Annotated in this window: 107 protein-coding genes, 3 tRNA genes and 1 pseudogene (1 of these 111 only partly in view); 40 read left to right on the top strand and 71 right to left on the bottom strand. The window is 69.3% G+C overall.

Going from position 1 to position 112,707, the window contains the following annotated elements; translation table 11 throughout:
- Positions 1-102: 102 nt before the first annotated feature.
- From ilvC to ASG71_RS08770, 5 genes are all read right to left on the bottom strand, one after another.
- Complete coding sequence (ilvC, locus tag ASG71_RS08790; RefSeq protein ID WP_056738247.1) at positions 103-1,128, bottom strand: ketol-acid reductoisomerase; 1,026 nt, start codon at positions 1,126-1,128, stop codon at positions 103-105.
- A gap of 85 nt (positions 1,129-1,213) precedes the next feature.
- Positions 1,214-1,726 carry an acetolactate synthase small subunit gene (gene ilvN, locus ASG71_RS08785; protein ID WP_056738246.1) on the bottom strand — a complete coding sequence of 171 codons (513 nt, stop codon included), beginning with the start codon at positions 1,724-1,726 and terminating at the stop codon, positions 1,214-1,216.
- Between the two features lie 2 nt (positions 1,727-1,728).
- Positions 1,729-3,627 carry an acetolactate synthase large subunit gene (locus ASG71_RS08780; protein ID WP_056738245.1) on the bottom strand — a complete coding sequence of 633 codons (1,899 nt, stop codon included), beginning with the start codon at positions 3,625-3,627 and terminating at the stop codon, positions 1,729-1,731.
- A 329-nt stretch (positions 3,628-3,956) separates the two neighbouring features.
- Positions 3,957-5,678 (bottom strand): dihydroxy-acid dehydratase, encoded by a 1,722-nt coding sequence (gene ilvD / locus ASG71_RS08775; protein ID WP_056738244.1) that lies wholly within the window; start codon positions 5,676-5,678, stop codon positions 3,957-3,959.
- Positions 5,679-5,776: 98 nt separating this feature from the next.
- Positions 5,777-6,745, bottom strand: coding sequence for a LysR family transcriptional regulator (locus tag ASG71_RS08770; RefSeq protein WP_056738243.1), 969 nt, complete (start codon positions 6,743-6,745; stop codon positions 5,777-5,779).
- Between the two features lie 104 nt (positions 6,746-6,849).
- Between ASG71_RS08770 and ASG71_RS08765 the strand changes: the two genes are divergently transcribed.
- The 4 genes from ASG71_RS08765 to ASG71_RS08750 all read left to right on the top strand — a co-directional run bounded on the left by ASG71_RS08765 (position 6,850) and on the right by ASG71_RS08750 (position 10,009).
- Positions 6,850-7,809, top strand: coding sequence for a hypothetical protein (locus ASG71_RS08765; protein ID WP_056738242.1), 960 nt, complete (start codon positions 6,850-6,852; stop codon positions 7,807-7,809).
- Between the two features lie 73 nt (positions 7,810-7,882).
- On the top strand, positions 7,883-9,034 hold the full coding sequence (locus tag ASG71_RS08760; protein ID WP_414826664.1) for a PQQ-dependent sugar dehydrogenase: 1,152 nt from the start codon (positions 7,883-7,885) through the stop codon (positions 9,032-9,034).
- A gap of 118 nt (positions 9,035-9,152) precedes the next feature.
- Positions 9,153-9,228 (top strand) — tRNA-Lys (locus ASG71_RS08755).
- Between the two features lie 241 nt (positions 9,229-9,469).
- Positions 9,470-10,009 (top strand): hypothetical protein, encoded by a 540-nt coding sequence (locus tag ASG71_RS08750; RefSeq protein WP_157366307.1) that lies wholly within the window; start codon positions 9,470-9,472, stop codon positions 10,007-10,009.
- Here the strand turns inward: ASG71_RS08750 and ASG71_RS17110 are convergent.
- On the bottom strand, positions 10,006-10,140 hold the full coding sequence (locus ASG71_RS17110; RefSeq protein WP_268760374.1) for a hypothetical protein: 135 nt from the start codon (positions 10,138-10,140) through the stop codon (positions 10,006-10,008). The genes ASG71_RS08750 and ASG71_RS17110 overlap by 4 nt on opposite strands.
- A gap of 302 nt (positions 10,141-10,442) precedes the next feature.
- Positions 10,443-10,952 carry a MarR family winged helix-turn-helix transcriptional regulator gene (locus tag ASG71_RS08745; RefSeq protein ID WP_082574972.1) on the bottom strand — a complete coding sequence of 170 codons (510 nt, stop codon included), beginning with the start codon at positions 10,950-10,952 and terminating at the stop codon, positions 10,443-10,445.
- 95 nt (positions 10,953-11,047) lie between these two features.
- Here ASG71_RS08745 and bcp point away from each other — a divergent pair, with 95 nt between their 5' ends.
- The 6 genes from bcp (at position 11,048) to ASG71_RS08715 (ending at position 19,382) form a co-directional block, all read left to right on the top strand.
- The gene (bcp, locus tag ASG71_RS08740) at positions 11,048-11,521 is read left to right on the top strand and encodes a thioredoxin-dependent thiol peroxidase (protein ID WP_056738239.1); all 474 of its coding nucleotides are present in this window, start codon (positions 11,048-11,050) and stop codon (positions 11,519-11,521) included.
- A gap of 75 nt (positions 11,522-11,596) precedes the next feature.
- Positions 11,597-11,678 (top strand) — tRNA-Leu (locus ASG71_RS08735).
- A gap of 269 nt (positions 11,679-11,947) precedes the next feature.
- A complete protein-coding gene (locus ASG71_RS08730) occupies positions 11,948-12,634 on the top strand; it encodes a fasciclin domain-containing protein (protein WP_056738238.1) in 687 nt (228 codons plus the stop codon).
- Between the two features lie 263 nt (positions 12,635-12,897).
- Positions 12,898-14,508, top strand: coding sequence for an ABC transporter substrate-binding protein (locus ASG71_RS08725; protein WP_200947973.1), 1,611 nt, complete (start codon positions 12,898-12,900; stop codon positions 14,506-14,508).
- Positions 14,509-14,587: 79 nt separating this feature from the next.
- A complete protein-coding gene (locus ASG71_RS08720) occupies positions 14,588-16,090 on the top strand; it encodes a malate:quinone oxidoreductase (RefSeq protein WP_056738237.1) in 1,503 nt (500 codons plus the stop codon).
- A gap of 82 nt (positions 16,091-16,172) precedes the next feature.
- The gene (locus ASG71_RS08715) at positions 16,173-19,382 is read left to right on the top strand and encodes an efflux RND transporter permease subunit (protein WP_056738236.1); all 3,210 of its coding nucleotides are present in this window, start codon (positions 16,173-16,175) and stop codon (positions 19,380-19,382) included.
- Positions 19,383-19,424: 42 nt separating this feature from the next.
- Here ASG71_RS08715 and ASG71_RS08710 read toward each other — a convergent pair whose 3' ends face one another.
- Entirely contained in the window at positions 19,425-20,120 is a 696-nt protein-coding gene (locus ASG71_RS08710) for a GAF and ANTAR domain-containing protein (protein ID WP_321164501.1), read from the bottom strand.
- A 282-nt stretch (positions 20,121-20,402) separates the two neighbouring features.
- Between ASG71_RS08710 and ASG71_RS08705 the strand changes: the two genes are divergently transcribed.
- From ASG71_RS08705 to ASG71_RS08695, 3 genes are all read left to right on the top strand, one after another.
- Positions 20,403-20,693 carry a hypothetical protein gene (locus ASG71_RS08705; protein ID WP_056738235.1) on the top strand — a complete coding sequence of 97 codons (291 nt, stop codon included), beginning with the start codon at positions 20,403-20,405 and terminating at the stop codon, positions 20,691-20,693.
- A gap of 202 nt (positions 20,694-20,895) precedes the next feature.
- Positions 20,896-21,789 carry an ETEC_3214 domain-containing protein gene (locus ASG71_RS08700; RefSeq protein ID WP_157366305.1) on the top strand — a complete coding sequence of 298 codons (894 nt, stop codon included), beginning with the start codon at positions 20,896-20,898 and terminating at the stop codon, positions 21,787-21,789.
- Between the two features lie 83 nt (positions 21,790-21,872).
- Positions 21,873-22,220: a hypothetical protein gene (locus tag ASG71_RS08695; protein WP_056738233.1), complete on the top strand. Its 348-nt coding sequence runs from the start codon at positions 21,873-21,875 to the stop codon at positions 22,218-22,220.
- A 554-nt stretch (positions 22,221-22,774) separates the two neighbouring features.
- Here the strand turns inward: ASG71_RS08695 and ASG71_RS08690 are convergent.
- Both ASG71_RS08690 and ASG71_RS16915 read right to left on the bottom strand, forming a co-directional pair.
- Entirely contained in the window at positions 22,775-23,533 is a 759-nt protein-coding gene (locus ASG71_RS08690) for a phosphotransferase (protein WP_056738232.1), read from the bottom strand.
- 208 nt (positions 23,534-23,741) lie between these two features.
- Positions 23,742-23,900: a hypothetical protein gene (locus ASG71_RS16915; RefSeq protein ID WP_235563957.1), complete on the bottom strand. Its 159-nt coding sequence runs from the start codon at positions 23,898-23,900 to the stop codon at positions 23,742-23,744.
- A 914-nt stretch (positions 23,901-24,814) separates the two neighbouring features.
- On the opposite strand from ASG71_RS16915, the gene ASG71_RS08680 reads away from it, so the two are divergent.
- On the top strand, positions 24,815-25,918 hold the full coding sequence (locus ASG71_RS08680) for an LLM class flavin-dependent oxidoreductase (RefSeq protein ID WP_056738231.1): 1,104 nt from the start codon (positions 24,815-24,817) through the stop codon (positions 25,916-25,918).
- Entirely contained in the window at positions 25,918-26,478 is a 561-nt protein-coding gene (locus tag ASG71_RS08675; RefSeq protein WP_082574970.1) for a MarR family winged helix-turn-helix transcriptional regulator, read from the top strand. Before ASG71_RS08680 ends, ASG71_RS08675 begins: the two co-directional genes overlap by 1 nt.
- 28 nt (positions 26,479-26,506) lie before the next feature.
- Here the strand turns inward: ASG71_RS08675 and ASG71_RS08670 are convergent, their stop codons facing one another.
- The gene (locus ASG71_RS08670; protein ID WP_056738230.1) at positions 26,507-27,313 is read right to left on the bottom strand and encodes a transglutaminase-like domain-containing protein; all 807 of its coding nucleotides are present in this window, start codon (positions 27,311-27,313) and stop codon (positions 26,507-26,509) included.
- Positions 27,314-27,397: 84 nt separating this feature from the next.
- Positions 27,398-28,207: a hypothetical protein gene (locus ASG71_RS08665; RefSeq protein WP_056738229.1), complete on the bottom strand. Its 810-nt coding sequence runs from the start codon at positions 28,205-28,207 to the stop codon at positions 27,398-27,400.
- A gap of 159 nt (positions 28,208-28,366) precedes the next feature.
- Between ASG71_RS08665 and ASG71_RS08660 the strand changes: the two genes are divergently transcribed.
- Together ASG71_RS08660 and ASG71_RS08655 are read left to right on the top strand one after the other, a co-directional pair.
- Positions 28,367-29,035: a DUF1684 domain-containing protein gene (locus ASG71_RS08660; protein WP_056738228.1), complete on the top strand. Its 669-nt coding sequence runs from the start codon at positions 28,367-28,369 to the stop codon at positions 29,033-29,035.
- Positions 29,036-29,039: 4 nt separating this feature from the next.
- Positions 29,040-29,519: a GtrA family protein gene (locus tag ASG71_RS08655; protein ID WP_056738227.1), complete on the top strand. Its 480-nt coding sequence runs from the start codon at positions 29,040-29,042 to the stop codon at positions 29,517-29,519.
- A gap of 6 nt (positions 29,520-29,525) precedes the next feature.
- On the opposite strand, the gene ASG71_RS08650 is transcribed toward ASG71_RS08655, so the two are convergent.
- The 5 genes from ASG71_RS08650 to ASG71_RS08630 are packed head-to-tail and all read right to left on the bottom strand — an operon-like array spanning position 29,526 to position 35,440.
- Positions 29,526-30,680 (bottom strand): cysteine desulfurase family protein, encoded by a 1,155-nt coding sequence (locus ASG71_RS08650; protein ID WP_056738226.1) that lies wholly within the window; start codon positions 30,678-30,680, stop codon positions 29,526-29,528.
- A gap of 8 nt (positions 30,681-30,688) precedes the next feature.
- On the bottom strand, positions 30,689-31,636 hold the full coding sequence (gene nadC / locus ASG71_RS08645) for a carboxylating nicotinate-nucleotide diphosphorylase (protein WP_056738225.1): 948 nt from the start codon (positions 31,634-31,636) through the stop codon (positions 30,689-30,691).
- The gene (locus ASG71_RS08640) at positions 31,633-33,420 is read right to left on the bottom strand and encodes an L-aspartate oxidase (protein WP_056738224.1); all 1,788 of its coding nucleotides are present in this window, start codon (positions 33,418-33,420) and stop codon (positions 31,633-31,635) included. Before ASG71_RS08640 ends, nadC begins: the two co-directional genes overlap by 4 nt.
- The gene (nadA, locus tag ASG71_RS08635) at positions 33,417-34,727 is read right to left on the bottom strand and encodes a quinolinate synthase NadA (RefSeq protein ID WP_056738223.1); all 1,311 of its coding nucleotides are present in this window, start codon (positions 34,725-34,727) and stop codon (positions 33,417-33,419) included. The genes ASG71_RS08640 and nadA overlap by 4 nt, the downstream gene beginning before the upstream one ends.
- Complete coding sequence (locus ASG71_RS08630; protein ID WP_056738661.1) at positions 34,724-35,440, bottom strand: NUDIX hydrolase; 717 nt, start codon at positions 35,438-35,440, stop codon at positions 34,724-34,726. The genes nadA and ASG71_RS08630 overlap by 4 nt, the downstream gene beginning before the upstream one ends.
- A 192-nt stretch (positions 35,441-35,632) precedes the next feature.
- On the opposite strand from ASG71_RS08630, the pseudogene ASG71_RS16910 reads away from it, so the two are divergent.
- Positions 35,633-35,728 (top strand): annotated as a pseudogene (locus ASG71_RS16910) (HAD-IB family hydrolase); the annotation flags it as partial.
- Positions 35,729-35,926: 198 nt separating this feature from the next.
- Here ASG71_RS16910 and ASG71_RS08625 read toward each other — a convergent pair.
- Positions 35,927-36,400: an Lrp/AsnC family transcriptional regulator gene (locus ASG71_RS08625; protein WP_056738222.1), complete on the bottom strand. Its 474-nt coding sequence runs from the start codon at positions 36,398-36,400 to the stop codon at positions 35,927-35,929.
- A 172-nt stretch (positions 36,401-36,572) separates the two neighbouring features.
- On the opposite strand from ASG71_RS08625, the gene ASG71_RS08620 reads away from it, so the two are divergent.
- The 7 genes from ASG71_RS08620 (at position 36,573) to ASG71_RS08590 (ending at position 43,144) form a co-directional block, all read left to right on the top strand.
- On the top strand, positions 36,573-37,952 hold the full coding sequence (locus ASG71_RS08620) for an amino acid permease (RefSeq protein ID WP_056738221.1): 1,380 nt from the start codon (positions 36,573-36,575) through the stop codon (positions 37,950-37,952).
- Between the two features lie 156 nt (positions 37,953-38,108).
- Positions 38,109-38,519, top strand: coding sequence for a YciI family protein (locus ASG71_RS08615; protein WP_056738220.1), 411 nt, complete (start codon positions 38,109-38,111; stop codon positions 38,517-38,519).
- Positions 38,520-38,525: 6 nt separating this feature from the next.
- Complete coding sequence (locus tag ASG71_RS08610) at positions 38,526-39,716, top strand: RNA polymerase sigma factor (RefSeq protein ID WP_235563956.1); 1,191 nt, start codon at positions 38,526-38,528, stop codon at positions 39,714-39,716.
- 191 nt (positions 39,717-39,907) lie between these two features.
- Positions 39,908-40,957, top strand: coding sequence for a thiamine pyrophosphate-dependent enzyme (locus tag ASG71_RS08605; protein WP_056738219.1), 1,050 nt, complete (start codon positions 39,908-39,910; stop codon positions 40,955-40,957).
- Positions 40,950-41,990 carry an alpha-ketoacid dehydrogenase subunit beta gene (locus tag ASG71_RS08600; RefSeq protein ID WP_056738218.1) on the top strand — a complete coding sequence of 347 codons (1,041 nt, stop codon included), beginning with the start codon at positions 40,950-40,952 and terminating at the stop codon, positions 41,988-41,990. Before ASG71_RS08605 ends, ASG71_RS08600 begins: the two co-directional genes overlap by 8 nt.
- Positions 41,983-42,312 carry a biotin/lipoyl-containing protein gene (locus ASG71_RS08595; protein WP_056738217.1) on the top strand — a complete coding sequence of 110 codons (330 nt, stop codon included), beginning with the start codon at positions 41,983-41,985 and terminating at the stop codon, positions 42,310-42,312. Before ASG71_RS08600 ends, ASG71_RS08595 begins: the two co-directional genes overlap by 8 nt.
- Positions 42,313-42,316: 4 nt before the next feature.
- Positions 42,317-43,144, top strand: coding sequence for an alpha/beta fold hydrolase (locus ASG71_RS08590; RefSeq protein WP_056738216.1), 828 nt, complete (start codon positions 42,317-42,319; stop codon positions 43,142-43,144).
- Positions 43,145-43,245: 101 nt separating this feature from the next.
- Here ASG71_RS08590 and ASG71_RS08585 read toward each other — a convergent pair whose 3' ends face one another.
- On the bottom strand, positions 43,246-44,580 hold the full coding sequence (locus ASG71_RS08585) for an MFS transporter (protein ID WP_056738215.1): 1,335 nt from the start codon (positions 44,578-44,580) through the stop codon (positions 43,246-43,248).
- A 379-nt stretch (positions 44,581-44,959) separates the two neighbouring features.
- Here ASG71_RS08585 and ASG71_RS08580 point away from each other — a divergent pair, with 379 nt between their 5' ends.
- The gene (locus tag ASG71_RS08580; protein WP_056738214.1) at positions 44,960-45,673 is read left to right on the top strand and encodes an IclR family transcriptional regulator; all 714 of its coding nucleotides are present in this window, start codon (positions 44,960-44,962) and stop codon (positions 45,671-45,673) included.
- A 19-nt stretch (positions 45,674-45,692) separates the two neighbouring features.
- Here ASG71_RS08580 and ASG71_RS08575 read toward each other — a convergent pair whose 3' ends face one another.
- The 6 genes from ASG71_RS08575 to ASG71_RS08550 all read right to left on the bottom strand — a co-directional run bounded on the left by ASG71_RS08575 (position 45,693) and on the right by ASG71_RS08550 (position 53,153).
- Positions 45,693-47,027 carry an MFS transporter gene (locus tag ASG71_RS08575; RefSeq protein ID WP_056738213.1) on the bottom strand — a complete coding sequence of 445 codons (1,335 nt, stop codon included), beginning with the start codon at positions 47,025-47,027 and terminating at the stop codon, positions 45,693-45,695.
- A gap of 89 nt (positions 47,028-47,116) precedes the next feature.
- On the bottom strand, positions 47,117-50,179 hold the full coding sequence (locus tag ASG71_RS08570) for an AAA family ATPase (protein ID WP_056738212.1): 3,063 nt from the start codon (positions 50,177-50,179) through the stop codon (positions 47,117-47,119).
- Entirely contained in the window at positions 50,176-51,372 is a 1,197-nt protein-coding gene (locus ASG71_RS08565) for an exonuclease SbcCD subunit D (protein ID WP_056738211.1), read from the bottom strand. Before ASG71_RS08565 ends, ASG71_RS08570 begins: the two co-directional genes overlap by 4 nt.
- A gap of 65 nt (positions 51,373-51,437) precedes the next feature.
- Entirely contained in the window at positions 51,438-52,373 is a 936-nt protein-coding gene (locus ASG71_RS08560) for an MIP/aquaporin family protein (protein ID WP_056738210.1), read from the bottom strand.
- A gap of 82 nt (positions 52,374-52,455) precedes the next feature.
- Entirely contained in the window at positions 52,456-52,794 is a 339-nt protein-coding gene (locus ASG71_RS08555; RefSeq protein ID WP_056738209.1) for a DUF202 domain-containing protein, read from the bottom strand.
- Positions 52,795-52,796: 2 nt separating this feature from the next.
- Positions 52,797-53,153 carry a YidH family protein gene (locus ASG71_RS08550; protein WP_056738208.1) on the bottom strand — a complete coding sequence of 119 codons (357 nt, stop codon included), beginning with the start codon at positions 53,151-53,153 and terminating at the stop codon, positions 52,797-52,799.
- Positions 53,154-53,310: 157 nt separating this feature from the next.
- On the opposite strand from ASG71_RS08550, the gene ASG71_RS08545 reads away from it, so the two are divergent.
- Positions 53,311-54,474: an ADP-ribosylglycohydrolase family protein gene (locus ASG71_RS08545; protein ID WP_056738207.1), complete on the top strand. Its 1,164-nt coding sequence runs from the start codon at positions 53,311-53,313 to the stop codon at positions 54,472-54,474.
- On the opposite strand, the gene ASG71_RS08540 is transcribed toward ASG71_RS08545, so the two are convergent.
- On the bottom strand, positions 54,461-55,033 hold the full coding sequence (locus ASG71_RS08540) for a DUF4395 domain-containing protein (RefSeq protein WP_082574968.1): 573 nt from the start codon (positions 55,031-55,033) through the stop codon (positions 54,461-54,463). The genes ASG71_RS08545 and ASG71_RS08540 overlap by 14 nt on opposite strands.
- A 67-nt stretch (positions 55,034-55,100) precedes the next feature.
- Complete coding sequence (locus tag ASG71_RS08535) at positions 55,101-56,120, bottom strand: exonuclease domain-containing protein (RefSeq protein ID WP_056738206.1); 1,020 nt, start codon at positions 56,118-56,120, stop codon at positions 55,101-55,103.
- A 67-nt stretch (positions 56,121-56,187) separates the two neighbouring features.
- Here ASG71_RS08535 and ASG71_RS08530 point away from each other — a divergent pair, with 67 nt between their 5' ends.
- Positions 56,188-56,955 carry a VTT domain-containing protein gene (locus ASG71_RS08530; RefSeq protein ID WP_056738654.1) on the top strand — a complete coding sequence of 256 codons (768 nt, stop codon included), beginning with the start codon at positions 56,188-56,190 and terminating at the stop codon, positions 56,953-56,955.
- A gap of 87 nt (positions 56,956-57,042) precedes the next feature.
- On the opposite strand, the gene rdgB is transcribed toward ASG71_RS08530, so the two are convergent.
- The 6 genes from rdgB to clpS all read right to left on the bottom strand — a co-directional run bounded on the left by rdgB (position 57,043) and on the right by clpS (position 61,421).
- Entirely contained in the window at positions 57,043-57,717 is a 675-nt protein-coding gene (gene rdgB, locus ASG71_RS08525) for an RdgB/HAM1 family non-canonical purine NTP pyrophosphatase (protein ID WP_056738205.1), read from the bottom strand.
- Positions 57,714-58,472 (bottom strand): ribonuclease PH, encoded by a 759-nt coding sequence (gene rph, locus ASG71_RS08520; RefSeq protein WP_056738652.1) that lies wholly within the window; start codon positions 58,470-58,472, stop codon positions 57,714-57,716. The genes rdgB and rph overlap by 4 nt, the downstream gene beginning before the upstream one ends.
- Positions 58,473-58,562: 90 nt before the next feature.
- Complete coding sequence (locus tag ASG71_RS08515) at positions 58,563-59,360, bottom strand: MBL fold metallo-hydrolase (protein ID WP_056738204.1); 798 nt, start codon at positions 59,358-59,360, stop codon at positions 58,563-58,565.
- A complete protein-coding gene (gene murI / locus ASG71_RS08510) occupies positions 59,357-60,418 on the bottom strand; it encodes a glutamate racemase (RefSeq protein ID WP_056738203.1) in 1,062 nt (353 codons plus the stop codon). The genes ASG71_RS08515 and murI overlap by 4 nt, the downstream gene beginning before the upstream one ends.
- A gap of 90 nt (positions 60,419-60,508) precedes the next feature.
- The gene (locus tag ASG71_RS08505; RefSeq protein WP_056738202.1) at positions 60,509-61,069 is read right to left on the bottom strand and encodes a DUF2017 domain-containing protein; all 561 of its coding nucleotides are present in this window, start codon (positions 61,067-61,069) and stop codon (positions 60,509-60,511) included.
- Positions 61,062-61,421, bottom strand: a complete 360-nt coding sequence (gene clpS, locus ASG71_RS08500) for an ATP-dependent Clp protease adapter ClpS (protein WP_056738201.1) — start codon at positions 61,419-61,421, stop codon at positions 61,062-61,064. Before clpS ends, ASG71_RS08505 begins: the two co-directional genes overlap by 8 nt.
- Positions 61,422-61,610: 189 nt before the next feature.
- Here clpS and ASG71_RS08495 point away from each other — a divergent pair, with 189 nt between their 5' ends.
- The 3 genes from ASG71_RS08495 to ASG71_RS08485 all read left to right on the top strand — a co-directional run bounded on the left by ASG71_RS08495 (position 61,611) and on the right by ASG71_RS08485 (position 63,993).
- Positions 61,611-62,939, top strand: a complete 1,329-nt coding sequence (locus ASG71_RS08495) for a nicotinate phosphoribosyltransferase (protein WP_235563955.1) — start codon at positions 61,611-61,613, stop codon at positions 62,937-62,939.
- Positions 62,940-63,575 (top strand): isochorismatase family protein, encoded by a 636-nt coding sequence (locus ASG71_RS08490; protein ID WP_056738200.1) that lies wholly within the window; start codon positions 62,940-62,942, stop codon positions 63,573-63,575.
- A 73-nt stretch (positions 63,576-63,648) separates the two neighbouring features.
- Complete coding sequence (locus ASG71_RS08485) at positions 63,649-63,993, top strand: hypothetical protein (protein ID WP_056738199.1); 345 nt, start codon at positions 63,649-63,651, stop codon at positions 63,991-63,993.
- Between the two features lie 60 nt (positions 63,994-64,053).
- On the opposite strand, the gene ASG71_RS08480 is transcribed toward ASG71_RS08485, so the two are convergent.
- The 8 genes from ASG71_RS08480 to ASG71_RS08445 form a co-directional block, all read right to left on the bottom strand.
- The gene (locus ASG71_RS08480) at positions 64,054-65,841 is read right to left on the bottom strand and encodes a DEAD/DEAH box helicase (protein WP_056738198.1); all 1,788 of its coding nucleotides are present in this window, start codon (positions 65,839-65,841) and stop codon (positions 64,054-64,056) included.
- A 169-nt stretch (positions 65,842-66,010) separates the two neighbouring features.
- Positions 66,011-66,316 carry a DUF3039 domain-containing protein gene (locus ASG71_RS08475; RefSeq protein ID WP_056738648.1) on the bottom strand — a complete coding sequence of 102 codons (306 nt, stop codon included), beginning with the start codon at positions 66,314-66,316 and terminating at the stop codon, positions 66,011-66,013.
- 152 nt (positions 66,317-66,468) lie between these two features.
- Positions 66,469-67,251, bottom strand: a complete 783-nt coding sequence (gene nagB, locus ASG71_RS08470) for a glucosamine-6-phosphate deaminase (RefSeq protein ID WP_056738197.1) — start codon at positions 67,249-67,251, stop codon at positions 66,469-66,471.
- Positions 67,252-67,303: 52 nt separating this feature from the next.
- Positions 67,304-68,875: a hypothetical protein gene (locus tag ASG71_RS08465; RefSeq protein ID WP_056738196.1), complete on the bottom strand. Its 1,572-nt coding sequence runs from the start codon at positions 68,873-68,875 to the stop codon at positions 67,304-67,306.
- A complete protein-coding gene (locus ASG71_RS08460; RefSeq protein ID WP_056738195.1) occupies positions 68,857-69,636 on the bottom strand; it encodes an ABC transporter ATP-binding protein in 780 nt (259 codons plus the stop codon). The genes ASG71_RS08465 and ASG71_RS08460 overlap by 19 nt, the downstream gene beginning before the upstream one ends.
- Positions 69,637-69,732: 96 nt before the next feature.
- Positions 69,733-70,833: an NADH:flavin oxidoreductase/NADH oxidase gene (locus ASG71_RS08455; RefSeq protein ID WP_056738194.1), complete on the bottom strand. Its 1,101-nt coding sequence runs from the start codon at positions 70,831-70,833 to the stop codon at positions 69,733-69,735.
- Positions 70,833-71,837 (bottom strand): tetratricopeptide repeat protein, encoded by a 1,005-nt coding sequence (locus ASG71_RS08450; protein ID WP_056738193.1) that lies wholly within the window; start codon positions 71,835-71,837, stop codon positions 70,833-70,835. The genes ASG71_RS08455 and ASG71_RS08450 overlap by 1 nt, the downstream gene beginning before the upstream one ends.
- 125 nt (positions 71,838-71,962) lie before the next feature.
- Positions 71,963-73,699, bottom strand: coding sequence for a hypothetical protein (locus ASG71_RS08445; protein WP_056738192.1), 1,737 nt, complete (start codon positions 73,697-73,699; stop codon positions 71,963-71,965).
- 341 nt (positions 73,700-74,040) lie between these two features.
- Here ASG71_RS08445 and ASG71_RS08440 point away from each other — a divergent pair, with 341 nt between their 5' ends.
- Positions 74,041-75,258 (top strand): AI-2E family transporter, encoded by a 1,218-nt coding sequence (locus ASG71_RS08440; RefSeq protein WP_235563954.1) that lies wholly within the window; start codon positions 74,041-74,043, stop codon positions 75,256-75,258.
- A 10-nt stretch (positions 75,259-75,268) separates the two neighbouring features.
- On the opposite strand, the gene ASG71_RS08435 is transcribed toward ASG71_RS08440, so the two are convergent.
- Both ASG71_RS08435 and ASG71_RS08430 read right to left on the bottom strand, forming a co-directional pair.
- The gene (locus ASG71_RS08435) at positions 75,269-76,066 is read right to left on the bottom strand and encodes an alpha/beta hydrolase (protein WP_056738190.1); all 798 of its coding nucleotides are present in this window, start codon (positions 76,064-76,066) and stop codon (positions 75,269-75,271) included.
- A gap of 36 nt (positions 76,067-76,102) precedes the next feature.
- A complete protein-coding gene (locus ASG71_RS08430; RefSeq protein ID WP_056738189.1) occupies positions 76,103-76,465 on the bottom strand; it encodes a hypothetical protein in 363 nt (120 codons plus the stop codon).
- Between the two features lie 104 nt (positions 76,466-76,569).
- Here ASG71_RS08430 and nucS point away from each other — a divergent pair, with 104 nt between their 5' ends.
- From nucS to ASG71_RS08415, 3 genes are all read left to right on the top strand, one after another.
- Positions 76,570-77,265, top strand: coding sequence for an endonuclease NucS (gene nucS, locus ASG71_RS08425; RefSeq protein ID WP_056738188.1), 696 nt, complete (start codon positions 76,570-76,572; stop codon positions 77,263-77,265).
- A gap of 35 nt (positions 77,266-77,300) precedes the next feature.
- Positions 77,301-78,581: an N-acetylglucosamine-6-phosphate deacetylase gene (locus ASG71_RS08420; protein ID WP_056738187.1), complete on the top strand. Its 1,281-nt coding sequence runs from the start codon at positions 77,301-77,303 to the stop codon at positions 78,579-78,581.
- 322 nt (positions 78,582-78,903) lie between these two features.
- A complete protein-coding gene (locus tag ASG71_RS08415) occupies positions 78,904-79,107 on the top strand; it encodes a cold-shock protein (protein ID WP_056738186.1) in 204 nt (67 codons plus the stop codon).
- A 135-nt stretch (positions 79,108-79,242) separates the two neighbouring features.
- On the opposite strand, the gene ASG71_RS08410 is transcribed toward ASG71_RS08415, so the two are convergent.
- The 26 genes from ASG71_RS08410 to argS all read right to left on the bottom strand — a co-directional run bounded on the left by ASG71_RS08410 (position 79,243) and on the right by argS (position 108,298).
- On the bottom strand, positions 79,243-81,747 hold the full coding sequence (locus tag ASG71_RS08410) for a bifunctional lysylphosphatidylglycerol flippase/synthetase MprF (protein ID WP_056738185.1): 2,505 nt from the start codon (positions 81,745-81,747) through the stop codon (positions 79,243-79,245).
- Complete coding sequence (locus tag ASG71_RS08405; RefSeq protein ID WP_056738184.1) at positions 81,744-83,093, bottom strand: alpha/beta hydrolase; 1,350 nt, start codon at positions 83,091-83,093, stop codon at positions 81,744-81,746. Before ASG71_RS08405 ends, ASG71_RS08410 begins: the two co-directional genes overlap by 4 nt.
- A 5-nt stretch (positions 83,094-83,098) precedes the next feature.
- The gene (locus ASG71_RS08400; RefSeq protein WP_056738183.1) at positions 83,099-83,530 is read right to left on the bottom strand and encodes a DUF2550 domain-containing protein; all 432 of its coding nucleotides are present in this window, start codon (positions 83,528-83,530) and stop codon (positions 83,099-83,101) included.
- A 10-nt stretch (positions 83,531-83,540) separates the two neighbouring features.
- Entirely contained in the window at positions 83,541-83,825 is a 285-nt protein-coding gene (locus ASG71_RS08395; protein WP_056738182.1) for a F0F1 ATP synthase subunit epsilon, read from the bottom strand.
- Between the two features lies 1 nt (position 83,826).
- Positions 83,827-85,281, bottom strand: coding sequence for a F0F1 ATP synthase subunit beta (gene atpD, locus ASG71_RS08390; protein ID WP_056738181.1), 1,455 nt, complete (start codon positions 85,279-85,281; stop codon positions 83,827-83,829).
- Between the two features lie 82 nt (positions 85,282-85,363).
- Positions 85,364-86,257 (bottom strand): F0F1 ATP synthase subunit gamma, encoded by an 894-nt coding sequence (locus ASG71_RS08385; protein WP_056738180.1) that lies wholly within the window; start codon positions 86,255-86,257, stop codon positions 85,364-85,366.
- 76 nt (positions 86,258-86,333) lie between these two features.
- A complete protein-coding gene (atpA, locus tag ASG71_RS08380) occupies positions 86,334-87,971 on the bottom strand; it encodes a F0F1 ATP synthase subunit alpha (protein WP_056738179.1) in 1,638 nt (545 codons plus the stop codon).
- An 86-nt stretch (positions 87,972-88,057) separates the two neighbouring features.
- Positions 88,058-88,882: a F0F1 ATP synthase subunit delta gene (locus tag ASG71_RS08375; RefSeq protein WP_056738178.1), complete on the bottom strand. Its 825-nt coding sequence runs from the start codon at positions 88,880-88,882 to the stop codon at positions 88,058-88,060.
- Positions 88,882-89,427: a F0F1 ATP synthase subunit B gene (locus ASG71_RS08370; protein WP_056738177.1), complete on the bottom strand. Its 546-nt coding sequence runs from the start codon at positions 89,425-89,427 to the stop codon at positions 88,882-88,884. Before ASG71_RS08370 ends, ASG71_RS08375 begins: the two co-directional genes overlap by 1 nt.
- Positions 89,428-89,481: 54 nt before the next feature.
- Positions 89,482-89,685, bottom strand: a complete 204-nt coding sequence (gene atpE, locus ASG71_RS08365) for an ATP synthase F0 subunit C (RefSeq protein WP_009356484.1) — start codon at positions 89,683-89,685, stop codon at positions 89,482-89,484.
- Between the two features lie 77 nt (positions 89,686-89,762).
- Positions 89,763-90,563, bottom strand: a complete 801-nt coding sequence (gene atpB / locus ASG71_RS08360; protein ID WP_056738176.1) for a F0F1 ATP synthase subunit A — start codon at positions 90,561-90,563, stop codon at positions 89,763-89,765.
- Between the two features lie 91 nt (positions 90,564-90,654).
- The gene (locus tag ASG71_RS16370; protein ID WP_082574966.1) at positions 90,655-90,996 is read right to left on the bottom strand and encodes a hypothetical protein; all 342 of its coding nucleotides are present in this window, start codon (positions 90,994-90,996) and stop codon (positions 90,655-90,657) included.
- Positions 90,989-91,474 carry a hypothetical protein gene (locus ASG71_RS08355; protein ID WP_056738175.1) on the bottom strand — a complete coding sequence of 162 codons (486 nt, stop codon included), beginning with the start codon at positions 91,472-91,474 and terminating at the stop codon, positions 90,989-90,991. The genes ASG71_RS16370 and ASG71_RS08355 overlap by 8 nt, the downstream gene beginning before the upstream one ends.
- Before the next feature lie 77 nt (positions 91,475-91,551).
- Positions 91,552-92,577 (bottom strand): MraY family glycosyltransferase, encoded by a 1,026-nt coding sequence (locus ASG71_RS08350; RefSeq protein WP_056738174.1) that lies wholly within the window; start codon positions 92,575-92,577, stop codon positions 91,552-91,554.
- Positions 92,574-94,442 (bottom strand): polysaccharide biosynthesis protein, encoded by a 1,869-nt coding sequence (locus tag ASG71_RS08345; protein WP_056738173.1) that lies wholly within the window; start codon positions 94,440-94,442, stop codon positions 92,574-92,576. The genes ASG71_RS08350 and ASG71_RS08345 overlap by 4 nt, the downstream gene beginning before the upstream one ends.
- 118 nt (positions 94,443-94,560) lie before the next feature.
- Entirely contained in the window at positions 94,561-95,508 is a 948-nt protein-coding gene (locus ASG71_RS08340; RefSeq protein WP_056738172.1) for a glycosyltransferase, read from the bottom strand.
- Between the two features lie 6 nt (positions 95,509-95,514).
- Complete coding sequence (locus ASG71_RS08335; protein ID WP_056738171.1) at positions 95,515-96,423, bottom strand: glycosyltransferase; 909 nt, start codon at positions 96,421-96,423, stop codon at positions 95,515-95,517.
- 2 nt (positions 96,424-96,425) lie between these two features.
- Positions 96,426-97,172 (bottom strand): L-threonylcarbamoyladenylate synthase, encoded by a 747-nt coding sequence (locus tag ASG71_RS08330; protein WP_056738170.1) that lies wholly within the window; start codon positions 97,170-97,172, stop codon positions 96,426-96,428.
- The gene (gene prmC, locus ASG71_RS08325; RefSeq protein ID WP_056738169.1) at positions 97,169-98,068 is read right to left on the bottom strand and encodes a peptide chain release factor N(5)-glutamine methyltransferase; all 900 of its coding nucleotides are present in this window, start codon (positions 98,066-98,068) and stop codon (positions 97,169-97,171) included. Before prmC ends, ASG71_RS08330 begins: the two co-directional genes overlap by 4 nt.
- A gap of 18 nt (positions 98,069-98,086) precedes the next feature.
- A complete protein-coding gene (prfA, locus tag ASG71_RS08320; protein ID WP_056738168.1) occupies positions 98,087-99,160 on the bottom strand; it encodes a peptide chain release factor 1 in 1,074 nt (357 codons plus the stop codon).
- A gap of 229 nt (positions 99,161-99,389) precedes the next feature.
- Positions 99,390-101,438: a transcription termination factor Rho gene (gene rho, locus ASG71_RS08315; RefSeq protein ID WP_056738167.1), complete on the bottom strand. Its 2,049-nt coding sequence runs from the start codon at positions 101,436-101,438 to the stop codon at positions 99,390-99,392.
- A gap of 310 nt (positions 101,439-101,748) precedes the next feature.
- Positions 101,749-102,735 carry a homoserine kinase gene (gene thrB, locus ASG71_RS08310; protein WP_200947954.1) on the bottom strand — a complete coding sequence of 329 codons (987 nt, stop codon included), beginning with the start codon at positions 102,733-102,735 and terminating at the stop codon, positions 101,749-101,751.
- Positions 102,736-102,737: 2 nt separating this feature from the next.
- Positions 102,738-103,844: a threonine synthase gene (gene thrC / locus ASG71_RS08305; protein WP_056738166.1), complete on the bottom strand. Its 1,107-nt coding sequence runs from the start codon at positions 103,842-103,844 to the stop codon at positions 102,738-102,740.
- The gene (locus tag ASG71_RS08300; protein WP_056738165.1) at positions 103,845-105,161 is read right to left on the bottom strand and encodes a homoserine dehydrogenase; all 1,317 of its coding nucleotides are present in this window, start codon (positions 105,159-105,161) and stop codon (positions 103,845-103,847) included.
- Positions 105,162-106,628: a diaminopimelate decarboxylase gene (lysA, locus tag ASG71_RS08295; RefSeq protein ID WP_056738644.1), complete on the bottom strand. Its 1,467-nt coding sequence runs from the start codon at positions 106,626-106,628 to the stop codon at positions 105,162-105,164. It abuts the gene before it with no gap.
- A 5-nt stretch (positions 106,629-106,633) separates the two neighbouring features.
- The gene (argS, locus tag ASG71_RS08290) at positions 106,634-108,298 is read right to left on the bottom strand and encodes an arginine--tRNA ligase (RefSeq protein ID WP_056738164.1); all 1,665 of its coding nucleotides are present in this window, start codon (positions 108,296-108,298) and stop codon (positions 106,634-106,636) included.
- A 207-nt stretch (positions 108,299-108,505) separates the two neighbouring features.
- Here argS and ASG71_RS08285 point away from each other — a divergent pair.
- Positions 108,506-108,578: transfer RNA gene (locus tag ASG71_RS08285), tRNA-Arg, on the top strand.
- Positions 108,579-108,631: 53 nt separating this feature from the next.
- Here ASG71_RS08285 and ASG71_RS08280 read toward each other — a convergent pair.
- Positions 108,632-109,609: a cation diffusion facilitator family transporter gene (locus ASG71_RS08280; protein ID WP_056738163.1), complete on the bottom strand. Its 978-nt coding sequence runs from the start codon at positions 109,607-109,609 to the stop codon at positions 108,632-108,634.
- A 112-nt stretch (positions 109,610-109,721) separates the two neighbouring features.
- Between ASG71_RS08280 and ASG71_RS08275 the strand changes: the two genes are divergently transcribed.
- Both ASG71_RS08275 and ASG71_RS08270 read left to right on the top strand, forming a co-directional pair.
- Entirely contained in the window at positions 109,722-110,768 is a 1,047-nt protein-coding gene (locus ASG71_RS08275; protein ID WP_056738162.1) for a M4 family metallopeptidase, read from the top strand.
- Between the two features lie 25 nt (positions 110,769-110,793).
- Complete coding sequence (locus tag ASG71_RS08270) at positions 110,794-111,084, top strand: protealysin inhibitor emfourin (RefSeq protein ID WP_056738161.1); 291 nt, start codon at positions 110,794-110,796, stop codon at positions 111,082-111,084.
- On the opposite strand, the gene ASG71_RS08265 is transcribed toward ASG71_RS08270, so the two are convergent.
- Entirely contained in the window at positions 111,081-112,046 is a 966-nt protein-coding gene (locus ASG71_RS08265; RefSeq protein WP_056738160.1) for a GlxA family transcriptional regulator, read from the bottom strand. The two genes, ASG71_RS08270 and ASG71_RS08265, sit on opposite strands and share 4 nt — an antisense overlap.
- A gap of 81 nt (positions 112,047-112,127) precedes the next feature.
- On the opposite strand from ASG71_RS08265, the gene ASG71_RS16805 reads away from it, so the two are divergent.
- Both ASG71_RS16805 and hrpA read left to right on the top strand, forming a co-directional pair.
- The gene (locus ASG71_RS16805) at positions 112,128-112,295 is read left to right on the top strand and encodes a hypothetical protein (protein WP_200947953.1); all 168 of its coding nucleotides are present in this window, start codon (positions 112,128-112,130) and stop codon (positions 112,293-112,295) included.
- A gap of 82 nt (positions 112,296-112,377) precedes the next feature.
- A protein-coding gene (hrpA, locus tag ASG71_RS08260) for an ATP-dependent RNA helicase HrpA (RefSeq protein ID WP_056738159.1) crosses the window boundary here: on the top strand, positions 112,378-112,707 show its 5' end (the start). Its footprint extends 3,696 nt past the window's final position; the window shows 330 of its 4,026 coding nt (coding positions 1-330); the start codon lies at positions 112,378-112,380; its stop codon lies beyond the right edge, outside the window.

The raw sequence follows: 112,707 nt of genomic DNA, 5'->3' as shown, positions 1-112,707 counted from the left end.
CAGGTGGGGATTTTGGTGAAACGTCTGTGGTGCAGGTGGTGCTCAACGCGGGAGAGCCGGACCCCAGAAACTGGTGTCCGGCTCCCCTGCCGGTCAGTTGCCTTAGCGGGCTACCGAACCTTCGGTGTAGTCGTCTTCGTTCTTGATCCAGGAGAAGAGCTTGCGCAGTTCCCGGCCGGTGGCCTCGATCGGGTGGTTCTCACCCTTCTTGCGGAGCTCCTTGAATTCGGGGGCGCCGGCGTCCTGGTCGTCGATGAAGCGCTTGGCGAAGGTGCCGTCCTGGATGTCCTTCAGGACAGCCTTCATGTTTTCCTTCACCTCGGGGGTGATGACCCGCGGGCCGGAAACGTAGTCGCCGTACTCGGCGGTGTCGGAGACGCTCCAGCGCTGCTTGGCGATGCCGCCCTCGACCATCAGGTCGACGATCAGCTTCAGCTCGTGCAGCACCTCGAAGTACGCGACCTCGGGCTTGTAGCCGGCCTCGGTGAGGGTCTCGAAGCCGTACATGATCAGCTGCGAGGCGCCGCCGCAAAGCACGGCCTGTTCGCCGAAGAGGTCCGTTTCGGTCTCTTCGGTGAAGGTGGTCTCGATGACGCCGGCGCGGGTGCCGCCGATGGCCTTGGCGTAGGACAGGGCCAGTTCCTTGGCCTTGCCGGAGGCGTTCTGCTCGACCGCGATCAGGTCCGGCACGCCGCGGCCGGCTTCGAACTCGCGGCGCACAATGTGGCCCGGGCCCTTCGGGGCGACCAGGGCGACGTCGACGTCGGCCGGCGGCTGGATGTAGCCGTAGCGGATGTTGAAGCCGTGGCCGAAGAACAGGGCGTCGCCGGCCTGCAGGTTCGGAGCGATGTCCTCGGCGTAGACGTGGCGCTGGACCTGGTCCGGGGTGAGGATCATGATCAGGTCCGCTTCGGCGGTGGCGTCGGCGACGTTGAGCACGCGCAAGCCTTCGGCTTCGGCCTTGGCGCGGGACTTGGAGTCCTCCTTCAGGCCGACGCGGACGTCAACACCGGAATCGCGCAGGCTGAGGGCGTGGGCGTGGCCCTGGGAGCCGTAACCGATGACGGCAACGGTGCGGCCCTGGATGATCGACAGGTCGGCGTCGTCGTCGTAAAACATTTCAGTCACTGGGGTGTCTCCTTTGAATGGATTCTGTGGTGTTGTCTGTGAAATTCGGGGGTGTTGCGGGGTGCTTCGCGGGCCGGCGCGCCTTTTAGGCGGAGCGCAGGGCCCGATCACTCATGGAGCGGGACCCGCGGCCGACGGCCAGGGTTCCGGACTGCACGATTTCGCGGATGCCGAACGGCTCCAGCACTGACAGCAGTGCGGTGAGCTTGTCGGGGTGGCCGGTGGCTTCGATGACGACCGACTCGGTGGAGACGTCGACCACTGAAGCGCGGAAGAGGTCGGCTGCCTGGGTTACCTGCAGCCGGGTTGCGGCATCCGCACGTACCTTGACCAGGATGTGGTCGCGCTGTACGGAAGATTCGGGGGTGAGCTCGACGATCTTGATCACGTTGATCAGCTTGTTCAGCTGCTTGGTGACCTGTTCGATCAGCTCGCCGTCGGCGTCGACCACCACGGTCATCCGGGAGATGCCCGGTACCTCGGTGGGGCCGACGGCCAGGGAGTTGATGTTGAAGGCGCGGCGGGCGAAGAGGCTGGCCACGCGGGTCAGCACGCCGGGCTTGTCCTCGACCAGGACGGAGAGTGTGTGGCGGGTCATGTTCAGTCCTCTTCTTCCCAGTCCGGGGTCATGTTCCGGGCAACCTGGATCTGGTCGTTGCTCACGCCGGCGGGGACCATCGGCCACACCATCGAGTTCGGGCTGACGACAAAGTCGATGACGACCGGACGGTCGTTAATCGCCAGGGCCTGCTGGATGGTGGCATCGATGTCCTCGTCCCGCTCGCAACGGAAGCTGGCGCAGCCGTAAGCGTCCGCGAGCTTGACGAAGTCCGGGATCCGGACGGTGTCGTGGCCGGTGTTCAGGTCGGTGTTGGAGTAGCGGCCCTCGTAGAACAGGGTCTGCCACTGCCGCACCATGCCCAGCGAGGAGTTGTTGATCACCGCGACCTTGATCGGGATCTTGTTGATGGCGCAGGTGGCCAGTTCCTGGTTGGTCATCTGGAAGCAGCCGTCGCCGTCGATCGCCCAGACCACGCGGTCCGGGTTGCCGACCTTGGCGCCCATGGCCGCCGGCACGGCGTAGCCCATGGTGCCGGCGCCGCCGGAGTTCAGCCAGGCGTGCGGGCGTTCGTACTTGATGAACTGCGACGCCCACATCTGGTGCTGGCCGACTCCGGCGACGTAGACGCCCTCGGGCCCGGTCAAGGCGCCGATCCGTTCGATCACGCGCTGCGGGGCGGTGAGGCCGTCCTCCGGTTCGGTCCAGCCGAGCGGGTAGGTCTCCTTGAGGTTGTTCAGGAACGCCCACCAGTTCGTCAGGTCCGGGGTGCCGGTGGCGTCGAACTGGAGCCGCAGCGCCTCGGTGAGCTCCGGGATGATTTCCTTGACCGAGCCCACGATCGGGACATCGGCGGTGCGGTTCTTGGAGATCTCCGCCGGGTCGATGTCCGCGTGGATGACCTTGGCGTTGGGCGCGAAGGAGGACAGGATGCCGGTGACCCGGTCATCGAAGCGCGCACCGAGCGTGATCAGCAGGTCGGACTGCTGCAGCGCGGTCACGGCGGAGACCGTGCCGTGCATGCCGGGCATGCCGACGTGCTGCGGGTGCGAGTCCGGGAAGACGCCGCGGGCCATCAGGGTGGTGACCACGGGCGCGCCGGAGAGTTCGGCGAGTTCGCGCAGTTCCGCCGAAGCGTGCGCCTTGACCACGCCGCCACCGACGTAGAGCACCGGCTTGGTGGCCGCGGCGATCAGCCGGGCCGCCTCGCGGACCTGCTTGCTGTGGCCGCGGACCACCGGCCGGTAGCCCGGCAGGTCGATCTTCGGCGGCCAGGAGAACGTCGTCTGGCCCTGCTGGGCGTCCTTGGCGACGTCCACCAGGACCGGGCCGGGCCGCCCGGTGGAGGCCAGGTGGAACGCCTCGGCCATGACGTGCGGGATGTCGTCGGGGTTGGTGACCAGGAAGGAGTGCTTCGTGATCGGCATGGTGATGCCGACGATGTCCGCTTCCTGGAAGGCATCGGTGCCGATGACCCCGCTGGAGACCTGGCCGGTGATGACAACCATCGGCACGGAGTCCATGTGGGCGTCCATGATGGCGGTAACGAGGTTGGTGGCTCCGGGGCCGGAGGTGGCGATGCAGACGCCAACCCGCCCGGTAACCATGGCGTAGCCTTGCGCGGCGTGGCCGGCTCCCTGTTCGTGACGGACCAGAACGTGGTTCATTGTGGAGGCCATCAAGGGGTCATAGGTGGGCAGGATCGCGCCACCGGGCAAACCGAAAATGTCCTGCACGCCGAGTTCTTCGAGCGAGCGGACGATTGCTTGCGAGCCGGTCATCGGCGTCGGGGGTACGACGTTGTTCGGCCCAAGGACAGGAGAGACGGCAGCATGATCGACGCCGGCGTCGGCCGGACGGTCGACGCGTTCCGGAGCCTTGTGGGCTCCAGCGGACTTAGTGGCCATCAGCGAGGGGCTGATCGGCGATCCTTTGCTCATCGGACTCTTCCTTTGGTGGATCTGGGTTGGATCTACAGTGATCGGGTGGTGCTGGTGGAGCGGAAATAAAAAAACCCCTCAGCCTGGCGGCTCTTCGAGGGGTTTGCGCGTGGCGGTTCGTTACCAGGAACGGCTATTGAGCCACGCGCTTGGTAAGGACGACGACTGCAGCTGCGCAAGCGCCGCCGGTAACGATCTCGATCATGCGTTCAGTTTTCCCTCTACGTGAGACAGGTGTCAACGAGCCTGCGGCCTGTCTCACGATGTGGACGACACTGTCCACTGGTTGGGACCCGGGAGAAGGCATGCGCCCCCTCCCGGGTCCGCTATCACCCGCAGTAGGCGCCGGTGGAGGCGCTGTGGACCAGCTTGGCGTACTTCGCGAGTACACCCTTGGTGAACTTGGCCGGCAGCGGCTCCCAGCCCACCTTCCGGGCCTCCAGCTCGGCGGGCTCCACCAGCAGGTCGAACGAACGGGCGGCGATGTCCACGCGGATCCGGTCACCGTCCTTGACGAAGGCGATCGGACCACCGTCGACCGCTTCCGGCGCGACGTGGCCGATGCACAGGCCGGTGGTGCCGCCGGAGAAGCGGCCGTCCGTGAGCAGCAGGACGTCCTTGCCGAGGCCCGCGCCCTTGATGGCGCCCGTGATGGCCAGCATCTCGCGCATGCCCGGGCCGCCCTTGGGACCCTCGTAGCGGATGACGACGACGTCGCCGGCCTTGATCTCGCCGTTGTCCAGCGCGTCCAGGGCGCCCTGCTCGCGTTCGAAGACGCGGGCGGTGCCCTCGAAGACGTCGGCGTCGAAGCCGGCGCTCTTGACGACGGCGCCTTCCGGTGCCATCGAGCCGTGCAGGATGGTGATGCCGCCGGTCTTGTGGATCGGGTTGTCCAGGGCACGCAGGATCTTGCCGTCGACATCCGGCGGGTTGATCGCCTCGAGGTTTTCCGCGACGGTCTTGCCGGTCACGGTGAGGCAGTCGCCGTGCAGCAGGCCGGCGTCGAGCAGGGCCTTCATGATCACCGGCACGCCGCCGATCTTGTCGACATCGGTCATGACGTAGCGGCCGAAGGGCTTCAGGTCGCCCAGGTGCGGGATCTTGTCGCCGATCCGGTTGAAGTCGTCCAGGGTCAGCTCGACCTCGGCCTCGCGTGCGATGGCCAGCAGGTGCAGGACCGCGTTGGTGGAGCCGCCGAAGGCCATAGTGACGGCGATGGCATTCTCGAAGGCCTTCTTGGTCATGATGTCGCGGGCGGTGATGCCGAGGCGGAGCAGGTTCACCACGGCCTCGCCGGACTTCCGCGCGAAATCATCACGACGGCGGTCGGCCGACGGCGGGGCGGCGGAGCCGGGGAGGGACATGCCGAGGGCCTCACCGATGCAGGCCATGGTGTTGGCGGTGTACATGCCGCCGCAGGCACCTTCGCCCGGGCAGATGGCCTTTTCGATGCGGGTGAGGTCCTCCATGCTCATCTTGCCGGCGGCGCAGGCGCCCACGGCCTCGAAGGCGTCAATGAGGGTGACTTCCTTCTCCGAGCCGTCCTCGAGCTTGACCCAGCCGGGCATGATGGAGCCGGCGTAGAGGAAGACGCTGGCCAGATCCAGGCGGGCCGCTGCCATCAGCATGCCAGGGAGGGACTTGTCGCAGCCGGCCAGCAGCACCGAGCCGTCGATCCGCTCGGCCTGCATCACGGTCTCCACCGAATCGGCGATGACTTCGCGGGAGACGAGGGAGAAGTGCATGCCTTCGTGGCCCATGGAGATGCCGTCGGAGACGGAGATGGTGCCGAACTGCATCGGGAACCCGCCGCCGGCGTGGACGCCTTCCTTGGCGCCCTGGGCCAGCCGGTTCAGCGAGAGGTTGCAGGGAGTGATTTCATTCCACGAGCTGGCCACGCCCACCTGGGGCTTGGCGAAGTCATCGTCGCCCATGCCGACCGCACGGAACATGCCGCGCGCGGGGGCGGCGTGGATTCCGTCGGTGACGACCCGGCTGCGTGGCTTGATGTCCGGCTTGGTCTCTGTCGCTGTTTGGGTGTCCTCACTCATGGCTCAAAGTCTAGGGCTACGGCGCAGGCAGCAACGAGCCGGAGTGGCTCATTAAGCCCGATTCCGGGAATATTTCGCCCAAATAGTGGACTGTCGTCTCATTCTTCGGACGCCGACGTGTGCTGGGCGATCCCAAGGTGATCCGTGTCACGCAACTCGGGAGCTTCCGCCACCGCGCGGGCCTCATCCTTGAGCATGGTCAGCACCTGCTGGATCCGGGTGCGGGCCGCAGCCTCCGGGCGGGCCAGGGCCACGATGCTGCGGCTGGCCTTCACGCCCCGGAGCGGCCGGAGGACGAAGCCCCTCCCCTGGTTCTTCAGGGCCGTGTACCGCGGCAGCAGGCTGAGTCCGTGCCCGGCGCTGACCAGGGCCTCCAGGACGCGGAGGTCCGGATACAGCTGGGCCCGGACCGCCGGCGAATCGGCCTGCAGCTCGATCTGGCGCAGCACCGTGTCAAAGGGGAACCCGTCGGGCACGCCCATCCAGGGGAACCCGACGACATCCCCGGCGCTCAGGGCGGCCTTGCCGGCAAGGGCATGGCCTGCGGGGACCGCGACGTCGAGCGGTTCGTCCAGGAGCGGGATGACCTGCAGGCCCTGCCGGGCAAACACCCCGGGTCCGTCGACGCTGTGGGCGAGGACGATGTCATAGTCGGCGGCGAGGGATGCGAAGCCGGCGACGCCCGGGTCCTCAAAGTGGGCCTCGAAGCGGAGCCCGTCGATGTCCTTGACCCGGTGCAGCAGGCCCGGCAGGAACATCTCCGCCGCACTGGGGAAGAACGCGGCCCTGATCCGGGTCTGCCAGCCGCGCCGGTAGGTGTCAACGGTCGCCTCGGCGCGGGCCAGGGCCGTTGAGACGTCGGCGGCCGCGCCCGCCATGGCCAGCCCGGCCTCGGTCAGCCGCACTCCCCTGCCGGATTTCTCGACAAGGACGACGCCCAGTTCCTCCTGCAGCGTCTTCAGCTGCTGCGAGACGGCCGACGGCGTTACCCGCAGCGCTTCCGCGGCGGCACCGACCGTGCCGCGGTCCGCCAGTTCGCGGAGGATCCGCAGTCGCTTGAAATCCATGAAGCGAGGCTACACGGGGCGGTTCCGGAACGCTGGACAGCCCCGTCGGGCCGGACGTAACGTCAAGCAACGGCAACCCTGCCCCTGGACAGAAGGATTCCGCTATGGATTGGATTACCTGGCTCATCGTCATCGTGGTGATTGTCGGCGTCGTGTGGTGGCTGCTGAACCGCAACAACGCCCGCAGCGGCGCGGGGACCTCCGCACAGCAGAGGTCCGCCGACCAGGCTCCTGCCAGCGGTGAACGCCACGACGGCGCCCTGTCCGGCGGGACGGCCGCATCATCGGCCGCCGCGGCCGCCACCACCGGGATGCCCTCCGCCGCCGGATTCGGCAACGCCGAACCGGTGCCGCCGACGACGGCCGACGACGAGGCTGCTGCTGCGGCGGCCCGGCCGACCGGTGAGGAGCCGGCTGCCGGCGCCGCGAGTGACGGCGGCATCGCCGAAGCCGGCGTCACCGAGAAAACGGGCACCGAGAACACCGAGTGGGAAACGCAGTGGTCCGAGACGCCGCCGGCCGACACCCACGCCGCACCGCACCATGAAGCCCCGCACGCGGGCCACCCGCGCCACGAGGCAACCGCCGGGACCGCCGCCGGCACCGCCGAAGCGGCCGCCGCCCCGGTGCACCACGACGAGTACACCGGTCCGCACGCCCCGACCCTTCCCGGCGCGGAATCCGCCGCGGCAGAGGCCGCCGACCTTGAGACCGCCCAGGCAGCCGCCTCGGCCGCCGCCACCGAGGGATCTGCCAGCCATTACGCGGAACCCCGCACCGCCGAGCCCCACACCGCCGAGCCTGCCCCCAGTGCCGAGCCGGCCCAGGCACCCGCACCGGCCGGGCACCTCGCCGTCGAGCAGCCCTACGGCGAGGGCTCGGCCGCCCCGGCTGCGGATGGAAGCGGACCGGAAGGCTTCACCGTGAAGGGAAACGCCTCGTCGATGATTTACCACGATGAGACCAGCCCCTCCTACGAGGAAACCCGCGCCGAGGTCTGGTTCGAGTCCGTAGCCCACGCCGAGGCCGCAGGGTTCCGTCCCCCGCGCCGTTCGCGCCTCTAGCCGGACGGCGTCCCGGCCAGTGCGAGGGCACACGCCACGTCGAAGCGCCCCGGCAGCATCAGCGGCCGGGGCGCTGGCGGCTGCACTGGCCCTCGCGGTCTCGGGCTGTACCGGCACGGCAGGCACGCCCGTCGCGCCACCCGCCACCGGCAGTGCACTGGCCACCGAAGGGGGTACCTCTTCCGGCAGCCCGGCGACTTCCGCGCCGCCCGCCTCCGGACCGTCCGCGCCGCGACCGTCGGCCCCGGGCCCATCCGCCACGGCCCCACGCGTCGTGGCGCGGATCAACGCCAATCTTTCAATCCCCTGGTCGATCGTCTTCCTGCCCGACGGCACCGCACTGATCTCCGAACGGGACAGCGCGCTCCTCAAGGCAGTGCGCCCCGGCGCCCAGGGCGCGGCCACCACCGTGGGCCAGGTGCCCGGCGTCGTGCCCGGCGGCGAGGGCGGCCTGCTGGGACTGGCACTGTCCCCCGGCACCGGCAGCGGCCGCCACCTGTACGCCTACTTCACCGCCGCGTCCGACAACCGGATTGCGCGCTTTCGGCTGGGCCCGGACGGTGTGCCGGACCTGGGCGCCCCGAAGGTGATCTTCTCCGGGATCCCCAAGGCAGCCACCCACAACGGCGGCCGGATCCGTTTCGGCCCGGACGGGTTCCTCTACGTCGGCACCGGGGACGCCCGCCGCAGCGGGGATCCGCAGGACCGCGACGCCCTCGGCGGCAAGATCCTGCGGCTTACCGCGGACGGCAAGCCGGCGCCCGGAAACCCCTTCGGAAACAACCCGGTGTACAGCCTGGGCCACCGCAACGTCCAGGGACTGGACTGGGACAGTGCGGGGCGGCTGTGGGCCAGCGAGTTCGGCCCCGACGTCAACGACGAACTCAACCTGATCGTGCCCGGCGGCAACTATGGCTGGCCGGAGGTGACCGGGGCGCCGCACCGGGGCAGGTTCCGGGACGCCGCAGCAGTGTGGCCGTCGACGGCGGACTCCTCACCGAGCGGCCTTGAGATCGTCGGCGATACCGCCTACCTCGGGGCGCTCCGCGGGCAGCGTCTCTGGACGATCGCGCTGCGGGGCGAAACCGCCGGCGAACCTGTGGCCTATTTCACACGGCAGTACGGCCGAATCCGCGACGTTTCGCTCGCCCCGGACGGACGGCTGTGGGCCCTCAGCAACGGCCAAAACCCTGATTTTGCGCTGGTTTTGGAGCTCCCCGGGTAGCCACACGCCGACGCCCGGGCCCCGATTTCACACTGCACCAAATCTCGTGTAGAGTTTCATGTCGTTGCGGAGAACACCGCGGGAAATAAACAGCCCGGGGAGAACGAAAACAACAACTGCACCTCTAGCTCAACTGGCAGAGCAATTGACTCTTAATCAATGGGTTCCGGGTTCGAGTCCCGGGGGGTGCACCACAAGAAAACCCGTTCGGCAGGCTGAAAAGTCCGCCGGGCGGGGTTTCTGCTTTAACCGCCCACAGGAAGGCGTTTGCCCTCCGCAGGCCAGACGGACGAGTTTGCCCTTCGACGGTGCGCTTAGGGGCGCGCGTGCCGGCCAAGTCCGACGGCGCCGGCGGCCGCCACGAGCAGCCCGCCCAGGGACAGCAGCACGCCGCCGGCGGCGGTAAGGCCGGAACTCCCGGAGCGTGCGTCCGCCGTGTCAGCCGCTGTGGAGTCCAATCCGGCGATCGGCGGCTCCCCCGCGTCCGGGACGACGGTCGACGTGCCAGGGGCTGCGGAGGCCGGGACGGCGCTCGTGGCGGCAGGGCGCGGCGAAGCCGGAACGGCAGTGCGGGAGGGGCTGACGGTTACTGCCGGAACTGCTGGGCTGGGCGCGGCCGTTGTCCCGGGCGCCTGCGTCGGCCTGCCGCCGGGCGGCGGCGCCGGGGCAGGGGCGGGCGAGGTCGTTCCGACCGACGGCGAAGGCCTGGCCGTGGGTGGAGGCGCTGTAGTGGACGTGGGAGAAGCCTGGCACCCGGGCAACGGGAGCAGCACCACCGGCCCGCAGGGCCCGGCATGGGCCGGCGTGGCAGCGGCCGGAACTGCCCAAAGGATGAACGCCAGCGCGGCGGTGGCGCTCCCCAGCTTCCCCGCTTTTGGCTGCGTGGCCGACCGGCGCTTCCTGCCATACCGCCACCCGGGGCGGCACGGCGATAGCCGGGCCGTCGAAGGAGCGGGCATCGGGCGCGGGTCCTAGCGGCGCTCGGCGGTTGCGAGCTGGAAGTGGATCGGCAGTGCCAGTTGAATCGGCGCAGCACCGACCGGCTCGTCAAGCAGCTCGTTGATCGAGGTCTGCCCTTCCAGCTCAACAGTCAGCTGCGCATCCATGCCTCGATCCTAATTCCGCTCCGTGCCCGGCACGGGGAAGGACACGCAACCGGTCGGGCATACGCCGGACTGCCGCCGGACGCCATAGGGGTCAGCGCACAGCTTCGACCGGTTCCGGGTGGGGATCACAGGCGTCGCAGAACACGGCCACGGTCAAGTCTCCGCAGCACTGGCAGCGATGTTCGAAAGATCTGGCTTCGAGGACATATCGAGTCATGAACCCATGCTTCACGAGCGCGCGGCTATCGAAACCAGTAGTCAGTACTTGCTTCCCGGGGGCCGGGAGGGTCGGAGGGAAACGCCTACAGGGCGTCTGCAGTAACTCCGGCGTCGGAAGCCGCCACAGCTTGCGCCACGGCCACCGGGTCCGCAGAGGTGACGATAGCCTTGGCCTCGGTCGTGGAGATCCGGTTGGCCAGCTCGCGGACCACGGACTTCAGCTCGTGCCGAAGCGCGTCCGGGTCAATCGACGCCGCCGCCAGAACGGACCGCTCCATGTCGGCCGCCGTGACGACCGCTTCGCGGCCGCGGTCGGTCAGGGTGACGACGTGGCTGCGGCGGTCCGAGGGGCTGCGCTCCCGGGAAATGTGTCCATGGGCCTCGAGCCGGCTCAGGGTTTTCCCCATGGTCTGGGCTTGGACCCTCACCAGTTGCGCCAGTTGCGCTTGGGTCATGGGTCCTTGGGCGGAAAGCACTTCCATCGCAATGACCCCCGCGTGGGTCAGGCCGATCGCCCCCAGTTTTTCGTTCCAGGAGTGTTCAACTAGGCGTGCTGCCGTCGACAATAGGCGGCCGGTTGGCCAGCGTTCCATATCAGGCATACCCAAGAGTATAGCGAGTGTCCGATTCGGAGCCGCCGCCGGTGCTAAGTAGGCTGGGATTCCCCAGATTTCCCAAGGAGATGAACATGCCCGAACGACTTGTCCCCGGAGACGAAGCGCCGGACTTCCGGCTGCCGGACGCGGCCGGCAACGAGGTAGCGCTGCGGGACTTCCGCGGCCGCCACACCGTGGTCTACTTCTATCCCGCCGCCGCCACGCCCGGGTGCACCAAGCAGGCCTGCGACTTCCGGGATTCCCTGACTGCGTTGCAGGCTGCCGGCTACGAGGTCCTCGGCATCTCCCCCGACCCCGTGGCCAAGTTGGCCGCGTTTGCCGCAGCCGAAGGGCTCACCTTCCCCTTGCTGTCCGATCCGGACCACGCCGTGGCGGAGGCCTACGCGGCGTGGGGTGAGAAGAAGAATTACGGCCGCACCTACGAGGGCCTGATCCGGTCCACGGTGGTCGTCCGCCCCGACGGCAAGGTCACCCTGGCGCAGTACAACGTGCGCGCCACCGGCCACGTCGCCAAGCTGCTCCGCGATCTGCAGCTGGCCGGCTGACCGGCAGGCAACGGTCTGTAGAATGGTGGCTGGCGTGCGTTGACGGGGCCCGTTCGGCCCCGACGACGGCGCAGCGCGCGAGTGGTGAAATTGGCAGACACGCAGGATTTAGGTTCCTGTGCCTTCGGGCGTGGGGGTTCAAGTCCCCCCTTGCGCACTTTGGAAAAGAACCCCGGTCTTCGGACCGGGGTTCTTTTTTGTGTCCCCTTATGCGGGCTTGAATTCCGCAACCCGGAAGCAGGTCCGGCAGCGGGCGCCGGAGGTCCGGGAAAAAGAAATTCATATTCCACCCATCCCCTGTCGCCGGACACCCGAATATCCAGTGAGACACCAGCCAAGGGTCGGTGCCCACCAGTCGGAGAAACGCCACAGCGGCAAAGAGCGCCGCTGCCGGCAATGAAATCGGCACAACAAAGGAGATTCGAAATGCAGACCATCAAGCGCACGACTTTCGCCGTTGCAGGTATCGCAGCCGCCGCCATGCTCAGCCTCACCGCCTGCGGCGGTTCCACCAGCGGCTCCAGCTCCTCGGCGCCGGCCGCCGCACCGTCCGAATCCGGCATGGCCTCAAGCATGGCACCGTCGCCGTCGATGAGCTCCTCCGCCGCAGCCATGGACCCGGCCGCCGACCTCGTCGGCTCCGGCTGCGAGGCCTACGCCGCCCAGGTTCCCGACGGCAAGGGCTCCGTCGCCGGCATGGCCCTGGACCCGGTCGCCACGGCCGCCTCCAACAACCCGATCCTGACCACCCTGACCGCAGCCGTTTCAGGCAAGCTCAACCCCAAGGTCAATCTGGTGGACACCCTCAACGGCAGCGAGTTCACGGTCTTCGCGCCGACGGATGACGCGTTCAAGAAGATCGACGCCGCCACCATTGACAAGCTCAAGACGGACGACGCCCTGCTGAGCAAGATCCTGACCTACCACGTTGTTCCCGGCAAGGTCAGCCCGGCCGAGATTGTGGGCACCCACAAGACCGTCCAGGGCGGCTCGGTGACCGTCACCGGCAGCAAGGATGCGCTCAAGGTCGACGGCGCCAACGTCGTGTGCGGTGGCGTCAAGACCGCCAACGCCACGGTCTACATGATCGATTCGGTCCTGATGCCCAAGTAGGCATTGCCTAGACCTCCTGTCACGGATCCAGCCTGACTCCCTGGGTCCCCCGGAGAAAACGAAGGCCCGCACCCCCGGTGCGGGCCTTCGCCGTGTCCCCGGGATTCACCGGGCAGGTCAACTAGACTGGGCTTTGGCCGCAGCCGGCGGCCGCCCAGTTCCCAGAGGTGATTCCTTCAGTGCCCAGCAGTCCCGCGCCCAGAAGTAGCGGCCCCCGCAGCACAGTGCGCCGCATCGCCGCCGGCGTCGGGGCGGTCCTGCTCATGCTCCCGCTGGCCTCCTGCACCGGAGTCCCCGGCCCCACGCCGTCGTCCTCCTCCGCCTCCACCCCCGCCGGCCCCACCGCCACCTTCACCTTCGGCACCGCCTCGCGCCCGCTGGGCCTGGACCCGGCACTCGTCTCCGACGTCGACTCCTACCGCATCACCCGGCAGATCCTCGAAGGCCTGGTCGGCGTCGACCAGACCAGCGGCAAGCCCACCCCGTTGCTCGCCACCGAGTGGACCACGAGCGAGGACGGCAGGTCCTACACGTTCACCCTGCGGGAGAAGGTCAAGTTCCAGGACGGCACCGCGTTCAACGCCGCAGCCGTGTGCACCAACTTCAAGCGTTGGTTCAACTTCTCCCCGGCACTGCGCAAGCAGGCCCCGGGCAGCAGCTTCAAGGGCGTGTTCATGGCCCACGCCGACCAAGCCCCGCTGTCCATCTACAAGGACTGCAAGGCACTCTCCGCCGGCAGCGTCCGGATCGACCTGACCCAGCCGTTCACCGGTTTCCTCCAGGCGCTCACCCTGCCCGCGTTCGCGATCTCCTCGCCGCGCGCCCTGGCCGCCGGCTCGGCGGACGTGCTGAACCAGAACCGCGAGGGCCAGCCGGTGTCCGCCTACGCCCTGCACCCGGTGGGCACCGGACCCTATGTCTTCGGCTCGTGGGACAACAACACCGTCACGCTGAACACCAACAAGGGCTACTGGGGCGACCGCGGCCAGATCGCCACGATCAACTTCATCAGCTACGACCACCCGCAGACCCGGTTGCAGGCGCTGCTGGACGGCAAAATCGACGCCTACGACTCGGTCACGGTGGGCAACTTCGACCAGCTGGTCAAGCGCGGCAAGCAGATCATCCAGCGCGACCCGTTCTCCGTCATGTACCTGGGCATGAACCAGCAGGTGCCCGTGCTGCGGGACCTGAAGATCCGGCAGGCGATCGAGATGGCCCTGGACAAGGACACCCTGATCCGGAAGTTCTTCATCGACAACACCTCGGCCGCCTCGCAGTTTGTGCCGCCGAAGCTGAGCGGTTTCAATAACAACGCCCCGTCCCTGGGCTACGACCAGGCCAAGGCCAAGAAACTGCTGGCCGACGCCGGGTATAAGGGCGAAGAACTCAAGTTCTACTACCCGCTGAACGTCGCCCGCCCCTACCTGCCGACTCCGGAGAAGGTCTACGCCGAGATCAGCCGCCAGCTCACAGCCGTCGGGCTCAACATCAAGCCCATGCCGGTGGACTGGTCCGACGGGTACCTGCAGAAGGTCACCTCCCCCGGCGACCACGCCCTCCACCTGCTCGGCTGGAACGGCTCCTACGCGGACCCGGACAATTTTGTCGGCCCGCTGTTCGGCGAAAAGACCGGCGAGTTCGGCTACCAGGATCCGCAGGTGTTCTCCAAGATCCTGCGGGCCCGGGGCCTGCCGGACGGCAAGGAACGGACCGAGCAGTACCAGACCATCAACGCCCAGATCGCCGAGTCGGTGCCGGCGGTGCCGATCGCCTTCCCGATCTCGGCGCTGGCCCTGTCCGACCGGGTGCTGAAGTACCCGGCGTCGCCGGTGCTGAACGAAGTTTTCACGAACGTCCAGCTAAAGCCTTGACGTAACAGGCCAATTTCAGTTAGTGGGCGGTGCAGGGATATTCTGTGACAGCCAGAGCCGCTGCTATCGGAGACTGATCGTGACTTTCATTTCCAAGACCCAACATGCCGACGTCGTCCTGATTGGCGGCGGCATCATGAGCGCCACGCTCGGCGCATTCCTCAAGCAGCTTGAGCCGAACTGGACCATCTCCCTCTTCGAGCGGCTGGACCAGCCGGGCCTGGAAAGCTCCGGCCCGTGGAACAACGCCGGCACCGGCCACGCCGCCCTGTGCGAGCTGAACTACTCCCCCGCAGCCAAGGACGGCTCGGTGGATCCGGCCAAGGCGCTGCATATCAACGAGCAGTTCCAGCTCTCCCGCCAGTTCTGGTCCCACCTGGTCACCAACTCGCTGATCGGCTCGCCCAAGGGCTTCATCAACACCGTCCCGCACATGAGCTTTGTCGTCGGGGACGCGAACGTGAACTTCCTGCGGACCCGCTACGAGGCGCTGAAGCCGAACCCGCTGTTCCGCTCGATGGAGTACTCCGAAGACCAGGCCCAGATCGCCAAGTGGGCCCCGCTGATCGTCAAGGGCCGCGACCCCAAGCAGCGCGTCGCCGCCACCCGCGCCGCTGAGGGCACCGACGTCGACTTCGGCGCCCTGACCCGCGAACTGACCGGCTACCTCGGCAACAACGGCGTGGAAATCAACTACGGCCACGACGTCACCGGCATCAAGCGGGCCTCCGACGGCGGCTGGGACCTTGAGCTCAAGCACCCGCGGTCCGGCGAGCACGGCTCGATCCACGCGAAGTTCGTCTTTGTCGGCGCCGGCGGCGGTGCCCTGCACCTGCTGCAGGCCTCCGGCATCCCGGAGAGCAAGGGCTACGGCGGATTCCCCGTCTCCGGCCAGTTCTTCCGCTGCACCGACGAGACCCTGGCCGCCCAGCACAGCGCCAAGGTCTACGGTCAGGCCTCCGTGGGCGCCCCGCCGATGTCCGTCCCGCACCTGGACACCCGGTTCGTCAACGGCAAGCGCAGCCTGCTGTTCGGCCCGTACGCCGGGTTCTCCACCAACTTCCTGAAGAACGGCTCCTACCTGGACCTGCCGCTGTCGATCCGCCCCTCCAACATCATCCCGATGCTGGCCGTGGCGAAGGACAACATGGACCTCACCGCCTACCTGGTCAAGGAAGTCGCCAAGCGGCACGGCGCCAAGGTCGAGGCCCTGCGCGAGTACTACCCGGAGGCCAAGGACGGCGACTGGGAACTGATCACCGCCGGCCAGCGCGTCCAGATCATCAAGAAGGACCCGAAGAAGGGCGGCGTGCTGCAGTTCGGCACCGAGGTCATCGCCGGCCGCGACGGCTCCATCGGCGCGCTGCTGGGTGCGTCCCCGGGCGCCTCCACGGCCGTGCCGATCATGATCGAGCTGCTGCAGAAGGCCTTCCCGAAGAACTTCAAGGGCTGGCAGTCCAAGCTCAAGGAGATGATGCCGGGCTACGGCGTCAAGCTCAACGAGAACCCGGACCTCGCGGCCCAGCTCGAGGCCGACACGGCCCGGGCCCTGCAGCTGGAACCGGTCCCGGCCGGCCGCTGAAACTCTGCCGGGTTGCGGCACGTTTAGTCCCATTGAGGCGTTCCGTCGTGGCGAGCGTCCGCTAACCCCAGGAGTTCATGAGATGTTCCGGCTGGCCCAGCTCTCGCTAGCAAACCGGGCGCTGATCGCGCTGATCACCATTTTTGCGTCGGTGTTCGGCGTGATCACGATGACCTCGCTGAAGCAGGAGCTCATCCCGTCCATCGAGTTCCCGCAGATCACGGTCATCACCTCGATGCCGGGGGCCTCCCCGGAAGTCGTGGACAAGCAGGTCAGCGGGCCGCTGGAGACGGCGCTCCGCGGCGTCGAAGGGTTGGAGTCGACGTCGTCGACCTCCCGCAACGGCGTCTCACAGATCACCCTGGCGTTCACCTACGGGTCCAACCTGGACCGGGCGCGGAACCAGATCGACCGGGCCATCTCCAACGCCAAGCAGTCGCTCCCGAAGGACGTCCAGCCGCAGGCGATCGCCGGCAGCATCAGCGACTTCCCCATCGTGTTCCTCGCCGTGTCCTCGGACAAGCCGCTGAGTGAGCTGAACGCGGACCTGGTCCGGCTCAGCGTGCCGCGGCTGCAAAAGCTCGACGGCGTGCGCGGCGCCGAGGTGACCGGCGGCGCAACCCAACACATCAAGATCCTCCCCCGGCCGCAGGACCTGGCCGCCAGCGGTGCCACCATCGGTTCCATCTCCGACGCCCTGAAAAACAACGGTTCCCTGGTGCCGGCCGGCAGCATCGAGGAGAAGGGCAAGACCCTGTCGCTGCAGATCGGCAGCCCGGTGGACTCCCTTGACGCGATCAAGGCCCTGCCGCTCTCCGGCGCCCGGGACGCCGCAACGATCGGCAGCGTGGCGGACGTCAGCCTTGCCGAGGACGCCCGCACGTCGATCACCCGGACTAACGGCAAGGAGACCCTCGCCGTCTCGGTCACCAAGAAGCCCGAGGGCGACACCGTGGGCATCTCCCACGCGGTCAAGGACACCATCCCGCAGCTGGAAGCGGAGCTGGGGTCCGACGCGAAGTTCACGCCCGTGTTCGACCAGGCGCCGTTCATCGAAAAATCCATCAAGGACCTGACCACCGAGGGGCTCCTGGGCCTGGGCTTCGCCGTAGCGGTCATCCTGCTGTTCCTGCTCTCCGTGCGCTCGACCCTGGTCACGGCGGTATCCATCCCGCTGTCCCTGCTGATCACCTTCATCGGGCTTTCGGTGACCGGGTACTCCCTGAACATCCTGACCCTCGGCGCGCTGACCATCGCGATCGGCCGGGTGGTCGACGACTCAATCGTGGTGATCGAGAACATCAAGCGGCACCTCAGCTACGGCGAAGCGAAGATCACCGCCATCCTGACCTCCATCCGTGAAGTCGCCGGCGCGATCACCGCGTCCACGCTCACCACGGTCGCTGTGTTCCTGCCTATCGCATTCGTCGCAGGGCTGGCCGGAGAGTTGTTCCGGCCCTTCGCCCTGACCGTCACGATCGCGCTGGTGTCCTCGCTGCTGGTCTCCCTGACGATCGTCCCGGTGCTGGCGTACTGGTTCCTGCGAAACCCTGCGGACAAGGCCGCCGCCGCGGGTGACCGGACGGAAGCCGCCTCGGAGGCGGCCGCGAAGGCGCACGAAGCCGAGCAGCGCAGCATCCTGCAGCGCGGCTACCTGCCCGTCCTCCGCGGCACCCAGCGGCACCCCGTGATCACGCTGGTGGCCGCCGTCCTGGTCCTCGGCGGCACGGTCGCCATGTCACCTCTGCTCGCCACCGATCTGCTGGGCCGCTCCGGCGAAAACAGCATGACGGTGCGGCAGAGCCTCCCGGCCGGCACCAGCCTGGCCGAGGGCAACGCGGCCGCGATCAAGGTCGAGTCCAAGCTGCGCGGCATCGACGGCATCAAGGATGTCCAGGTCACCACCGGCAACGCCCAGACCGGTTTCTCCGCCCTGCAGTCCACCGGGGCGGCCAACTCCACCTTCACCGTGGTGACCGAGGAGAAGGCCAACCAGGGCAAGCTGCAGGACACCGTGCGTGCCGAGCTGGCCAAAATTTCCGACGCCGGCAAGATCACGGTCGGCTCGCAGCAGGGCGGCTTCGGGACGACGTCGACCGTGGACATCACGCTCAAGGCCGCCCGGTCCGATGACCTGCGCACCGCCAGCGACGCCATGGTCAAGGCGATGGAGGGTGTGCCCGGCTCGACCGAGGTCAGCACGAACCTCGCCGCCAGCCAGCCTGTGGTCCAGGTCAAGGTGGACCGGGCCAAGGCCACCGCGGCCGGCCTGAACGAGCAGCAGGTCGCCGGCGTCCTGGCCTCGACCATCAGCCCGGTTCCGGCCGGAACCGTCCGGATCGGCACGAACGACTACCCGGTCCGGATCGGTGAGGGGACCCGGTTCACCAGCATCGACGCGGTCCGCGACCTTAAGCTGCCGACGGCGCGGGGCCCGGTCCCGCTGTCCTCGATCGCGTCCGTCGAACAGGCGGACGTGCCGGTGTCCATCACGGCCAGCAACGGCCAGCGCACCGCGCGCGTGTCCGTCACGCCCTCGGGCAGCAACCTCGGGGCGGTCAGCACCGAGGTCCAGTCACGGCTGGCCACGGTCCAACTGCCGGCGGGCGTCACCGCCGAGATCGGCGGCGCCACGACGCAGCAGGCCGAGTCGTTCAGCCAGTTGGGGCTCGCGCTGCTCGCCGCCATCGCGATTGTGTACGTGATCATGGTGGCGACCTTCAAGTCCCTGGTGCAGCCGCTGATCCTGCTGGTTTCCATCCCCTTCGCCGCGACCGGGGCTATCGGCCTGCTGCTGGTGACCCGGGTCCCGCTGGGGCTGCCGTCGCTGATCGGCATGCTCATGCTCGTGGGCATCGTGGTGACGAACGCGATCGTGCTGATCGACCTGATCAACCAGTACCGGCAGCCCCGTAACGGCCAGCCGGGGATGAACGTGGCGGACGCGATCACGCACGGGGCCCGGCAGCGGCTCCGCCCCATCCTCATGACCGCGCTGGCTACCGTGTTTGCGCTGACCCCGATGGCGCTTGGCCTGACCGGCGGGGGCGGCTTCATCTCCCAGCCGCTCGCCATCGTCGTGATCGGCGGCCTCATCTCCTCGACCCTCCTGACCCTGATCCTCGTGCCGGTGCTGTATCGGCTGGTCGAGGGCCGGCGCGAGCGAAAGGCCCTGCGAAAGGCCGACGGCGGCACTGCCCCGCACGGCCGCCGGGCGCGCCCCGCGGCGTCGACCCCGGAGACGGCCGAGCGCGACGACGAGCCGGATGAGGCGCCCGCGCTTCGGCACTGACGCTCCCACGACGTCGGGCATGAGCCTTCGTGAAGTGGGAGGCTAGCCGAAGTGAGTTGCGACCTTGCCGCCGCCTGCGGACTCCACGATGGAAGCGGCGACATCGCGAAGCTTCAAATTGCGGTTGTTCGAGGCAGCTTTGATGAGTGAAAAGGCTTCCTGCTGAGTGCACCGGTTCTGGGCAATGATGACACCGACTGCCATGTCGATGACCGTCCGTGAACTCATGGCCAGCCTGAGGTTCTCCGCCGTTTGACTGTGCTGGGCCAGCAGGACCGCCAGCCTGAGGCCCTTGGAAGCCTGGGCGACGAACTCCTGCGCCCGGTTCACTGAACCGCCGTCGAAGGCATGGGCTCTTTCCGAATAGAGATTCATGCCAGCGCGGACGGAGTCGTCCGGCAAATGGAAGGGCACTGCGAGGATGGAGCGGATGCCATTGGCGGTGGCTATAGCGTTGTACGCAGGGAAGGTGTCATCGCCAGCTAGGTCGGGAATGTGGACCAGCAATTGCCGCCTGCTGGCCATTAGGCACGGCCCCTCATCGAGTTGGTACTGCAACTCGTCGAGCCTGCGCGCCTTTTCGCCGCTGCTGGCCACCGTACCGGCGGAGCCGGGACGCAGCAGCGTAATCCCGCAGAACACTTCGTTATTCTCCGAAGACAGATTGGCGGAGGCGTAGCGGGCGAGTTCGTCGAGAAAGTCGGCAACGTCCTGGGTCTCCAGCAGCAGGTCCTGCACCTCTGCGGCGAAGGGTCCCCGCTGATCCCCGTTCAGCCCGGGCTCTCTCATCAGTCCCATATCTAACTATGCACCCCGCCCTGCCGATCCCGACAGATGGCAGAAGCGGCGCACAGGCAGCGCGGGACTGGTCCGGATCGACGTCGGCGGTGGACCGGTTGCCGTGCGGACCCACTTCCGGAAAGTAGTGACGTAAGTTACTTCCGCGTTCGGAAATGGTGCATTAGCCTTCTTTTTGGGTCAAGACGCGGCCCGTTCGTGTTCGTAGAGAGATCCATATCTATGACTACCGGCAAACTTGGCGTCACGGTGTCAGTCGACCTCGATGCCTCGACTGTTACGATCCGCCCGGTCGGAACGCTGACCAACCGAAACCTTCAAGGCCTGCTCGCCCTCCGCCACCGGGCTGAACGCGCCCTCCCCCACTGCGACATCGTCCTCGACGGCGCGTTCCTCGGGTACGAGTCGACAGACGCCCGCGAAGCTCTGATCAGGTCCGGGCTGCGCCCGGGAACCGACCGGCCCCGCCGCACCGGCCTCGGTCCGCGGGCCGCCCTTAAGCAGGCGGCATGAGCGGTCTGCCGCGCCCGGAGGCGCCATCGCGGCCGTAGCTCCCTCCAGCCACCCGCGGATATGGCCGTTCATTGGGGGCGGCCATATCCCGGGCAGTACATGACCGCGGACCCGGCGTGGTCAGGGTACTTCGATCACTTCGCTGTTTCAGCGTCCGCTCGTTCCTGGCCACTCGTGGCCTACCCAGAATCACGAGGTTGTCATGACCAGAGAAGCTGCACATCAGGACCACTCGGGCAGCCGCATGCGTGAGGCGACCCGAAGGTACAGGACGAGCAGTGTTGCCACTTTCCTGGGAGTCTTGCTGATGACGGTTGCGGGCGGGTGCAATTCCCCGAGCGCGTCGCCCGCAAGCACGTCACCCGCTGTCGCATCGCCGGCCAGCGCGCCGGCCCAGGGCGATACGCCCGCTGTTCAAAGCACCCCCGACGCTTTCCAAGCACAGAAGGAAGCAATCGATTCGCTGGCTCTGGAACAGTCCGCCGAGTTTGTCAGCAGCAAACTAGGTGTGCCGCGAGAATCCCACCCCCTCTGCTCGAAAGTATCCACCTGCAGCCAGGGCACACCCGGCGAGCCGCTGCTAAACATCTACCGCGATGATTACTACACCGTCCGTGCGATATTCGATGCGAACAGCTTGAAGTTCTTCGCGGTCACCATGGAGTCCGACCAGTACAAGCCGCATATTCGATGGCTTTACGATCTTGGCGCACTTGGAGAATTCACCTACAAGGACGCATCTGTAGCAGACGGGATCGAACCCACCGCAGCGATGATTCACCTGGGGCCCCGGTCATCTTCCTACGCGGAGATCATTTCCGTGGGGGCCCCGGGGCACTATCAGGGGCTCATACTGGGCTGGGCCCCGGACGGTTTCGCGAACCTGCCGTGGGACATTAAAGGTGCCGAAGCACTCAACGCCAAGCAGATTCCCTCAAGCGACCGCAAAACCCTGCTGAAGGCGGCCGATCCGTTCCGCGCTGGCTCCGTACCGAATACCGCCGGCCTGTTCCTGGACGACGGCGGCCCCGTGAGCAAACTCCTGCAGGACCCGGGAAACGCGATCACCATCCTTTACGCGGGCACGAATGAGTGACCGTTCACGACAAGCCGGACAAACGACTGACATTAGGGTGGACCTACGGTAGAACACCGGATTGCAAATTCATTGGGGGAAACATGGAACAGTCATCAGCCAGCGCAACCGGCTTTCGGGAAGTAGCTGAGGGCGGGAATCCCGGCGTCCAGGCGGAGCATGAGCCGTACCGCCCGGACCCGCGCTGGTCGATCAACCCGTTCATTGCCCTGCTGTGGCTGCTGGCCGCGGTACTGGTCGTCGGCAGCTTAGCGATCCTCTCGACCGTGACGTTCAACATCGGCCCGCTTGGAGGGCCGCCTACTGTCTTATTTCTCACGATGACGTTTGCGCCGCATGCGCTCCTCGTTGGGGTCGTCGTCGTCCTTTGCCTGCTCTTCTGGCATGCGTGGCGGTGGCAGCAGTGGCGCGGCGACCGGCCGGCGCGCTGACCCCGGGCCGGGAGTCCCGGGTCTCAGCGAGCGCCGAGCAACCGCCGGCAGTTCGACCAGTCGGGGTGGTCCTGGACGCGTATTCCTTCATCAAGGGGTTGGCTGAGCGCCACCACGCTCTGGGTAGGTATCGCGCTGGTCCTAGTGGCGGCGTACTACGGCGTGCTCGCCGCCCGGGGCGGCGCCGACGGCGGCCCCGGGCCACCCTGGGCCCGGACAGATCAAGACCGAGCATTAGGGAGGAATTCCCCTACGCGTACTCTGGCGGTGCGAGTAACTGCGAGCACACCTTTGGGGATGGCATGGATCACAAGACGAGACTACTGATAGCCGGCACAGGGACTGCCGGCCTGAGCGCACTGACGCAACTTCTGTTCGTTCTGACCAAGCTCCCTGTCATCTTTTGGTCTGATCTTCTGGGCGGCATCGCCGCCGCCGTCGTTACTTCAATTCTCTTGGTCCTGCTCCGAGGCCGAATGCGGCGGTCGGCATAATCCCCGCATTGGGCGGACGGCACCAGCAAAAGCTCGGACGGGTGCTCGGCAGCCGGTCCGTCAACGCGTCGGCGCTAAGAGCGCTTCCGCCCAGATGGCCTGATGCTGACCGGCGTATTGAGTCGCGGCTCTCCAGTGGTCGCCGTGCCCGCTGGCAAACATCGTGCCCCAAGGCTCTTGACCTGTCTCATAGGAAGTGCTCAGAAGGTTGTACATCTCTGCAGCCTTACGATGCATTGCTGTGGGGAGGTCGGCGCGCAACACATGGTCCGCTTCATAGCCATCCACGAACGCCGCGAGATTCCTGGCCGATTCCTCGGGCGCCTGCTGGGTATCGGAGAGTGTGAACGCCTGGGCGGCGTAGGCAAGGTCCCATAACCTTGTGCTCGGAGCGGCAGCGTCCCAGTCGATGAAGGTCCAACGTTCGCCGATGATCAGGTTCCACGGGGCAAGATCATTGTGGCAGATTAGCTCTTCGCCGGGGCTGGGAATCGCCGTGGTCCACGACGCGCCGGGGTCTGGCGTGAATGCTTCGCTCGCGTCATGTATGGCCCGCACCATCGCTCCTACCCTGCCGAATTCCGAATGCGTGAGCGGATCCGAATCGAGGGCGAGTCGCCCGGGAATGAACTCGGTGACTTGTCTACCCTGCTCGTCTTGGCCAAGTACGAGAGGCACATCGACCCCCGCCTCCCGGACTGCTGTCATGAACGCAAGAACACTCGGGGTTGCGTCGGTCCATGGTTTGCGGACTGTTGACCCAACACGCACAACGACGCCGCTGGCGTTGCCCCCGTTGAGTACTTGCTCGTCTTCCATGACTAAGAGACTAGCTCTCGATAGTTGGGTGCCCGTAGGCCGGATGGCGAACGGGCGCCGGCCCTATTGAGCGGTTTCTCACCTCGGGACGTTACACCGCGTCACCCTCTGACGGATTTCCCCGTCGCCCTCATTGGTCAACAGGCAACTGCGACCCAACTTCTGCCGCCCGGGAAGCGAGCCTCTGCCGCTGGTCTCGGGTGAGCCTTCAAACTTGCAGGTCGAGGACCGCCCGGCTTCCCAACTCACCCACACCTAGCAACTGGCCCACCCTGCGTCTTGCTTCGTCCTCGTTCTCTGAGTCCTCAATCATCCGGAAGACCTCATCACGCCGATCCATCGCCCGCAGGAGGGCATCCAGGGTCATCAGTTCATCCCTCATGTGCCGCTAGTCCTCATCCATGCGGGGATTCTTGCACGACGGACTCCGTGGGCACTACGTCCAGTTGGGATCCGGTTTTCCTTGGCTCGACTAACAGGGAAACGTCGTACTTCTCAACGAGTCCGTAAGCCGGTCCTTCACCGGGACCGCGTTAGGTGATCTACCAGCCTTGTAAGGACTTCCAGTTGAACGGTTGCTGAGTGGTGCCAATCCGTTTCCGACACTTCGAGACTGTGGTTTCCGTCCTCGACAACGACCTTCTCAGAGTGGGAGCTCGAGACTTCCTCCGGGCGCCAAGATGGGTCCGCTGTCCCACCGACGAAGAGGTGTCTGGCGGACGCTTTGCGGGCCGCCTCGGCGATTCGGACGTCTGAGAGGATGGGCGTTATCCACGCGGCTTGAACTTCCCAGTCCAAGAAGTACGGTAGCGCGTAGGTTCCGAGGGATTTGCCGACTACTGCACTTGGGGCGCATGGCATCTCATGCAGCGCGTGGGAGACCGCCTCTTCAACAAAGTGCTGGGTATCCCTTGGTGCAGGGCCGCCGACGTCGGCGTGCCAGTTGATTGACCAGACGTCCCAACCCGCCCGAGTCAGAGCGAGTACAGGCCAGTAAAGCAACGGCCCTTGAACCGTGTATCCGGCCCCTGGGAGCAATAAGGCCAAAGGCGCCAATTTCGTAGGCGCAGAGTTGAACCTCTCAATTGTCGGCATGACAGGGACCCAAACACTGGTCAGTAGAGATGGCGACGGGTACGGGCCCAGCGCGGCCAGGCTGAAGGCCGACGGCGCCGGAATAATCCCACGCGCAACGCGTTGTAGAGGGTGATAGATGCAAATGCATGTAAATCGGTTATAGTGAAGCAGTTACCGGAAGTCTCCGGCCCGGAAAGGAACACCATGCAGATCGGCGTATTCAGCGTCAGCGACATCACTACCGACCCCACCACGGGCCGCGCCCCCACCGAACACGAGCGCATCAAGGCCTCCGTTGCCATTGCGAAGAAGGTCGAAGAGATCGGCATGGATGTCTACGCCATCGGCGAGCACCACAACCGGCCATTCTTCTCCTCCTCCCCCACCACCACGCTGGCGTACATCGCGGCGCAGACACAGCGGATCATCCTCTCCACCGCCACCACGCTAATCACCACCAACGACCCGGTGAAGATCGCCGAGGACTTCGCCATGCTCCAGCACCTCGCCGACGGCAGGGTTGACCTTGTCCTGGGCCGCGGCAACACCGCCCCGGTCTACCCGTGGTTCGGGAAAAACATCCAGGACGGCATCGAGCTCGCGATCGAGAACTACTCCCTGCTGCGCCGGCTCTGGGACGAGGACACGGTCAACTGGTCCGGGAAGCACCGCACCCCGCTGCAGAACTTCACCTCCACGCCGCGGCCGCTCGACGGCGTCGCGCCCTTTGTCTGGCACGGCTCGATCCGCACCCCGCAGATCGCCGAAGTGGCCGCCTACTACGGCGACGGTTTCTTCGCCAACAACATCTTCTGGCCCAAGGAGCACTACCAGCAGCTGATCGGCCTCTACCGCGAACGGTACGAGCACTACGGCCACGGCAAGGCAGACCAGGCCATTGTGGGCCTCGGCGGCCAGTTCTTCATGCGGAAGAACTCCCAGGACGCCATCAAGGAGTTCCGGCCGTACTTCGACAACGCCCCGGTCTACGGCCACGGCCCCTCCCTGGAGGACTTCACCTCCCAGACCCCGCTGACCGTCGGCAGCCCCCAGGAAGTCATCGAGAAGACCCTGACCTTCCGGGAACACTTCGGCGACTACCAGCGCCAGCTGTTCCTGATCGACCATGCGGGCCTGCCGTTGAAGACCGTCCTCGAGCAGCTGGACCTGTTCGGCGAGGAAGTCCTGCCGGTGCTCCGCAAGGAATACGCCGAGAAGACCCCGGCCCATGTTCCCGCCCCGCCGACCCACGCGGGCCGAGTGGCCGCATCGCTGGCAGCCCATGAGGCCGCCCCGCAGGAGGCGTGATGCCCGCGGGACACGGCCAGGCAGCGGCGGCGCAGATTCCGACGCCGGGCACGGCGCCGTCGTCGGAAACGCCGACGGCGGCGCCGGGCGCCGCGGTGCGCCTGGCGGCGCAGACCTGGGAGTCGCTGTTCCGGGCGCAGGTGGCCGTGATGCGGCGGCTCCAGTCCGGACCGGCGTTCAAGTCCCTCGCGGTCAACGAGTACGACGTGCTGTTCACGCTCTCCGGCTGCCCGTCCGGGTGGCTCCGCCAGAATGAGCTGAACGACCACGTGCTGCTGAGCCAGTCGAGCCTGAGCCGGCTGGTGGAACGGCTGGAAAAGCGCGGCCTCGTGGAGCGCCGTCCGGCGCCCGACGACGGCCGCGGCGTCCTGGTCCGGCTCACCGACGCCGGCCGGGACCTGCAGAAGCAGATCGGCCGCGAGCATGTCCGAGACATCGCCGCACTCGTGGCGCCGGCACTGACGGCTGAGGAACAACGCGAACTGCTGCGCCTGACCGAGAAGCTCCGCGCCTCCGTGCAGGGCAGGTCCGTTCCCGGGGCGACGGGAACCGCCGAGTAGGATTCCGGCCGGGGACCGGCCCGGCGGGCTACCGGATGGTGACCAGCTCGGCCGGGTCTTCTGTGGGCAGCTCGCCCGTGACGACGGCGGTGACCTTGAGCTCGCGGAGGGACAGGCTGCCGCCGACAGTAGACAGGAACGCAGTGTCGGATGAGTCCCGGCCGGCGGTGATCCGCAGCATGCTGGCCCGGGGCGCCAGGCCCGTCGGGTCGATCACGTGCCAGGCGCCGTCGATGTGGGCCTCGGCGACGGCATGGAAGTCCATCGGGCTCAGCCCGGGCGCGTAGACGGCAGCCAGCCGGGCCGGGACGTTCTTGGACCGCAGCAGCGAGATGGCCAGGTGGGCGAAGTCCCGGCAGACACCGCGCCGGTGCAGCAGGGTCTCCACGGCGCCGTCGGTCCCCCGCGAGGAGCCGCTGACGTACCGCAGCTCGCTGAAGACCCAGTTCCGGACCGCGTGCAGCAGCTCCGCGCCGGCCAGGCCGCCGAACTCGGCGTACGCCGTCGGGAGCAACCGGTCCGACTCGGCATAGCGGCTGGGCCGGACATACCGGATGAGTTCCATCAGTCCGGGCTCCTCGGGCGCCGCAAAGCCGGTGACGGTGGCGCTGTAGTCCACGAGTACCTCCGTGGGCTCGGCGAACTCCATGTAGTGGAAACGGCCGCCGTGGTGGTCGGCGAGTTCGGTCAGCGGCACGTCGGTGCCTTCAGCCGTCACGGACAGCGACTCCTCGAAGCCGCTGTAGCCGGGATTCCGGGCCACGGCGACGGCCATCGCGACCTTGGTGTTGGCCACCGTTTTGAAGGCCAGGCGTGCGGTCACAATGCGTTCCATGAATCTCCGGGGGTGCTGGCGAAGCCGCTGGATCGGGCAGCGGCTTCGGCGGTCTGCCGGGACGCCAGGGGCGGCGCGGCTGGACTAGTTTTTGATCTTCAGCGACATTAGCATCCGCTGGACATTGGCGAATTCGGAGCCCTGGTTGACGTATTTGTCGGCCTGGTCCAGCGTGTCGAAGGCCTTGGCCGGGGCGACCTTCTGGTCCGGGGCGAAGGCCTTGAGTTCCACCAGGTCGCCGAAGGAGTAGTCCCCGGCGGCTTCCGTGCCGCGGACGATGTTCCGCAGCGCGCAGGCCTTTCCGGCCGCGCCGCCGACCACGTTGGTGATGCCGTAGGAGCCGAAATACTTGTAGCCCTGGATGACGCGGTAGACCACGTGCGGCTCGATGGTTCCCTCCCCGCCGCGGTGCGGCAGCTCTACCGGAACGCTGCTGACCACCACATACGGTTTGGCCGCTGCGGTCTTGCAGGCGCCGGCCGGCTGCGGCCGCAGGCCGGTCTGCAGGGTCGCCAGGTACCTGCCCTCCGCGTCCTTGACCTCAACCCTCAGCGCACCCGGCAGCGTGCCGGCCGCCGGAGCCACCGACTGGGCGATCCAGTCCTGCGGCAGGTCGAAGCTGACGGTCTTCCCGGGATCCGAATAGGTCTTCCAGGCCGACGCGGTCGCTCCGGGCGCAGCCGTCCCCGCCGTGGCGGAGGGGGTCCCGGACGCCGCAGCGCCGGTGCCCGCCGTGGAACCCCCGGCCGCGTCCGACGTCGGACTTGCGGCGGGCGTTCCCGCCGTCCAGACCGGCGTGCCGTTGCCGTCGCCGCTGCAGCCAGCGAGCGCAGCCGCCGTGAGTGCCAGCGCCGCGGTAAACCTGAGCCCGCGGGGAAGAACCGTCCCAGTCATGGACAAAGCGTAGCCCGGCGCCGCGACGGGACCATGCCGCCGCGCCACGGCACTTCAGGTGCCCGCACCGGACGTCGGGGAAGCCCGCACGAGACGTCCCGGCGGCCTGCGCCGGGCGGGCCGCGGCGGGCAGGGCGTAAACCCGGCTAGGCTGGGGGGATGGCCGAACAGGACTTGGACGCAACGGACCCCAGCGGGAGCCTCGGCAAGATGTCCGCCGTCGACATCGCCGACTGGCGGCTCCGGACTTTCGCCCTCTACGCCGCCGTGCGGAAGATCGCCGCGGACAACCCGGCCGAAGCGCACGCGTACTGGCGCCAGGAGCGGGACCGGATGTTCGGCACCCACCCCGCCTCTCCGCTGACCGAGGAAGCCAAGGCGAACTTCGGCGGCCTCAAGACGGCCGACTACGACCCCATCTACCGCTTCCACGTCCCGCTCACCAAGGAGGGCGCAGGGCGGGAGATGAACGTTGAAACCGGAACAGACGGCGTGGTCCGGTTCGTCCGGCTCGGCACCTTCGACCTGCCGGAGCTGGGGCAGCTGGCGGTCTGGAAGCTCAACGGCTACGGCGGCGGCATCTTTGTGCCGTTCCGTGACGCCACCGCCGGCCAGCCGGGCGGCAGCTACGGCGCCGGCCGCTACCTGATCGACACGATCAAGGGCGCCTTCCACGGCGTCGAAGGCCACGGCCCGGACGCGCCGTTCGTGCTGGACTTCAACTTCGCCTACAACCCCTCCTGCGCGTACAACGAGGCGTGGGCCTGTCCGCTCGCGGGGCCCGCCAACCGCCTGGCCGTCGAGATGCCCGTCGGCGAGCTGTACTGACCGGATGGAGTCGCAGCTTCAACAGGAGCAGACCCGCCCGCGGTCCGTTCCGGGGCGCCTGCGGCACCGGGGCGTCCTGCGCTACCCGGTGGTCCGGCAACTCCTGCGCTTCACCGGCGTCGGCGTCGTCTGCACCGTTACCTCGCTGGCCCTGTACGCGTTCCTGCGGCCCTGGATCGGTGCCCAGCCGGCCAACGCCGTCGCCCTGGTCCTCACCTCGCTGATGAACACGGCGCTGAACCGGCGGCTCACATTCAAGATCACCGAGCGGCACCGGATGAAGCGCGACCACCTTAATGGCCTGATCGTGATCCTCGTGGCGCTGCTGATCACCGGCGGCAGCCTCGGCGTCCTGCACTGGATCAACCCGGACGCCACCGTGGCCGACGAACTCTGGACCACGACACTCTCCGGCTTCCTGGCCACCGCGGTCCGGTTCACCCTGCTGCGGCACTGGATCTTCCGCCGCGCCCGGCACCGCTAGCCCGGTTCAGGCACCGAGGGTGCGGACGCTGCCGACGGCGCCGCGCACGGCTGCCGCCGCCTGGTCCAGGTCGGCGGCGGTGACGTTGGCGTCAAAGCTGAAGCGCACGGCGGTCTGGGCGACCTCAGCGCTGATCCCCATCGCCAGGAGCACCGGGGACGGCTCGTCGGAACCGGCGGCGCAGGCCGAGCCGCTGGAGCAGATGATCCCGCGCCGCTCCAGTTCCAGCAGCACGGATTCGCCGCTGATGCCGGGGAAACAGAAGGACGCCACCGACGGCAGCCGCTCCACCGGGTGGCCGGTGGGCAGGGCTCCAGGCACGGCGGCCACGACGGCGCGGATGAACTCATCCCGGAGCGCGGCCACCCGGGCCGCCGCATCCGGCTGACCGCTTCCCGCCAGGCCCAGGGCGGTGGCCAGGGCGACTGCGGCCGCAACGTTCCCTGTCCCCGAGCGCCGGCCGCGTTCCTGCCCGCCGCCGTGGAGCAGCGGCTCCAGCCGGGTCCGGCCGCGGACGATCAGCGCGCCGCAGCCCTTCGGGGCACCCAGTTTGTGCCCGGAAAGGCTCAGGGCGTCCACCCCCAGCGCCCGGGTGTCCAGCGGCAGCCAGCCCGCGGCCTGCACCGCGTCGGTGTGCAGCGGAACGCCGTGCGCGTGCGCCATTGCGGCCAGCCGGGCCACGGGCTGCACCGTGCCGACCTCGTTGTTGGCGTACATGATGCTGACCAGGGCAGTTTCGGGCCGCAGGACAGCCGCGAGCGCCGCCTCGGTAACCTGCCCGTGACGGTCCACCGGCACCACGTCGACGGCAAAGCCATGGACCCGTTCGAGGTACCGGGCGGATTCCTCCACGGCCGGGTGCTCGACGGCGCTGACCACCACCCGGTCCAGGCGCCGGTCGGCGGCCCGCCGGGCCAGTGCGATGCCCTTGACGGCGAGGTTGTCCGCCTCGGTACCGCCGGAGGTGAAGACGACCTCCCCCGGCCGGCAGCCGAGGGCCTTGGCCGTTGCCTCCCGGGCGCCGGCGAGCGCGGCGGACGCGGCGTCCCCCAGCGAGTGGTGGCTGGACGGGTTGCCGAATTCCCCGGCCAGGTACGGCCACATGGCTTCCAGCACCTCGCGGCGGACCGGGGTGCTGGCGGCGGCGTCCAGGTAGATCACGGCAGTCCTCAGCCGTCCGCCGGGACGCCGGGGCCGGCCGCACCGGCGCCCAGTTCGACGTCGAGCCCCAGGTCCAGGGCGGTGACGCTGTGGGTGAGCGCGCCGACCGAGATGATGTCCACCCCGGTCGCGGCGATGCCGGCGACGGTGGCGAGGCTGACGTTGCCGCTGGCCTCGACGCGGGCGCGTCCGGCCACCAGCCCCACCCCGTCGGCGAGCTCCATCAGCGAGAAGTTGTCCAGCATGATGGTGTCCACCCCGGCGGCCAGGACCGGTTCGATTTGCTCCATGCTGTCCACTTCCACCTCAAAGTGCGTGGTGTGCCCCAGCCGCGCCTTCGCCTCCCGGAGTACGGCGGTGAGCTTTCCGGGGTCCCCGCCGGTGAGCACGGCCAGATGGTTGTCCTTGGCGAGGACCGCGTCCGAGAGGCTGAAGCGGTGGTTCGCTCCCCCGCCGCAGCGCACCGCGTAGCGCTCCAGCACCCGCAGTCCCGGCGTCGTCTTCCGGGTGTCGGCGATCCGCGCCCGGGTGCCGGCCACCAGCGCGACGAACTCGGCGGTGCGGGTCGCGATGGCGCTCATCCGCTGCACCAGGTTCAGCGCCACCCGTTCGGCCAGCAGCACGGCGCGGGCGTTGCCGCTCACCCGGGCCAGTGCCCTCCCGGCGTCGAACGCGGCGCCGTCGGCCACCAGCAGTTCGACGACGGCGTCCGGGTCAGCGAGCCGCATCGCGGCGGCGAAGACCTCCCCGCCGCTGAAGACCCCGGGGACGCGGGCGGCGAGCACCGCGGTGGCACGGGCACCGGCCGGAATCAGGGCCTGGGATGTGATATCGCCGTAGGGCGCGTCTTCCTGCAGCGCGGCGCGGAGCACGGCGTCGACGGCGGCCGCCGGCAGGGTGCTGGCGAGGTCCATGGCCGGCGGGGCGGCGTGCAGGGCCGGGGCGGGTGCTGTCATGAGGGGATCCTTTGCTCTGGACGGGTGGTCGGCATGGCGGCAGGGCTGCCGGCGGTATCTGCCGCTGCGGAATCGGTACGGTGGTGGGCGCCGAGGGAGGTTGTCCGGGCCCGGGCGGCGTCCACCAGCAGCCGGGCGGCCAGCAGCAGGTTGCGGTCCTCGTGCTCCCGCGGATCCGTGGTGTCCGGCACGGTCTCCGGCCGGACGACGGCGGCCCAGGCAGCGAGCTGCTCCGCGGCGGCATCAAGCTCGGCCCCGCAGCGAAGCACCCCGGCGGCTGCGGTCATCAACCGCCCAAGAGCCTCCCGCGAAAACGGCTCGGGATCGGACTCCGGCCCAGACTTCACAACACCATCGGGAAAACGCGTTTGGTGACATTTCCGAGCAGGACCCAGGGCTGGCTTCCCACCGTCGTTCGATGGCGTTCCGGAAGTGTGCGTCAAAGGGAGGCCGCCCGCGGCCGAGCTAGCACGCGGAGGAACGGCGTCGGACGACGCCCCAACGGACGTCCAGCCCGATCCGCCACCGAGGAAGTCCTCGACCGCGCGCCGCCCGAAGACCAGCCCCTCCAGCAGCGAATTGCTGGCCAGCCGGTTGGCGCCCTGGGCACCGGTGCGGGCAACTTCCCCGGCGGCGTACAGGCCCGGAACGCTGGTGCGCCCGGCCAGGTCCGTGGACACGCCGCCCATCCAGTAATGCGCGGCCGGAGAGACCGGCAGCAGCTCGCTGGTCCAGTCGTAGCCGGCGGCGCGGGTGGCCGCGGTGATGCCGGGGAACCGCCGGGCGAGGAAGCCGCTGCCGCGTCCAGCCTCGTTGCCGCGGGCGTCGAGGTAGACGGGGCTGTCGGCCGGCTGGCCGGTGGCGGCCAGGTGCAGCGCGATGCTGCGGGAGACGACGTCGCGCGGGGCCAGCTCGGCGGCCGGGTGGTAGTCCGGCATGAAGCGGTGCCCGGCGGCGTCGAGCAGCAGCGCGCCCTCGCCGCGCACCGCCTCGGAGATCAGCAGCGGGGGCGGTCCGCCGGGGACCTCGGCGGCTGCCAGCGTGGTGGGGTGGAACTGGAAGAACTCCAGGTCCCGGACTGCGGCACCGGCCCGCCAGGCGAGCGCGAGGCCGTCGGCGGTGGCGACCGCCGGGTTGCTGGTCCGCGCAAACAGGCGGCCCGCACCGCCGGTGGCGAGCAGCACGGCGTCGGCATCCAGCCGCCCCCGCCGGCCGCCGGCAAGGTAGGCGACGCCGGTGACGGTGCCCGCCGGGCCGGTCAGCAGCTCGGCCACGAAGGTGCCGGTCTGGACCCGCAGCCGGCCCTGGACGGCGCGTTCGAGCACCGCGGCGACCAGGCCGCGGGCGATGCGGGCTCCGGTTGCGTCGCCGCCGGCGTGCAGGATGCGCGCCGCCGAGTGGGCCGCCTCCAGGCCCAGCAGCGGCGCGCCGTCGGGCCCGAGGTCGAACGCGACCCCGTAGCGGCGCAGCGCGGCGATGTCCCGGACGGCCTCGGTGCAGAGCACCCGCACGGCTTCGGGGTCGTTCAGGCCGTTTCCCGCCGCGAGGGTGTCGGCGATGTGCGCCGCGACGGAGTCGCCCGGGGCGGCCTCGTCCGGGCCCAGCACGGCGGACACCCCGCCCTGGGCGAAGAAGGTGTTGGACTCCTCGAGTGTGCCCTTGGTCAGCAGCACCACCTCGGCGGCCCCGGCCCCGTTACCGGCCCCGGCGCCGGGATCGGAGGCGACCAGTGCCGCGTACAGCCCGGCGATCCCGCTGCCGACGACGACGAGCCGCCTGGTCACGGCCGCGCCGCCAGCATGCGTTCGAGCGCAATCCGGGCGGGGGCCGCGACGTCGTCGGCCACCGTGATCCGGTTGACCACCTCGCCGCGGACCAGGGCCTCGAGTACCCAGGCGAGGTAGCCCGGGTGGATCCGGTACATCGTGGAGCAGGGGCAGATCACCGGGTCGAGGCAGAAGATGGTGTGCTGCGGGTACTCGGCGGCCAGCCGGTTGACCAGGTTGATCTCCGTGCCGACGGCGAAGACGGTCGGCTCGGTGGCCGCGGCGATGGCCTTGCGGATGAAGTCGGTGGACCCGGCTGCGTCGGCGGCGTCCACCACCGGCATGGGGCACTCCGGGTGCACGATGACCTGCACGCCCGGGTACTCGGCGCGCGCCTTCTCGATCTGGGCCACGGTGAAGCGCTTGTGCACCGAGCAGAAGCCGTGCCAGAGGATGACCCGGGAGTCCTGCAGGACCTGCTCATCGTTGCCGCCGAGGTCCTGGCGCGGATTCCACAGCGGCATCTGCTCCAGCGGCACGCCCATGGCCTTGGCGGTGTTCCGGCCCAGGTGCTGGTCGGGGAAGAACAGCACCCGCTGGCCGCGCTCGAACGCCCACTCGAGCACCGTCGCGGCGTTCGAGGAGGTGCAGACGATCCCGCCGTGTTCGCCGCAGAAACCCTTGAGCGCGGCCGAGGAGTTCATGTAGGTGACCGGGATGACGGGGACCCGGCCGTCGGCGTCGGGCTCGGTGCCGAACAGTTCTTCGAGTTGTTCCCAGCATTCGGTGACCGAATCGATGTCCGCCATGTCCGCCATCGAGCAGCCGGCGGCGAGGTTGGGCAGGATCACCGCCTGCTCCGGTCCGGAGAGGATGTCCGCGGTTTCGGCCATGAAGTGCACGCCGCAGAAGATGATCGCTTCCGCCTCCGGGCGGGTCAGGGCCGCGTTGGCGAGCTGGAAGGAATCGCCTACGAAGTCGGCGTATTCCACCACCTCGTCGCGCTGGTAGAAGTGCCCCAGGATGACGGCCCGCTCCCCCAGCGACGCCTTGGCGGCCCGGATCCGGGCGTCGAGTTCGGCGTCGGTGGCCAGGCGGTATTCCTCCGGGAGCCGGCCCTGCCGCGGGGTCGAGGGCGGTGCGACGTCGGCTGCGGAGGCGCCGGGGCCGTACGCCGGAACACCGGCGCGGGCCTCGGCGGCGTCGAAGTCCCAGGGGCCGCGGGCCAACGCCGGGCTGCAGGTGGAGCCTGCCGCTGCGGCCGCCGCCTGGCCGGTGGCCTGTTCGCGCGTGATCAGCTGGATGGCCGTGTTGACGCTGCTCATGAGGTGCTCCTGTTGTCTGGGTCGAGGCCGGGGCGGCCGGTGAAGCGGTAGAGGCGGGGCGGGCGGTGCTTGCCGCCCTGGAGGTATTCGTCGGTTTCTTCGATTTCCGGGGCGGCCTTGATCTGCCGGCGGAAGTTGGCCGGGTCCAGTTCGCGGTCCAGGACCGCCTCGTAGACCTCCCGGACCTGGGCGAGGGTGAAGTACTCGCCGAGCAGGTGGTAGGCGATCGAGCCGTAGGCGAGCTTGTTGCGCAGCCGCCAGAGCGCGTACTCGACGATCGTGTTGTGGTCGAAGGCGAGGTCGCCGAGGCCGTCGGCCCGGAACCAGCGGACGTTTTCGGACTCGTCGGCGAGCGCGGCCTCGGTGGGCTGGACCAGCGCCCAGTAGACAATCGAGACCACCCGCTGGCTGGGCGAACGGTGCAGGCCGCCGAAGGCGTACAGCTGTTCGAGGTACCGCGGGGTGAGCCCGGTGGTGTCGCGCAGGTTCCGGGACGCCGCATCCTGCAGCGACTCGTCGTGGCTGAGCGGACCGCCGGGGAGCGCCCACATGTCCTTGAAGGGTTCCCGGATGCGGCGTACCAGCGGGATCCAGAGCGTGGGCCGGCCGGAGCGTTCGGAGGGGCGCAACGCGAAGATCACAGTGGAGATGGCCAGCGACGGCGGCGCCAGGCGGCGCTCCGAGACGTTGGCTGGAGAGGTGTAGACGGTGATCGACCCCGCTTTCAGGGGCCCGAACCGTTCCTGCGGGGACCGGCCGGACGGGTCCGGCCCTACCGCCGGACTAGTTATAGTCACTTTGACTAGAACTAATGATACGTCCGCGTCCGCGGGGTGCAAAATATTGCGGCTGAGCTGCTCAGGGGCCCTGCCGCCACCGTGCCCACGGGCGGCACAACGGGCACGCGCCGCCATGCCCGCGAGCAAAACTTGCAGGTCTACGACTTCCGCTCCGGCCGCCGTGCGGCGCCCCCGGGGCTCACGGCCGCGACCGTGGGCGGGTGGTCTACGGACCAGGCATCCCGCCGCATTACGGAATTCCGCGGGGGTTCTGGATTTCCGCGGCGGTTTCGGACGGGCGCACCCCGGGCCCGGGGTGCGCCCGTCCGAAAGCGCCGCGCCAGTCCGAAACCCGGGCGCAAAAGAGAATGCCCGCCGCGACGGGCTGCCGCGGCACCTCGAGGCCGGCGTGCGTCGGGGTTACTGGCCCTGCGCGGCGGCTTCCAGCAGGGGCAGGGTCCGGCCCTCGAAGTGGGTGTTGAGCACGATCACCGAGGAGGAGCGCAGCACCGTCCGGGTGGCGATCATCGCATCCAGCACCCGCTGCAGGTCCGGGTTGGAACGGGCGGCGATGCGGGCCATGAGGTCCGAACTGCCGGAGACGGTATGGATCTCGATCAGTTCCGGGATTTTGGCCAGGGCCTCGACGACGGCGTCGTGGCCCAGGTCCTGGTTGATGGTCAGGGAGCAGAAGGCCACCACCGGGTAGCCGAAGCGCGCCGGGTCCGGCTGCGGCACCCAGGAAGCGATTACCCCACTGTCCTGCATCCGGTCCAGCCGCGACTGCACCGTGGCTCGGGCGACCTTCAGCACCCGCGACGCCTCCAGGACAGACGCCCGGGGGAAGTCCGTGAAGAATCGGACAATCTTTGCATCGAGCGGGTCAACGTTCACGCCGGTTTCCTTGCCTGCGGGGATCCGGCCGCACAAATCGCCGTGATTCGCGCCGGAAGGGGAACAACTTGCCCCCATGTTCTCACGCCGCCCGCACGGAGAGGGCCTCCGGGGGCGGTAAATTCGAATGGTCCCAAAAGGACGCCACCCCACCACAAGAAGGTTCGCCAGCATGACAACGAAGTCCGCCGCGGAGCACCCGTCCCTGCACCTCGGCCACAACATGAAGCCCCGCCAGCTCACCATGATGGGACTCGGCAGCGCCATCGGCGCGGGCCTGTTCCTCGGATCGGGGGCCGGGATCCAGGCCGCCGGTCCCGCCGTCCTGGTCTCCTACCTGGTTGCCGGCACCCTGATCATCATCGTCATGTGGGCGCTCGGCGAGATGGCCGCGGCCAATCCCACCAGCGGCGCGTTTTCCGTCTACGCCGAAAAGGCACTGGGCAAGACCGCCGGCGCCACGGTGGGCTGGCTCTGGTGGCTGCAGCTGGTAGTGGTCATCGCCGCCGAGGCGCTGGGGGCGGCCGGGCTGCTTTTCACCATCTGGCCGGTGGTGCCCGTCTGGGCCCTGTCGCTGGTCTTCATGGCGGTCTTCACCGCCATCAACCTCGCCGGCGTGCGGAACTTCGGCGAATTCGAATTCTGGTTCGCCATCCTCAAGGTGGTGGCCATCCTGCTGTTCCTCGCGATCGGGACCGCCCTGCTGCTGGGCTGGCTGCCGGAGGTACCGAGCCCGGGACTGGCCAACCTCACCTCCGACTTCGCCCCGGCGGGCCTGGGCGGCGTCGCCACGGCCCTCTTCGTGGTGATCTTCGCCTTCGGCGGCACCGAGATCGTCAGCGTCGCCGCGGCCGAGACCGAGGACCCCGAGCGCAGCGTGGGCCATGCGATCCGCACCGTGGTCTGGCGGATCCTGGTCTTCTACATCGGCTCGGTTTTCGTCATCGCCGCCGTGCTGCCCTCGACCTCGGACGCGCTCAAGTCCCCCTTCGCCGGCGTCCTGGACCTGGCCCGCATCCCCGGCGCCGGCGCCGCGATCACCCTGGTCGCCGTCGTCGCCCTGCTCTCGGCGCTGAACGCCAACCTCTACGGCGCCTCCCGGATGGCCTATTCGCTGTCCCAGCGTGGCGAGGCCCCGGCCTTCCTGTCCCGGCTGAACAAGGCCCGCGTGCCCGTGGCGGCGGTCAGCATCTCGGTGGCGTTCGGGTTCCTCGCCGCCGTGCTGGAGCTGTTGTTCCCTGAGCGGATCCTGCCCGCGCTTTTCCAGCTGGTGGGATCGACCTGCCTGGTGGTCTGGGGCTCGGCCCTGGTGTCCCAGCTCATCCTGCGGCGCCGCGCGGACCGCGACGGCACCGCGCTGCCGCTGCGGATGAGGGGCTTCCCGGCCATCACCATCTTCGGCCTGGTGCTGCTGGCACTCATCTTCGCCGTCGGCTTCAGCAGCCCGGACAGCAGCAAGCAGCTCTTCAGCACCCTGGCGCTGATTGCCGCCATGGCCGCCGCGAGCTGGCTCGGCACACGTTTAGTCAAGGCACGCCGCGGCACAAACTGACCGGCGGCAACCAGGTCCGGCCGGCGGACCTTGGCCGGGACTCCCCTGAAGCATCTTATTGACGCTAGATTGTCGATCGATGTCGAGAAGCGCCTCCCCGCTCCGCTCACCATGTGATCGGCCGCGATAGGCGCGGCCCCAGGATTGGAGATCACCATGCCGAAGTATCTGCTCCTCAAGCATTACCGCGGCGGTCCGGAACCGCACCGCAGCGTGCCTCCGATGGACCGGTGGGCGCCGGAGGACGTGGAGGCGCACATGGCCTTCCTCCGGCACGTCAGCGAGGTGCTCGAGGAGAACGGCGAGTACGTCGACGCCCAGGCGCTCACCCCGGAGCGCACCTGGGTTCGTTACGGGGGCCCGGACGCCGCGCCCGTCACTACCGACGGCCCGCTTCCTGAAACCAGCGACCTGGTCGCCGGCTGGTACATGATCGACGTGGACTCCTACGAGCGCGCGGTCGAACTCGCCGCCTTCGTCTCCTCCGAGCCTGGTCCGGGCGGCGAGCCCCTATACGAGTGGATCGACATCCGTGAGGTCATGTCCGGGGCACCCTCGAACGACTGACCGGGCGTGGCCATCGATCCGATAGGGGCGCTGGACGAGGGTGCCCTGCGCGCCCTCGTCCGGCGGGTGCTCGCGGGCCTGGTGCGGCGGGGAGAGGACTTCGACGCGGCCGAGGACGCGGTCCAGGAGGCGCTGCTGGAAGCGCTGCGGGTGTGGCCCGAACACCCGCCGCGCGAACCGCACGCCTGGCTGACCACGGTTGCCACCCGGCGCCTGATCGATTTCCGCCGCAGCGAGGCAGCCCGTCACCGGCGGGAAGCGTCCGCCGGCGGGGAGCCGGCGTCCACGCTGCCAGAGGAGGGCGATGACACGCTCTTTCTACTCTTCTGTTGCTGCCACCCCGGCCTTACGCCTGCCTCCCAGGTGGCCCTGACCCTCCGCGCTGTCTGCGGCCTCACGACCCGCGAGATCGCCGACGCCTTCTTCGTTCCGGAGACGACGATGGCGCAACGGATCAGCCGCGCCAGGCGCGCCCTGCGCGGGCAGCGCTTTGACCGGCCAGGCGACCTCGGTGTGGTCCTCCATGTGCTCTACCTCGTCTACACCTGCGGCCACGCCGGCCGCCTCGACCTGGCAAAAGAAGCCATCCGGCTCGCCCGCCAGCTCACCCTCGTGACTGAAGAACCGGAGGCGCGCGGGCTGCTGGCCCTCATGCTCCTCAACCACGCCCGGATCCCGGCCCGGTTTGATCCCGAGGGCCGGATCATCACCCTCGAGCGGCAGGACCGCGGACTGTGGGACAAACGAGAGATTGCCGAAGGCGTCCGCGTCCTGCAGTCGGCGCTGGCTGCAGAACGCCACGGCAGATACCAGATCGAGGCCGCCATCGCCGCGCTGCACGATGATGCGGCGACCGCCGCAGAGACCGACTGGCCGCAGATCCTCGCCTGGTACGACGACCTCCTCGCACTCACCGACGACGGTGCACAGCGCAACCCGGGCGCGGCACTCGGGCGCGCGGTGGCCGTAGGCCACGTCCGGGGCGCCCGGGCGGGGCTGCGTGAGGCCTACCTCCTGGAGGACGGGCTCGGCCACCTGCACCGCTGGCATGCCGTGCTGGCCCATCTATATGAGCTGGGCGGTGATTTCTCCGCCGCGGCCGCGGCCTACGCCGAAGCTGCCCGCCGGGCAACGAACGTCGCCGAACGCGACCACCTTGTCCGGCAGGCGGCCCGCGTCCGGCTTGCTTCCCGGTGAAGATCCCCGCGACGGCCCCAGCGGGCAACCGAGGACGGCGGCGGCGGGCGGGGGCAGACGGGACAGGCAGGCAGTTCAGGGGTGTACAAATTGCCACGGCCGACCCCGGCCCGGCGGGCAGCTTTAAGCAGAATGGCCAGCGGCCCGTGAACTGATTGCCCACCATGCAAACCGTGACTAGGGTCACAGCCATGGACACACTTCCCCTTGCGGCCTCCGGCGGGGACGCCGGGCCGCTCAGCGCCGCCGAGCTCCGCCGGCTGTACTCCCTGATGGTTGCCGTGCGGCACCTGGACACCTCCGCCATTGCCTGGCAGCGTCAGGGCATCATCCCCGGGTACGCCCCGGAGCTGGGCCAGGAAGCGGCGCAGGTCGGAAGCGGCTACGCCGTGGACACCACCCGCGACTTCGTCTTCCCCACCTACCGCGAGATGGGCGTCGCCCGGACCATGGGCGTGGACATGGTCGGCTACATGTCCACCCACAAGGCCACCTGGCACGGCGGGCTCTACGACCCGGCGGCGTCCCGGCTCGCCCCGATCCAGGCCGTCGTCGGCGGCTCCGTACTGCACGCCGTCGGCTGGGCGCACGGCCAGACCCTGGCCGGCCCCGCCGACGGCAAGCTCGGAGTCGCCCTGACGTACTTCGGCGACGGCGCCTCCTCCCAGGGCGACGTGCACGAGGCGATGAACTTCGCCGCCGTGATGAAGGCCCCCGTGGTCTTCTTCGTCCAGAACAACGGCTGGGCCATCTCGGTCCCCACCGAACGCCAGGTGGCCGGCGGTTCGGTCGCCGCCCGCGCGGCCGGCTACGGCATGCCGGCGCTGCAGGTGGACGGCGACGACGTCGTCGCCGTCGTCGACGCCACCCGCCGCGCCTTTGCCCACGCCCGCGCCGGGCACGGACCCGTGCTGATCGAGGCCATGACCTACCGCCGCGGCCCGCACTCGACCTCGGACGATCCCGGCCGATACCGCTCGCTGGACGAGGAGCGCGACGGCGCCGGCGTCGACCCGCTGGAACGGCTGCGGCAGCGGTTGCTGGCGGACGGCATCGCCGACGAGGCCTTCTTCGCCGAGGCCCTTGTCGCCGCCAAGGCCGAGGAGGAACAGATCCGCACCGGCATCCAGGCCCTCGGTCCCCGGCCCGGCGCCGAAATGTTTGACCTGGTCTTCCAGGAGACCACCCCGGCCCTGCAGGCCCAGGCCGCCCACTGGCGCGAGGAGTCCGAACATGTCTAACTCAATCCTGGAAAGCGGCACCCCCGGGACCGAGGCCGCGGCCACCGTGATGTCCATGCAGCAGGCCCTCAACCGGGCCCTGGACGAGGTCCTCGCGGAGAACCCGAAAACCGTCATCTTCGGCGAGGACTGCGGCCGGCTCGGCGGGGTCTTCCGGATCACGGACGGGCTGCAGGCCAAGCACGGCACGCAGCGGGTCTTCGACACCCCGCTGGCGGAGTCCGGCATCCTGGGCATGTCCGTGGGCCTGGCCATGGCCGGGTTCCACCCCATCCCCGAGGTCCAGTTCGACGGCTTCGCCTACCCGGCGGTCAACCAGATCGTCTGCCAGATCGCCCGGATGAACTACCGCAGCCGCGGCACCCTGCCGATGCCGATCACCCTGCGCGTGCCCAGCTTCGGCGGCATCCGTGCCCCCGAACACCACGGCGAAAGCCTCGAGGCGCTCTTCGCCCACGTCCCGGGGCTGAAGGTGGTTTCGCCGTCAAACCCGCACGAGGCGTACCACCTGCTCAAGTACGCGGCCACCCGGCCGGATCCCGTGATCTTCATGGAACCGAAGTCCCGCTACTGGCAAAAGGGCGAGGTCGATACGGACAGCGCCGACGCCGGCGGCGGCGCCCCGACCGGGGCCAAGGTCATGCGCGAGGGCCGGCATCTGACGCTCGTGGCGTGGGGCGCCATGGTGGCCCGGTGCCTGCAGGTGGCCGAGCTCGCCGCCGAGGACGGGATCGAGATCGAGGTCCTGGACCTGCGCTGGCTCAAGCCGATCGACGCCGCGTCCCTGGCCGCCTCCGTGCGCAAGACGCGCCGCGCCGTCGTCGTCCATGAGGCCCCGCTGACCTCCGGACTGGGCGCCGAGGTGGCGCAGCTGATCACCCAGGCCTGCTTCAGCACGCTCAAGGCGCCGGTGGAGCGTGTTACCGGCTTCGACGTCCCGTATCCCTCGGGTGACCTTGAGGACGAATACATCCCGAACATTGACCGGATCCTCTTCGGCATCCAGCGAGTATTGGAGTACAAACGTGGCTGAACTTTCCTTCCCGCTGCCCGACCTTGGCGAGGGCCTGATCGAGGCGACCGTGCTCGAATGGCTCGTCGCTCCCGGCGACCAGGTGGAGCGCAACCAGCCGCTCGTGGAGGTCGAAACCACCAAATCGGCGGTGGAATTGCCCAGCCCGCAGGCAGGTAAGGTAGTGCGTATCCACGGCGGGCCCGGCGACAGGATCAATGTCGGCGAGCCCCTGATCGTGTTCGAGGTCCCGGACAACACCGCCGGCATCGTGGGCACGGTCCCGACGGAAGAGGCACCGAAGCGCCGGGTCCGCCTGAGCGCCGTACTTGATGAGGACTGACACCATGAGCGGCAGGCATACCGGCGAACAGCATTCCCACACGGTCGAGGGCACCGACCCGCAGCTGTATGTGGCGGTGCATGAGCCCAAGGCCGACGCCGGGCTGCGACCGGTGCTGCTGCTGCACGGTTTTTCTTCCTCCTCCAAGCTCAACTGGGAGGACACCGGCTGGATCGGCGCCCTCACCGAGGCCGGCCGCCGCGTCATCACCGTGGACCTGCCCGGCCACGGCCGCAGCGGCGCCCCGGAGGACCGGGACTCCTACTCCCCCAGCCGGATCCGTGCTGACCTGCTGCAGATCGCGTTCGACGCCGGCGCTCGCCCGCTGCGCGACGGCGACCCGGCGACCGGACTGGACGTGATCGGCTACTCCCTGGGGTCGCGGCTGGCCTGGGAGTTCGGTGCGACCCAGCACGAGCTGGTCCACCGCCTGGTGCTGGGCGGCCCGAACGTGGCGGACCCGCTGGCGGAGTTCGACCTGGTCGCGGCCCAGCGGTATCTCGCCGACGGTACGCCGATCGCCGATGCCTCCACCGCGGGGCTGCTGAAGATGGCGCAGCTGCTGCCGAGCAACAACATCTTTGCCCTGCTGTCCCTGGTCGAGGCCATCAAGGATGAACCCTTCGACCCCGCCGAGGCCATCCCGCAGATGCCGATGCTGTTGGTCGCCGGCGAGAAGGATGAGCGGGCCGCCTCCATGCCCGACCTGGCTGCGCTCGGCGCGAAGGCCGGAGCCATGGTGGAACAGCTCATCCTGCCGGCCCGGAACCACACCAACGCCGTCACCAGCCGGGCCTTCAAGCAGGGGGCCATCGACTTCCTGGCCGTCTAGGCGGCGGCAGCAGATCCCGGAAAGACACGGAAGAACACAGAAGAGGCACGGACGAAAGTCCGTGCCTCTTCTGTGTTCGGGCCTTGCCGGCCGTCAGCCGCCTAGTGGTGGCTGCTGACGCCCAGCGGGCGGCCCTTGGTTTCCTTGGCCAGCACCACGCCGACGGCGGAGATGACGCAGAGGATCATGATGTAGATACCGATCGAACCGGTCCACTTGGTGCTCTGCAGCAGGGCCTCGGCGATGGTCGCCGCGAAGGCTCCGCCGAGGATGGCGCCGAAGGCGTAGCCGATCGAGATGCCGGAGTAGCGGACGTTTGCCGGGAACATCTCGGCGTACATCGCGGACATCGGGCCGTAGGACAGGCCGAGGCCGACGGTGAGGACGAACAGCGCCACGCCGTAGAGCAGGATGTTCTTGGTGTCGATCAGGGCGAACATCGGGATCATCCAGGCGAAGACGATCGCGTAGCCGAGCAGGAAGGTCTTGACCCGGCCGATCTTGTCCGAGAGCCAGCCGCCGACCAGGGTGAAGATGAGCCAGCCGAAGGACGCCAGCGTGGTGGCCAGCAGGATCTGCGGGGTGGGCATCTTCAGGGTCTTGGTGGCGTAGGAGATGAAGAAGGCGATCAGCAGGTAGCCGGCGGCGTTGTTGCCGATGAAGATCAGCGTCGAGTAGAGGACGGCCTTCTTGTGCTTGCGGATCAGCTCGCCGAGCGGGGCCTTGCTTTCTTCCTTGCGCTCCTGCATCTCCTTGAAGACCGGGCTCTCGGCCACGGCCCGGCGGATGAGGTAACCGACGACAATCAGCACGATCGAGAGCAGGAACGGCACCCGCCAGCCCCACGCGCCGAAGTCTTCCTTGGACATGGACGTGTTCAGGAAGTACAGCAGGCCGGTAGCCAGGATCATGCCGACCGGAACACCGATCTGCGGGTAGGCACCGAAGAGGCCGCGGCGGCCCACCGGAGCGTGCTCCACGGCCATCAGGGCAGCGCCGCCCCATTCGCCGCCGGCGGAGAAGCCCTGGACGACGCGCAGCAGGATGAGCAGGACCGGAGCCCAGAAACCGATCTGGGCGTAGGTCGGCAGCATGCCGATCAGCGCCGTCGCGGCACCCATCATGACCAGGGTGAAGACCAGCATGGCCTTGCGGCCCAGGCGGTCGCCGAGGTGGCCGGCGATGATCGCACCCAGCGGGCGGAACAGGAAGCTGATGCCGATCAGGGCGAAGGACAGGATCTGTGCCAGGCCGGGGTTGGACGCGTTCAGCGGTGCCAGGAACAGCGGCGAGAGCAGGGTCGCCGTCAGCTGCGCGAAGATGAAGAAGTCGTACCACTCGATGGTGGTGCCGACCAGCGTCCCGGCGAGGACCTTGCGTTCCTCGTGCTTGCTGCTGGGGCCCGCCGCTGAATCGACGGTTGAAGTTGCGGTCATTGGAACTCCATGGCTGGGGGCAGTGGTACTGCCCGGTGGGTGCGAAGGTAAAACTTGATGCCTCGTGAATTACTGATCGAACGGTCAGTTAGTACGGTGATCTTACTACGGAACGTGGGATAAATCACACACCCCGGGGAAATCCCCACGCCGTCGCGCCGGACGGGGGCCGGGCTGCGATAAGCGGGCCGCGACTGTCCCGGCTTGGGTGGCGCCGGGCCCCGGGGGCCGCCGCTCTTGCCGGCCGCCTCCGCGTGTTCTATAATCGAACACACCGTTCCCATATAGAACGCTACTGTACTGTGAGCCGGAACACAAGACTTCGGCCGCGGTCGCCGGCCGCGCCGTGCGGCCACGGCCTGGCCCGAGGAGGGACCCCATGACCCCGAACACCGGCACCCAGGCATCGCCGTCGCAGACGCTATCCCGCGGCATCCGGGCTCTCGAAATCCTGGCCGACGCCGCCGAACCGCTCACTATTGCCGAACTGGCGGACGCCATGGGCGTGCACCGTTCGGTCGCCTACCGCATCCTCCGCACGCTCGAGGACCACTCGCTGCTGGTGCGCGACGACGGCGGCCGGGTCCAGCCGGGCCCGGGCCTGGCCGTGCTGGCCCGGGGGGTGGCCCGCAATCTGCAGACCGCGGCCCTGCCCGAACTGACCCAGCTGGCGAACACCCTGGCCATGAGCGCCTTCATCGCCGTCTGGGACCGCGAGGACTGCGTCACGCTGGTCACCGTCGATCCGCGCCACACGGGCCCCGCCGTGGTCCAGCATCCCGGGTCCCGGCACCCCGTCAGCGCCGGCGCCCCCGGCATCGCGATCCAGTCTGCGCACTCGGAACAGGACTGGCACCGGCTGGTCCCGGGCATCCCCTACCGGCCGGAGGCCGCCGAGGCCCGCCGCCTCGGCTTCGCTGCGAGCCACGACGAGGTGATTCCGGGCGTCTCCTCGCTGGCCGTGCCGGTCCGGGTGCCCGGCGGCCGTCCGGCGGCCCTGGCCGTCGTCTACATCCGTGCGGCCCAGGACCCGGACGAGGTGGCGGCGGCCCTGGTGGCGGCCGGGAAGCGGATCGAAGCCCAGCTGGGCTGAGCGGATCCGGGCCGGCGGCTCAGGCGGCTGGTCGGGCCGCCCGGCGGCGAAGCACGACGGCGGCTGCCGCGCCGAGCAGGAACAGCGCGGCCGCGGCGCATACCGGGACCAGGAACGCCGTCGAATACCCGTGGTCCTGGGCGAGCCGGCCGGCCAGTGACGAGCCCACCGCGGTGCCCGCGACGATGCCGCTGGCCAGCGCCGTCATGACGGTGCCCAGCTTGCCCTCCGGCGCGACCATGCCGCCGATCGCGAAGACGGTGACCATGAGCGGCCCCACCGGAAGGCCCAGCACCAGCAGCACCAGGATCATCGGCAGCGCCGTCGCCGGCAGGAGCAGCAGGCCCGCGAGCCCGGCCATCAGCGCCGCGCACGCCAGCCACCGGGCATGGACGCTGACCGAGGCGGGCCAGTAGGCCACCGACAGGGCCGCGGCGGCCGAACTCAGGCCCATCACGGCGTACAGCAGGCCGGCGAGCTCCGCCGTGGCGAAGCCGGCGGCGAACGAGCTCAGCGAGGTCTGGGTCGAGCCGAAGAAGGTCCCCATGCAGACCATCGCCAGGACCGGAAGCCCGACGGCGGCGGCGCCGGCCAGCCGTTGCCCGGGTGCCTGCCGCTGCCCCGCCGGCGCGGCGCGGCGGTCGCGGGCGGGGGTCCGCGGCACCGCTCGGTGCGTGGGGTGGACCGCGAAGGCCGGGACCAGCGTGAGGGTGAGGGCGGCAGCGAGGGCGAGCGGCAGCCAGGGGCTGAGCAGGCTGGCGAGGATCCCTACCAGCGCCGGGCCGAGGACGAAGGTGATCTCGTCTGCGGTGCTCTCGTAGGACAGGGCCGTGTCCAGGTCACCAGGGCGTCCGGCTCCCCCGCCGTCCGCGCTCAGGGCCATCCAGCGCACCCGGGCGAGCGGGCCGACCTGCGGGCAGCTCGCCCCGGCGGCAAACGCCGCGGCGAGGACGGGCACGGCATCGGCCAGGTCCGGTCCGCCCGGGACCAGGTAGGCGGCGAGGATCAGCGCGGCCACGGCCGCGGTGTTCAGCAAGGCGGAGACGAGCAGCACCGGGCGCTGGCCCAGCCGGTCGGCCAGGGCGCCGAGCACCGGGGCGCCCAGCGCGGAGCCGATGCCGACGGCGCCGGCGGCGGCACCGCCCACGGCGTAGGAGCCGCTGACGGCGGTGACCAGGGTCAGGGCCCCGACCGTGAGCATGGCCAGCGGGAGCCGGGCGAAGAGGCCCAGCGGGATAAAGCCGCGGCCGGCCAGCGCCGGCAGCCGGGCGAAGCGGCCGCCGCGGGGGGCGGGGGGTGGCGGCGCGGGGGCCGGAGTAACGGGGGACGTCGTCGACGACTGGGAAGGATTCATGGTTCCGGGTTCGCTCAGTGGTGCGCATCGTCCCTCCTCCCGATGCGCGCGACCCGGTAACCCCTCGATTATACCCGAGCCGGCCCCGCTCAGGCCGGGATGCCGTCGGAGATGTGCAGGGTCGAGCCGTTGCGTCCCTTGACCACCTGGAGCTGGGTGGTGATCCGCTGCTTCATCTCGGCCACGTGGCTGACCAGGCCCACCACACGCCCCCCGTCGCGCAGGCCTTCGAGCGCGTCCATGACCTGTTCGAGCGACTGCTCATCGAGGCTGCCGAAGCCCTCGTCGACGAAGAGGGTTTCGATGTCCACCCCGCCGGACTCCATCTGCACCACGTCCGCGAGGCCCAGGGCCAGTGCGAGCGAGGCCATGAAGGATTCGCCGCCGGAGAGGGTGGCGGTGTCGCGCCGCTGCCCGGTCCACTGGTCGACCACTTCCAGGCCGAGGCCGGACTTCTGGTTGCGGGCCGCCCTGGCGTCGGTGTGCTGGAGGGTGTACCGGCCGTCGCTCATGCCGATCAGCCGCTCGGTGGCCGCTGCCGCGACCTGTTCCAGGCGCGCGGCCAGCACGTAACTGTTCAGGCTCATGCGGTAGTTGTTCTCCCCGCCGCCGCGGGCGGACTCGGCGACGGCGGTCCACAGCTCCGCACGCTCCCGCGGTTCCCGTCCGGCCGCGGCCTGCCCGGCGTACTCGGCACTGATCCGGTCCAGGGCCAGGACCGACTTCGTGGCGAGCCCGGCGGCCAGGACCGCCTCCCGGACGGAGCGGTCGGCTCCGGCGGACTCGGTCCGGAGCTGGTCCAGTCCCGCCTCGTCCACGGCGCCGCCGTCGGCGAGTTCCCGCGCGGCCAGGGCCAGGTCCTCGCTGGCGAAGAGCTCCTCCAGCCGGGCGGCTTCGTCGCGGCCGGACCGCACCGCGGCCTCCAGCTGCGCGGCTTCGGGTGCCGGCAGCAGCACCGCGCGCGCTGCGGCGGCCGACTCGAAGCCGGCCTCCGGCAGGGCCAGCTCCAGCCGGGTCCTGGCCTCCGCGGTGCGTTCCCGTGCCTGTTCCAGGCTGCCGGCGGCCGCGTCAGCACGCTCCAGCAGCGCCGTCGCGCCCCGGACCGAACCCAACCGCGCGGCGAGGCTTTCGTGTCCGGCGCGCAGGCCGGCCAGGGCGGCTTCGAGTCCTTCGGCCTGGCCGGTGACCTCGGTGAGGCTGGACTCGGCCTGGGCCAGCTGTTCGCCGGCTGCTGCGCGTTCCTGCCCCGCGGCAGTGATTTCCTCCTCCAGGGCGGTGCGGCGGGCGCGGTTGCTGTCCAGGTCCGCGGCTGCCCTGGCGGCTTCGGCGGCGCGTTCCTGCGCGCGGTCGGCGTCGCTGCGGGCCGCGTCGGGATCTGTGTCGCCGCCCTGGGCGGCCAGGACGGCGAGGTTCTGCTGGGCCTCGCGCAGGACGCGCTCCAGGTCCGACAGCTCGGCCTCGGCCGCGTCGGCGGCTTCCTGCGCGGCCTGTTCGGCGTCGGCGATGGCCAGTGCTGAGGCCGCGGCCTGCGCCGGGGCCGGATGCTCGGCGCTGCCGCAGACCGGGCACGGTTCGTCCGGCCGGAGCTGGGCGGCAAGTTCTGCGGCGGCGTTGGCCAGCCGCTCCTCGCGCAGGTCCAGCCAGTGCTGGCGGCGGTCCTGGAAGGTGTCCCGGGCCGCGCGGTGGCGTTCGGTGATCCGCGCGCAGTTCGCGGCGGCGGCGGCGTGGCGGTCCACAACGGCGACCAGTTCCTCGGCGGCCGCGGCCTCTTTGGCGCGCAGCTGGGCTTCGGCGGCCAGCTCTTCGAGCGGCCCCAGCGCCGCGGCGAGGGCGTGCGACTCGGACCGGAGGGCCTCCAGCGCCGCGGTGCCGGCGCGGCGGGCCTCCTGCAGCGTTGCGACGCCGGACCGCAGGGCGGCGGCGCGCGCGGTGAGCGCGGACAGTTTTTCCTCGTCCGGGAGCCGCTCCTCCAGGACGGCCCGGAGGGAGCGAAGCCGGGCGAGTTCACCGCGCAGGGCCGTCCCGTCGACCAGTCCGGCGTCGGGGCCCGATCCCCCGGGGGTCATCGGCAGTGCGGCCAGTTCCGGGTCGGTGAGCGCCGCGGCCCGCAGTTCCGCTGCTGCCCCGGCGGCGGCCGCTGCGGCGCGTTCCGCCGCTGCCTCGGCGCTGTCCAGGGCCTGCAACTGGCCGCCGAGCACCTCGGCTTTGCGGTGCCGCTGCAGCCGGACGGCCTTGGCCTCCAGCTCCGGGGCCGCGGCTTCGGCATCGGCCCGGCGCTGATGGGCCGCGGCGAGTTTGGCCTGCCGCGCGGCGCGGGCGGCCAGGTCCTCCAGCCGGCGCGCGAGCCCGGCGGCGTGCTGCTCCGCCTCGGCTGCCGCCACCTGGCGTTCGGCCGCGGCCGCCTGCGCCCCGGTTGCCAGCCAGGCCAGCAGGGCGTCGGCGTCGTCCCGGCCGGGGGCAGCGTCAAGGTCCAGCCCGAGGCCCGCGGTCTCCGCTTCGGCCTGCGCCAGCAGCAGGCCGAGCCTGCCGTTCAGGGTCTCCACTTCGGCGCGGGCGGCGGCCGCCCGGCGGCCCAGTTCCTGTTCCACCGCCTCGAACCGCTGGGTGCCGAACAGGCTTTGCAGCAGCACCAGCCGGTCGGAGGCCTTGGAGCGGAGGAAGGCCGCGAAGTCGCCCTGGGGCAGCATGACGACCCGGGTGAACTGGTCCCGGTCCATGCCCAGCAGAGCGGTGATCTCCGCGCCCGCCTCGTCGTTGCGGCCGGACTTTTCCAGCCACTGGCCGTCCACCCGTTCGCGCAGCAGGGTGTTGGCCTTCTGTTCGGTGAAACCGTTCTTGCCGCGCGCGCTGGGCTTGTTCCAGGCAGGCGTCCGGGAGACTTCGAAGTGCCGGCCCTGGGCGGAAAACTCACAGGTGACGCGCGGCTCCGTGGCGGCGTCCGCGTGGTCGCTCCGCAGCCGTTTGCCTTCCTGCCGGGCTCCGGGCACCGACCCGTAGAGGGCAAAGCAGATGGCGTCCAGGACGCTGGTCTTGCCGGCCCCGGTGGCGCCGTTGAGCAGGAACAACCCGTGCGCGCTCAGCCGGTCGAAGTCGATCCGCTCGGTGCCCGCGAACGGGCCGAAGGCAGTAATTTCAAGGCGGTGGATCCTCACCGGGACACCCCTTCCAGCCGGACGGCTTCCAGTGCTTCGGCAAGGAGGCCGGATTCCGCCTCGTCGGCGCCGCGGCCGCGGACGTGTTCGAGGAATCCGCAGCAGACCGACAGGTCGTCCACGGCCTCGGCCAGCCTGCTGCTGTAGCTGGTCTTGGCGGTGGCCTCGGCACCTTCGGGGTCGAAGCCCAGCACGAGGGTGTCCGGGAACCGGGCGCGCAGCCGCTCCATGGCCTGGTTCGGCCGCTGCGGGTCGGTCAGCGTGACCTGGCAGTAGGCGTCCTCCGCCCAGGCCAGGCCGGCGTCATCGAGGAGTTCGTCCAGTTTCCCGCGGAGCACGGCAAGGCGGCGCGGGGCCTCCCAGTGCACCTCGGTGACCGCGGTGACGCCGGAGGGATCGATGTCCACCAGCCAGCCGCCCTTCTGGTGCTTTGCTTCGGAGAAGGAATAGGCCAGCGGGGACCCGGAGTAACGGACGGCCTCGGAAAGCGACTGCCGGCCGTGCAGGTGCCCCAGGGCGGTGTAGCTGAACCCGTCAAAGAGGTCCAGGGGGACGGCGCCGACGCCGCCGATGCTCAGGTCCCGTTCGCTGTCCGAGCTGATTCCGCCGCTGGCGAAAGTGTGGGCGAGCACCACCGAGTGGACGGTCCGGTCCCTGGACCGGCCCGAGAGGTCGGCGCGGATGCGTTCGGTCGCGGCGCGTGTCACCTCGAAGTGGCTCGCCGTCTCGACTCCGAGCTGCGCGGCGACCAGCCGCGGTTCCAGCCACGGAATACCGTAAATCGCCAGCACGGGCCCGTCACCGGCGTGCCCGCCGTCGGGCGCTCCGGCGTCGGAAAGCGGCAGGAGCAGCGGCGCATCCAGGCTGTCCAGCCGGGTGCGCAGGTGCACTCCCCCGCGCTCCAGCAGCCGGGACGCAAATCCCAGCCTGATGGCCGAATCGTGGTTGCCGCTGGTCAGCACCACCTTCGCCCCGGCGCTGCTGAGCCGTACGAGGGCGTCATCGAGCAGTCCCACAACGTCGACGCCGGGCAGCGCACGGTCGTACACGTCGCCGGCGATGAGGACGACGTCGACCGCGTGGTCGCGGACGACGCCGACGAGCTGGTCGATGAATGAACGCTGCGCATCGAGCATCCCGACGCCGTGGAACGACCGGCCCAGATGCCAGTCCGAGGTGTGCAATAACCGCATGCCTCTACGCTATCGGCTGCCACCGACACTCTTGTGCAGCGGCCCGCGGCGCCGGGTGACGGGCGTTACGGGGTGCGCTTGTCGAAGAAGTCCCGGGCCTCATCAGCCGGGACCGCAGCTGCCCGGCCGGGAGCCGCCGGACGGCTGGTGCCGGCGGCATCGGTGCCCGCTGTGCCGGTAACCGCCGTTTCCGCCACCGGTTCCGCCTGCGCCGGTTCGACGCCGTCGGCAGCGGTGTCAGGGGTGCGGGCGAAGCCGCGGAAGACCAGCCCGGCGACGGCGGCGCCGGCCAGCGGCGCCACCCAGAACAGCCAAAGCTGGCCAAGCGCCTCGGGGCTGCTGAAGAGCGCGGAGGCCGTGGCGCGGGCGGGATTGAACGGGGCGTTGCCGATGCTCTGGCCCAGTTGCAGCAGCACGGCCATGCTCAGGCCGACGGCAAACGGCGCGGCGGCGCGACGCGGGTTCCGGGGCGCGGTGGTGCCCAGGTAGACGGCCACGAGCAGGGCGGCGCCGAGCACCTCGACCAGCAGCACGCCGGCCACCGGCGCCTGGATAACGGAGCGGGCGTCGAAGCCTGCGGCGACGGTATCGAACGCCGACCTGGTGCCGTTCAGCTTGGGCACGGTGCGCAGCACGCCGAACAGGGCCAGGCCGCCCAGCAGGGCACCTGCAAGCTGCGCCCCGAGGTAGGCTGCCGCCGCCCCGGGCCTGATCCTGCCCGCAATCGCGTTGCCCACCGTGACGGCGGGGTTGAAGTGCCCGCCGGAGAGGTAGCCGAAGGCCAGCATGGCAGCGGTGAGGGCCAGGCCGGCAGCCAGCGACGCCGGAAGCGGGTTGTACTGCGGCACGGCAAACAGCGGCACACCCAGTCCTGCCACCACCACAAAGAGGGTGCCCAGCGCCTCGGCGGCGAGCCGGGCCGGAAGGGCCGGCTGCCGGTCGGCCGGGTGTACGGACGGCCGGGCGTCCTCGGTCGCTGGGGTGGTCGCTGGCGTGGTCATGGCGCGGTGAATCCTTCGTCGTGGGGGCAGGGTCTGCCTGGAGTCTGCCAGCGGAATCTGGGCGTTTGCTGGGGCCCGGCCGTCAGCCGGCGAGCGCGAGCGCGGCCACGGTGCTCCCGGCGAGCGCGACGACGGCCGCGGTCGCGGCGAGCATCAGCGCCGCCGGGACCGGCGCGGTGGAGCCGCGCAGCTGCCGTGCCCGTAGCCGGACACAGATAAAGAGGACGACGGTGGACCCGGCGGCGGCGGCCGAGCACAGCCCGAGGGGGTCGAAGCCTCCCGCCGGCACCTCCCCCACCCCGGAGCCGTTCAGAGCCCAAGAGCGCCAGATGAACAGGTCGGCGACCAGCAGGGCCAGCAGCGTCCGCCCCCAGGCCAGGGTGGTGCGTTCCGGCTGCAGACCCGGGTCCCGGGCCGGCATGCTCACCGGGCCAGGAAGATCAGCAGGGCGATGGTCAGCGCGGCAATGGCAACGCCGACGGTCATGACGAGCATCAGCCCCGAGTACGGCAGTTCCTGGTTGTTGCGCATCGCCGCCTCCATCCTGGCCCAGCGGCGGTAGGACAGCGAGGCCAGCCCGGCCCCGATGATCGCCAGGACCACGCAGATCGCGATCCGGACCGGGGCGGGGGCGATGTCCGGCGCCAGCTGGTCGATCGCCAGGGCACCGGCGATCAGCGCGAGCGAGGTCCGCACCCAGGCAAGGAAAGTGCGCTCATTGGCCATGGAAAACCTGTAGTCGGGCGTGCTGCCGGTCTTCCGCCACGCTGGTTCGCGCATCCGTCTCCCTTGCCGTGCTGTGTCGGGGGCTGCGGCCCCGTCTGCGGCCCCGTTCGTCGTGCCTTTCGCGGCACCGGATCCACGGTAGCGCCAACAGCACCTTACCGGCACATGTCCCCGACCGGACCGAGGCGGTGCCCGGGGTAAATTTGAAGGCATGAGCATTGATCCTGTGACGTCCCCGGCGGCGGTCCCTGCCCCGTCCCACGCCTCCCGCATCCATGGTTGCCTGCTCGGCGGCGCGCTTGGCGATTCGCTGGGCTACGCCGTCGAATTCGACACGATTGAGGCGATCCGGGAAACGTACGGACCCGGCGGGCTGCGGGACTTCGCCGCACTCGGGGACGGCAGCCACTTCTCCGACGACACGCAGATGACCCTCTACACGGTGGACGGCCTGCTGGAAGCGCTTGAGTGGGCCAACTCGGGCGTCGCGGCGGACACGAACGCCTGCCTCTGGCTCGCCTACCTGCGCTGGCTCGGCAGCCAGGGCGTCGCCCTGCCGGAGTCGGCGCCGTTCCAGCCGCCACGGTGGATCGACGGCCACGACGTGCTCCGGGCCCGGCGCGCCCCGGGGAACGCCTGCCTCAGCGGACTCGCCACCGGAGAGATGGGAACCGTGCAGCGGCCGGTCAACCCGGACTCAAAGGGCTGCGGCACGGTGATGCGGTCCGCGCCCTTTGGTTTGATTCCCCACATTGACGCCGACGCGGTCTACAAGTTGAGCGCGGACGCGGCGTCCCTGACCCACGGCCACCCCTCGGCCCGGCAAAGCGCGGCCGCGTTCAGCCTGGTCATCCATGCCCTGGCCGGCGGCGGAAGCCTGGCCGGGGCGGCCGGCACTGCGCTCTCCCGGCTGCAGGATGGCCCGCTGCCCAAGGGTGAGGAAGCCGATCCGGCCCTGCTGGAGCGGCTGGCGGCCGCGCTGCGGCATGGCGAGGCGGCCGCGGCGGGCACCGCGGACCTGCTGGGAGCGGAGGAGCTGGTGCGTGAACTCGGCGAGGGCTGGGTGGCCGAGGAGGCACTCGCCGTCGGGCTGTACGCGGTGCTCGCCACCGCGCCCGTGGCAGCCGCGGCACCGTCCGGCCCCTCGGGTACGACGACGCCGGGCACCGCGGGCGCGCAGGCGCACTTCCGGGCGGCGATGGCGGTAGCGGTGAACCACAGCGGCGACAGCGATTCCACGGCTTCCATCGCCGGGAACATCCTGGGTGCCTACTACGGGGAGGACTGCCTGCCGGCGGACTGGCTGGCGGCGCTGGAGGCCCCGGCCGTGATCCGGGGCATGGCCGAACGGCTGGCGGAACTTACCGGCGCCTGAGCGATATGTCGTTGCAGGCTTCGCAGACATCCTCCGGGATGAGCCCGCGGCGCTGCAGCATCCCGAAGACCACGCAGCCCAGGCAGAAGCCGGCAAAGGCTTCCAGCGACGCAGCGACGATCAGGACCACGAGCAGGGTCCAGGCGGCCGGAGCGAGCCCCGCGGCGGACAGGACGGCGGCCGCCGTGGACAGCGCCGCGCCGATGCCCTGCGCGAAGCGCTTCGGCGGACCGGGAACCAGCCGTGTCTTGCCCAGCAGGGGCGTGATCACCTTGACCGAGAGCAGGCCGAAGGGCGAAATCCGCGGGCCGAAGAGCACGCGCAGCCAGAAACCGGCGGCGATCACGGCCAGGCCCCAGCCGAAGCCGGTCAGGAGCGTCGCTGCCGAGAGCAGCACCACGAATGCGGCGGTGATCCGGGCGGAGTACTCGTTGACCGGGTTCGGGAAGGCGAACACCCGGGCCCAGTCGATGCCGCCCCGCGGTCCGGCGGCCGGAACTTGCACCGGTGCCTCCGCCGGTATCTCCGTGCGGACGGGCGGGGAGATCAGTTTGCTCATCCGTTAAGGCTAGGATCGGCCGGGCACCGGGCGAAATGATTGTTGCGCCGTATGACCGGCGGGCGGTCTACCCCGCCTGGGCCGCCGCCACGTGGCCGCCGACCATCTGCAGGAACTCCCCCTCGGAGAGGACCTCGATCCGCTGGCCGCGCTCATGCAGTTCAAGGACGCGCCGGGCTTTTCCGGTCAGCCGGCCGGAGCGCAGGTCCGCCGCGACGAACCCGTCGCCGACCACCAGGACGGTGGTCCGGGCCGTGACGCGGCTTTCGGGCCGGGCGCCGAGCTCGGCCGAGCGCAGTTTGGCCTCCGGCCGCGGAATGGCCAGTTCGCCGGTGAAGACGACGGTCTGTCCGAAGAGCGGGTGGCCGGGTTCGGCGCCGGCGTTCGGTTCCGGGTTGGCCCCTTCCTCCGGCCAGCCTGGGCGGAACGGGCGGGTCACTGCAGCCGGGCCGTTGCCGCCGGCCAGCGCGTCGAGCGCGGCGCGGGTGGCCTTGGACAGCGGGTCGCGGCGCGGGTCGAAGGCCGGCTGGCGGGACACCGCGAGCCCCAGCGACAGGTACAGTTCGGCGATGCTCGCCGCTCCGTTGCGCGCCGCAATGTCGATCAGGATGCCGGCGCAGGCCCGGGCGTCCTCGGCGGCGTCGTGGTGGTTGACCAGCGGCACCCCGGCTTCCTCCGCGGCGTAGGGCAGCGAGTTGGACACCAGCGAATAGCAGCGGCGGGAGAGCATGACCGTGCAGACGTAGTCGTAGGCGGGCCCCGGCAGGCCGGAGACCTCCAGGCCGGACCGGATCACGCCCAGATCGAACGCGGCATTGTGCGCGGCCAGCACGTCCCCGCCGATGAACGCGCCGATCTCGGGAAACAGTTCGCCAAAGCGCGGCAGTCCGGCGACCTGTTCGGGCCGGATCCCGTGGATCCGGACGTTGTGGTGGTCGAAGGCGTCGTGGTTCGCGGGCGGCCGCATCAGCCAGGAGGCCTCTTCGACGACGACGCCGCCGCGGACCTTGCTCAGCCCCACAGCGCATGGCGATCCCCGGAAGCCGTTCGCCGTCTCAAAGTCGATCGCCGTAAAGTCCAAACCCACGCCCCAACTTTACCGCCGGATCCGGCCACGGCCCGTCAAGTACCCTTAAAGGGTGAACCCTTACAACCTGCACGCCTTTGCCGTGTCCACCTTCGGCGGCGCCGGACCGGTCCAGCCGCGCCTGGCCTCGATCCTGCCCGACTGGCTCAATCCCCAGGTCTTCCTGGCCGATCCGGCTCTGGCACCCTGGGTGGTCGTGCTGGTCTGCGGCATCATCTTCGCCGAAACGGGCCTGCTGGTCGGCTTCTTCCTGCCCGGGGATTCGATGCTGTTCACCGCCGGCCTGCTGGTAGCGACGGGGACCATCAAATTCAACATCTGGGCGTTCGCGGCACTGATCATCGCCTCCGCGATCGTGGGCAACCAGACCGGTTACCTGATCGGCTCCAAGGCCGGGCCGGCGATCTTCAATAAGCCGGATTCAAAGCTGTTCAAGCGGGAAAACGTCGAGAGCGCCCACGCCTTCTTCGAAAAGCACGGCGGCAAGGCCCTGATCCTCGCCCGTTTCGTCCCCATCATCCGCACCTTCGTCCCCGTAATCGTCGGCGTGGCGCAGATGAGCAAGCGGAAGTTCTTCATCTACAACGTCATCGGTGCCGTGCTCTGGGGCGGCGGCGTCACCCTGCTCGGCTACCTGCTCGGCGACACGGTGCCGTGGGTGCGCGACAACCTGGACATCATCTTCATCGCGATCGTGCTCGTCTCGGTGATCCCGATCGGCATCGAGGTCGTCCGCGGCCTGATCGCCAAGCGCCAGTCCGAGAAGTACGGCACCGGCCTGGTCGAGGAGTTCATCGAGGAGCACGAGCCCGAGGAAGAGCGCAAGACGCCCTGACGCTGCTCCGGGACCTCCGTTCCGGTCATCACGCCCAAAAAGATGGCGCCCCACCTGGTGGGGCGCCATCCTTTTTTAAGCAGTGGGCTACCGGGCGGCCAGCGCCTCTACAATCGCCGGCAGCAGCGCCCGGAAGGCATGCCCGCGGTGGCTGATCGCGTTCTTTTCCGCCGGGCTCAGTTCGGCGCAGCTGCGGTCCAGGCCGCTCGGCTGCAGCACCGGGTCGTAGCCGAAGCCGCCCGCCCCGCGCGGTTCCCGCAGCAGCGTGCCCTCCAGCTGGCCGTACTCCACCACTTCGCGTGCCTGGCCGCCGGCGGTGGCCGGAACGGCCAGGGCCGCGGCACACACGAACGCCGCGCCGCGGTATTCGTCGGGCACGTCGGAGAGCTGGTCCAGCAGCAGCTGCAGGTTCGCCGCGTCGTCGCCGTGGCGGCCCGCCCAGCGGGCCGAGAAGATCCCGGGAGCACCGCCCAGGACGTCCACGGCAAGGCCCGAGTCGTCCGCGATCGCAACCAGTCCGGTGGCCTCCGCCACCGCCCGGGCCTTGAGCAGGGAGTTCTCGGCGAAGGTCACGCCGGATTCGACGACGTCGGGCGCGCCGACCGCGCCGGCGTCCACCACCTGGGTGTCGACGTCGAGGCCCGGCAACTGCCCGCGCAGCAGCTCGCGCAGTTCCTTCAGCTTGCCCTGGTTGTGGGTGGCGAGGACCAGGACCGGCCCGCCGTCGCCGCCGGCCGGATTCCCGGCGGGGGTGCCGCTCACGGGGCCTCAGCCAGGGTGTCGCGCTGGATCGCGGCGAGCTGCCCGGTGCCGATCAGGGCCAGGTCCAGGAGCTTGTTCAGTTCATCGCGGTCGAACGGGGCCCCCTCGGCCGTGCCCTGGACCTCGACGAACTTGCCCGAACCGGTCACCACGACGTTCATGTCGGTCTCGGCACGGACGTCCTCCACGTAGGGCAGATCCAGCATCGGAACGCCGTCGATGATCCCAACCGAGACGGCCGCGATGGTGTCCACAAGGGGCTCGGCGTTGCGCGCGATCAGTTTGTTGTCCCGGGCGAAGCGGATCGCTTCGGCGAGCGCGACGTAGGCGCCGGTGATCGCGGCGGTGCGGGTGCCGCCGTCGGCCTGCAGCACATCGCAGTCCAGCACGATGGTGTTCTCGCCCAGGGCCTTGGTGTCGATGATGGAGCGCAGCGAGCGGCCGATCAGCCGGGAGATCTCGTGGGTGCGGCCGCCGATCTTGCCCTTGACCGATTCGCGTGCCGAGCGGGTGTTCGTGGCACGCGGCAGCATGGCGTATTCGGCGGTGACCCAGCCGCGGCCCTCGCCCTTGAGCCAGCGCGGCACCCCTTCGGTCAGGGAGGCCGTGCACAGCACCCGGGTGTTGCCGAACTCGATCAGCGCCGAACCCTCGGCCTGCTTGGACCAGCCGCGGGTGATGCTGATCGGGCGGAGCTGGTCGGGCGTGCGGCCGTCGGCACGAAGAACGGGGGCGGTAAGAGCTTCGGAAGTCATGCCCTCCAGCATATCGATCCCGGGCACCGGCGGCGGCCCGCGCGGCACAGCACCGGGAACCGCCGGGCGGCCCGGCTCAGGCGGCGCGGCTCAGACGGTGTAGTGCACGCCGGCGACGGCGACGGCCACCTGCGGGCCGAAGACCTCGCGGGCCTCCGCCATCACCGTGGTCGGGGACGTCCAGACCGGGATGTGGGTCAGCAGGAGCCGCCGGGCGCCGGCGGCGACGGCCGCTTCGGCGGCCCGTTTGCCGGTCAGGTGCACGTCCTTGATGCCGTCGTCGCGGCCTTCCTCAAACGCGGCCTCGCAGAGGAACAGGTCCGCGTCCCGGGCGGCGTCCTCAAGCCCGGCGCAGGAGTCGGTGTCGCCCGAATAGCTCAGCACCCGGGTGGCGGGCACCCCGTCCTTGTCCGGTTCGGTGACCTCCACCCGCAGGGCGTAGGCCTCCTCCACCGGGTGGTTCACCGCGTAGGGGGTGACGGTGAACGGACCCATGGTGACCGGCTTGCGCTCGGACCAGTTGCTGAAGTCGAATTCCTCGTGCATGCCGGGGTCCAGCTCCAGCCCGTACGCGGTCGCCATCCGGTCCGCCGTGGCCGCCGGCCCCCAGACGGGGATCCGGCCGCGTCCCCAGCCGCCCGGCTTCCAGCGCACCGCAACGTGCAGCCCGCACAGGTCCATGCAGTGGTCCGGGTGCAGGTGGGTGAGGAAGATCGCGTCGATGTCCTCCAGGTCGGTGTAGCGCTGGATGGCGCCGAGGGCGCCGCTGCCCAGGTCCAGCACGATCTTCCAGCTCCGCTCGCCGTCGTGCGCGGTCAGCAGGTAGCACGACGCCGGCGATCCGGGGCCCGGGAACGAGCCGGTGCAGCCCACGATGGTCAGCTTCACAGGCCGGACCCCCGGAGGCCGGCCGGCGGCACGGCAATTTCCTGCAGGGCACTGTCCCGGCCGGCAAGAGAGGAGACGAAGTTGGAGGTCCGCGGCCGCCCGGCGCCGGCCTGCGCGGCGGCGATCATCTCCGGGGTGATCCGGGCCAGGCTGCCGGTGGGGTACTGCGCGGCGACGTGGTCCACGTGCCGGACGCTGAGGACCTCGGGCCCGAGGAACCGCCGGGCCAGGTGCTCAAACTGCGCGGCGTCGCCGGTGGCGATGAAGTGGTGTTCCGGCGCGGTCGCACCGCTGCGCTCCAGGCCGCGGGATGCGAGCGCACGGTAGACGTCCTTGGCGGTTTCCTCCGCGCTGGAGACGAGGGTGACGTCCTCCCCCATGACATAGGAGATCACCCCGGTCAGCAGCGGGTAGTGGGTGCAGCCCAGCACCACGGTGTCCACGCCGGCGGCTTTCAGCGGGGCCAGGTAGTCCCGGGCCACGGCGAGCAGTTCCGGGCCGGTGGTGATGCCGGCCTCGACGTAGGAAACGAACGCCGGGCAGGCCGCGGAGGTGATCTGCAGGTCCGGGGCGGCCGCGAAGGTGTCCTCATAGGCGCGCGAGCCGACGGTCGCGGAGGTGCCGATCACGCCGATCCGGCCGCTGCGGGTGGCCGAGACGGCACGCCGGACGGCCGGCTGGATCACTTCGATCACCGGAATCCCGTACCGGGCGGTGTAGCGTTCCCGGGCATCCCGCAGCACGGCCGCCGATGCGGAGTTGCAGGCGATGGTCAGCAGCTTGACCCCGGAGTCCACCAGTTCATCCATCACGCCGAGCGCGTTGGCGCGGACCTCGGCGATAGGCAGCGGCCCGTACGGCCCGTTGGCGGTGTCGCCCACGTAGAGGATGGACTCGTTGGGAAGCTGGTCGATGATCGACCGCGCCACCGTGAGGCCGCCGACGCCGGAGTCGAACACGCCGATCGGGCGCTCCCCCGGCAGCGCATTTCCGGCGCCGCCCGTTGCGGTCTCCGCCGGGGCCTGGGCTGACGGATCCGTGCTGGATGCTGAAGTCATGATTATTCGAGGATAGGGCAACGCCCAGTCCCGGCCAGCACATTGTGTCCGAGACCTCGTGTCTGATGGGTCACAGGGAAATCCGGAGGCTTACGCCTCAAGCGAGGCGAGCATGGCCTGCACCAGGGATTCCTGCAGCCACGTCGTGAAGTTGTACACCAGGGCCAGGTAGCTCTCGACATCCTCGGCCTGGGACCAGTCCTGCATCCGGTGCACGTGCTCGGCGTCGGCGTCGTCGCGGATGTCCAGCCGCTCGGCCAGCACCAGCCGGACGTCGTTGAGCGCGGTGGACCAGTGCCGGGCGTCGGCGGCGGTGAGCACCAGCTCGTCCTTGTCCAGGCCCAGCGCCGCCGCCTTCAACGCCCCGATCTTGCTCTCCCGCAGGGAGCGCTCGGTGTAGCGGCGGAACTCCAGCGACGCCTCGTCGTCGTCACGCGAGACGTTCGGCAGCAGGCGCCGCACGGCCCGGTCCGACGGTTCGCGCGCCTCGCTGTCCAGCCCGACGAGGGCAGCCAGCGGGTCCTGGCTGGCGGCCTCGGCCGGCTCCAGCATCGAGATCACGTCGTCGAACAGGCTGCGCAGCAGCTCCCGCTCGGCCGGTTCGAGGTAGCCGGTGATGCCCTTGAGCCCGTATTTGAATGCCTTAGCCACGTTTTCCTTTGCCCTTGCCGGAACCGGCGCCGCCCTCGGCCTTCTCCACCGTGGCCCACAGCCCGAAGCCGTGCATCGCCACCGCGTGCTGTTCCACCTGCTCCTTGCTGCCGTGCGCCACGATCGACCGGCCCTTCTTGTGGACCTCCAGCATCAGCTTGTTGGCCTTGGCCTCGGAATAGCCGAAATAGCTGCGGAAGACGTAGCTGACATAGCTCATCAGGTTCACCGGATCATTCCAGATCACGAGGTTCCACGGGATGTCCGGGGCGGTGAGCACGTCGGTCGACGCCGCCGTTCCGGTCTGGGTGCCGGCCTGGGTGTCAGGGCCGAGCGCAACGCTGAGGGTCATCTGTCCATTCTAGGGCGAGGGTGGGGGCCCGAAGCGAGACGAGGGAGCCGGTGGGTGGGCCCACACCGGCGAGGGCCCCGCGGCGAAGCGGAGCGAGACGAGGGAGCCGGTGGGTGGGCCCACACCGGCGAGGGCCCCGCGGCGAAGCGAAGCGAGACGAGGGAGCCGGTGGGGACTAGAGTAAATTTCGTGAGTACCTCAGCTGGCTGGGACCATCCCCGCACGTCCCTGTACACCGACCACTACGAGCTGACCATGCTGCAGGCCGCGCTGCACTCCGGCGCCGCCCACCGGAAGTCGGTATTCGAGGCCTTCGCCCGGCGGCTGCCGGACGGCCGCCGGTACGGCATCGTTGCCGGCACCGGTCGGCTGCTGGAGGGCATCGCCGGCTTCCGCTTCGGCGACGAGGAGATCGAATTCCTGCGCCGGACCCAGGTGGTCAACGACGAAACCCTGGAATACCTGGCCAACTTCTCGTTCTCCGGTGACATCTGGGGCTACGCGGAGGGCGAGGCCTACTTCCCGAACTCCCCCATCCTGATCGTCGAATCCACCTTCGCCGAGGCCTGCATCCTCGAGACGTACATCCTCTCGATCCTGAACCACGACAGCGCGATCGCCTCCGCCGCGTCCCGGATGATCACCGCCGCCGGCACCCGCCCGTGCGTGGAAATGGGTTCCCGCCGCACCCAGGAGGAGTCCGCCGTCGCCGCCGCCCGGGCCGCCGTGATCGCCGGCTTCGCCAGCACCTCGAACCTGGAAGCCGGCCGGCGCTACGGGATCAAGACGGTCGGAACCGCCGCCCACTCCTTCACCCTGCTGCATGACACCGAGCGGGACGCCTTCGAGGCGCAGCTCGCCTCGATGGGCGCCTCCACCGCGCTGCTGGTGGATACCTACGACGTTGAGGCGGCGGTGCGCACCGCCGTCGAACTGGCCGGCGACAAGCTCGGAGCGGTGCGTCTGGACTCCGGGGACCTCGTGGCGCAGGCGCAGTGGGTGCGGCAGCTGCTCGACGACCTGGGCAACGTCAACACCCGCATCATCGTCACCTCCGACCTGGACGAGTTCGCGATCGCCGCCCTACAGTCCGCCCCGGTGGACTCCTACGGGGTGGGGACTTCCCTGGTCACCGGCTCCGGGGCGCCGACGGCCAGCATGGTCTACAAACTGGTCAGCCGCACCAACGACGACGGCGAGTTCATCGCCGTGGCCAAAGCGGCCAAGAACAAGGCCAGCAAGGGCGGCCGTAAGTACGCCCTCCGCCGGCTCAACGAGCGCGGCACGGCGACCCAGGAAATCGTCGGCATCGGGCACCGGCCGGAGGACGACGGCAATGACCGTCCGCTGCTGCACCAGTTCATCAAGAACGGCGAGCTGCTGCCCGGCTGGACCGGCCCCGAGGGCGTGGTCCGTGCACGGCAGCGGCACGCGGACAGCATGAAGGAACTGCCCGCGGTGGTCAACCGGCTGCAGCGCGGCGAAGCAGCCATCCCCACCATCTACGAGGAGGACTGAATGTCACGCGCCCTGATTATTGTCGACGTGCAGAACGATTTCTGCGAGGGCGGCGCGCTCCCGGTGGAGGGCGGGGCCGCGCTGGCTGCCGAAATCAGCGAGTACGTCGACGCCCACCACGGACAGTTCGACCACGTCGTGGCCACCCAGGACTGGCACATCGAGCCGGGGACCCACTTCTCCGAGGAGCCCGACTTCGTCGAGAGCTGGCCGCCGCACTGCGTCGCAGGCACCCGCGGCGCCGAACTGCACCCGGACCTGGACACCGAATACATCCAGGCGTATTTCCGCAAGGGCCAGTTCACCGCGGCCTACTCCGGCTTCGAGGGGCTGCTCGCCCCGGACGACGCCGTGCCCACCGGCGACCGCACCCCCGGGTCGCTACCGGTTGCCGGCCCGGCTGGCCAGGAATCGGACGAAGACGCGATCGGTCTGGACGACTGGCTGCAGAGCCACGACGTCGAGGAGGTCGTGGTCGTGGGCATTGCCACCGACCACTGCGTGAAGGCGACCGCCCTGGACGCTGTGCAGGCCGGGTATTCCGTGAGCGTCCCGCGCGGGCTGACCGTGGGGATCGCCGAGGACCTCGACGACGCCTTCGCCGAGATGGAACTTGGCGGCGTCGACATCGTCTGAGCCCGCCGGCCCGAACCACAGTAGACTCGGAATCCTTGCCAGTAACGCCTGACCGTATAACCCGGAGTACACCATGAAAAAGACCCTGTCCGTCCTGATCGCTGCCGGGACCCTGCTCGGCGCAGCCGCCTGCTCGGCTCCGCAGATGACCAGCGAGGAGACCTGCTCCCGCGTCAAGGCGATCACCACCTCGCCCACCTCCAACGCGGACAAGTTCGGCATGACGCGGCTGGCCAACCAGATCCGGCCGATTCAGGCGACCGCCTCGGAAGAGCTGCAGGATCCGCTGCAGTCGATCGTGGACTACCTGGACGAGTCCGCCAAGAAGGAACCGGACACGGCGAAGCTTGATGAGCTGAAGGCCGGGTACACCGCCGCGGGTCAGAAACTCTCGCAGACCTGCGGCGCGGCCCAGTAGCGGCAGGTACGAGCCAACGAAAAAGGGACCGGTCACCCGGTCCCTTTTTCGTGTCCCCTGCTATTTCCGGCCGATGAACCAGTCCTGGAGTTTGCGGAGCCGGCTCTGCAGCTGCTCCTCGTTGGCCTGGGCCACGGGCGGGCCGCCGCAGACCGTGCGGAGCTTGGTGTGGATGACCCCGTGCGGGGTGCCGGTGCGCGCGGACCAGGCGGCGACGTTCTTGGCCAGTTCGGTCCGCAGGTCCATGAGCATCCGGTGGTCCGGCACCGCGGGCGCCGGCTCGGCTGCCGCTGCGGACTGCGGGGAGCGCTTGTTCTTGCGGCTGAGCTGTTCGTGCTGGCGCTGGCGCAGCAGGGTGCCGACCTGTTCGGCGTCGAGCAGGCCGGGGATGCCGAGGAAGTCCAGCTCGTCCTCGGAGCCGACCTCGCCGCCGGTGCCGAATTCGCCGCCGTCGAACAGCACCCGGTCAAAGGACGCCTGGGAGTCCAGGGCCTCGAACTTGCCCTTCATCAGGGTGTCGGAGGCCTTCTCCTCCCGGTTGGCCTCGTCCATCAGCGAGTCCTCCGGGTTGAACAGCCCGTCGGCGTCCTCCTTTTCCGGGCGGTCCAGGGCGTGGTCGCGTTCGGCCTCCATCGAGTTCGCCAGCGCCATCAACTGCGGCACGGAGGGCAGGAACACCGACGCCGTCTCGCCTCGCTTGCGGGCACGCACGAAGCGGCCCACGGCCTGGGCGAAGAACAGCGGGGTCGACGTCGAGGTCGCGTAGACGCCGACGGAGAGCCGCGGCACGTCCACGCCTTCGGAGACCATCCGGACCGCGACCATCCAGCGCTTGTCGCCGGCGGAGAACTCCTCGATCTTGGACGAGGCCTTCGCGTCGTCGGAGAGAATCACGGTCGGTGATTCACCGGTGATCCTCTTCAACTGCCCGGCGTAGGCGCGCGCGTCCTCGTGGTCGGTGGCAATGACCAGGCCGCCGGCGTCGGGCACGGTGCGCCGGACCTCGCTCAGGCGCTTGTCGGCCCCGGCCAGCACCGCCGGGATCCACTCCCCGGCCGGGTTCAGCGCGGTGCGCCAGGCCTGGGACGTGATGTCCTTGGTGACGGCGGCCTCGCCCAGGGAGGCGGCCATTTCGTCCCCGGCGCTGGTCCGCCAGCGCATCTGCCCGGAATACGCCATGAACATCACCGGCCGGACCACGTGGTCCCGCAGGGCCTTGCCGTAGCCGTAGGTGTAGTCGGCCTTGGAGCGGCGGATGCCGTCGCGGTCCTCGGCGTACTCGACGAACGGGATCGGGGAGGTGTCCGAGCGGAAGGGCGTGCCGGTCAGGGCGAGCCGGCGCGCCGCGGGGTCGAAGGCCTCGCGGAGCCCGTCGCCCCAGGACAGGGCCTCGCCGCCGTGGTGGATCTCATCCAGGATCACCAGCGTGCGGGCGGCCTCGGTCTTGGCCCGGTGCAGCATGGGCTTGCTGGCCACCTGGGCGTAGGTGACCGCGACGCCGATGAAGCCCCGGCCGTGCTGGCCGTCGGCGTTCTTGAAGTTCGGGTCAATGGCGATGCCCACGCGCGCCGCGGCATCCGCCCACTGGCGCTTGAGGTGGTCTGTCGGGGCCACGATCGTCACCCGGTTGACCGTGCCGGCCTCGATCAGCATGGAGGCCACCCGCAGCGCGAAGGTGGTCTTACCGGCACCCGGCGTCGCGACCGCCAGGAAGTCCCTCGGGTGTGTGCTGAAGTAGCTGTCCAGCGCCTCCTGCTGCCAGGCGCGCAGCTTCGGCGCCGTGCCCCAGGCAGCCCGCTCGGGATACGCCGGGGGCAGGACGGGTCCGCCAAAGAGTGTCTCCGTCACCTAGGAGCCCTCCGTCCCGCGCACCGCAGCCGGTCCCGGAGAAACCCAAATAAGCACAAAAACACCAATCTTCGTCGGATGAACGGGTCATCAGGAATGCAGTACCGCCGCCGGCCAGCGCCGCGGGCGGTACTGCAGAAAAACGTGGCCGGGCGCACCCGGCAGCGGGCTACTCCCCGCCGTCGCCACCCGGGCGGAGGCCCTCGTAGACCTCTTTGCACTCAGGGCAGACGGGAAACTTCTTCGGGTCCCGGCCGGGCGTCCAGACCTTGCCGCACAGGGCGATGACGGGTTCGCCGGAAAGGGCCGATTCCATGATCTTTTCCTTGCGCACGTAATGCGCAAAGCGCTCCCGGTCGCCCGGTTCCACTTCCTGGCGCAGTTCCTCGCGCTCGATCGTGGCCGTCGACGTGCCCGCTCCGGAGAGCTCACGCATCGGGTCGGTGTCCGGGTTGTTGTCCAGGCTGTTTCGCATGTTGTTCTCCGGGTTGTTTTCCAGAACGCTTTCCGGTGCACTTCCCGGAGCTGTTTCCGGGGAGCGCGTCACGGGGCGCGTCATGCTGGTCATGACCTCCATCTTAGCCGCTGGGGCGGACAGAATCTCGACGCCGGGAGCCGGCGCCGGCGCTAGAGCCCCTGCCAGCGGGGCTTGTGCTCGTAACTGTGACGGTAGTAGTCGGCGAGTCGCAGGGAAGAGGCCGCCGCCTCGTCCAGCAGCACGGTGACGTGCGGATGAAGCTGCAGGACCGACGCCGGGCAGAGCGCCGCCACCGGGCCCTCGGCGAGATCGTGGACCGGCTGGGCCTTCCGCGCCCCGGTGGCCAGGAGGACAAGGTGGCGGGCCTCCAAGATGGTGCCGAGGCCCTGGGTGAGCACATGCTGCGGGACCTCGGCCAGGGACCCGAAGAAGCGCGCATTGTCCCGGCGGGTCTGCTCGACGAGGGTCTTGATCCGGGTCCGGGACGCCAGCGAGGAACCCGGCTCGTTGAAGCCCAGGTGGCCGTCGGCGCCGAGCCCGAGCAGCTGCAGGTCCACTCCCCCGGCGTCCCGGATGGCGTCCTCGTAGGCGCGGCACGCCGCTGGTATGTCCGCCGCCTGGCCGTCGGGGCCGTGCACGTTCCCCGGGCCGATGTTCACGCGGGCGGTGAATTCCCGGCCGATCACGGACCGGAAGGACCCGGGATGTCCGGCGGGGAGCCCGGCATATTCGTCCAGGATGAACGCCGTCGCCCTGCTGAAGTCCAGGCCGCTGCCGGCGTGCCGCCGTCCGAGTTCCGCGTAGACCGGCAGCGGCGACGTGCCGGCGGCAAGGCCCAGGACGGCGTCGGGCTTGCGCCGGAGCAGGGACTCGACGGCGTCCGCGGCAAGGTCGGCGACGGCTTTGGCGCCCGGAAGGATGACGACTTCCATGCAGAGCAGGCTACCCCCGGACCGGCCGGACGGCCCGGGCCCTCGGACCCGGTCAGCGGTTGACGGCCAGCTGCGCCAGCAGTTCCGGGCTGCGGGCATCAAACCATCTGCCGCCCAGCCGCACGCCCGCCGCGAAGAGCGCCAGGCCGAGGACCGGGCCCAGGGCCAGGCAGGCCCAGCCGAAGACGGGGCCGCCGCCGGCCAGCTGCAACGCCACCAGCAGCACCTCGGGGCTGACCAGCAGCAGCAGGACGGCCATGCCGCCGAATTGCACCGCCAGCGTCTGGGCCACGTTGCCCGGAGGCTTCTTGAACGGGCTGTCGCCGGGCAGCGGCACCGGCACGGTGTAGCGGGCGGACACCACCGAGGACAGGCCCAGCCCGCTGAACAGCACACCCAGGGACAGGCCCACGATGCCGGGCAGCAACTGCCACTGCCCGGTCAGGAACATCGGCGCGACGCTGAAGACCAGCACGACGGGGAGGGCAAAAACCAGGCAGGCAGCGGCCCGCCCCAGCCGGTCATCGACCCCGCGCACGCCGGTGGAGACGTGCAGCGCGAAGGCGGTGCTGTCATAGGAGACGTCAGAGGCGATCGACCACGCCAGCAGGAAGGCCGTCAACGGCCCGACGGCCTGCAGGATCCCGTAGAACCCGGTCTGGCTGGCCTGGAAGAACAGCAGGACCGGAAGCAGCGGCACCACCACCAGCGCGCCGGCGTAGCGCGGGTCCCGCAGCCAGTAGCTCAGGGAACGGGCCGCGACGGCCCCGGCCGGCGTGGCCGGGACCAGCCCGAAAAACCCCAGGCCGGAAGACTTCTTCTTCGCAGTGCCGGCGTAGGGCGGGGTCACCAGGGCCCGCTGCAGCAGCAGCTTCCACAGCCAGGCCAGGGCGGCCAGGGTTGCGGCGGCGATCAGGAATTTCAGCGCCCCCTGCCAGTAGTTCCCCGCCGCGAGGTCGCCGCCGAGGGCCCAGGCGGCGCCGGCGGGGGTCCAGGCCAGAATCCCGGCCAGTTCAGCCAGGAAACCGGTGGAGGCGGCGATCCCTCGGGTGAGCCCGGCCAGGATCGGCCCCATCAGCACCAGCGGAATGAGGAAGGCGATCGCGCTGGCGTCCTTGAACCGCCGCGAGCTGGCCAGGCCCGCCGTGCCGGCAGTGGCGATCTTGGAAACCACCACGCAGGTCAGCACGCCGAGCACCGCGCCGGCGAGGGCGCCGGCCGCAGCCGGAATGCCCCGCGACCAGGTGGCCACCGTGGCCAGGGCGACCAGCGAGGTCGCGGCCCCCGGAATGCCGATCAGCCCGGCAAGCGCCAGCCCTGCCAGCAGCTGCGGCATTGGCACCGCAAAGGTCGTGAAACGGGCCGGATCCAGGGTCATGTCCGCCGCGGAGGCAATGATCGGAACGATGGCCCAGCCCAGGATCGCGGCCGCGCCGACCAGCACCACCACAGTTTGGGCGGTGGCGGCGTCGGCGTGGCGCAGCAGCACGAGCCCTGCAATGCCGGTTCCCACCAGCCCCAGCGCGTAAAGCGCACCGATCGCCAGGCCCACCAGCTGCCAGGGGCTGCGCCGCAGGCCGTTGCGCAGCAGGGTGAGCTTGAGCCTTAGAAGGTCCGCAACCATTCCAGCCCTTCCGAGTGGCTGCGGCCGCCCACCAGCTGGACGAAGCGGTCCTCCAGGCTTGCCCCGGCACGCACCTCGTCGACCGTGCCGGCGGCCAGCACCCGCCCGTTGGCGACGACGGCGACGTGGTCGCACATGCGCTGCACCAGGTCCATGACGTGGCTGGAGACAATGACCGTGCCGCCGGAGGCCACATAGCGGTCCAGGATGTCCCGGATGTTGGCGGCCGAGACCGGGTCGACGGACTCGAACGGCTCATCCAGCACCAGGAGCCGGGGCGCGTGGATGAGTGCGGAGGCCAGGGCGATTTTCTTGGTCATGCCGGCGGAGTAGTCCACCACGAGGGTTCCGGCGTCCTGGCTGAGGTCCAGGGCCGCGAGCAGTTCCGCCACCCGGGACGCCACGACCGCCCGGTCCATGCCGCGCAGCAGGCCCGCGTAGCTCACCAGCTGGGCGCCGGTCAGGCGGTCGAAGAGCCGGACACCGTCGGGAAGGATGCCCATCAGCTTCTTGGCCTCCAGCGGCCGGCGCCACACGTCCACGCCGTGGACCAGGGCCATGCCGAAGTCCGGCCGGAGCAGCCCGGTGGCCATCGACAGCGTCGTCGTCTTGCCGGCGCCGTTCGGTCCGACGATGCCGTAGAAGGAGCCCGCCGGAACGTCGAGGCTGATGCCGTCAACGGCGATCTTCGGGCCGAAGCGCTTGGCCAGCCCGCGCAGCGCCAATGCCGGGACCGGCCCGGACGGTTGATCGAAAGTCATGACGTTAGACTAACTGCCCGCCGCCGGGAAACGGGTCCTCCGCAAGGGGTACTGCAGGCGTTCATCCCAGCGGACTACGCCCGCCCGGGCGGGCCGCTAAAACGTGTGCCGCGGGATGGCCCGCTCGTACTGCGGCGGCCAGGCCAGCTCGTGTCCCAGTTCGAAGGCGGCGCGCAGCCACCAGTGCGGGTCCCGGAGCGCGGCCCGGGCGATGAACACCCCGTCCGCCTGTCCGGTGGCGACGGCATGTTCGGCCTGCCCGGCCGAGGTCAGCAGGCCCACGGTGCCGGTTCGGACGCCGGCCTCGCGGCGGATCCGGGCACTGAAACCGGTCTGGTACCCCGGGCCCACCGGGATCGACTGGTGCGCCACCGCACCGCCGCTGGATACATCCACAAGGTCCACCCCGTGTTCCCCGGCGGCGCGTGCCAGCCGGACCGAGGTCTCGGCATCGATACCCCCTTCGGCCCAGTCCGAGGCGGAGATACGCAGCAGCAGCGGCATGGAGTCGGGGATGACGTCCCGCACGGCGTCGATCACGGCGAGGGTCAGCCGGTTCCGGCCTGCTTCGCTGCCGCCCCAGCCGTCCGTGCGGTCGTTGACCAGCGGGCTCTGGAACTGGTGCAGCAGGTAGCCGTGTGCACCGTGGATCTCGATGGTGTCGAAGCCTACGTCGACCGCCCGGACCGCAGCGGCGGCGAAGTCGGCGATCACGCCGTCGATCTCGGCCTCGGACATCGCCGACGGCGGCGCGTAGCCGTCGAAGGCCCCGGTGCCCGGGCCCACGGTGTCCCAGCCGCCCTCGTCGGCCGGGACGGTGCCCGCCTTGCCGGAGAACGGCCAGTAGGACGAGGCTTTGCGCCCGGCGTGCGCGAGCTGGGTGCCGATCTTGGCGCCGGCGCTGCCGTGCCGGTGCACGAAGGCGACGATCCGCTGCCAGGCTTCGGCCTGGCTGTCGTTGAACAGGCCGGCGTCACGCGGGCTGATCCGCCCGGCGGCGTTGACGGCAGCGGCCTCGGTCAGGATCAGGGCGGCGCCGCCGGTGGCGAAGGACCCGAGGTGCATCAGGTGCCAGTCGTTGGGTACGCCCTCGCCGGTCTCCGGTTCGCAGCTGTACTGGCACATCGGCGACACCCAGCCGCGGTGCTCGAGCCGCAGCGAACGCAGCTCGAGGGGGCTGAAGAGAGCCGACCCCATCAGAACAGCACCCGCGCGAGGTTCTGGCGGGCCTTGGCGACCCGCGGATCGGAGGTACCCACGACGTCGAACAGCTCGAGCAGGCGCACCCGGGCGGTTTCGCGTTCGGGGCCGAAGTTCCTTCCGATGAAGGCCACGATCCGGCCCAGGCCGTCCTCCACGTGGCCGCCGGCGACGTCCAGGTCGGCGACGGTGAGCTGTGCCTCCAGGTTGTCCGGTTCGTCCGCGGCGCGGCTGCGCAGCGCGTCCGTCTCGGCGGCGGAGAGCGACTCCAGGCGGCCCATGAGCTCCACCTGCGCCAGCCCGGCCTTGGCTTCGGCGTCCGAGGGCATCTCGGTGAGCGCCTGGCGGTAGGCTGCCGCGGCGCCGGCATAGTCGCCGGCTTCGATGGCGTCGAAGGCTTTCTGGTGCAGCGGCGGCAGCGGCGGGGCCTCGGGCTCGGCCGCACCGGGGCCCCCCGCGCCGATCCGGCCGGTCACTCCGTTGGCCGCGGCGACCTTGAGCAGTTCATCGAACAGGCTGCGCACCTGCTGTTCGTCGGCGCCGCCCTGGAACAGCGGTACGGGCTGTCCCTTGACCACGGCGACGGCGGTGGGAACCGCCTGGACCTGGAAGGCCTGCGCGAGCGCAGGGAATGCTTCGATGTCGGCGGCGCCGAGGACGAGGCGTCCGGCGTAGTCCTCGACGATCTGTTCCAGCGCGTCCACCAGCTGCGCGGAGCCCGGGGAGTAACCGGCCCACAGCGCGATGACGACGGGGACCTGGGCGGAGAGGTCGACGAGCTCCTGGAAGGTGCCCTCGGTGACGTCGACCCGGAGCGGCGTTCCAGCGCCTCCCTCCGACGGGCCGCCCTCGCCGCCCTGGCCGCCGGGGCCGGGCTGGCCCGGGGCGGCCGGCGCCGCCGGCGCGGGCCGCTGTTTGAGCGAGGACAGGTCGACGGCGCCCCGCAGGTTCAGCGGGTTTGCGGCAGCTGGCGGGACCGGGCGGGAAGCTGGCGAAGTCATGACTCCACTCTATCCACTACGCCCGACGCGGCAACGACCGGGCCGCGGTTGCGGCCCGGTCGTTGCGGTGCTGGGCTATTCTGCTGTGCCGGTGCGGTTCCGGCCGTGTCCTTCGTGAACCGGTCCTACTTGAACTTGGCTCCCACCAGCCCGCGGGTGGCGGCAACCAGCTTCATCGGATCCTTGGATCCGGCCGGCGGGACGTACACGGCCACGGACTCGGCGAAGCTCAGGACCATGCCGGTGCTGGTTTCCTTGCCGCCGGCCAGGGCGGCCGCGTCGTTGCCGATCGTGAGCTTGTCCCCGGAATTCTTCGGCGTGCCGTCCAGCGCGAAGTTCAGCCGGCCCAGGACCAGGGCGCCGCCGTCGGCGGTCCGGAACACCACGGTGCTGGCCGGATCAACCTTGTGGCTGAAGGAGAACTTGCCGTTCTTGCCCGAGGCCACGACGTCCTTCTGGTAGGCCAGGGTGTCCGCGATGTAGGGCGAGGACTTGCCCTCGGCCAGCTTGTCCTTGAACGTCGAATCCGCCTTGGTCAGGCGGTCGGCGAGGCCGGAGAGGGCCTCCTCGCCGCTGTAGAGCAGGCCGGACTTGTCCGAGGCAGCCGGCGTTTCGGTGCCGCCGCGGTTGATGCCGGGGAACGTGGTCCCGGGCTGCAGCGGCGTGGCGCCGACGAGCTTGTAGTTCTCGCGGGCGGAGGCCTGGACCAGGGTCAGCAGCTGCGGCACGACGTTGCCGTCGCCCTGGGTGACAGCCATGACCCGGCGCGGCCATTCGCGGTTGTTGCTGACGACGGTGGTGAGCAGCTTCGTGGCGCGGACCGGCATGCGGGGCTCGTAGCTGCCCACGCTGGACCGGATCTTGTAGTTCTGCTTCCGTACGTCAAGCTCGGTCGAGCCGACGCGCGGTGCAAGCTTGGCTGCGTCCTTGGCCGCGTCGCCGGCGTTGACGGCGCTGGCAACCTGTTCGAGGATGCGGCGGAACTGGGCGTCGACCAGGACCGGCGTGCCGGACTCCTGCGCGGCCGCGGTGGTTGCAGCCGGCGAGGGTGCCGGGCTCTGGCTTGCCTGGGCGGCGACGCCGGTGCCGCCCACCGCGGCAGCGGTCAGCAGGGCGACAGCCGCACCGGCGCTGCCGGCCCGGGCGCGCTGGCTGGTGTGCCCGGTCTTGGCCTCAGGCCCTTCCGGGGCCGGGCTGGCGGGCAGGCCCTCCTTGGCACCGCCAGCGGCCGTTCCGCCGCCCTTGCCGTTGCGCGGCTTGGGCTTGAGGACCAGCAGGGCAGCCCCGGCCAGCATCAGCAGTGCGCCGAGCACCATCAGCGGGATGGCCCAGGGCGTGGACGTGTCATTGGGGAACGTCATCGAGATGGAGGCGGGGGCGGCCTTCTTGCCGTCCGCTGCCAGGAGCAGCGACCAGTCGCCGTCCGCGGGGGCGGTCCACGTGTAGTCGAGCTCGCCGTTGGCGTTCTCCGTGGTCACCCACAGGTCCGAGCCGGCGGGCGAGGGCGCACTGTCCTCTCCGTCCGCGTGGTCGAGCTGCAGTGACTTGCCGTCCTCGGAAACACCGGACACGGTGTTGTGGGCGGTCTTGCCAACCCAGGCGTCGACGTCGTCCGGCCGGCCGGAGGCCAGCATGAAGCTGCCTTCGCCCTTGATGTGGATCTTCACCGTGCCGCCGTGCAGGGTGCGCAGTTTCTCGTCGAAGACGGTCAGCGGGGCGGCGCTGCCGCCCGAGGGCGCGGTGGCGGTGACGGTCTCGGCCGGAGCCCAGAACGTCTTCTGCCCGATCCCGGCCAGCAGTGTCAGGAGGCCGAGCAGCACAAGTGCAACTGCAGTCTTGAAACGCAAAATATTACCTATCATCAGCGGACACGTAAGTTTAAGAGTAACCGTTTTGTTACCTGCGAGTCAGATCGGGGTTTCCCCCTGTCCCCGACCCGGACCGTCCAAGACCCCGCCAACCCGCTAGTTCACGGGGCTGCTGATAGTGTTTGCGGTGATCATCACACCCTGCCCGCAACCGCGGTTCCGCAGGGAAACCGCAGACCAAAAGGGCATTCAACGCAGTGACTGAACCCACGGATTCCTCCCCCGCCGGACCAGCAGCCAGTCGGGAATCCGGCGGCCAGCCGCGCAGCCCGCAGGCGTCCGCCGCACCGTCTCCCGGCCCGGCCGATTCCGCCCCGGCTGTTTCCGCTCCGCGTGTGTCCCATCCGCGGGCGGCCGCGGCTGGGTTCCTCGTCTCCCTCGCCCGCCGGCTGCGGCAGCCGCTGCCCGGAGCCCAGCCGCGGCTGCGCTTCGAGATGCCCCCCGAGCATGAAGACGAGACCGGAACCGGGTCGGAGACCGGGGACACGGCGAAATTCGGCAACCCGGGCCCGCGGATGTCCGCCCAGCATCCGCTGTACGTCGGTTTCATGGGGACGGTCGGCGTCGGCGCCGCCCTGCTGGTGTACTGGATCGGTTCGAACACCACGCAGCTGCTGCTCTGGATCGTGACTGCCCTGTTCATCGCGCTGGGCCTCGACCCGGTGGTGCGCTGGCTCGAGGCCAAGAAGGTGCCGCGGCCGGCAGGCATCCTGGTCTCCGTGGCGGTCCTGGCCCTGGCGGTCACCGGGTTCTTCGCCACCCTGATCCCCACCATTGTGCAGCAGGTAACCCAGATCGTGCGGGAGGCGCCGCACTGGATCCAGGACTTCATCGACTCCGATTTCTTCCGCTCGCTGGACAGCCAGTTCGGGGTCCGGGAGCGGATCACCCAGGAGCTGGAGAAGTTCGTTAACAACCCGGAGGCCATGGGCGGGATCTTCGGCGGCGTCGTCGGTTTCGGCTCGACCGTGGCCAACGGCCTGTTCGGTGCGCTGATTGTGCTGGTCCTCAGTCTCTACTTCCTCTCGGCCATGCCGTCCATGAAGAAGTGGGGCTACCGGCTGGCGCCGCGTTCGCGCCGGGCCAGGGTCGAGGCCCTGTCCGAGGAAATCACCGGCTCGGTCGGCAACTACGTCATCGGCCAGGTCTGCGTCGCGCTGCTCAACGCCACCTTCGCCTTCATTGTGATGTCGATCGTCGGCGTCCCGTTCGCGGTGCTGCTCGCCTTCGTCGTGGCCCTGCTGGCCTTCATCCCGCTGGTGGGCGGGATGATCGCCGGCGTCCTGGTGACGCTGATTTCACTGACCGCCGGCTGGCAGACGGCCGTAGCGTACGCGGTCTGCTACTTCGCCTACCTGCAGTTCGAGGCGTACTTCATCTCCCCGCGCATCATGCAGAAGGCCGTCGCGGTCCCCGGGGCGGTGGCCGTGATCTCGGTCATCGCCGGCGGCAGCGTGCTCGGCGTGCTGGGCGCCCTGATCGCCATTCCGACGGCGGCTGCCGTGATGCTGCTGGTGAAGGAAATCTTCATCGTCCGCCAGGACAAGCACTAGCGTTCAGCGCTCAGGCGTGCGCCGTGGCCACCGGCCCGCTCCAGTGACCCGGCAGCTCCGCCGCGCTGCCGCCCGGGAGCACCTCGGCGACAATCTCGTTGAGCACCCGGCCGGCGTACTTCTCCCCCACCCAGAGGTGCTTGGCCCCGTCGACGCCCACGACGTCGGCGTGCGGCACCAGGGCGAAGCGCTCCGCGGCGGCTGCCGGCTGCAGGTAATCGTCGTGTTCCGGGACCAGGACCTTCAGCGGTTTGCCGAACGCGGCCCACTCCTTCAAATGGACGTCCGTGGCGCGGTGCAGCGGGGGCGAGAGCAGGACGGCGCCCTCGATCGCCTCGGCCACCGCCCCGGTGGCGCCGTACATCAGTGCCAGTTCCGTTCCGAACGACCAGCCGACCAGCCAGCGGTTGGGCAGCCCGCGGTCGACGGCGAACTGTACCGCCGCCTCCACGTCGTAGCGTTCGCCGATGCCTTCCTCGAAGGAGCCCTGGCTGGTGCCGCGCGGCGAGGACGTGCCGCGGGTGTTGAAGCGCAGCACCGCGATGCCAGCGAGCGCCGGCAGCCGGTAGGAGGCCTTGCGGTAGACGTGGGAATCCATGAAGCCGCCGTGCGTCGGCAGCGGGTGCAGCGTGATGAGGGTGGCCTTGATCTCGCCCGATTCCGGCAGCGCCAGCTCGCCGACCAGCCGGTGCCCGTCCGCGGTGCGGAGCTCCACGTTCTCGCGGTGCGCCGGAAGCACGGTCGAGGCCCGGATCGCGGTCGGTTCGGAGGGCTGGCTGAATACGTAGGACGCCGGGTCGAAAGTCATGCCCTCCAGCTTAGCGACCGGGGCGCCTGCGGGCGTTCAGCGGTACCGGTAGCTGCGCGAGGTCCAGCAGTTGGAGTGCCAGTGCCGCCGCTCGGCAAGGCCGGCGGCCGCACCGAAGAGGTGGTCCTCGGCCCAGACCACCAGGTGCGCGGTGCCCGGGGTGACCGCCGTGGAGCAGCCGGGGCAGACGTAGGTCTTGCCGGCCCGGTCGGCGGAGATCAGGCGCACCATCCATTCGCCGTCGGGCGCGCTCTCCCGCCGGGCAATCCCGGTGCGCGCACGCTCCAGGTCCAGTTCGGGGGCCGGGCCGGCGGCGTGCTTGCCGCCGCCCGTCCTGCCGGCTCCCCGCCCAGAGGGGGCTTTGCCCGCGGCACGGCGGGGTCGGTTGGAACGCGGCATGCTTCCATTCTGCCCCAGCCGGCGGCGGTGCCGGGGACGAACGGTCCGGCACCGCGCCGGGCACGGCATGAAACCCCGTGGCTTCAGACGGTAGTGTTGACCGGGTGCGTTTAGTCATAGCCCGTTGCTCCGTTGATTATGTCGGCCGGCTCAAGGCCCACCTCCCGCTCGCCACCCGGCTGCTGCTGGTCAAGGCCGACGGCTCCGTGCTGGTCCACTCGGACGGCGGATCCTACAAGCCGCTGAACTGGATGAGTCCCCCCGCGCGCCTGCGTATCTCCACTCCGGAGGAGGTCGACGTCGAGGCCGGCGTGATCGAGCAGTGGACCGTGCAGTCCGCCAAGACCGATGACCGCCTGATCATCAACATCCACGAGCAGCTGCACGACACCTCGCACGAACTGGGCCTGGACCCTGGACTGATCAAGGACGGGGTCGAGGCGGACCTGCAGCGGCTGCTGGCGGACCAGATCGAAACCCTCGGCGCCGGCTTCTCACTGATCCGCCGCGAGTACTTCACCGCGATCGGCCCGGTGGACATCCTGGCGCGGGACGCCAGCGGCGGCACCGTCGCGATCGAGCTCAAGCGCCGCGGCGACATCGACGGCGTCGAACAGCTCACCCGCTACCTCGAACTGCTCAACCGGGATCCCCTGTTGGCCCCGGTGCGCGGCATTTTCGCCGCGCAGCAGATCAAGCCGCAGGCCAAGGTGCTGGCCAACGACCGCGGCATCGATTGCGTCACCCTGGACTACGACGCTATGCGCGGCGTCGACGACAGCGAATCCCGGCTCTTCTAACCGCCCCGGGCCCGGCTCCCGCCTAGACTCGGGGCATGGACCCCGCCGCGAATGCCCGCCAGCTGCTCACCGGCACGATGGTCAGCGGCGGCACCGTCCTTGAGGACGCCGTGCTGGCCGTGGCGGGAGGCCGGATTGCCTACGCCGGACCCGCAACAGGGTTCGACAGCGACGGGTTCGACAGCGCCGTGTTCGACAGCACCGTGCTCGATAGAACAGTGCCTGCCGCCGGCTCCGGACCGGTACGCGAGCTGCACCTGCCGCCCGGCGCCCTGATCCTTCCCGGACTCGTGGACCTGCACTGCCACGGAGCGGCCGGCGGCGATTTCACCGCCGGCGACGAGGCGGGCTCCCGCCGCGCCGTCGACTTCCTGCACCGCTCCGGCACCACCACCCTTCTCGCCGGCCTCGTCACCGCCCCGCGCGAGACGCTGCTGCACGGGCTCCGGCTGCATGCACGGCTCTGCGACGAGGGACTGCTGGCCGGCATGCTGCTGGAAGGGCCCTTCCTGGCATTGGCCCGCTGCGGAGCGCAGGACCCGGCGTTCCTGCGCGACCCGGACCCCGGGCTGCTGGCCGAGCTGCTGGCTGCTGCCGGCGGTGCGCTCGCCTCGATGACCTACGCCCCGGAGCTGCCGGGCGCGGGGGCGCTGGCGCGGGAGCTGGCCCGGCACGGCGTGATCCCCTCGCTGGGCCACACCGACTGCGACGACGCGACCGCCGCCGCCGCGCTGCTGGACGCCGGGGCCGCACTCACCGCTGAGGCCCCTGTCCGCGGCGGCCGGCCCACCGTGACGCACCTCTTCAACGGCATGCCCCCGCTGCACCACCGGAATCCGGGGCCGGTGGCCGCCTGCCTGCGCAGCGCTGCGACCGGGCACGCCGTGCTTGAGCTGGTGGCTGACGGCGTGCACCTGGACCCGGCGGTCGTCGCCACCGTCTTCGCGCTGGCCGGCGCCGCCAACGTCGCCCTGGTCACCGACTCCATGGCCGCCGCCGGGCTCCCCGACGGCGGCTACGCCCTGGGCCGCGCCGCTGTCACCGTCGCGGCCGGAGTCGCCCGCCTGTCCGATGGCGGTGCCCTGGCCGGCGGGACCGCCACCTTGCTGGAGGTCGTGCGCCGCACCGTGGCCGCCGGAGTTCCGCTGCCCGACGCCGTCCGCTCGGCCTCCGAGGTTCCGGCGGCGGTCCTCGGGCTCGGCGACGAATTCGGGTCGTTGCGGACCGGGTTGTCCGCGGACGCCGTCGTGGTCAATTCCGGCCTGGAACTATCCCGGGTAATGCGGCGCGGAGAATGGCTTGAGCCGCTTTCCTAATACCCCTTTTGCGCGCGGCGCTATTACACGCCGGAGAGGCCCGCGCGGCCGCATTGCCCGGGTTCCGGCCGTTCATCAATCCTTTAGCTAAAATTTCTGCCAATTGTGCGCGGACCCGTTGACCAGACGCGGGAGGCATGGAATTCTGGTATCAGTCTTTGTGTAGGTGTTTTTCATGCTCGCAAGACATGTTGCGAGCGCGAAGCGCCTGCCGCCGAAATTCCGGCCCGTCCGGTAGAAGCCAGGGTTCTTCTCGCAGAGTGACCAAGCCCGGTGCACAGTGCGCCGGACTTCTTCAAGATCCACTAATGAGGAGAATTAAATGGCACAGGGAACCGTCAAGTGGTTCAACGCTGAAAAGGGCTTCGGCTTCATCACCCCGGACGACTCCGAGGGTGACGTCTTCGTTCACTACTCCGAGATCCAGACCGGCGGCTTCAAGACCCTCGACGAGAACCAGCGCGTTCAGTTCGAGATCGGTCAGGGCGCCAAGGGCCCGCAGGCCACCGGCGTCACCGTCGTCTAGTTTTTCCCGGCGGCTGCCTCGGCAGCCCGTCAAGAAATGGTCCCCGACATTTATGCCGGGGACCATTTCTTTGTCCGGCGCAGCGCAATTGCCAGGACCGTTTATGCCGGCCATCAATGCGCGTGCCGTGCCGAATTAGCGGACCAGTGTCCGCAACAGCCGTGCGCTCTGGCGGACCGACAGGTCCGGAAGGTATGCCCGGCTCAGCGCCCGGCCGATCGCGGGCAGCTGCAGGGGATCCTGGTAATACAGGTAAAGGGTGCGGTACTCCGGCTTGAAGCGCGATTTGAAGGCCGCCAGGGAACGGAAGCCGTACACCGGTTCCAGGGCCCGTCCCACCACGTCCAGGATCCCTGCCAGGCCTTCCCTCTCCCGGTCCGCCCCGGCAGGGCGCTCCTCCGGGGCCGCCGCAGCCTCTTCCCGGGCCAGCGGGGAGCCCGACAGCGAGATGACCTCGACGCTGCGGCGAAGCTCCTGGACCGCGGAGGCGATCAGGAACTCCATCACGCCGGGGAACGCGTCGCCGCGGCGGCGCATGAAATCCAGTGTCCAGCTCACCAGCTTCCCGTCCTCGTGGACCGGCAGCCAGCTGGTCACGCCGAGGACCCGGTCCGCCGGATCGACGGCCAGGCAGCACAGGACGTCCTCGTCGTCGAGTTCATCGAGGCCGCCCAGCGTGAACCCCATCTCCGGAACGGGCTTCCGCGCCGCCCACTCTTCGGAGATCTCGCTCAGTTGTGCCCGCAGCGGGGCGGGGATGTCACGGTAGCGGGCCCAGACCGCCCGGACGCCGGTGCGGGCAGCGCGGTTCAGCGCCGTACGGACGTTCTGCCATTCCTTGCCTTTGAAGTCCAGCTCGCGGACCGCCAGACGGGTTTCCAGCGCGACGGCGACACGCCGGAAACCCCGGGCCCGGAGCAACGGCCACAGCTCGTCCGTGCAGGAGTAGAGGGCCGGGATCAGGGCGTGCTCGGTGCAGTAGGCGAGGAACTGCACAGCGGTGTCCCCGCGGTGCCCGGCCGGTCCGAACGGCCCGGCGACCGTCAGCGCGACGTTGCCGTGCTGCTGGTAGGCCACTCCCCCGCGGCCGCCGGGAGCGAACCAGTAGCTGTTCGGTTCCCACAGCGCCATCCAGGACAGCGAGTCCCCGCCCTGCCGGATCAGCCGCCGCGCCACATCACGGTCTCCGGTCCCGGCGTCCGTGCCGTGGTGGCGGCGGAGCAGGACCAGCCATACGCCCGCCAGCGCCACCACCCAGAACACGATGCCGGAATAGCCGAACAGGAAGCCCTCCACCGCGTTCCGGTCCTGGAAGACGCGGCTGTAGGCGCCGGGAATCGGCAGCGGAAGGTACTGGCGCGCGAGCTCGGCCGCCAGCCCGAACCAACCGCCGTCGCGCACCGGGCCGCCCGCGGCGAACCAGGCCAGCGTGTAGGCCCCGGCCAGCACCAGGAAGGTTCCCGCCACACCCAGCCCCAGGGCGCGCCGGGCGTTCCGGGTGGTTTCCACCCGGAACAGCCGCCGGTTGGCGAGCAGCAGGAGCACCAGGGCCAGCGGCACGGCCACCAGCGGCAGCACGTGGACCAGGCCGGACCCCAGGACCGCGGTGTGCGGCCTGCCCGGGAAGTGCGGGATCCGCGCCAGCAGGGCCAGGTACACGGCGGCCAGGGCCGTCACGCCCAGCTGCACCAGGACAGCGATCCGCAGCGCGAGCCGGCGGCCGTGCCGCATCCCGTCCGCGCAGATCAGCAGCAACACCACGGGGACCACTGCCAGGGCAACGCCGAGCGGCCCGGCGTAGCCCTCCCGGCCGGCACCGAGGCAGCTGATATCGACGCCGCCGCTGCAGTTCTGCTCCAGCTCGCTCAGCGTCGGCAGCGGGTTAAGCACCACGTCCCGCAGCAGCGCCAGCGGTCCGACCGGGCTGCGGACCGCCGCGGTGATGATCGGGCCGACGGCGAAGATGGCCACCGTCAGCGCGAGGAGGTTGCGGGTTTCCCGGCCGGTGGAGCGATGCCGGTGCAGGGTCCCGGACCCGCCCTGCAGCCACCAGCCCGCCAGCAGACCCGCCGCGGCTCCTGCCAGGCCGACGACCGTCTCGGGGTGTCCGACGTACAGCACCAGCAGCAGCGAGGCGGACAGCACCGCCGTCCGCAGCCGCCGCTGCCACAACGCCGGCAGCAGGGCGGACGCGGCCAGGAAAACGGCCAGGACCGCCGCGTAGGGGCCGATCAGCCGCGCCTCCACCATGGCCCCGAGCCAGGTGTCCCCGGCAAACTGCGCCAGCTGGGCGGCCAGGAGGAACAGGGTGACCGCCGCGAACTGTCCGGCGAAAAAGAACACGGCCGTCCGCAGCGGCCCGAGCAGCCGCTCGGCCAGGCCAACCAGGCCCAGGATCATCAGGGAAGCGGCAAGGTACGCGAGCGGGTTGGTGGCGAAGAACAGCGAGCTGAACAGCGTCCACCACAGGCCGCCCTGCAGCCCGGGGGCGCTGACCGAGGCGGCCTCCAGCAGGGCCGCAGGGGGCCCGCCCAGGAAGCTTCCAGTCACCGCCCCGACCGCCAGGAACACCGTCAGGAACGCCAGGGAGAACGGGATCCGGCGCAGGTGCCGGGCGATCCGGCGCAGCCAGCCGGTCATGGCGCGATCCCCCACCGGGACGCCAGGAAGTCCAGTCCCGACGGCAGCCCGCGGGCCGCGACTTCCCAGGAGTGGCCCACGTCGGGGACGAGCTGCCGGCGGACGGAGAAACCGGCCCGCTGCGCGGCGGCGGAGAGCACGTCCAGGTAGCGGACGAACTGGGTGTCCCGTTCACCGGCGGCGAAGTAGGCCGCGCCGTCGTACCGGCGCTCCTGCAGCAGCCGCAGCGGTATCTGGCGTTCGAACGCCGCGGTGTCGCCGCCGAACGCCGCCTCGATGGTCCGGTGCCGCTCCTTGGCGAGGGCCGGTTCCTCCTCGCTTGAGAAGGCCAGCGCCGCGCTGTAGATGTCGGGGTGGCGGGTCGCGAGCTGTACGGCACAGGTGGCGCCGAAGGAGAACCCGCCGGCAGCCCACTGCCGCGGGTTCGGATCGACGTCGAGCGTGCCGCGGATCCAGGCGGGCACGTCCGTGGCCAGGAAGGTGTCGGCGCGTGCGATCCTGCTGTCCATGCAGAGCGTGTTCGCCTCGGGGGCGCCGTTGGGGTCGACCACCACCACGACGGGGGCAACCCCGTGGTGGGCCCTGGCGAAGGCGTCCATCCGGCTGCGCAGGGCGCCGCCGGTGAGCCAGTCGGACGGTCCACCGGGCTGCCCCGACACCAGCACCAGCACCGGCAGCGCGGGCCGGGGACTGGCCTGGTAGGCCGGCGGCAGGTAGACGTAGGCCTCGCGGCTCCGGAAGCCGGAGGCGGTCCCGGGGATCGCAGCCTTCCGGACCAGGCCCGCTGCGGGCAGCCCCGGCGGCGGTGTCCACCCGTCAAGGCCGACGGGCCGCTCCTCCGGCCGGCGCTGCAGCTCCTGCTCGAGCGGCTGGACCCGGGCCACCGCGGTGCCGGCAAGGTCGCCGAGGGTGTGGTTCAAGCCGAAGTAGGCGTTGATCTGCACCGCGCTGAGGCCCAGGAGGCCGGCGACGGCGGCCGCCGATGCCGCGGCCGGAACCCAGCGGCGGGACGGCAGCGGCCGGCGGCGGGCGGACCGGATCCGGAAGAGGGCCAGCAGCAGGGCGGCGACGCCGGCCACGCTCCAGGCGAGCACCTCGGGCGGGAGCACGTCGGGGAAGGCGTAGAGGGCGTACACCAGGAGCCAGTGCGCGGCCAGGACGACGGCGGCCGCCAGGAGCACCGCGGCGAGGGCGGGGAGGCAGGCGGCCAGGAGCGCGGCGGGCGTGCGCCGGCGCCGCCAGCCGCCGGGCGGCAGGAGCAGGTAGAACGCCCCGGCGGCGCCGGCGGCCCAGGCTGCCCAGAGGACGGGCCCGTCCACGATCCGGAGGTCTTCGGCAAATCCCACCGGGATTAGCGCCAGGTGCCGACGCCGATGACCGGGCCGGCTTCCAGCCAGGAGGACAGGCCGGTGTACGCGTCGAAGCGCATGGCCAGCAGGACGTCCCGGCCTTCATAGCGCAGTTCGACAATCACGGTTTCGGGCTGGACCTTGACCAGTTCGGATTCGGTGGGTTCCCGGCGGCCGGTCAGTTCCAGCGCGCTGCGCCGGAAGGTGTGCTTGGGCCGCACGCTGAGCGAGGCCAGCCGGAACCACTCGAGGTCATTGTCCTGATAACGACAAACCCCCATCTGCCAGCTGTTTCCAGCCACGCAGATGGAGGCGTCCACTGTGCCCAGGGCGCGCCGCAAATTGAAGCGGCGCACCCCGGAGAGGCACAGTGCAAAAACCAGCAACGCAAAGACAGTTGCCAGGATGATGAACGGAAGACCAATAGCGTTCATCAAGGTAGGGCTAGCGGATCCCCGCAGTAGCTGAGTCGCCCAACTGGGCGTTGTCAGCAACAATGACGACCCGGTTGTTGTCGATGGAGAAGAACCCGCCGTCGACAACTACGGCAATACGGTCACCGGACACCGGCTCGATCGCGAGTTCACCTTCGGCCAGAATCGCCAGCAGGGGCGAGTGGCCGGGCAGGATTCCGATCTCACCATCGCTGGTGCGGGCCTTGACCATCTTGGCCGCTCCGGACCACACGAAGTGGTCCGCTGCGACAATCTCAACCTCAAGCTCAGCCATATTACTTGGTCTGTTCCTGGATCTTGGCCCACTGGCGCTCAACGTCATCCAGGCCGCCGACGTTGAAGAACGCCTGCTCTGCGATGTGGTCGAGGTCGCCGTCGCAGATAGCGGTGAAGCCTTCAACGGTGTCCTTGATGGACACGGTGGAGCCCTCGACGCCGGTGAACTGCTTGGCGGTGTAGGTGTTCTGCGACAGGAACTGCTGGATGCGGCGTGCACGCGACACGACGATCTTGTCCTCTTCGGAGAGTTCATCGACACCGAGGATGGCGATGATGTCCTGGAGTTCCTTGTTCTTCTGCAGGATCTGCTTGACGCGCACGGCCGTGTTGTAGTGGTCGTGGCCGATGTACTGCGGATCCAGGATGCGCGAGGTCGACGTCAGCGGGTCAACGGCCGGGTACAGACCACGGGAAGCGATTTCACGGGACAGTTCCGTGGTCGCGTCGAGGTGTGCGAAGGTCGTTGCCGGGGCCGGGTCGGTGTAGTCATCTGCGGGAACGTAGATGGCCTGCATCGAGGTGATGGAGTGGCCCTTGGTCGAGGTGATGCGCTCCTGCAGGAGGCCCATCTCGTCAGCCAGGTTGGGCTGGTAGCCCACGGCGGACGGCATGCGGCCGAGCAGGGTGGAAACCTCGGAACCGGCCTGGGTGAACCGGAAGATGTTGTCGATGAAGAGCAGCACGTCCTGGTTCTGCACATCGCGGAAGTACTCCGCCATGGTCAGCGCGGACAGGGCCACGCGCAGACGCGTTCCCGGCGGCTCATCCATCTGGCCGAACACAAGGGCGGTGTCCTTGAGGACGCCGGCCTCTTCCATTTCAACCCAGAGGTCGTTGCCCTCACGGGTACGCTCCCCCACACCGGCGAACACCGAGGTGCCGCCGAAGTTGCGGGCAACACGGGTGATCATTTCCTGGATCAGCACGGTCTTGCCGACGCCGGCGCCGCCGAACAGGCCGATCTTGCCGCCCTTGATGTACGGGGTGAGGAGGTCGATCACCTTGATGCCGGTCTCCAGCATCTCGGTGGAGCCTTCCAGCGTCGCGAAGGCGGGTGCCTTGCGGTGGATCGGCCAGCGTTCGCTGACCTGCAGCTCGGACTCGGCCACGTCCAGCGGCTGGCCCAGCACGTTGAAGATGTGGCCCTTGACGCCGTCGCCGACGGGGACGGAGATCGGGGCACCGGTGTCGACGACGGTGGTGCCGCGGACCAGGCCGTCGGTCGCCTGCAGGGAGATGGCGCGGATGAGGTTGTCGCCAAGGTGCAGCGCAACTTCGAAGGTGATGGTCTTGGTCTCACCGTTGAGAGTAATCTCCGTGGTGAGTGCGTTGTAAATCGAGGGGATTGCGTCAGCCGGGAATTCGACGTCGACAACCGGGCCAATAACACGTGCAATACGGCCGGTGGCACCGGACGTTGCGGCTACGTGTTCGGTAGCAGTGGCAGTCATCTCTCTCACTTCACTCAGTAGATGGCGTGGGCGGTTACGTTTGTTCTTTGGTGCAGGTACAGCTGGGTCCGCAACGGACCGGCTAGGACGCGCTCAAGGCGTCGGCGCCGGCCACGATTTCGGAAAGCTCCTGCGTAATCTCAGCCTGGCGGGCAGTGTTGCGCAGACGCGTGTACTTCTTGATGAGTTCCGTGGCGTTGTCGCCGGCGGATTTCATCGCCCGCTGGCGGGCGGCGAGCTCGGAAGCCGCTGCCTGGAGCATCGCGGCGAAGATCCGGGACTCGATGTAGCGCGGCAGCAGCGCATCGAGGACACGCTCCGCTTCCGGTTCGAACTCGTACAGCGGCAGCAGCTCCGACTCGGAGGCAGCCTGCTCTTCGACGACCTCGAGCGGGAGCAGGCGGACAACCGTCGGCTCCTGGGTCACCATCGACTTGAAGCGGGTGTACACGACGTGGATTTCGTCGACGCCGCCCTCTTCGTAGGCGGTGGCGAAGTCTTCCAGCAGTGCCTCGCCGATTTCGCGCGCCGTCTCGAACTGGGGTGCGTCCGTGTTGCCGGTCCACACACGCTCGTAGGGACGGTTCCGGAAGTCGAAGTAGGCCTGCGCCTTGCGGCCCACGACATACGTCTTGACTTCCTTGCCCTCCTCATGGAGCAGCTCGGTGATGCCTTCCGCCTGCTTGAGCACGGTCGCCGAGTAGGACCCTGCAAGGCCGCGGTCGGAGGTGATCACCAGCACGGCGGCCCGGCGGATCTGCTCCGGCTCGGTCACCAGCGGGTGGTCGATTTCGCGCTGGCTTGCGACAGCAGAAACGGCACGCGTGATCGCGTTTGCGTAAGGCAGTGAAGCCGCTACGCGGGCGCGGGCCTTGCCGATGCGCGAGGTAGCGATCAGTTCCATCGCCTTGAAGATCTTGCGCATCGACGTCGTCGAGCTGATCTTCTGGCGGTAGACCCGAATCTGGGCTCCCATACTTATCCTTTCCTAAGATCCCGGTGGCCGGGACTGCCGGAACCCGCGAAGGTCCCGGCAGTCCCTGCCATCGGAACTAGCGCTTCTGCTTGACGATTTTTTCCTGGTCGACCTGGTCCTCGTCGATCGGGGCGTACTCCTCGTGCCCCGCACCGACCAGGAGGCTGTCGCCCTCGCCGAAGAAGCCCTTCTTGAAGTCCACGATCGCGGTCTTCAGCGCCTCAGCGGTGTCGTCGTCCATCACGTTGGTCTGCGCCAGCGTGGTCAGGATCGAGGACTTGTGCTTGAGGTGCTCCAGGAACTCGGTCTCGAAGCGGCTGATGTCCTCAACCGGAACGTCGTCGAGGTAGCCGTTGGTGCCGGCCCAGATCGAAACAACCTGGTCCTCGACCGGGAACGGCGCGTACTGGCCCTGCTTGAGCAGTTCCATCAGGCGCGCACCGCGGGTCAGCTGCTGGCGGGATGCCGCATCCAGGTCGGAGGCGAACATCGCGAAGGCCTGCATGTCGCGGTACTGCGCCAGTTCCAGCTTCAACGTGCCGGAGACCTTCTTCATCGACTTCACCTGCGCGGCACCACCGACGCGGGACACGGAGACACCCACGTCGACGGCGGGACGCTGGTTGGCGTTGAAGAGGTCCGACTGCAGGAAGATCTGGCCGTCGGTGATGGAGATGACGTTGGTCGGGATGTAGGCGGACACGTCGTTCGCCTTGGTCTCGATCAGCGGCAGGCCCGTCATCGAGCCGGCACCGAGCTCGTCGGAGAGCTTGGCACAACGCTCCAGCAGGCGGGAGTGCAAGTAGAACACGTCGCCCGGGTAGGCTTCGCGGCCCGGCGGGCGGCGCAGCAGCAGCGACACGGCGCGGTAGGCTTCGGCCTGCTTGGACAGGTCATCGAACACGATCAGGACGTGCTTGCCGCCGTACATCCAGTGCTGGCCGATGGCCGAGCCGGCGTACGGTGCCAGGTACTTGAAGCCTGCCGGGTCGGATGCCGGGGACGCCACGATGGTGGTGTACTCCAGCGCGCCGTTGTCCTCAAGGGTCTGGCGCACGGCCGCGATCGTGGACGCCTTCTGGCCGATGGCGACGTAGATGCAGCGGACCTGCTTGTTCACATCGCCCGAAGCCCAGTTGGCCTTCTGGTTGATGATGGTGTCGATCGCGATGGCGGACTTGCCGGTCTGGCGGTCGCCGATGATCAGCTGGCGCTGCCCGCGGCCGATCGGGATCATCGCGTCGATGGCCTTGAGGCCGGTCTGCATCGGCTCGTGGACCGACTTGCGCTGGGTCACGCCGGGCGCCTGGAGTTCCAGGGCACGGGTGGTCTCGGCCTTGATCTCGCCGAGGTCGTCGATGGGCTGGCCCAGCGGGTCAACCACGCGGCCGAGGAAGGCGTCGCCGACCGGAACAGACAGAACCTGTCCGGTGCGGTGCACTTCCTGGCCTTCTTCGATGCCGTTGAAGTCACCGAGGATGATGACGCCGATCTCGCGGACGTCAAGGTTCTGGGCCAGGCCCAGCGTGCCGTCTTCGAAGCGAAGCAGCTCGTTCGCCATGACCGAGGGAAGGCCCTCAACACGGGCGATGCCGTCACCTGCGGTCGTTACACGGCCAACCTCTACGCGCTCAGCGTTTCCGGGTTCGTAGGACGCCGCGAACTCGTTCAACGCATTACGGACGTCGTCGGCGTTGATGGTCAATTCGGCCATCTGCAGTCCCTGCTCTCCTGTTTCGTGATCATCGTTGCTCACGATGACCGGGGTTTCTTGTCGTTAAGTTGTGCTTGTCCGGCAGCCTAGGCAAGCTGACGCTGCAGCTGGCCCAGCCGGGCGAGGACCGAAGCGTCCAGCACTTCGTCGCCCACCTGGATCCGGATACCGCCGATCAGCGCCGGATCAACGTTCATGTTGATCTTCAGCTCGCGGCCGTAGAGGGCGTTCAGGCCCGCCTGCAGGCGGTCGGCCTGGGCCGCCGTCAGCGGACGGGTGACACCGACCGTGGCGATCCAGCGCTGCTGGCGCTTCGCCGCAAGTTCGGCGAAGCGGCCGACGAGCCGGGTGACCTTGAGCCCGCGGGGCTGCGACACTGCCTGGTTGATCAGGACCTTCGCTTCCTCGCTGGCACCGGGAACGAGCTTGTCGGCGAGGGCGGCCTTGGCCGCCGGGCTCGCCTGCGGCTCGGACAGTGCACGCTGTACCTCGTGGCTGGAGCCCACGGCCTGGTTGAAGGAGAACAGGTCGTTCTCCAGCGCTTCCAGTCCGGTGATCCCTGAGGCAGAGACGGCCGACTTGTTTTCAGCAACGGCAATTACCACCGAAGCGGCAAGAGTCTCGAGTGCATCGCCGATGTCACGGGCAGATGCCCAGCGCGAGCTGGCCAGTCCCGCCGCGATTTCCACAGCGTCGGCGGAAACTTTCCCACCGAAGAGCTGCTTCATCAGCGCCGACTTTTCGTCACCGTTGCGGGAGGGGTCGGTCAGTGCCCGGCGCAAGCCGGCCGAGCTGTCAACCGTTCCCAGGATCCCGAAGAGTTCCTTTGCCAACTGCAGCGAGGCGTTGGGAAGCTTGGCTTCCAACGCGGCCAGTGCCGCCGTCAGCGATTCGCTCGATACACCTGCCATTACTTAGCTGCACCTGCGTTCTGGTTCTCCAGATCTGCCAGGAAGCGGTCAACCACACGGGCAGCCCGCGCGTCGTCGCTCAGCGATTCGCCGACAATGCGGCTCGCCAGCGTGGTCGCCAGCGTGCCGACCTCCGAACGGAGGGACACGACGGCGGCCTGGCGCTCGGATTCGATCTGCGCGTGGGCCTGGGCGGTGATGCGTGCCGACTCTGCGGCCGCCTTCTCCTTCAGGTCCGCGAGGATCTGGGCGCCTTCGGCCCGGGCTTCCTCGCGGATGCGGTTGGCCTCGGTGCGGGCATCGGTGAGCTGCTGCTTGTACTCTTCGAGGGCGGCGGACGCCTCGGCCTGGGCCTGCTCGGCCTTGGCAATGCCGCCTTCGATGGCCTCGGCACGCTCAGCGAAGGTCTTCTCGAACATCGGGACCACAAGCTTGATCACGATGCCCATGAGGACAGCAAAGCTGATGATGACAACGAGCATTTCCCAGACATTGGGGACCAGAGGGTTAGCCTCTGTGGCGGCTGAGACAATCAGCTGCTTCATAATTCCCGTCCTTATCTACTAGGTTCTGGATGTTCGCTTGTTCTGAAGCTCAGACTAGAGAACGAAAGCGAAGACCAGGCCCAGGATGGCGAGGGCTTCAGTCAGCGCGAGGCCAAGGAATGCGATCGGCTGCAGGACGCGCTGGGCCTCCGGCTGGCGTGCCACACCGTTGATGTAAGCGGCGAACACGAGACCAACACCGATACCACCGCCGATTGCGGACAGACCGTAACCTACGAGGTTGAGATTGCCTTCCATTTTTTTCCTTTCAAGATGCCACCGTTGTGGCAGGTTGTTTGGTTTGCTACATCCCCGCGGGGGGAAGATTTGGGAGCCTAGTGGCTGTCCGCGTGCAGAGCGCCTTCGATGTAGATGGCGGTCAGCAGGGTAAAGACGTAAGCCTGCAGTGCCATGATCAGCGCTTCAAGCATGTACATGGCGATCGCACCGACCAGCACGAGCACGGAGGTGCCCTTCAGGAGCACGCTCTCCTGCATGACCAGGTATTCAATACCCGATCCGGCGATCATGACGATGAGGTGGCCGGCCAGCATGGTGGCGAACAGACGGAGGCTGTGCGTGACCGGGCGGACCAGGAAGTTGGAGATGATCTCGATCGGGATGACGATCGGAAGGATGTAGACCGGAACGCCGCTCGGCACGGTGGCCAGCTTGAAGTAGCGCAGGCCGTTCTTCTTGATGCCGATCGCGATCCAGGTGACGTAGACGATGCCGGCGAGCACGTAGGCGCCGCCGACGTGCGAGAAGCTCGGGAGCTGGATCAGCGGGATGGCGCCGTAGATGTTGTTCACGAGGATGAAGAAGAACAGGCTGAACAGCAGCGGGACGTACTTCATGAAGTCTTTGCCGCCGATGATGTCCTTGGCGATGCCGTTGCGGACGAAGCCGTAGGCGGCCTCACCAGCGAACTGCAGCTTGCCGGGAACCAGCTGCTGCTTCCGCGCAGCGAGCACAAAGAAGGTGGCAATAATGACGACCGAGAGGATCACCAGCAGCATCTGCTTGGAGAATCCTTCGGCCTCGCCCCAGGGCAGGATAGCCGGCAGGTGCATTTCTTCGATTCCAGGGGGCGTGAAAGTTCCTGAATCTTGGGCCGGGAGCGCAAGCGCGATCAACGCGTTTCCTCTCTGCAGTGTCCATCATTGGGCGTCGGTCGGGGACCGGCGACAAGTACGTCGGCCTGTCCCCCTGTGAAATTATTTGGCATTACTGTTCCTCGTCCTGGGACGGGCCACCTGCAGGATTGTCTCCGCCAGTCGATGTTCCGTTACTGGTGAGGCCGTGCATATGAGAAAGATAGAACCCGCCCGCAGCTCCAAGCAGGGCGCCTGCGAGCACAATCCAGCGGGTTCCCCACAGATTATCCAGACCCCACCCTATCAAACTCCAGACGATGATTCCGCCAACGATGTAGCTGAAGACGGCGATCCCGGCGTTGTATCCGCCGTCCTCACCGCCGCTCGATACACCGGGTGCGCCGTCGCTGGTTTTGGGGGTGCGGGCGGACTTTTTGGGCGTGTTCCCGCGTCCGTTGTCGCGGCTAGGCATGGGTGCCGCCTCCGGGGGTCTCGGGGTCGTTGTAGATCTGCAGCCGCGCCTTGGCGAAGCCGTACAGTTCGGCAGCCTGCCAGAGCACCACGGACACGACGGCTCCGATCAGGAACCACCGGCCCGAGAGCCAGGCCGGGGCGCCGATGGCGAACAGCACCACCGCGAACCCCACGACCTTGATGAAGTAGGTGGCCACGAAGAGCCCGATCGCGCCGGAGGAATGGTTCCGGCCGCCGAAGTGCCCGACGAGGAGGCTGATGGCGAAGAACGCCATTACGAGGGCCCCGCCGAAGAGGGCCGAGAAGGCGGCCGCCCCGCTGTCGAGCAGCCCGGCCGCGAGGCAGGCCAGCGCCAGTCCCGCGCCGGCGGCTGCGGAGCTGAGGGCCAGCAGCCTCAGCCACAGCGACGTGGTGGGGCCGGAGCCGCCAACGGATCCGCTGCCGGAGCGGTGTCCGGAGTCGGCGCTGGAGGTCATGGGAACCCGATCGTCGAGGATGGCCAGGGGGACGCGGCGACAGGCCGCCCCTGAATTCTACACGAGATAGAACACGCTTAGGCCACCGGGATCCTCGTGACCTTGGTGCGCCGCCGGAAGCGGCGGATCAGGTCAGGGGATGCCAGGTACAGGCCGAGCACCAGCAGGCTGCCGGCCACGCAGAGCGCGACGACCGGCAAGGTGGCCGTCGCCGCGGTGAAGCCGAGGACAATGACTGCGGCGGTACACACCGTGACGGCCGCGGCCGACTGCAGGTGCGAGAACCCGACGTCGGTAAGCCGCTGGTAGACGTGCTCGCGGTGCGAGGCGTACCACCGCTCCCCCGCCTTGATCCGGCGCAGCAGCGTGTAGCCGGTGTCCGCCGCATAGACCAGGATCGGCGAGAGGACGTATTCAACGTAGACCCCGCCCAGGAAGCCCGCGACGGCCAGGGCCGCAATCGAGGCACCCAGCAGGTAGCTGCCTACGTCGCCGAGGAAGACGGAGCCACGGCCCAGGTTCCAGGGCAGGAAGCCTAGGAAGGCCATCGCCAGCACGGCACCGCCGGCGGTCAGCCAGGGCTGCCCGGACAGGGATCCGGCCACGGCATAGGCCGCGCCGGCCGTCACGCCGTGGAGTCCGGAAATGCCGTTGACGCCGTCCATGAAGTTGGCGATGTTGACGTAGGCGGCGATGGCGACCGCGCCCAGCGGCAGCCACCAGAAGGATTGCCCCGTGAGCACGATCAGCGCCGCAGTCCCGGCGGCGCCGATGCCCAGCTGGGCGGCGGCGCGCCCGCGGATGGACATCCCGCGCAGGTCCTCCACCCAGCCGACCGCGGCGCAGGCGGCGATGACGGCGAGCACCACGGCGAACACCGAGCGGTCCACGGTGACCAGGCCCGTGAGCACCGCGGCCAGGTACCCGATCAGGGTGGCCAGGGCGGCGGCGAGTCCCATTCCTCGGATGGTGGCCTTGCGGTGCGAGGAGCGGGCCGAGGGGATGTCCACGACACCCAGCCGGACCAGCCACGGCTTCACCGCAAACGGCAGCAGCAGGCTCGCCAGCAGGGTGGTCACGGCCACCAGCACCAGGGGCGTCACAGCGCCACCCGGAGCGCGGCCGCTTCGTCCGCCTCGTCGTCGGGGATTTCAGCGATGTTGGCGCCTTGTTCGGCCTCGCAGCGGGCCAGCCAGACGTTGAGGTCCAGCTTCTCCGGGTCCTGCTGGTTGGCTTTGGTGTGCGAGATCTTCGGGTGCAGGGGCCGCTGGTCCAGCTCGCCGGTGCCCACGAGTTCCTCGTGCAGCTTCTCCCCCGGACGCAGGCCGGTGTAGATGATCTCGATGTCCTTCCCGGACATGGCGATCATCCGCTGGGCGACGTCCAGGATCTTCACGGGCTCACCCATGTCCAGGATCATCACGTCGCCGCCGGCGCCGATGGCTCCGGCCTGGATCACCAGCTGGCAGGCCTCGGGAATGGTCATGAAGAAACGGGTGACCTCGGGGTCGGTGACCGTGACCGGGCCGCCCACCCGGATCTGCTCGGTGAACAGCGGCAGCATCGAGCCGCGGCTGCCCATGACGTTGCCGAAGCGGACGGAGACATAGGTGTCCCCGGTCTGGCCGGCCATCCAGGCGGTCAGCTTTTCCGCGACACGCTTGGAGTGGCCCAGGGCCGTAGTGGGGTTGGCCGCCTTGTCGGTGGAAATATTCACGAAGTGCGAGACACCGGCAATCCGGGCGGCACGGAGCACATTCAGGGTGCCGCAGACGTTGGTCTTCCACGCCTCCACGGGGTACTGCTGCAGCAGCGGCGCGTGCTTCAGGGCGGCCGCGTGGAAGACCACCTCGGGCTTCCGGTCCGCGAAGATCTCCTGCAGGGCCTCGCCGTCGCGGATGTTGGCCAGCACGGTGTCGCGCCCGGCCAGCAGGCCGCGGCCGGTGATGGAGATCTGGGTCTGCTGCAGCCCGGTTTCGTCGTGGTCGAGCATGATCAGTTCGGCCGGGTTGTACTGCACGATCTGGCGGCACAGTTCCGAGCCGATGGACCCGCCGGCGCCGGTCACCAGCACCCGCTTGCCCTTGATGTACCCGGCAATCTCGTCGACCTTGATGTCCACCGGCCGGCGGCCGATCAGGTCCTCGACCGCGACGTCGCGGAAGTCCGAGAAGCCCTCGGGCGCCCCGCCCCCCAGCATGTCCCGCAGCGGCGGGAGCACCAGCACGCGGATGTTCAGTCCCGCCACGGCGTCGGAGATGCGGCGCACGACGGCGGCCTCGACGTTGGCGAAGGCCAGCACCAGGACCCTCGCCCGGGTCCGGCGGATGACGGCGGGAAGATCCTCGCCCTTGCCCATGACCTGGACGCCGGAGAGCCGGAGGTGTTTCTTGGCCGGGTCGTCGTCGATCAGGCCGACCGGGAAGTACGGGGAGTCCTGATCCTGCAGCATGCGGGTGAGCAGCGAGTTGCCCAGGAAGCCGGCGCCGTAGATCAGGGTGTTCTGCGCCTCGTCGCCGGGCCGGGTCCGGCTTTCGACGTAGAGCCGCTTGGCGTAGCGGGCCGCACCCATGAAGAGGCAGGCGAACGGGAAGGCGATCAGGCCGACACTGCGCCCGATGTTAATGGCGCCGTAGAGCACCAGCAGGGTCCCGGTGATGGAGGCCGCCACAATCACGGTGACAAAGACCAGCGCCCGCGCCTCCTGGAAGCTGCCGAAGGGGTACCGCCCCCGGTAGAGGGCCAGGGCGTAGCCGGCCAGGATCTGGACCACAACGGCGATCGCGGCGATGAAGAAGGCGCCGAGGAACTGCTCGGCGCGGATGCCCATCTCGTAGCGGAGGAGCAGCGCCAGGACGATCGCCACGATCCAGGACATGGAGTCCAGGAACAGCTGGATCCAGATCCAGAGGGCGGGCTTCTCCTCCCGTGCTGCGCCGGATGCGCGCGCTTCAGATTTCGTAGTCAACAGAGATTGCAACCGACTTCCACTACCACGGCGGCCAGGCGCCTGTTTCAAAAAATATCCCCGCCGCACAACCGTCGGACAGTGGCGGGGCCTAAAACGATACTAATCTCTTTCGCTTTCAGCGCCGGGGTTTGACGTCCACGGCCGGCATCGGCTGCCAGCTGCGGTCCCCCAGGATGGCACGCGATTCCCGCCAGCCCCGCCAGAGCTGGCCGGTGCCCTTGAGGGTGCGTTCGACGGCGGCGAGCCGGAAAAGTTCCTTCAGGAACGTCAGGGCGGTACCGGCGCCGAAACCAACGCGGTGGTACTTGCCGTGGGCCCGGAGGTACTGCGCAACGTGCCCGCGGTTGCGCATCACGTAGCGGCGGCTGAGGTCCGACGAGTCGTTGAGGTGGCGCACGATCAGGTCCACCTGCCGCTGCTCGCGGACCTTTTTGATCACGAAGGCGTTGACATAGACAACCGGTGTCTGCTGCGCAGCCAGCCAGCCGTAGATTAGGTCGTCCCAGGTGATGAAGAACCGCGGGTCCGGCAGGCCGATGCTGCGGGCCACGGAGGCCTTGATCAGCATGCCTTCGAAGTTGCCCACATTGGTCCGGAACACGTCCGAGTGCCGGAAGACGTCGCGGGAGACCGGCAGGAACACGCCGAGGGCCTCGACGAAGTGGTGCTGCCAGAAGAAGGGCTTGCCGTTGGCATCGTAGCGGCGGCCGATCAGGCAGGAGTACTCCGGGGTGAATTTCGCCAGCGCGTCCACTGCCCCGGGAAGCACTTCGACGTCGTCGTCCATCAGCCACAGCCATTCGGCGCCCGCGGCCAGGGCGACCTCCACGCCGCGGGAGAAACCCCCGGCGCCGCCGACGTTCTCCGGCAGCCGCTCGTACTGGATCGGCGTTCCGCCCGCGGCGGCGGCCCGGGTGACGACGTCGGCGGTGTCGTCCGTGCTGGCGTTGTCCACCACGATGATCCGCGCCGGGCGGGTGCCGAGCCGGTCGAAGGAGTCCAGCAGGTTTTGCAGGAAGCCGGCCCGGTTGTAGGTGACAACGACGGCGTACAGGTTTTCCACGGCGGCCTAGCTGTTGGTGGACATCAGCCGCGCCGGCGAGCCGAAGCCCTTGCCGCGGAAGCCGGTGGAGTAGGCGTTGAACCAGTGGGCCAGGCCCTTGAGGTCGCCGGCCTTCAGGAAGTAGTACGGGAAGCCGACGATGTCCGCCCCGAACCAGCGCAGGTTCCGGTACTTCCGGGTCAGGTAGCCCCGGTTGCGGAAGTAGCAGTAGCGTTTGAAGTCGCCCTCCGGGATCACCGGAGTGATGAAGCCGCCAAAGACGGGTTTCATCTCGGTCCAGGTGGCGGGGTGCTGCACGGCGACGGTGGCCAGGGTGCCGTATTTCAGGCCGGCCTTCTTGACCCGGGAGAGGAAGTCGACTTCGTCGCCGCGGATGAAGAACTTCACGTCGGGGATGCCGATTTTGTAGAAGACCTCGGTGCGGATCAGGGCGCCGTTGAAGAAATGCACCATGTCCGGCAGGTAGCCCATCGGCGCCAGCCGGGAGCGGTCGTTGGTCAGCAGCCCGTTGATCCTGAAGTTGAACGAGAGCCGGTTGGGGTCCGCCGTGGCGGCGACGAGCGGGCTGACGATGTCCAGCCCGTGCTCCTCCGCGGCCGCCAGCAGCGCGGCCAGGCAGTCCGCGTCCTCCGGGTGGCCGTCGTCGTCCATCAGCCAGATCCACTCGGCGCCGCTGGCCATGGCCGCCAGGATGGCGTAGGCGAAGCCGCCCGCTCCCCCGAGGTTCGCCTCGGAGCGCAGGTAGTTGATGTTCGTTCCCCCGGCGGCCACGACGTCGGTGGCCGGCTCGGTGCCGGAGTCCACGAGCGCGATGGAGTGGATGGGGGCGGTCTGCGCGGCGAGGCCCTTCAGGAGCAGGCCAAGCTCTTCGTGGCGGTCGAAGGTGACGGCGGCGACGGCGACTTTCGGCTGCATCTTCAGTTCCTCGGGGAGTCTTCGACGGAAGGTGCCTCCGCGGCGGGCGCGGGGGCTTCTGCTGCGGGCTCGGGGGCTTCCGCGGGCTCCTCGCCCAGGCCCAGCACGTCCGGGACGACGCCGCGCAGGCGTTCGAGGCTGATAGCGCCCTGGCGCACGACCCGCAGCGGCACTGCGGTGGCGTCGACGATCGTGGACGGCTCGGAGCCCTCCCCCTCGGCCGGGCGGTGGCCGCCCTCGAGGTAGACCTCGACGGACTCCGCCAGCTGCACCTCGGCGTCGGCGGCGGTCTGCGCGGCAGCCTGGCCGGTGCGGTTGGCGGAGGACACCGCCAGCGGACCGGTGAGGGTGAGCAGATCCTGCGCGATGTCGTCGGCCGGGATGCGCAGGGCGACCGTACCCTGGGTCTCGCCGAGGTCCCAGTCGAGCGAGGGCTGGGCGTGCAGGATGAGGGTCAGGCCGCCGGGCCAGAAGGCCTCGGCCAGCCGGCGGGCTTCGGCCGGGACGTCGGTGGCGAGTCCGTCGAGGGCGTTCAGCCGCGGGATCAGCACCGGCGGGGGCATTTTCCGGCTGCGCCCCTTGGCCGCGAGCAGGAGCGTCACGGCCTGCGGCGAGAACGCGTCCGCGCCGATCCCGTAGACGGTGTCGGTCGGAAGGACCACGCACTGGTGGGCCCGGATGGCCCGCTGGGCGTGTTCAAGTCCTGCGGCGCGCTGGTCCGCGTCCGCGCAATCGTAGCTAGTCGTCACTGGCCTATCCTTTCATTGCTGCCGGCCTCCGGCTTACGGACGGCGCTCGTGGCGCGTTCCCGGCCGTTGAGGTCCAGGTGGGTGGCAACCCCGGTCCAGAGGCCGGAGCGTTCCAGCATCGCCGCGACCCAGCCGGCCTGCACCTCGGCGTGCTCCATGACAAAGTAGCCGCCGGGAACCAGCAGCCGGGCCGCGGAAGCCGCGGCCGCCGTCGGGAGCTCCATGCCGTCCGCTCCCCCGCCGTAGAGCGCTTCGGGCGGATCGTGCAGCGCCACCTCGGGTTCGTTGGGCACGGCTTCGGCGGGGATGTACGGCGGGTTGGACACGACGACGTCGAAGCTGCCGTCCTGGTCGGCCAGCGCGGTCCGCAGGTCGCCGCGGACCAGCCGGACGCCCAGTGGCAGCAGGTTCTTCGCCGCCCAGGCGTGCGCGAATTCGCTGTACTCGACGGCGTGGACCTCGGCGTCCGGGACCTCGTGGGCGATCGACCCGGCGATGGCTCCCGAGCCGGTGCCCAGGTCCGCGACCCTGGGTCCGCGCCCGGTGCGCGGCAGGTCCCGCAGGTGGTCGATCACCAGCTGTACGACGGATTCGGTCTCCGGCCGCGGGATGAACACCCCGGGGCCGACGGCGAGTTCGAGGTAGCGGAAGTGCGCCACGCCGGTGATGTGTTGCAGCGGGATCCGCCGGGCGCGCTCGGCCACGAGCTCGGCATAGCCCGCCGGCGCCGGCGTGTCGCCGAGGACCAGGGCACGGAGGCGGCCGGTTCCGACGCCGAGCAAGTGCCCGGCGAGGAGTTCGGCGTCGATCCTGGGGCTGGGTACGCCCGCGGCGGCGAGCACTTCCGTGGCCTCGCGGACGGCGTCGGACAGGCTCAGGCCGGTCTCAGGTGTCATCAACGCGCAGGGTCCGTACTAGTCGCCGATGGCGTCGAGGCGGGCCTGTTCGTCCATCTCGATGGCGGACTGGATCACCGGCTCCAGGTCGCCGTTCATGACCTGGTCAAGGTTGTAGGCCTTGTAGCCCGTCCGGTGGTCGGCGATCCGGTTTTCCGGGTAGTTGTAGGTGCGGATGCGCTCGGAGCGGTCCATGGTGCGGATCTGCGACTTGCGCTGGGCCGAGTTCTCGGCGTCGATCTGCTCCTGCTGGTGCGCCAGGATCCGGGCACGCAGCACGCGCATGCCGGCCTCACGGTTCTGCAGCTGCGACTTCTCGTTCTGCATCGCCACCACGATGCCGGTGGGAAGGTGCGTGATGCGCACGGCCGAGTCGGTGGTGTTGACCGACTGCCCGCCCGGACCGGACGAGCGGTAGACGTCGATCTTGAGGTCGTTCTGGTTGATTTCCAGTTCCTCGGGCTCGTCCACCTCGGGAAGCACCAGCACGCCGGCGGCCGAGGTGTGGATGCGGCCCTGGGACTCGGTCACCGGGACGCGCTGGACCCGGTGGACGCCGCCTTCGAACTTGAGCCGGGCGTAGACGCCCTCCGCAGGATCGTTGGAGTTGCCCTTGACGGCAACCTGGACGTCCTTGTAGCCGCCCAGGTCCGACTCGGTGGCGGAGATGATCTCGGTCTTCCAGCCGCGGGATTCCGCGTAGCGGGTGTACATGCGCAGCAGGTCGCCGGCGAACAGGGCTGCCTCGTCGCCGCCTTCGCCGCCCTTGACCTCAAGGATCACGTTGCGGGCGTCGTCCGGGTCGCGCGGGATGAGCAGCCGGCGCAGCTTGGCCGCCGACGTCTCCAGCGCGGCCTCCAGCTCGGGCACCTCTGCAGCGAACTCCGGGTCCTCGGCCGCCATTTCCTTCGCGGCCGCCAGGTCGTCGCGGATGCCCTCCCAGCGGTGGTAGGCCTCCACGATGCCATTCAACTGGGCCGAGCGCCGCCCCAGCTTCCGGGCCAGCTTCTGGTCAGCATAAACAGCAGGATCCCCAAGCTGCGCCTGAATAGCAGCATGCTCATCCAACAGCCCCTGTACGGACTCAAACATTTCAAAACCTCTTTCGACTTCTACAAGTCTAGTAACGCGACGACAAAGGTGGGAAAACAGCGAAGCCGTTCGGTTTTTGCCGCCCCGGGAGTGGCATCGGGCCTGCCGGAGCCGGGTGGCTTGCGATCGTAGATCGAAAGCCACCCGGCGGAGGGGCGGGGGCGGCAAAAACCGAACGGCGAAGGGCGGAGCCCGCACAAATATGCGACGGCCCCGCCCCTCAACTCAGCTACTTGTCGTTATCGGACTTCGCACCAAGCGTCGTCTTCTGCACCTGCATGAGGAACTCGACGTTGCTCTGGGTCTCCCGGATCTTGTTGGTCAGCAGCTCAAGGCTCTGCTGCGTTTCGAGGCCCGAGAGGACCCGGCGCAGCTTCCACATGATCTTGACTTCCTCGGGCGAAAGCAGGTTCTCTTCGCGGCGGGTGCCGGACGCGTTGACGTCCACGGCCGGGAAGATGCGCTTGTCCGCCAGCTGGCGGGACAGGCGCAGTTCCATGTTGCCGGTGCCCTTGAACTCTTCGAAGATGACCTCGTCCATCTTGGAGCCGGTCTCGACGAGAGCGGTGGCCAGGATGGTGAGCGAGCCGCCGTTTTCGATGTTGCGGGCTGCACCGAAGAAGCGCTTCGGCGGGTACAGTGCGGCGGAGTCGACGCCACCGGACAGGATGCGGCCGGAAGCCGGTGCCGCCAGGTTGTAGGCGCGGCCCAAGCGGGTCATCGAGTCCAGCAGCACCACGACGTCCATGCCCATTTCCACGAGGCGCTTGGCACGCTCGATGGAGAGTTCGGCCACGGTGGTGTGGTCGTCGGCCGGACGGTCGAAGGTGGAGGCGATGACCTCACCCTTGACGGTGCGCTGCATGTCCGTGACTTCTTCGGGGCGTTCGTCAACGAGCACCATCATGAGGTGGACCTCAGGATTGTTGGTGGTGATGGCGTTGGCGATCGACTGCAGGATGAGCGTCTTGCCGGCCTTCGGCGGCGAGACGATCAAGCCGCGCTGGCCCTTGCCGATCGGGGCGACCAGGTCGATGACACGGGGCCCGATCTTCTTCGGGTCGGTCTCGAGGCGCAGGCGCTCGGAGGGGTACAGCGGAACGAGCTTCGCGAACTCGACGCGGTCCTTGAGCTCCTCGGGAGTCTTGCCGTTGACCGAGGTGACGCGGACCAGGGCGTTGAACTTCTGGCGGGTCGACTGCTGGCTGCGGTCCTCGCCCTCGCGGGGAGCGCGGATAGCGCCGACGACGGCGTCGCCCTTGCGCAGGTTGTACTTCTTGACCTGGGCCAGGGAGACGTAGACGTCGTTCGGGCCCGGCAGGTAGCCGGAGGTGCGGATGAAGGCGTAGTTCTCCAGGACGTCCAGGATGCCGGCGACCGGCAGCAGGACGTCGTCCTCGGTGACCTCGACGTCGTCAACGTCCGGTCCCTGGGAGCGGCCGCGGCGGCGTTCGTTGCGGTCGCGGAACCGGTCGTTGCGCGCGTTGTCGCGGTTGTCCTGGCCGCCGGAGCGGTCGTTCCGGTCACGACGGTTGCGGCGGTTGCGACGGCTGCCGCCCTCGTTGTCGTCATTGTCGCGGTTATCGCGGTTGTCGCGGGCGTCCTCACGGCCGCCGCGGCCACGGCCGGATTCGCGGCGCTGGCCGTCCTCGCGGCGCTGGCCCTCGTCGGTGCCCTGCTCCGCCTGGCGCGGCTCTGCCTGGCGCTCCTGGCGCTGCTCGGCGGGGGCCTCGGCGGTTTCGGTGCCCTGGGCGACGGCTTCGCCGCGGCGGCGGTTGCGGGTCCGCGGCTGGCGGGTCCGGTCGCTGCCTTCGGTGGCGGCTTCGGCCGGGGCCTGCTCGGCGGGAGCGGCGGCAGCCTCAGCCGGGGCGGCAGGCGCCTCGGCGGCCGGGGTGCTGACGACGCCGTCGCTGCCGGCGCGGCGGCTGCGGCCACGGCGGGCGCGCGGGTTTTCCTGGCCTTCGGCCGGGGCCGCGGCGGGTGCGGCTTCGGTAGCCGGAGCCGGAGCGGCGGCCTGGGCCACGGTGCCGTTATCGCTGGCCTTGTCGGCGCGCGACGGGGCCTTGCTGACCGGGGTGCCGGCGCGGTGGGCGGAGATGGCGGACACCAGGTCGCCCTTGCGCATCCGGGAACCCCCGGAAATCCCCAGCTGGCTGGCCAGGGCCTGGAGCTGGGCGAGCTTCAGGCCGGCGAGGCCGCTGCTCTTGGCGGGCGCTGCCGTATCGGCAGCAGAAGATGATGTTTCCACAGCTGGAGACAGCTCAGTGGTTTCGGTCACGAAGGATCCTTCCCCCTCGACGGCACCCAGGCTAGGAGCTGGGCGCGGTGATTTGATCTGGGCTGCAGTTCAGATCTGCAGCCGGGATTTCGGCCACGCCGGTTGGATTTCGGCCGGCACGGCCGGTTACTGCTACACCGCAACGCGCCCCGCTAATGGGGGGACGGCCGGCTGACGGTTCAGGGGTACAGAGGAACTCTGCAGATTCCTGCGTCAGACCGAAAGCAGGTGGCACCGGAAAATATTGCGCAGTGAAAGATGAGAGAGGGCAACTGGGCCAACATCGCGGTCTTAGAAAAAACTTGCGTGATTACCGCCGGTGCACTTCCACTTTAGCACCCTCCGTGTCCACAGCCAGCTTCATCACGCGCCAGCCGGTGTCCGGCGTGTTGGCCGCGGTGAACGCCTCGATGAATCCGACGACGTCGGCCGCCTCCTGTTCGCCGGCGGCCAGCACCAGGACGGTGGGTCCGGCGCCGGACACCACGGCGGCGTGCCCGGCCCGCCGGAGCGCTGCGATCAGCTCGGCGCTGGGCCGCATGGCCTGCGCGCGGTAGCTCTGGTGCAGGTAGTCTTCGGTGCCTGCGAGCAGGAATTCGGGCTGCTGTGTGAGGGCATGGATCAGCAGGGCAGCCCGGCCGGAGTTCATCGCGGCGGCGTGGTGGCCGACGGAGGCCGGCAGCAGCGCCCGGGCCGCCTCGGTGGAGAGTTCGAAGTCCGGCACCGCGACGACCGGCACGATCGAGCCGTGGACGGTCGCGCAGGTGCTGCTGTACTGGTCACTGTCCTGCCACGACAGCGCCAGCCCGCCGAAAATGGCGGGTGCGACGTTGTCCGGGTGGCCTTCGAGCCGGGACGTGAACTGCAGGACCCAGTCCCTGCCGCGGCGCGACTCCTCGGGCACCAGGGCGTTGGCAGCGGTCGCGGCGGCCACCACGGCCGCCGCCGAGGAGCCCAGTCCGCGGCCGTGCGGGTTGACGTTGTCCGCGGTGATCCGCAGCCCCTCGTGCCGGAAGCCCAGCAGGTGCAGGGCCTCGGTCAGCGCCCGGGCCACCAGGTGGCTGGCGTCGCGGGGCAGCGTGTCCGCACCCTCGCCGCTCAGCTCGAACTCCAGCTCCCCGCTGTCGAGGGTCTCGACCGTCAGGGTGTCGTACAGCGACAGGGCCAGGCCCAGGCTGTCGTAGCCGGGGCCGAGGTTGGCGCTCGTGGCGGGGACCCGGACGGTGACCGTCTGGCCGGCCGCGACCGCCGGTGCGCCGGCAGCGGATTCGGCCGGCACGGTGAGGGTGGTTTCCACGGCTATTTTTCTTCCAGTCCCAGTTCCGCGGCCACGGTGACGACGTCGTTCGCCACCTTGACCGGCTGCACGTCGCTGCCGTCCTCGGTCCGCAGGGCCCACTGCGGGTCCTTGAGGCCGTGTCCGGTCACCGTGATGACAATGGTCTTGCCCGCCGGGACCTGGCCGGCGGCGTGCTTCTTGATCAGCCCGGCGACGCCGGCGGCGGAGCCGGGTTCGACGAACACGCCTTCGCGGGCGGAGAGCCAGCGGTGCGCGGAGAGGATTTCCTCGTCGGTGACGGCCTCGATCACGCCGCCAGATTCCTCCCGGGCCGCGACCGCGGTGTCCCAGGACGCCGGGTTGCCGATCCGGATGGCGGTGGCGATGGTGTCCGGCTCCGTGATCGGGTGGCCTGCGACGAACGGCGCGGCACCGGCGGCCTGGAAGCCCCACATCACCGGGGTCTTCGTGGCCACGGCGGGCAGCTCGCCGGCGGTGGCCGACGCGTAGGGCGCCGCGTACTCCTTGTAACCCTTCCAGTACGCGCTGATGTTTCCGGCGTTGCCGACCGGGAGCACATGGATGTCCGGGGCGTCACCGAGGGCGTCCACGACCTCAAAGGCGCCGGTCTTCTGGCCCTCGATGCGCGCGGGGTTGACCGAGTTGACCAGGAACACCGGGTAGGACTCCCCCAGCTTCCGGGCGATGTCCAGGCAGTCGTCGAAGTTGCCGTCGACCTGCAGCAGGGTGGCGCCGTGGGCGATCGCCTGGCTGAGCTTGCCCATCGAGATCTTGCCTTCGGGCACCAGCACGGCGCACTGCAGCCCGGCCGAGGTGGCGTAGGCCGCGGCCGAGGCCGAGGTGTTGCCGGTGGAGGCGCAGACCACGGCCTTGGCCCCGGAGGCGACGGCGGCGGTCATGGCCATGGTCATGCCGCGGTCCTTGAACGAACCGGTCGGGTTCATCCCTTCGACCTTGAGGTAGACGGTGCTGCCGGTGAGCTCGGAGAGCTTCTGCGCGTGCACGAGCGGGGTGCCGCCCTCGCCCAGGGTGATGACCTTGGTGGCCTCGGTGACCGGCAGGCGTTCAGCGTATTCGCGGATGACCCCGCGCCATTGGTGAGCCACTTAGACCCCTTCTACCCGCAGTACGGATGTGACTGAATTGATGACGTCCAGGCCCTTGACGGCCTGGACGGTTGCTGCCAGCGCGGCTTCGCTCGCGCGGTGCGTGACGATCCGCAGCTCCGCGGACTCCGAGTTGGAGGCCGAATCGCGGTGGACGGTCTGCCGCATGATTTCGATGGACACGCCGTGTTCGGCGAAGAGCTGCGCGATCCGGGCCAGGACACCGGGCTGGTCCGCGACGTCGAGGCCGATGTAGTAGCTCGTGATGGCGGCGTCGATGGGCAGCGCGGGGACGTGCCCGGTGGTGGTTTCGGTGCGTCCGGGGCCGCCCAGGACGATCCGGCGGGCCGCCGACACGAGGTCGCCCAGCACGGCCGAGGCCGTCGGGGTGCCGCCGGCTCCCTGGCCGTAGAACATCAGCTCGCCGGCGTTTTCGGCCTCGATGAACACGGCGTTGAACGCACCGTGCACCGCGGCCAGCGGGTGCTCGCGGGGCAGCAGGGTGGGGTGCACGCGGACGGAGACGCCTTCGTTGCCCTCGGAATCACTGAGCTTCTCGGCGATCGCCAGCAGCTTGATGACGAATCCGGCGTCCTTCGCCGCGGCGATGTCGGCCGCGGTGACGGAGCTGATGCCCTCGCAGTAGACGTCCTCCAGGGCGAACCGGGTGTGGAAGGACAGCGAGGCCAGGATGGCGGCCTTCGCGGCGGCGTCGTGTCCCTCGACGTCGGCGGTCGGGTCCGCCTCCGCATAGCCGAGCCGCTGGGCTTCGGCGAGGGCGTCGGCAAACTGGGCGCCCGTGGTGTCCATCTGGTCGAGGATGAAGTTGGTGGTGCCGTTGACGATTCCGAGCACTCGGGTGATCCGGTCCCCGGAGAGGCTGTCCCGGATCGGGCGCAGGATGGGGATGGCGCCGGCGACGGCGGCCTCGTAGGAGAGCTGCACCCCGGCCTTGTCCGCCTCTTCGTAGAGGGTGGGCCCGTCCTGGGCGAGCAGTGCCTTGTTGCCTGTCACCACGGAAGCGCCGTTCCGGATGGCGGTGAGGATCAGGGTACGGGCCGGCTCGATGCCGCCCATCAGCTCGATGACGAGGTCGGCGCCCTTGGCCAGGGCCTCGGCGTCGGTGGTGAACAGGCCCGAGGGCAGTTCGACGTCGCGTTCGGCGTCGGGGTTGCGCACGGCGATGCCGCTGAGCTCCAGGCGGGCACCTGTCCGGGCGGCCAGCGCGTCGGCGTCGTCAATGAGGATCCGCGCGACCTGGGCTCCGACGTTGCCACAGCCCAGCAGGGCCACTTTCAAGGTTCGCATTTCGCTCATTCAGGCTCCCATGTCGCGGTTCAGCAGGTCTTCTTCGGTCTCCCCGCGGACGATGAGCCGGGCGGATCCGTCGCGCACCGCGACAACGCCCGGCCGGGCCAGATAGTTGTAGTTGCTTGACAGGGCCCAGCAGTAGGCGCCGGTCCCCGGTACAGCGAGCAGATCACCGGCTGCCACGTCCTCGGGCAGATATACATCTCTAACAACTATGTCGCCGCTCTCGCAATGTTTGCCCACCACGCGGGACAGCTGCGGCGCCGCGGTGGAACTGCGGGAGGCCAGAACGGCCGAATAATCCGCGTCGTACAGCACCGGGCGGGCGTTATCGCTCATCCCGCCGTCCACTGACACATACCGGCGCGGGTACGTAACGTTTTGCGCGCCGCTTCCCGGGGCATCCACCCGCACGGTCTTCAGCGTTCCCACCTCGTAGAGGGTGAAGGTGCTGCTGCCCACGATCGCCCGCCCCGGCTCGATCGAGATCCGGGGCGCGGTGATGCCGAGCTCGGCGACCTTGGCGCGGACGACGGCGGCCATCGCCTGGGCGATTTCGGCCGGCGGGCGCGGCGTGTCGACGGGTGTGTAGGCGATGCCGTAGCCGCCGCCAAGGTCCAACTCGGGCAGCACGATCGAGTACTTCGCCTGCATGGCGGCCAGGAAGTCGAGGAGCTTTTCCGCGGCGAGGGCGAAGCCGTCGGGTTCGAAAATCTGCGAGCCGATGTGGCAGTGCAGGCCCAGCAGTTCGATGCTGTCGTGCCCGGCAGCGGCGGCGACGGCCTCCTCCGCGGCGGAGAGCCCGGCCTGGTCGGTGGAGTCCCCGGCCATGGAAAGGCCGAACTTCTGGTCCTCGTGCGCGGTGGCGATGAATTCGTGGGTGTGCGCGTGCACGCCCGGGGTCAGCCGCAGCATGACCTTCGCCGTCTCGCCGCGGTTCTGCGCGATGGCGGCGACCCGTTCGAGTTCGGCGAGGCTGTCGACGACAATACGGCCCAGCTTCATGTCCAGGGCGCGGTGGATCTCGGCGTCGGACTTGTTGTTCCCGTGCAGCGCGACGGCGGCACCGGGGATGCCGGCGCGGGCGGCGACGGCGAGTTCCCCGCCGGAGGCGGTGTCCAGCCGCAGGCCTTCCTCCTCGACCCAGCGGACGACGGCGGTGCACAGGAACGACTTGCCGGCGTAGTAGACGTCCACTCCCCCGCAGATGTCCGCGAAGGCCTCGTTGAACGCGTCCTGGAACGCCCTGGCGCGGGCCCGGAAGTCGGTCTCGCTCATGACGAACAGCGGCGTGCCGAACTGGCGTTGCAGTTCGCTGACGGCGATGCCGTCGATGGCGAGTTCGCCGGTTTCGTTGCGCGCCACACCGGCCGCCCACATCGGGGCGTGCAGGGCGTTCAGGTCCGCCGGGACGGCGAGCCAGTCCGGGGCGAGCGGGGACGCCGGGGCGCTGGTGTTCGGGTTCGCGGTCATGGCGGTCACATCCGTTCCGGCGCCGAGACGCCCAGCAGTTCCAGTCCGTTGGCGAGCACCTGGCTGGTGGCATCGTTGAGCCACAGCCGGGTGCGGTTCAGATCCGTGATGGCTTCCTCGCCCAGCGGCGCGACGCGGCAGGCGTCGTACCAGCGGTGGTAGGCGCCGGCGATGACTTCCAGGTGGCGGGCCACCCGGTGCGGTTCGCGCAGCTCGGCGGCCTTGGCCACGATCGAGGGGTAGCTGCCCAGGTGCGAGAGCAGCTCGTTTTCGGTCGCGTGGTCCAGCAGGGCCGCGTCGAACGCGTCCTGGCCGTCCACCCGGCGCTCGACGCCGGCGGCCACCGCGTTGCGGGCGGCGCCGCGGGAGCGGGCGTGCGCGTACTGGACGTAGAAGACCGGGTTTTCGTTGCTGTGCTTCTTCAGCAGCTCCGGGTCCAGGGTCAACGGCGAGTCGGCCGGGAAGCGGGCCAGCGAGTAGCGGACGGCGTCCTTGCCCAGCCAGGAGATCAGGTCCTTGAGCTCGATGATGTTGCCGGCCCGCTTGGACAGCTTGGCGCCGTTGACCGAGACGAGCTGGCCGATCAGCACCTCGATGTTGACCTCGGGATCATCGCCGGCCGCGGCCGCGATCGCCTTGAGCCGGTTGATGTAGCCGTGGTGGTCGGCCCCCAGCAGGTAGATCTTCTCGGTGAAGCCGCGGTCCTTCTTGGACAGGTAGTACGCGGCGTCGGCGGCGAAGTAGGTCGGCTCGCCGTTCGCGCGGATCAGCACGCGGTCCTTGTCGTCGCCGAAGTCGGTGGTGCGCAGCCAGACGGCGCCGCCGTCGTCGTACACGTGGCCCTGCTCGCGGAGCCGGGCGACGGCGTCGGCGATCGCGCCGGCGTCGTGCAGTTCCTGCTCGGAGAAGAAGACGTCGAACGCGACGCCGAACTCGGCGAGGGTCTGCTTGATGTCGTGCAGCTGCGCCCGGTAGGCCGCGCCGCGGATCACCGGCAGGGCAGCGACGTCGGTGAGTTCCCGGATCCCGGGGTGGTCGGCCAGGACCTCATGGCCAAGGTCGGCGATGTACTCGCCCGGGTAGCCGCCCTCCGGCACGTCACGGCCGTGCAGCCGGGACAGGACCGAGTTGGCAAAGACGTCCATCTGCGAACCGGCGTCGTTGATGTAGTACTCGGCCGTGACGTCCGCGCCGGAGGCCCGCAGCACCCGGGCAATCGAGTCGCCCAGGGCAGCCCAGCGGGTGTGGCCGATGTGCAGCGGCCCGGTGGGGTTGGCGGAGACGAATTCCATGTTGACCGTCCGGCCCGCGAGCGCCGCGTTGGTCCCGTACGCGGTCCCGGCCTCGACGATGGCCTTGGCGAGCGCCCCGGCGGCGGCGGCGTCCACGGTGATGTTCAGGAACCCCGGGCCGGCGATGTCCACACCGGACACACCGTTGATCGCCGCGAGGCGTTCGCTGAGGACACCGGCGAGCTGCCGCGGGTTGGTGCCGGCCGCTTTGGCCAGCTGCAGCGCAATGTTAGTGGCCCAGTCGCCGTGGTCCCGGTTCTTGGGTCGCTCCACCCGGACCGCGTCGGGAATGTCGGCGGGGGCAAGGGCGATCTCACCGGCGGCGACGGCGTCCTTGAGGCAGGCGGATATGGCGAGGGACAGTTCTTCTGGGGTCACCCTCCCAGCCTACCGGGGGGCCTGCAGCAGCGCGGAATTCTGACGCCCCGGTGACCTGTTCCGTGACCTGACCACCGGCCCGCGGCGGACTGCTTCGGCGGCCGGTTGGGCGGGGACCGCCGGGCCGCGGGGCGGCGGTTTTTCTTTGCGGCCCATCTTCCTGCTAAGCTCTAGGACGTCCCGCCGGTAACGGCAGGATCCCTGAATGCCCTCGTAGCTCAGGGGATAGAGCGTCTGCCTCCGGAGCAGAAGGCCGTAGGTTCGAATCCTACCGAGGGCACCGAAAAACCCCGCAGCTTCCCATGAAGCGGCGGGGTTTTTGCGTTGACCGGGTCAGGCGCCGGCAGGAGCGTCCGCGGCTTCGAAGGCCAGGGCCTTCTCATCCGGCGTCGCCAGGGTCAGGACGGCCTCCTCCACGGTTTCGTGGTCTTCGAGTTCGCGTTCGATCCGGCGCAGGACCACGGCCACCTCGTGCTCCGGATGGTCTCCTTCCAGGTCCACGGCCGCGACCAGGTAGAGCTTGCGCGGGCCGACGAATTCCAGGTGCAGGTAGGTCAGCCGGGCGATCTCCGCATGCTCCAACACACGCCGGCCCATCGAACGTTCGATGTCGGGGGTGACGCCCTGGCCCACCAGGAACCGCCGGTTGCGGTCGATCAGCACGACGGCGACGACGGCCAGCAGCACGCCCACGATGATCGAGCCGACCGCATCGGGCAGCGGCGATCCCGTGACCTGGTGCAGGAAGACACCGGCGAAGGCCACCACCAGGCCGATCAGCGCGGCGGCGTCTTCAGCGAAGACCGCACGCAGGGTCGGATCGGAGCTGATCAGCACCTGCTCCAGGGTGTGCCGTTCCAGCTGGTGCGCCGCCTTGCGGGTCTGCCGGAACGCCTGGACGAAGGAGATTCCCTCGAAGACGAAGGCGGCGGCCAGGACAATGTAGGCCACGGCAAAGTCGGCGGCCGGCTCCGGGGCGATGATCTGCTGGATGCCGTGCATGATGGACACCACAGCGCCGGCGGTGAAAAGCCCGAAGGCCGCAAACATGGACCAGACATACGCTTCGCGGCCGTACCCCATCGGGTGGCTCTTGTCCCGCGGCCGGGCCGACCGGCGCTCGGCGAAGAACAGGAACACCTGGTTGCCGGTGTCCGCCCAGGAGTGCGCCGCCTCTGCGGTCATCGACGCGGACCCGGTAAGGAACGCCGCCACCGACTTCGCCGCGGCCACGAGAATATTCGCCGCGAAGGCGACGATCACGGTCAGCAGGGTGGAGCCGGGCTTCTTGCGCTTGCTGGTTTCTGCCATGGGCCTACCGTATCGGGCCGGCTGTTGCCGGGGCGCACTCCCCCGGCTCCCCCTGCCAATTGTCGGCACCCGCTCGTAGGCTGTTCGCATCGGCACAGAGAAGGGGTCTCACATGTACTGCTCCATCATTCCTCCCTACCTGTTGCGCCGGCTGGCAGCGCAGCACCATGAACCGCGGCTGCTGGTCGCCGCCCGGGCCGCGAAGGAGGCTCTCCAGCACGTCAAGAGCTTCCAGGCCTCCCGGGCGCAGCCGGCCCCCGCCGCCCCTCCCGGGGTGCGGCAGCTGCAGCCGGGACCGCCGCAGCGGACCATCTTCGATGCGAAGACCTCCGAGAACCTGCCCGGCGTGCTGGTGCGGAAGGAAGGCGAACCCGCTACCGGGGACCCCGCCGCGGACGAGGGCTACGACGGACTGGGCCACACGCACCGGCTGTACGCGGAGGCCTTCGGCCGCAACTCGATTGACGGCAACGGCCTGGCCCTGGACGCCACCGTGCACTTCGGGCAGCGCTACGACAACGCCTTCTGGGACGGCCGGCAGATGGTCTTCGGCGACGGCGACGGCCAGGTCTTCACCCGCTTCACCGCGTCGCTGAGCGTCATCGGCCACGAGCTGGCCCACGGCGTGACCCAGTTCTCCGCCGGACTCGCCTACCGCAACCAGGCCGGCGCCCTGAACGAGTCTCTCTCCGACGTCTTCGGCGCGCTGGTGGAGCAGTACGTCAAGCAGCAGGACGCGGCGGAGGCAAGCTGGCTGATCGGCGAGGGACTGTTCACCGACGAGGTGCAGGGCACGGCGCTGCGCTCCATGAAGGCCCCCGGCACCGCGTACGACGACGACGTGCTCGGCAAGGACCCGCAGCCGGACTCGATGGACTCGTACGTGCACACCAGCTCGGACAACGGCGGCGTGCACCTGAACTCGGGCATTCCCAACCGCGCCTTCTACCTGGTCGCCGCGGCGCTCGGCGGCAAGGCCTGGGAGGCGCCCGGGCGGATCTGGTACGACACCCTGACCGGCGGCTCCCTCCCGACGGCCGCCACCTTCAGCGTCTTCGCCAAGGCCACCGCGGCGTCGGCGAAGGAGCTCTACGGTGCCGACTCGGCGGAGCATGACGCCGTCCGGAAGGCGTGGGAAACTGTGAAGGTGAGGCTGTAGGCCCCGCCGTCCCGGAGGATCACCGATGAAGATAACCGTCCAGCGCAGCGGCGGCATTGCCGGAATGGAGCGCGTCTGGAGCGTGCAGGCGCTGACCGACGATGACCGGAACCAGTGGGCCCCCCTGGTGGAGGCCTGTCCCTGGGATGAACTGCCCGGCCGGGACGCGACGGGATCCGCTCCCCAGCCGGACCGGTTCGTCTACCGCATCCGGGCCGGCCAGCGCCGCGCCACCCTGCCGGAGCGGGAGCTGGTGGGGCCGTGGCGGACCCTGGTGGACTGCACCCGCGCCGCGGCCGAGAACCGCCCCGGCTAGACCGCCGCCAGGTGCCCGCGGAACGTCCGGCGGTAGGACTGCGGACTGGTGTCGAGCACCTTCGCGAAGTGGTGCCGCAGCAGCACCGAATGGCCGAAGCCGGCTTCCCGGGCGATCTCGTCGATATTGAGGTCGGTCGTCTCCAGGAGCTCCTGTGCGCGGAGCACCCGCTGCGAATTCAGCCAGGCGGCGGGAGTCGCGCCGGTCTCTGCCCGGAAGCGGCGCGCGAAGGTCCGCGGGGACATGTGGACGCGCGCGGCCAGGTCGTTGACCGAGTGCTCCTCGTCGAGGTTTCCGACCATCCAGCGCAGCAGCTCCTCCATGGGCTGCGATCCGCAGCGGGGCATGGGCCGGTCGATGAACTGGGCCTGGCCGCCGTCGCGGTGCGGCGGAACCACCATGTCCCGGGCGATGCTCGCCGCCACGTTGGCGCCGAGCTCCACCCGGACCAGGTGCAGGCTGGCATCGATGCCCGCGGCCGTCCCGGCGCTGGTGATGATCCGCCCGTCCTGGACGTAGAGCACGTTTTCATCGACCAGCGCCGCCGGGTAGCGGGCTGCGAGCTCCTGCGAGTAGTGCCAGTGGGTGGTGCAGCGTCGGCCGTCCAGCAGCCCCGCCCGGGCCAGCGCGAACGCCCCGGAGCAAATGGACATGACCCAGGCGCCGCGTTCGTGTGCGGCCCGCAGCGCCTCCAGCACGGATTCGGGCACGTCCGCGTCCTTGCCGAACGGAGTCATGATGACCAGGTCCGCGTCGGCGGCCGCCTCCAGCCCCAGGCCCACGTGCAGGGACAGCCCGGATTTCATCGGAACGTCGCCCGGCTCCGGCGTGCAGACGCGGAAATCGAAGGCGGGAACCCCGGTCCCCCGGTCTGAGCGGTCCACTCCGAACACTTCGAAGGCGGTGCCGAATTCGAAGACCGAGAAGTTGGGAACGACGATCATGGCCACTGATTTGAGCATGTATCCAGTGTGGCAGAAATTTTAGCTTTTTGGTCGTTTCTGCCACTTTTTTCGATCCCGTCCCCGGAGAACCATGGAGGTATGGAACTCCTAGGAATCACCCTCATCGTCCTGGTCTTCGCCGCCGTCGCCGCCACCCTGCGCGTCCTCCGCAAGGACGGCCTCGGCCACAACCCGCCCGTCCGCTCGGACGAGTACTGGATGGCCCACGACCTGCCCAGCACCGGCTACAACCTGCGGTTCTTCTAACCCCCACATCAGCTGCTGCCCGGCCCCCGCGGGGACCGGGCAACCCTATGTCCGGCAGGGGGCCAGTAGACTGTCTCCAGCCATGACACTGCATATTTCCTATCCCGCCGAGCTGCCGGTCTCCGAGCGCCGCGAGGACCTGATGGCCGCCATCGCCGCGAACCAGGTGACGATCATCGCCGGCGAGACCGGCTCCGGCAAGACCACCCAAATTCCCAAGATGTGCCTGGAACTTGGTCTGGGTGAGAACGGCCTGATCGGCCACACCCAGCCGCGCCGGCTCGCAGCGCGCACGGTGGCCGAACGCATCGCCGAGGAACTCGGCGTCGAGATCGGCCAGGAGGTCGGCTTCCAGGTCCGCTTCACGGGCGAGGTCAGCCGCGCCACCAAGGTCAAACTTATGACCGACGGC

It is taken from the genome of Arthrobacter sp. Soil763 (genome assembly GCF_001428365.1).
Lineage (GTDB): Bacteria > Actinomycetota > Actinomycetes > Actinomycetales > Micrococcaceae > Arthrobacter.
This window is presented reverse-complemented; position numbering and strand designations above follow the sequence as displayed.

Bases quoted from the DNA above. Each gene is read 5' to 3' on its own strand.
- ilvN (WP_056738246.1), bottom strand. From the start codon at position 1,726: ATGACCCGCCACACACTCTCCGTCCTGGTCGAGGACAAGCCCGGCGTG.
- ASG71_RS08780 (WP_056738245.1), bottom strand. From the start codon at position 3,627: ATGAGCAAAGGATCGCCGATCAGCCCCTCGCTGATGGCCACTAAGTCC.
- ilvD (WP_056738244.1), bottom strand. From the start codon at position 5,678: ATGAGTGAGGACACCCAAACAGCGACAGAGACCAAGCCGGACATCAAG.
- ASG71_RS08770 (WP_056738243.1), bottom strand. From the start codon at position 6,745: ATGGATTTCAAGCGACTGCGGATCCTCCGCGAACTGGCGGACCGCGGC.
- ASG71_RS08765 (WP_056738242.1), top strand. From the start codon at position 6,850: ATGGATTGGATTACCTGGCTCATCGTCATCGTGGTGATTGTCGGCGTC.
- ASG71_RS17110 (WP_268760374.1), bottom strand. From the start codon at position 10,140: ATGGATGCGCAGCTGACTGTTGAGCTGGAAGGGCAGACCTCGATCAAC.
- ASG71_RS08745 (WP_082574972.1), bottom strand. From the start codon at position 10,952: ATGGAACGCTGGCCAACCGGCCGCCTATTGTCGACGGCAGCACGCCTA.
- bcp (WP_056738239.1), top strand. From the start codon at position 11,048: ATGCCCGAACGACTTGTCCCCGGAGACGAAGCGCCGGACTTCCGGCTG.
- ASG71_RS08730 (WP_056738238.1), top strand. From the start codon at position 11,948: ATGCAGACCATCAAGCGCACGACTTTCGCCGTTGCAGGTATCGCAGCC.
- ASG71_RS08725 (WP_200947973.1), top strand. From the start codon at position 12,898: ATGCTCCCGCTGGCCTCCTGCACCGGAGTCCCCGGCCCCACGCCGTCG.
- ASG71_RS08715 (WP_056738236.1), top strand. From the start codon at position 16,173: ATGTTCCGGCTGGCCCAGCTCTCGCTAGCAAACCGGGCGCTGATCGCG.
- ASG71_RS08705 (WP_056738235.1), top strand. From the start codon at position 20,403: ATGACTACCGGCAAACTTGGCGTCACGGTGTCAGTCGACCTCGATGCC.
- ASG71_RS08700 (WP_157366305.1), top strand. From the start codon at position 20,896: ATGACCAGAGAAGCTGCACATCAGGACCACTCGGGCAGCCGCATGCGT.
- ASG71_RS08695 (WP_056738233.1), top strand. From the start codon at position 21,873: ATGGAACAGTCATCAGCCAGCGCAACCGGCTTTCGGGAAGTAGCTGAG.
- ASG71_RS08690 (WP_056738232.1), bottom strand. From the start codon at position 23,533: ATGGAAGACGAGCAAGTACTCAACGGGGGCAACGCCAGCGGCGTCGTT.
- ASG71_RS16915 (WP_235563957.1), bottom strand. From the start codon at position 23,900: ATGACCCTGGATGCCCTCCTGCGGGCGATGGATCGGCGTGATGAGGTC.
- ASG71_RS08680 (WP_056738231.1), top strand. From the start codon at position 24,815: ATGCAGATCGGCGTATTCAGCGTCAGCGACATCACTACCGACCCCACC.
- ASG71_RS08675 (WP_082574970.1), top strand. From the start codon at position 25,918: ATGCCCGCGGGACACGGCCAGGCAGCGGCGGCGCAGATTCCGACGCCG.
- ASG71_RS08670 (WP_056738230.1), bottom strand. From the start codon at position 27,313: ATGGAACGCATTGTGACCGCACGCCTGGCCTTCAAAACGGTGGCCAAC.
- ASG71_RS08665 (WP_056738229.1), bottom strand. From the start codon at position 28,207: ATGACTGGGACGGTTCTTCCCCGCGGGCTCAGGTTTACCGCGGCGCTG.
- ASG71_RS08660 (WP_056738228.1), top strand. From the start codon at position 28,367: ATGGCCGAACAGGACTTGGACGCAACGGACCCCAGCGGGAGCCTCGGC.
- ASG71_RS08655 (WP_056738227.1), top strand. From the start codon at position 29,040: ATGGAGTCGCAGCTTCAACAGGAGCAGACCCGCCCGCGGTCCGTTCCG.
- nadC (WP_056738225.1), bottom strand. From the start codon at position 31,636: ATGACAGCACCCGCCCCGGCCCTGCACGCCGCCCCGCCGGCCATGGAC.
- nadA (WP_056738223.1), bottom strand. From the start codon at position 34,727: ATGAGCAGCGTCAACACGGCCATCCAGCTGATCACGCGCGAACAGGCC.
- ASG71_RS08620 (WP_056738221.1), top strand. From the start codon at position 36,573: ATGACAACGAAGTCCGCCGCGGAGCACCCGTCCCTGCACCTCGGCCAC.
- ASG71_RS08615 (WP_056738220.1), top strand. From the start codon at position 38,109: ATGCCGAAGTATCTGCTCCTCAAGCATTACCGCGGCGGTCCGGAACCG.
- ASG71_RS08605 (WP_056738219.1), top strand. From the start codon at position 39,908: ATGGACACACTTCCCCTTGCGGCCTCCGGCGGGGACGCCGGGCCGCTC.
- ASG71_RS08600 (WP_056738218.1), top strand. From the start codon at position 40,950: ATGTCTAACTCAATCCTGGAAAGCGGCACCCCCGGGACCGAGGCCGCG.
- ASG71_RS08590 (WP_056738216.1), top strand. From the start codon at position 42,317: ATGAGCGGCAGGCATACCGGCGAACAGCATTCCCACACGGTCGAGGGC.
- ASG71_RS08585 (WP_056738215.1), bottom strand. From the start codon at position 44,580: ATGACCGCAACTTCAACCGTCGATTCAGCGGCGGGCCCCAGCAGCAAG.
- ASG71_RS08580 (WP_056738214.1), top strand. From the start codon at position 44,960: ATGACCCCGAACACCGGCACCCAGGCATCGCCGTCGCAGACGCTATCC.
- ASG71_RS08575 (WP_056738213.1), bottom strand. From the start codon at position 47,027: ATGAATCCTTCCCAGTCGTCGACGACGTCCCCCGTTACTCCGGCCCCC.
- ASG71_RS08565 (WP_056738211.1), bottom strand. From the start codon at position 51,372: ATGCGGTTATTGCACACCTCGGACTGGCATCTGGGCCGGTCGTTCCAC.
- ASG71_RS08560 (WP_056738210.1), bottom strand. From the start codon at position 52,373: ATGACCACGCCAGCGACCACCCCAGCGACCGAGGACGCCCGGCCGTCC.
- ASG71_RS08555 (WP_056738209.1), bottom strand. From the start codon at position 52,794: ATGCCGGCCCGGGACCCGGGTCTGCAGCCGGAACGCACCACCCTGGCC.
- ASG71_RS08550 (WP_056738208.1), bottom strand. From the start codon at position 53,153: ATGCGCGAACCAGCGTGGCGGAAGACCGGCAGCACGCCCGACTACAGG.
- ASG71_RS08545 (WP_056738207.1), top strand. From the start codon at position 53,311: ATGAGCATTGATCCTGTGACGTCCCCGGCGGCGGTCCCTGCCCCGTCC.
- ASG71_RS08540 (WP_082574968.1), bottom strand. From the start codon at position 55,033: ATGAGCAAACTGATCTCCCCGCCCGTCCGCACGGAGATACCGGCGGAG.
- rph (WP_056738652.1), bottom strand. From the start codon at position 58,472: ATGACTTCCGAAGCTCTTACCGCCCCCGTTCTTCGTGCCGACGGCCGC.
- murI (WP_056738203.1), bottom strand. From the start codon at position 60,418: ATGACTTCAGCATCCAGCACGGATCCGTCAGCCCAGGCCCCGGCGGAG.
- clpS (WP_056738201.1), bottom strand. From the start codon at position 61,421: ATGACCCTCAGCGTTGCGCTCGGCCCTGACACCCAGGCCGGCACCCAG.
- ASG71_RS08490 (WP_056738200.1), top strand. From the start codon at position 62,940: ATGTCACGCGCCCTGATTATTGTCGACGTGCAGAACGATTTCTGCGAG.
- ASG71_RS08485 (WP_056738199.1), top strand. From the start codon at position 63,649: ATGAAAAAGACCCTGTCCGTCCTGATCGCTGCCGGGACCCTGCTCGGC.
- ASG71_RS08475 (WP_056738648.1), bottom strand. From the start codon at position 66,316: ATGCGAAACAGCCTGGACAACAACCCGGACACCGACCCGATGCGTGAG.
- nagB (WP_056738197.1), bottom strand. From the start codon at position 67,251: ATGGAAGTCGTCATCCTTCCGGGCGCCAAAGCCGTCGCCGACCTTGCC.
- ASG71_RS08465 (WP_056738196.1), bottom strand. From the start codon at position 68,875: ATGGTTGCGGACCTTCTAAGGCTCAAGCTCACCCTGCTGCGCAACGGC.
- ASG71_RS08460 (WP_056738195.1), bottom strand. From the start codon at position 69,636: ATGACTTTCGATCAACCGTCCGGGCCGGTCCCGGCATTGGCGCTGCGC.
- ASG71_RS08455 (WP_056738194.1), bottom strand. From the start codon at position 70,833: ATGGGGTCGGCTCTCTTCAGCCCCCTCGAGCTGCGTTCGCTGCGGCTC.
- ASG71_RS08450 (WP_056738193.1), bottom strand. From the start codon at position 71,837: ATGACTTCGCCAGCTTCCCGCCCGGTCCCGCCAGCTGCCGCAAACCCG.
- ASG71_RS08445 (WP_056738192.1), bottom strand. From the start codon at position 73,699: ATGATAGGTAATATTTTGCGTTTCAAGACTGCAGTTGCACTTGTGCTG.
- ASG71_RS08435 (WP_056738190.1), bottom strand. From the start codon at position 76,066: ATGACTTTCGACCCGGCGTCCTACGTATTCAGCCAGCCCTCCGAACCG.
- ASG71_RS08430 (WP_056738189.1), bottom strand. From the start codon at position 76,465: ATGCCGCGTTCCAACCGACCCCGCCGTGCCGCGGGCAAAGCCCCCTCT.
- ASG71_RS08420 (WP_056738187.1), top strand. From the start codon at position 77,301: ATGGACCCCGCCGCGAATGCCCGCCAGCTGCTCACCGGCACGATGGTC.
- ASG71_RS08415 (WP_056738186.1), top strand. From the start codon at position 78,904: ATGGCACAGGGAACCGTCAAGTGGTTCAACGCTGAAAAGGGCTTCGGC.
- ASG71_RS08410 (WP_056738185.1), bottom strand. From the start codon at position 81,747: ATGACCGGCTGGCTGCGCCGGATCGCCCGGCACCTGCGCCGGATCCCG.
- ASG71_RS08400 (WP_056738183.1), bottom strand. From the start codon at position 83,530: ATGAACGCTATTGGTCTTCCGTTCATCATCCTGGCAACTGTCTTTGCG.
- ASG71_RS08395 (WP_056738182.1), bottom strand. From the start codon at position 83,825: ATGGCTGAGCTTGAGGTTGAGATTGTCGCAGCGGACCACTTCGTGTGG.
- atpD (WP_056738181.1), bottom strand. From the start codon at position 85,281: ATGACTGCCACTGCTACCGAACACGTAGCCGCAACGTCCGGTGCCACC.
- ASG71_RS08385 (WP_056738180.1), bottom strand. From the start codon at position 86,257: ATGGGAGCCCAGATTCGGGTCTACCGCCAGAAGATCAGCTCGACGACG.
- atpA (WP_056738179.1), bottom strand. From the start codon at position 87,971: ATGGCCGAATTGACCATCAACGCCGACGACGTCCGTAATGCGTTGAAC.
- ASG71_RS08375 (WP_056738178.1), bottom strand. From the start codon at position 88,882: ATGGCAGGTGTATCGAGCGAATCGCTGACGGCGGCACTGGCCGCGTTG.
- ASG71_RS08370 (WP_056738177.1), bottom strand. From the start codon at position 89,427: ATGAAGCAGCTGATTGTCTCAGCCGCCACAGAGGCTAACCCTCTGGTC.
- atpE (WP_009356484.1), bottom strand. From the start codon at position 89,685: ATGGAAGGCAATCTCAACCTCGTAGGTTACGGTCTGTCCGCAATCGGC.
- ASG71_RS16370 (WP_082574966.1), bottom strand. From the start codon at position 90,996: ATGCCTAGCCGCGACAACGGACGCGGGAACACGCCCAAAAAGTCCGCC.
- ASG71_RS08355 (WP_056738175.1), bottom strand. From the start codon at position 91,474: ATGACCTCCAGCGCCGACTCCGGACACCGCTCCGGCAGCGGATCCGTT.
- ASG71_RS08335 (WP_056738171.1), bottom strand. From the start codon at position 96,423: ATGCAGCCGAAAGTCGCCGTCGCCGCCGTCACCTTCGACCGCCACGAA.
- prmC (WP_056738169.1), bottom strand. From the start codon at position 98,068: ATGACACCTGAGACCGGCCTGAGCCTGTCCGACGCCGTCCGCGAGGCC.
- prfA (WP_056738168.1), bottom strand. From the start codon at position 99,160: ATGTTTGAGTCCGTACAGGGGCTGTTGGATGAGCATGCTGCTATTCAG.
- ASG71_RS08300 (WP_056738165.1), bottom strand. From the start codon at position 105,161: ATGAGCGAAATGCGAACCTTGAAAGTGGCCCTGCTGGGCTGTGGCAAC.
- lysA (WP_056738644.1), bottom strand. From the start codon at position 106,628: ATGACCGCGAACCCGAACACCAGCGCCCCGGCGTCCCCGCTCGCCCCG.
- ASG71_RS08280 (WP_056738163.1), bottom strand. From the start codon at position 109,609: ATGGCAGAAACCAGCAAGCGCAAGAAGCCCGGCTCCACCCTGCTGACC.
- ASG71_RS08275 (WP_056738162.1), top strand. From the start codon at position 109,722: ATGTACTGCTCCATCATTCCTCCCTACCTGTTGCGCCGGCTGGCAGCG.
- ASG71_RS08270 (WP_056738161.1), top strand. From the start codon at position 110,794: ATGAAGATAACCGTCCAGCGCAGCGGCGGCATTGCCGGAATGGAGCGC.
- ASG71_RS08265 (WP_056738160.1), bottom strand. From the start codon at position 112,046: ATGCTCAAATCAGTGGCCATGATCGTCGTTCCCAACTTCTCGGTCTTC.
- ASG71_RS16805 (WP_200947953.1), top strand. From the start codon at position 112,128: ATGGAACTCCTAGGAATCACCCTCATCGTCCTGGTCTTCGCCGCCGTC.